The sequence below is a fragment of the Streptomyces sp. NPDC058697 genome, assembly GCF_042715345.1.
Lineage (GTDB): Bacteria > Actinomycetota > Actinomycetes > Streptomycetales > Streptomycetaceae > Streptomyces > Streptomyces liliifuscus.
Window position 1 is genome coordinate 1 of record NZ_JBHXSU010000018.1, and the last position, 113716, is coordinate 113716.

The following is a 113716-nucleotide window of genomic DNA, read 5'->3' on the forward strand; positions in this document are numbered from 1 at the left end:
GGGCTCCGCCCCGGACCCCGTGGGGTGCGATTTCGGGTGCGGGCCGGTGGGGGCTTGTCGCGCAGGTCCCCGCGCCCCTTTAAGGGGCGCGGGGAACTGCGCAGTCTTTTGGGGGTTCGGGGGCGAAGCCCCTGAGTCAGGGACGGGAATGGGTAGGGGCGGCGGGGGCGAGAAAACCCCAGGGTCAGGCCTCTGTCAGGCCCTCGATCAAGGAGTCCGCCGCCCGGTAGGGGTCCAGGTCGCCCGCGACGATCCGCTCGGCGAGGGCGCTGAGGCGGCGGTCACCATGGAGGTCGGCGATCCGGGCGCGAAGGGCCGTGACGGCGATCGTCTCGACCTCGCGGGAGGCGCGGGCGAGACGCCGCTCCGCGAGCACCCCCCGCTCCTCCATCCACGCCCGGTGCTTCTCCAGCGCCTCGACGACCTCGTCGATCCCTTCCTCCCGCGCAGCGACCGTCTTCACGATGGGCGGCCGCCAGTCCCCGGGCCGCCGCGACTCACCGAGCCCGAGCATGTGGTTCAGCTCACGGGCGGTGGCGTCGGCCCCGTCCCGGTCGGCCTTGTTGACCACGTACACGTCACCGATCTCCAGGATCCCCGCCTTGGCGGCCTGGATGCCGTCGCCCATGCCGGGAGCCAGCAGCACCACACTCGTGTCGGCCTGCGACGCGATCTCGACCTCGGACTGCCCGACCCCGACGGTCTCCACGAGGACCACGTCACAGCCCGCCGCGTCCAGCACCCGGATGGCCTGCGGGGCGGCCCAGGCGAGCCCGCCGAGGTGCCCCCGCGTCGCCATGGAGCGGATGTAGACACCGGGATCCGACGCGTGGTCCGACATCCGCACCCGGTCCCCCAGGAGCGCACCGCCCGAGAAGGGCGAGGACGGGTCGACGGCGAGGACACCGACCCGCCTGCCCTGTCGCCGGTAGGCGGTCACGAGCGCCGACGTGCACGTCGACTTGCCGACACCGGGCGAGCCCGTGAGCCCGACGACGTACGCGTTGCCGGCGAGCGGGGCCAGGGCGGCCATGACCTCGCGCAGCTGCGGGGACGCCCCCTCCACCAGGGAGATCAGCCGGGCCACGGCCCGCGGCCGGCCTTCCCTGGCCTGGGTCACCAGCGAGGCGACGTCCTGCATCACAGCTCCGTTCACGAAACGAGAAAACGCGTCAGACCTTGGGTACCCGCACGATCAGTGCGTCACCCTGCCCGCCGCCACCGCACAGCGCCGCCGCGCCCACACCGCCGCCCCGCCGCTTCAGTTCGAGGGCGAGGTGCAGTACGAGCCGGGCGCCGGACATGCCGATCGGGTGACCGAGGGCGATGGCGCCGCCGTTGACGTTCACCTTTTCCGTGGACACCCCGAGGTCCTTCATTGACTGGACCGCGACGGCGGCGAAGGCTTCGTTGATCTCGATCAGGTCAAGATCCTCGACGCCGATGCCCTCCTTCTTGAGGGCGTGCTGGATCGCGTTCGACGGCTGCGACTGCAAAGAGTTGTCGGGTCCCGCGACGTTTCCGTGGGCGCCGATCTCGGCGATCCACTCCAGTCCGAGCTCCAGCGCCTTGGCCTTGCTCATGACGACGACGGCGGCCGCCCCGTCGGAGATCTGCGAGGCCGAGCCGGCGGTGATCGTCCCGTCCTTCGCGAACGCGGGCCGCAGTTTGCCGAGCGACTCGGTCGTCGTCTCGCCGCGGATGCCCTCGTCCTTGCTGAAGACGACGGGCTCGCCCTTGCGCTGCGGAATCTCCACCGGAGTGATCTCGGCCTCGAAGAGGCCGTTCTTCTGCGCGGCGGCGGCCCGCTGGTGCGAGAGGGCCGAGAAGTCGTCCTGCTCGGGCCGCAGGATGCCCAGGCGTGTGTTGTGCTTCTCGGTCGACTCACCCATGGCGATGTTCTCGAAGGCGTCGGTCAGCCCGTCGTACGCCATGGCGTCGAGCATCTCGATCGCGCCGTACTTGTAGCCCTCCCGGGACTTCGGGAGCAGGTGGGGAGCGTTGGTCATGGACTCCTGACCACCGGCCACGATCACGTCGAACTCTCCGGCGCGGATCAGCTGGTCGGCGAGCGCGACGGCGTCGAGGCCCGAGAGACAGACCTTGTTGATCGTGAGCGCCGGGACGCTCATCGGGATGCCCGCCTTGACCGCGGCCTGGCGTGCCGGGATCTGCCCTGCCCCGGCCTGGAGCACCTGGCCCATGATCACGTACTGCACCTGGTCGCCGCCGATGCCCGCACGGTCGAGGGCGGCCTTGATCGCGAAACCACCGAGGTCGGCTCCGGAGAAGGACTTCAGAGAGCCGAGCAGCCGTCCCATCGGGGTGCGGGCACCCGCGACGATGACGGAGGTGGTGCTGTTCGTTCCAGACATGAGGAGCGATCCCCTTCCAGCTTGCACAGCTGAGGAGTGAACGAGGGTTTACTTGAAATGTACTGACCGGTACGCCACCCGTCATCCGGCGCGGTGTGTGATCGCGCGCACGTTGCGTAACCGCCCCGGGAGCGCTGCACTGACACCATGCTGACGCGAATCGACCACATCGGGATCGCCTGTTTCGACCTCGACAGGACTGTCGAGTTCTACCGTGCGACATACGGCTTCGAGGTCTTCCACACCGAGGTCAACGAGGAGCAGGGCGTGCGCGAGGCCATGCTCAAGATCAACGAGACGTCCGACGGGGGCGCCTCCTACATCCAGCTCCTGGAACCCACCCGTGAGGACTCCGCCGTCGGGAAGTGGCTGGCCAAGAACGGTGAGGGCGTGCACCACATCGCTTTCGGTACGGCGGATGTGGACGGGGACGCGGCCGCCATCGGCGACAAGGGCGTACGCGTGCTGTACGACGAGCCGCGCACGGGTTCGATGGGGTCGCGCATCACCTTTCTGCACCCGAAGGATTGCCATGGCGTCCTGACAGAACTGGTCACATCGGCGCCTGTTGAGTCACCTGAGCACTGACCCGCGTACATAAGGGCCGGTAGGGTTGGGGACGGCCGCCGCTTCCACGGGGCGGTCCGGGTCCTCATCGTCAGGATCCGAGGGCCGGGGTCCAGGTTTCGGGGGCGAGTGGCGGGGCAGCAGCGTCTGCTCCGCCGTTGATCTGACACCATTCCCCGGGGGCCCCGTTCGGCGGATGGACGGTGCTCGTTTGGAGAGACTTGCGACCAGGGGACGGATGGGACCGCGCAGTGCGGGGCTACGAACGCCAGGAGCGAGAGCCGGCGGCTGACGTCGACCACCTCTCTCGGTTCGAGGCCGAGATGGAGCGGCTGAAGACCGAGCGGGAGAAGGCCGTCCAGCACGCCGAGGACCTCGGCTATCAGGTCGAGGTGCTGCGCGCCAAGCTGCACGAGGCGCGCCGCAGTCTGGCGACCCGGCCTGCCTACGACAGCGCCGACATCGGCTATCAGGCCGAGCAGATGCTCCGTAATGCGCAGATCCAGGCCGACCAGCTCCGCCAGGACGCGGAGCGGGAGCTGAGCCAGGCCCGCGCGCAGACTCAGCGGATCCTCCAGGAGCACGCCGAGCAGGCCGCCCGCCTCCAGGCGGAGCTGCACCAGGAGGCGGTCACCCGTCGCCAGCAGCTCGACCAGGAGCTCTCCGAGCGCCGGCAGAGCGTCGAGTCGCACGTCAACGAGAACGTGGCGTGGGCCGAGCAGCTGCGCGCCCGCAGCGAGCAGCAGGCCCGCCGTCTTGTCGACGAGTCCCGTGGCGAGGCCGAGCAGTCCCTGGCCGCCGCCCGCGCGGAGGCCGAGCGGGTCGCCGCGGAGGCCCGTCAGCGGCTGCAGAGCGACGCGGAGCAGGCGCGCGCGGAGGCCGAGGCGCTGCTGCGCCGGGCCCGTACCGACGCCGAGCGGCTGCTGAACGCGGCGTCGACGCAGGCCCAGGAGGCCACCGACCACGCCGAGCAGCTGCGCAGTTCGACCGCCACCGAGTCGGACAGCGCGCGCCGTCAGGCCGGCGAGCTGAGCCGGGCCGCCGAGCAGCGCATCAGCGAGGCCGAGGCGGCGCTGCGCGAGGCGCGGGCCGAGGCGGAGAAGGTCCTCGCCGAGGCGAAGGAGGCCGCCGCCAAGGCGCTCTCCAGCGCGGAGTCGGCGAACGAGCAGCGCACGCGTACGGCGAAGGAGCAGGTCGCCCGGCTGGTCAGCGAGGCCACCAAGGAGGCCGAGTCCACCAAGACGGAGGCCGAGCAGGTCGTCACTGACGCCAAGGCGGCCGCTGAGAAGATCGTCGCGGAGGCCGAGGAGCACGCGCGCAGTCTCACCGCCGAGGAGACCGCCTCCCAGCTCGCCAAGGCGGCCCGTACGGCCGAGGACGTTCTGAACAAGGCGTCCGAGGAAGCCAAGTCGACCACCAAGGCCGCGTCCGAGGAGGCCGAGCGGATCCGCGCCGGCGCCGAGGCGGAGGCGGACCGGCTGCGTGCCGAGGCGCACGACATCGCCGAGCAGCTCAAGGGCACGGCGAAGGACGACACCAAGGAGTACCGCGCCAAGACGGTCGAGCTGCAGGAGGAGGCGCGCCGGCTGCGCGGCGACGCCGAGCAGCTGCGCGCGGACGCCAACGCCGAGGGCGAGCGGATCCGTTCCGAGGCCCGGCGCGAGGCCGTCCAGCAGATCGAGGAGGCGGCCAAGACCGCCGAGGAGCTGCTCGCCAAGGCGAAGGCCGACGCGGACGACCAGCGGTCGAACGCGACGACGGAGAGCCAGCGGGTCCGCACCGAGGCCATCGAGCGCGCCACGACGCTGCGCCGGCAGGCCGAGGAGACCCTGGAGCGCACCCGCGCGGAGGCCGAGCGGCACCGGGCGGAGGCCGTCGAGCAGTCCGAGGGCATCATCGCGGAGGCCGAGCGCGGCGCCCGCGAACTGCACGAGGACACCGAGCGGGCCATAGCGGCCCGTCAGGCCGAGGCCGCCGAGGGGCTGACCCGGCTGCACACGGAGGCCGAGGAGCGCCTCACCTCCGCCGAGCAGGCGCTGACCGACGCGCGCGCGGAGGGCGAGCGGATCCGCCGCGAGGCCGCCGAGGAGACCGACCGGCTGCGCGGCGAGGCCGCCGAGCGGATCCGTACGCTCCAGGCGCAGGCCGAGGCGGAGGCCGAGCGGCTGCGCGACGAGGCCGCTTCCGACGCGTCCGCCTCGCGTGCCGAGGGCGAGTCCATCGCCGTACGGCTGCGTTCGGAGGCCGCGGCGGAGGCCGAGCGGCTCAAGTCGGAGGCACAGGACACCGCGGACCGCGTACGGACGGAGGCGCAGGCCGCCGCCGAGCGGCTCGCCACGGAGGCCGCCGAGGCGCTGTCCGCCGCCCAGGAGGAGGCCGCCAGGCGCCGCCGCGAGGCCGAGGAGCTCCTCGGCGCCGCCCGGCAGGAGGCCGACCAGGAGCGGGAGCGGGCCCGCGAGCAGAGCGAGGAGCTGCTGGCCTCGGCGCGCAACCGCGTGGAGGAGGCCCAGACCGAGGCCGTACGGCTGGTCGAGGAGGCGGACCGCCGGGCGACCGAGATGGTGTCGGCCGCCGAGCAGACCGCGCAGCAGGTCCGGGACGCCGTCTCGGGGCTGCACGAGCAGGCCCAGGAGGAGATCACGGGCCTGCGCAGCGCCGCCGAGCACGCGGCGGAGCGCACACGCACGGAGGCACAGCAGGAGGCCGACCGGGTCCGCGCCGACGCGTACGCGGAGCGGGAGCGGGCCTCCGAGGACGGCAACCGCGTACGGCGCGAGGCGCACGCGGAGGCGGAGGCCGCCAAGTCCCTTGCGGAGCGCACGGTTTCGGAGGCGATCACCGAGTCCGAGCGGCTGCGCTCGGACGCCTCGGAGTTCGTCCAGCGGGCCCGTACGGAGGCGTCGGACGCCGTCGCCTCGGCCGAGCAGGACGCCTCACGGGCCCGGGCAGAGGCCCGCGAGGACGCCAACCGCATCCGGTCGGACGCGGCGACGCAGGCCGACACCCTCATCACCGAGGTGACGTCGGAGGCGGAGCGGCTCACGGCGGAGACCAACGCGGAGGCGGAGCGGGTCCGTGCCGAGTCCGTGGCGAAGGCCGAGAAGCTGATCTCGGACGCGACGGGCGACGCGGAGCGGCTGCGCGCCGAGGCGGCCGAGACGGTCGGTTCCGCGCAGCAGCACGCGGAGCGGGTCAGGTCGGTGGCGGAGCGCGTCAAGAACGAGGCGGCCGCCGAGGCCGACCGGCTCATGTCGAACGCCCGCGACGAGGCCGACGACACCCTGGACAAGGCGCGCAAGGAAGCCAACAAGCGGCGCTCCGAGGCGGCCGAGCAGGTCGACACGCTGATCACGGAGACGGCCTCCGAGGCCGACAAGCTGATCACGGAGGCCCAGCAGGCGGCGCACAAGACCACCGCGGACGCCGAGAGCCACGCCGACACGATGGTCGGCGCCGCCCGCAACGAAGCGGAGCGGCTGGTCTCCGAGGCGACCGTCGAGGGCAACTCGCTGGTGGAGCGGGCCCGGACGGACGCGGACGAGCTGCTGGTCGGCGCGCGCCGGGACGCCACCGCCATAAGAGAGCGGGCGGAGGAGCTGCGCGACCGGATCACCGGCGAGATCGAGGATCTGCACGACCGGGCCCGCCGGGAGTCCGCGGAGACGATGAAGGCGGCGGGCGACCGCTGTGACGCGCTCATCAAGGCCGCCGAGGACCAGCTGAGGGAAGCCGAGGCGAAGGCCAAGGACCTGGTGTCGGAGGCCAACTCCGAGGCGGGCAAGGTCCGGATCGCCGCCGTGAAGAAGGCGGAGGGGCTTCTCAAGGAGGCCGAGCAGAAGAAGGCCGCGCTCATCTCCGAGGCCGAGGCGATCAGATCCGAGGCGGTGCGCGAGGCACGGGCCGCGGTCGAGGAGGGCAAGCGCGAGCTGGAGGTGCTGGTCCGGCGCCGCGAGGACATCAATGCCGAGATCTCCCGTGTCCAGGACGTCCTTGAGGCGTTGGAGTCGTTTGAGGCCCCGTCGAGTGGCAAGGACGGTGGCGTCAAAGCTGCCGCTGCGGCCGGTGCGACTCGTTCGGGTGGCAAGCCGTCGGAGGGCTAGCCAAATGGCCAACTTCCGTGCTTGCCAGAGGCCTTCGGCATCGTCTCTGGCAAGCGGTCCGGCTGTTAGCCACCAAAAAGGGTGTCATTCTCCATATCAATCGGGCTACTGCTCGATGACACACCGTCTTGACCCCTAGGATTCCACCTATCACCTCACCGGTCTCATTCGACAGGAACCCCATGAGCGACACTTCCCCCTACGGCTTCGAGCTTGTGCGGCGTGGGTACGACCGCGCTCAGGTGGACGAACGCATTTCGAAGCTCGTCTCCGACCGTGACAGCGCTCTGGCCCGTATCACTGCTCTGGAAAAGCGCATCGAGGAGCTCCATCTCGAAACGCAGAACGCCCAGGCCCAGGTCAGCGACGCAGAGCCGTCGTACGCGGGTCTCGGCGCGCGCGTCGAGAAGATCCTCCGCCTCGCCGAGGAGGAGGCGAAGGACCTGCGCGAAGAGGCCCGTCGCGCGGCGGAACAGCACCGTGAGCTCGCCGAGTCGGCGGCTCAGCAGGTGCGTAACGACGCAGAATCGTTCGCTGCGGACCGCAAGTCCAAGGCGGAGGACGAGGGCGTCCGGATCGTCGAGAAGGCCAAGTCCGACGCTTCTCAGCTGCGTACCGAGGCTCAGAAGGACGCGCAGTCCAAGCGTGAGGAGGCGGACGCCCTCTTCGAGGAGACCCGTGCGAAGGCCGCTCAGGCCGCCGCCGACTTCGAGACGAACCTCGCCAAGCGCCGCGAACAGTCCGAGCGTGACCTGGCCTCGCGTCAGGCCAAGGCGGAGAAGCGTCTCGCGGAGATCGAGCACCGCGCGGAGCAGCTCCGCCTGGAGGCCGAGAAGCTGCGTACGGACGCGGAGCGTCGCGCCCGTCAGACGGTGGAGACGGCTCAGCGCCAGGCCGAGGACATCGTGGCCGACGCGAACGCCAAGGCGGACCGGATCCGTTCCGAATCCGAGCGGGAGCTGGCGGCTCTCACGAACCGTCGCGACTCGATCAACGCGCAGCTCACGAACGTTCGCGAGATGCTCGCCACGCTGACCGGTGCGGCGGTCGCTGCCGCGGGCTCTCCGGCCGAGGACGAGCCGATCTCTCGTGGGGTGCCGGCGCAGCAGACGCGGTAACCCTTGGGTACGCCCTTGGGTACGGGTCGTGGGTGAGCTGCAGGCCGGTTGTGGCTGGTCGCGCAGTTCCCCGCGCCCCTTCCGGGGCACACCTTCGAAGCCCCCTGCCTTTAAGTGGCAGGGGGCTTTGTCGCGTTTTAGCGTGGGTCCATGATCGAGCTCGAAGGGCTTACCAAGCGGTACGGCGAGAAAATGGCGGTGAATCATCTGACGTTCACCGTGCGGCCCGGGATCGTGACCGGGTTTCTGGGGCCGAACGGGGCCGGGAAGTCCACGACGATGCGGATGCTGCTCGGGCTCGACCGGCCGACCGCGGGTGATGTGCGGATCGACGGGCAGCACTACGACGGTCTCAAGGATCCGCTGAAGTACATCGGTGCCCTGCTCGACGCCAAGGCCATGCACGGCGGCCGCAGCGCCTTCAACCATCTCCTGTGCCTCGCGCAGAGCAATGGGATTCCGAGGGCGCGGGTGCATGAGGTCCTCGACACCGTCGGTCTCACGGCGGTGGCGAAGAAGAAGGCGAAGGGCTTCTCGCTCGGTATGGGGCAGCGGCTCGGTATCGCGGGCGCGCTGCTCGGCGACCCGCGGATCCTGATGTTCGACGAGCCGGTCAACGGGCTCGACCCCGAGGGCATCCACTGGATCCGCAACCTGATGAAGTCCCTGGCCGCCCAGGGCCGTACGGTCTTCGTCTCCTCGCATCTGATGAGCGAGATGGCGCTGACCGCCGACCACCTCGTCGTGATCGGCCAGGGCCGGCTGCTCGCCGACACCTCCATGGCCGACTTCATCCGGCAGAACTCACGGTCGTACGTACGGATCCGGTCGCCCCAGCGGGAGCGGCTGCTCGACGTGCTGCACGGGGCCGGGATCACCGTCGTCGAGTCCGGCGCCGAGGCACTCGAGGTGGACGGCACGAGGTCGGAGGACATCGGGGAGCTCGCGGCCCAGCACCAGATCGTGCTGCATGAGCTGAGCCCCCAACAGGCCTCGCTGGAAGAGGCGTTCATGCAGCTGACGGCGGAGTCGGTGGAGTACCACGCGCACTCCGACCCGGGGCTCGGCTCCGCCGCGCAGCCCGCTGCCGGGGCTGCCGTTCCGCTCGCCGGGCAGCAGGCGCCCCAGTGGGGCAACGACTGGAAGAAGGGCTAGTACATGGCCGCGACCCAGGTCGTCCGGTCCGAGTGGACCAAGATCCGGTCGGTGGCGTCCACGGTGTGGACGCTCAGTCTCGCCGCGGTGGTCACCGTCGCGCTCGGCGTGCTGATCTCGCTGCTGTCCAAGAACGAGTTCGACGACCTGAGCACGAAGGACCAGCTCTCCTTCGACCCGACGTTCATCAGCTTCGCCGGGATGAGCCTCGGTCAGCTGGCAATGATCGTGTTCGGCGTGCTGGTGGTCTCCAACGAGTACAGCACCGGAATGATCCGCACCTCGCTCGCCGCGGTACCGCAGCGCGGCACGTTCCTCTTCAGCAAGATCGCGGTGGCGACCGGGCTCGCCTTCGTCGTCGCCCTCGCCACCAGCTTCGTCGCCTTCTTCCTCGGCCAGGCGATGCTGGGCTCGCACCGGGCGTCGATCGGCGACCCGGGTGTGCTGCGCGCGGTCATCGGCGGCGGCCTCTACATGACCCTCATCGCCCTCTTCTCGATGGGCGTCGCCACGATGCTGCGCAGCCCGATGCTCTCCCTAGGCATCCTGATGCCCTTCTTCTTCCTGATCTCCGCCATCCTCGGCAACGTCGACGCCACCAAGAAGGTCGGCCAGTATCTCCCGGACCAGGCGGGCAGCAAAATCATGCAGGTCGTCACCCCGATCGACGACGACGTGCCGTACGGCCCCTGGGGCGGCCTGGGAATCATGGTCCTGTGGGTCGTGGTGGCGGTGGCGGGCGGATACGTGCTGCTGAAGAAGAGGGACGCCTAGGGTTGCTGCCGAAGAAGCGGGACGCCCAGGGCTCACGATTTTGCTCAGCTTTGGGGGGAACCGTCAGCGCCCGGCTATCCTCCTAAGCCTTACGGGGGCGTGCGCCCCGACGTCCTGAACCTTTCGATGGGTGCGGAGAATGATCGAGGCAGTCGGCCTGACGAAGCGCTACGGCGACAAGACAGCCGTGTACAACCTTTCCTTCCAGGTAAGGCCGGGTTCCGTCACCGGCTTCCTCGGGCCCAACGGGTCGGGCAAGTCGACGACCATGCGCATGATCCTCGGGCTCGACAACCCCAGCTCCGGTCAGGTCACGATCGGCGGCTACCCCTACCGCAAGCTGCCCAACGCCCCCCGCCAGGTCGGCGCGCTCCTCGACGCCAAGGCCGTGCACGGTGGCCGGCACGCCCGCAACCACCTCCTGTGCCTCGCCCAGCTGTCCGGCATCCCGGCCCGCCGGGTGGACGAGGTGCTGGGCGTCGTCGGCCTCCAGGACGTGGCGCGAAAGCGCTCCAAGGGCTTCTCGCTCGGCATGGGCCAGCGGCTGGGAATCGCCGCCGCGCTCCTCGGCGACCCCCAGGTGCTGCTCTTCGACGAGCCGGTCAACGGCCTCGACCCCGAGGGCATCCTCTGGGTGCGGAACCTGATGAAGTCGCTGGCCGCGGAGGGCCGGACCGTCTTCGTCTCCTCGCACCTCATGAGCGAGATGGCGCTCACGGCCGACCACCTCATCGTGATCGGCCGCGGTCAGCTGCTCGCCGACATGAGCGTCCGCGACTTCATCTCGCACAACTCCGCCGACTTCGCGCGCGTACGCACGCCCGACACCGAGCCCCAGCAGCGCGAGAAGCTGACGGCCGCGCTGACCGAGGCGGGCGGCCAGGTGCTGCCCGAGCAGGACGGCGCTCTGCGTGTCATGGGCCTGCCGCTCCCCCGCATCAGCGACCTCGCGCACAGCTCCGACGTCCGCCTGTGGGAGCTCTCCCCGCACCAGGCCTCGCTGGAGGAGGCGTACATGCGGATGACGCAGGGCGCCGTCGACTACCGCTCCACCGTCGACCAGCGCGCGGGCCTCCAGCAGGAGCTGCCGCCGGGCGCGATGCCGCCTCCGCAGATGCCGGTGCCGGGTCAGGGCCAGCCGGGCTGGTACGCCCCGCCGCCGCCCCAGCAGGGCGGCCAGCCGTTCGCGATGCCGCAGGCGCAGCCGCCCGCAGCGGCGCCCGCGGGCCCGTACGGTGCCCCGGCCGCGCCCGGAGCCGGAGAGCCCAACCCCTACGCCCAGCCCGCCGGCACCGCGCCCGCGGCCGCCGCTCCCGTACAGCCCGCCCAGCCCGCCCCCGCGCAGCCCTCCTCCGCCGCGCCCGACCTGAGCAAGCCCGAGGACGCCCGATGAGCACGCCCCAGCACCAGATGCAGCAGCAGGCCGCCCCTGCCCCGAACTGGCAGGGCGCGCCCGGGACTTCGTACACCTCGCCGATTCCGATCACGCGTACGCACCTCGGTCACGCGCTCGCCTCCGAGTGGACGAAGATCAAGTCGGTGCGCTCCACGATGTGGACGCTCGGTGTCTTCGTGCTGCTGGTCGTCGGCATCGGTTTCCTGGTCGCCGCACAGACCACCAACGAGGACTTCGCGGACGTCCCGTACACGATCCCCGCGTTCTTCGGCCTGATCCTCGGCCAGATCTGCCTGATCACGCTGGGCGTGCTGGTGGTCTCGTCGGAGTACGGCACGGGCATGATCCGTACGACGTTCACGGCGTCGCCCCAGCGCCACCGGGTGCTCACCGCCAAGCTGATGATCTTCTTCGTCGTCGCGTTCGTCGTGTCGGGCCTCTCCATCGGCGTGGTCGGCCTGATCACGTCGGGCATGCACGGCGGGGCGTCGGACAACGAGTGGGGCGGCACCGTCCTGTTGGGCGCGCTGTACGTGTCGCTGCTCGGCGTGCTCGCGCTCGCCGTGGGCTCGATGCTGCGGCACTCCGCCGGCGCGATCACCACGATGCTCGGTGTGGTGCTGGTGCCCGCGATCCTGCCCGCGTTCCTGCTGATGTCCGAGAGCATGCGGACGATCGGCGAGAAGATGCTGGACTACAACGCCCCGAACGCGCTCGCCCGGATCTTCCAGCTCGAATCCGACAACGGGAACGGCAGTTCCCAGCTCCTCCTCCTCGTGGGCGTGACCGCGGCGGCGATCGCCGGGGCCTACGCACTGCTGGAGAAGCGGGACGTCTAGGACATAGACGACCTACGCAAAATCGTTCGAAGGTCTAGAACCTCGGAGCGTTCCGGGACCGCTGCACCCGTGTGGTGCGGCGGTCCTTCGCGTTCCAGCACGCCTTGTGCCAGTGCCGCCGCTCGTCCACTCCGGAGTGCTCGGGCCAGGCCACCACGTGCGGAAGGCCGGAGGGAATCTGCTGGTCGCAGCCGGGACAGCGATACGTCTTGCCCTGGGCACTCGCGCCCGCCACGTGCCGCACGCTCCACGCCTCGCCCTGCCAGCTCTCCGTCGACTGCCACCCGCCGTAACGGTCGGACGGGTCCGATCCGTCCGGGGACTGGCTCCGGCCGGAGTCACCGGCACCCTTGGGACGGTTGCGACGCGGGGACACAGGACACCTCACGGAGCTATACAGGGAGCACGGGCTGTGTCCAGCCTACGCGGAGCACCCAGGGGTACGCGTACGTCACCAACCCCCACAGATCCCCCGCACGGCCGGCTCATTCTGCAGACAATCCGCCAATCTCCTCACCAAGCCGTGTCCTTGGCACGTGTCAGACGGTTATGCGAGGTGGGGGAGCCGCGTCGGCACAAGGAGGCAGGAGTGCGATGCGCGTAGGAAGTTTTGTACTGGCGGCCCAGTTCCCGGGCCAGGGCCAGGGGGAGGCACTGCACCGCGCGGTGCGGTCCGCCGAGGTCGCCGAGGAGGCGGGGCTCGACGCCGTATGGCTGGCCGAGCACCACTTCGTGCCGTACGGGACGTGCCCGTCGGCCATCACGCTCGCCGCGTTACTGCTCGGCCGCACCCGGCGGATCCGGGTCGGCACGGCGGTCAGCGTGCTGCCCACCGTGCACCCCGTGGCGCTCGGCGAGCAGGCCGCGCTGCTGCATGTGACGTCCGGCGGGCGCTTCTCGCTCGGACTGGGGCGCGGCGGACCGTGGGTGGACCTGGAGGTCTTCGGGACGGGCCTCGACGCATACGAGAAGGGGTTCCCGGAATCACTCGATCTGCTGGTGCGGTGGCTGCGTGAGCCGTCCGTCGCGGGCGGTTCGGAGCGCTTCGACTTCCGTGAAGTCCCAGTCGTGCCAAGGCCGTCGGAGGCCCTGACGGGCGGCGAGAGCCCCGAGGTCGTCGTCGCCTGCACCTCACCGGCGAGCGTCAAACTGGCCGCCGAGCGCGGGCTGCCGATGCTCCTCGGGATGCATGTGGGCGACGAGGAGAAGGCGGAGATGGTCACGCTGTGGCGCACGCACGCGCGCGACGCGGGGTACTCACCGGACGAGATCGCGGACGCGGCCCATGTCTCGGCCGGCATCGCCCAGGTCGCGGACCGGCGCACGGACGCGGTCGAGATGCTCCTGAAGGCCATGCCGGGCTGGCTGAAGCAGGGTCTCGACGCGCATGTGACCGTGGACGGCCGGGCCCGCTCGATGCGGGATCCGGTGGCCTACACCGAACTGCTCTGCGGTCTGCACCCGGTGGGCACGCCCCGCCTGTGCGCCGACCGCCTCGCGGCGACCTCGGAGCGCACGGGGATCACGCGCTTCGCGCTGCTCACGGAGGGCTCGGGCGACCTGGCGGCGACCGAGGAGAACGTACGGCGACTGGGGGGCGAGGTGCTGCCGCGGCTGCGCTGAGCGGGGCCCCACCCGGGCCGAACCGAACAGAACCGCGTCCCGGCCAAGCCGGGATGCGACCGGGCCGAGCCTGGAGGCGTCCGAACGGAACCGGGGTGCGGCCGGGTCGAACCGGCGTGTATCCAGGCCGAACCTGGGTGCGGCCTGGGCGAGTCGGGTCGTGTCCGGACGGAACCGGGGGCGGTTGCGGGCCGAACCGACGTGGGTTCGGGCCGAGCCCGAGTGCGTCCGGGCCTAACTGGCGGATCCCTGAAGGGGGTTGGGCCGCGTTCGGTCGCAACCGGTCCGTATCCGACCGGAACAGACCCCTGTCCGGGCGGAAGCGACCCATGTCCGGGCCCAACCGGTGTGCGCCGCAGGGAGCTTGCCGCCCCAGTACAAAAGCACCTCCCGCGTACGGAGCGGCAAGCCGTGCGGCATCACCGCCTCAGCAGTCCCGGAACTCCGGCGACTGGTTCAGCAGCTGACTGCGCACCGAGGTGAAACGGGTCAAGGTGTCGTCCACCGAGCCGTCCAGCGGGAACACCGCCACACGGTGGCAGTTCTGGAAGGCCAGGCGCACCCCGAAGTGCCGCTGCAGCGCACCGCGTATCGCGTCACTCGCGAGCGCACGCAGCAGCTGGCCGCGCGCCTGCTCGTCCGGCGGAGGCGTCTGGTTGTCGGCGAAGTTGCCGCCGTCCACCTTCAGCTGAGCCACCAGGGAGCTGATCATCTCCCATGCGTAAGGCAGGGAAATCCGGACGCAGTCGACGAATTCCGCTTCGTCGACCTCGCCTCGCTCGGCCTTTTCGAGTAGGGCCGGTGAGACGTCCAGCGACATGGGTTCTCCTCTCGCACCCCCTCGGCAGAGGGGGTTGACGGACAGGGAAGGAGAGCGCGACGCCGAACACGCTGAGTACACGCGTCGCGACCTCCCGTTTATACGGTAGGCAACTGTTCGTGGCCGCACCAGGACATTGAGAAACCGGAGGAGACTCAACCTGCTCACAACCAGCCACTTTCGAACAGGGCTTATCCGGGGAAACAGGGGCGACAGGAAAGTCTCCGGTCGAGCGGACTCATGGGCGGATCGCGCCGACCCGTGCCGGTCGAGTAGCGTTGCCGACCATGCGTCTCGTCATTGCCCGCTGCTCCGTTGACTACGCGGGCCGGCTCACCGCCCATCTCCCGTCGGCCCCCCGTCTGATCCTTGTGAAGGCCGACGGCAGTGTCTCGATCCATGCGGACGACAGGGCCTACAAGCCCCTCAACTGGATGTCGCCGCCCTGCACGCTGAAGGAGGGTTCGGGGGACGACGAGGGTGTCTGGACCGTCATCAACAAGGCGGGCGAGAAGCTCATCATCACGATGGAGGAGGTCCTCCACGACTCCTCGCACGAACTCGGCGTGGACCCCGGCCTGATCAAGGACGGCGTGGAGGCGCACCTCCAGGAGCTCCTCGCCGACCGCATCGACACCCTCGGCGAGGGCTACTCGCTGATCCGCCGCGAGTACATGACGGCCATCGGCCCGGTCGACATCCTGTGCCGTGACGGCGAGGGCCGGACCGTCGCCGTGGAGATCAAGCGGCGCGGCGAGATCGACGGCGTGGAGCAACTCACGCGCTATCTGGAGCTGTTGAACCGCGACCCGCACCTCGCGCCGGTCCGCGGCATCTTCGCGGCCCAGGAGATCAAGCCCCAGGCCCGCGTCCTCGCCACCGACCGGGGCATCGGCTGCGCGGTCCTCGACTACAACGCACTGCGCGGCATCGAGGACGACAAGCTGCGGCTGTTCTGACGGCCACGAGGTTCTTCCGTACGGCATGACAGTGGGCCGGGTCCTGTGTGGAGGACCCGGCCCACTGTCATGCCGTGCCGTGCCGTACCCCGGGTGTCGTACCCCGGGTGTCAGATCGTCGGCGAGCCGCCGTCCGCCGGGCTGCTCGCGGCGCTGCTGCTCTCGGCCGGGCTGGAGGCCGGGCCGCTGGCCGAGTCGGAGGTCTCCGGCGTGGTCGTCGGAGAATCGCTCGGCTCACCGCTCGGCTCGGTCTCGGTCGGTGTCGGAGTCGGACTCGTCGACGGCGTCGGACTGGTCGGCGGCTTCGGCGAGGTCGGCGGCTTGGTCGAGGACGGCGGCTTCGTGCTGGGCTTGTTCGTGCTCGGGTCCTTCGACCCGGTCGGGTCGTCCGAGGGCTCCGTGCTCGAAGGCGGGGCCGGGTCGTCCGAGGTTCCGATGATCCCGTCGTCGCCCGGGTCGGTGGGACGGCTCGTCGAGTCCGCGTCGCCGCCCTTGTTCGGCCGGTCCGCGCCGAGTCCGTCGCCCTCGTCGCCCGCGCTGGCCGACGGGTTGGGTCCGACCCGCTCCGAGGGGATGTTGTCGTCCGGGTTGGAGGTCGCGCCGAGCGTCACCACCGTGCCGAGCACGGCGGCGAGGAGCGCGCCCGCGCCCGCCGCCGCGAGGTTGCGCCGGGTGCCGTTGACCAGGCCCTTGACGCGGCCCGGCTTGGCCGCGGAGGCGGAACCGCCGCGGGTGATGACCGTCGCGGGCTCCCCCGGCTGCTGGAGCGAGGGGACCGGAGTGAATCCGGACGGCACGCCGCCGGGCGGCGACGCCGACTCCTCGTACCGCGCGTCGGGCACCTCCTCGCCCGCCGTCGAACCGATCCCGATGGGCGGTGTGGTGCCGGTGCGGTCCGCCACCAGGGCGAGGGCGCGGCGGCCGGCGACGGTGCCGCGCTTCTCGGCGAGGGCGCCGCGCAGCCCGATGGACGCCTCCAACTCGGCACGGGCCCGGTCGAACTCCCCGGCGCAGAGCGCGAGGATGCCCAGCTCGTGGTGGAAATAGGCCTGATCCGAGACCTCGCCTGACAGCCTGGCCGCCTCGGCGCCCGAGCGCAGCGCACGCTCCCAGGCGCTCCAGTGCAGCCCCGCGGCGAACGCGGGCGCGGCCGTGCGCGCCAGCCGTACGGCGGTGGCGCTCTCCTCGTCCTCGGCCGGCGGCTCCGTGAGCGGCGCCAGGGCGGTCAGCGCGGCGAGCACGGCGTCCGCCTCGGCGGCGACCCGCTCCGGGCTGACCGACGGGTGCCCCGCCCACCAGGCGTAGTGCTCGGCGGCGGCGCGCGCCTGCTCCTCGGCGTCGGAGGCGTACCCGACGGCCTCCAGCTGGGTCTGTACGCCGGCCGCGAGCCGGTAGTGCGAGCCGACCGGTGTGACGAGCGCGCAGCCGACGAGCTCGGCGAGCGCGGCGTCCGCGTGCGTGTCCCCCACCAGGGCGGGCAGATGCGCCTGGTGCGGCACCTCGCCGCCCAGCGCGACGGCGAAGCGCAGCGTGGCGCGCGCCGACTCGCTGAGCCGGGTCGCGAGCAGCGCGGCCGGGGCGGCGCCCTCGGCGAGCGACGGCAGCGGTACGTCGTGGCCGTCCTCGGCGTCGAAGGGCGCGTCCACGGGCGCGTCCTCGTAGTAGCCGAACTCGTCGAAGGCGTTCGGGTCGGCGCGCAGCTGGTCGCGCTGCCGCAGCAGCGCACCGGCCTGCACGAAGCGCAGCGGCAGCCCCTCGGACTCGAACCAGAGGTCGCCCGCCCAGTTCGCCTCGTCCTCGGTGAGGACGCGGCCGACAGCACGCTCCAGCAGTTCGAGACCGCCGCCGCGGCCCAGGCCGCCGAGGAAGACCTCTTCGAGGAGCGAGTCGGTCGACGGCGCGGGAATGTCGGGTGTCGCGGAGATCAGGAAGGCGCACTCGGGGGTCGCGTCGAGCAGTTCGTCGAGCGCGGTACCGCCGAAGTCCACGTCGTCCAGGACGACGACCGCGCCGATCTCGTGGACGAGGGCGAGCAGTTCCTCCCGCTCCGGCCGGTGCAGCGGAGCGTTGAAGACGGCGGCGAAGAGGTCGTGCAGGAGATCGTCCGGGGTACGGCGGTGGCCGCTGAGGCGCACCACGCCGTCCGGAGCGAGGTCCGCGCAGTCGTCGGCGACGGCGTCCAGGAGCACGGTGCGGCCCGAACCCGAGGGCCCGGTGAGCCGCACGGAGCGCCCGCGCGCGAGCAGGCGCACAAGCCGCTCACGCTCCTCCTGCCGCTCCAGGAGCGGCAGTCTGGGCAGCGAGGCCCCGGGTGGTACGGGAGGTCGCGTCGAGCGGGCCAGCTCGGCCCGGTCGGTGGCGCCGAACTTCGTGGGCCGCGGCGGCCGCTCGCCCGGTGGGCAGAGCTCGATCTCGCTGCCGTCGACGGGATTGACGGTGAGCAGATTTTCGCCCGACACGAGTTGGACGGTGCGGGCCAGTGCTGGCGTGTGCTGACCGAAGTCGGACGTCAGAGGATCGCGCGGCGGGCGCTGTCGCGGCGCCGAGCCGTCGTCGTCGTGGCCGTACTCTTCGGGTCCCCGGTTCATCGGGTCCATAGGTCCAAGCCCCCCAAAAGCGTGGTGTGCCGAGCCCCTCCCGGCCTTGCTGCACACTGCGCTGTCGCTTCTGGTCCGGTGCCCGCTCACGGGTTCGTCAAGACGCGGGCAGCCGAACCCTAAACCTTCGCACAGTATCTACGAACACACGGGGTACCGCGCCGTCCGAGACGTCACAGCTTCGTGAGGATTGTGCGCGACATACGTTTCGTACGATCGCTTCCTACCCGATCTTCGCCGTTTGCGACAGTGACGCCGGGTCACATCCGGGGGCGACGGGAGGTCACGTCCGGGAGGGGCGCGGAGTCACACCCGGGGCAACGACTCGACGCCGATGCCGCCCTCGATCGCCAGGATCCGGTGGAGCCGGGTGGCCACCAGCAGTCGCTGCATCTGCGGCGGGACGCCGCGCAGCACAAGCCTCCGGCCGCACCGCCCCGCCCGCCGGTGGGCCCCCATGATGACACCGAGCCCGGTGGCGTCCCAGGAGTCCAGCTCTGACAGGTCGAGCACCAGGTCGCCGACGCCGTCGTCGACTGCCGAGTGCAGGACCGTACGGGCGTCCGCCGCGCTGCGGACGTCGAGGCGGCCCCCGACGACCAGCTCGGCGTGGTCGCCCCTGATGTACATATGCGCTCCCCGAGAGTGCGTTTCGTACGCTGCGTCTTCGTCGTGTCCTGTGTTGCCAGGACTGACTGCCGTACCGGGGCAGAAGTTGCCCTCTGTAAGCGAACCGATACCGAATTCACTCCGAGGAGTGACCGGTCGAAGATCGCCGCAGAGTCAGTACGTGTATCAGTACGTGTAGAAGCCTTGCCCGCTCTTACGGCCGATGTCACCGGCGTCAACCATCCGGCGCATCAGCTCCGGCGGGGCGAACTTCTCGTCCTGGGACTCGGTGTAGATGTTGCTGGTCGCGTGCAGAAGGATGTCGACGCCCGTGAGGTCGGCGGTGGCGAGAGGACCCATCGCGTGACCGAAGCCCAGCTTGCAGGCGAGGTCGATGTCCTCGGCGGTCGCCACACCGGACTCGTACAGCTTGGCCGCCTCGACGACGAGCGCCGAGATGAGCCGGGTGGTCACGAAGCCGGCCACGTCACGGTTGACGACGATGCAGGTCTTGCCGACCGACTCGGCGAACTCCCGTGCGGTGGCGAGTGTTTCGTCGCTCGTCTTGTAGCCGCGGACGAGCTCGCAGAGCTGCATCATCGGGACCGGCGAGAAGAAGTGGACGCCGACGACCCGCTCCGGACGCCCGGTGGCCGCCGCGATCTTGGTGATCGGGATGGCGGAGGTGTTGGAGGCGAGTACGGTCTCGTCCTTCACCAGCTTGTCGAGCGTACGGAAGATCTCGTGCTTGACTTCCAGCTTCTCGAAGACGGCCTCGACGACGATGTCGGCGTCGGCGACCGCGTCCAGGTCGGTCGTCGTGGTGATACGGCCCAGCGCCTGCCCGGCCGCGTCGGCGTCCAGCTTCCCCTTGCTCACGAACTTGTCGTACGAGGCCTTGATGCCGTCGGTGCCACGGGTCAGCGCTTCATCGGTGACATCGCGCAGGACGACGTCCCAGCCGGCCTGTGCGGAGACCTGGGCGATACCTGAACCCATGAGTCCGGCCCCGATGACGGCGAGCTTGCGTGCCACTGTCCGACTCCCCTGCTGCGTTTTCCCGGCGGCGTTGACCATCGACAGGACAACCCGGGTAACACGCTGTTGGGTTGCCTCTTCGGCGGACCCTAGCGGTCGTGAGGCGCTGTGTGACCGGTAAGTAACGCGCGTCACGTCTCATAGGACGGACATCACACCGAGCGGCTCATTCCGGCGCCCGTACGGCGTAGTTGAGGACCTTCTCGCTCAAAAGGTCCTCCATGCCGTCGAGCAGTGCCAGCACCTCGCGGGACACTTCGGCCGGATCGCGGCACGCCATCATGTGCCGGCCGACCGTGCTCATCACCGTCTGGTGGAGCCAGCCGATCTGCCCGGCCATCAGACCCGGCGTCGGATCGTCCGGATCCGCGCCCGTCTCCTCGCGCAGGGCCGCCTCCAGGTCGTCGTGGACCTCCTGCTGAAGGCTCCACAGCCGGGACCGGAGGGCGGGCGCGTCGTGGATGACGCGCATGAACCGGTCGTACCCCTCCATGAGTCCGACCCGGGGCGAGACCGCCTCGACCTCCTCGCGCAGCTCGCGCAGGACGGCGACGGCGGCCGACTCTCCGATGCGACGGCCACGCACCCAGCGCGAGAGCCGGTCGACCACACCCTTGCTGCGGTCGAAGAAGAGGTCTTCCTTGGCCGGGAAGTAGTTGTAGACGGTGTTCACGGAGACATCGGCCGCGTCCGCGACCTCGGCCATGGTCACCGTCACGAAGCCGTGCTCCAGGAACAGTCCCGTGGCGATGTCCGAGATGCGCTGCCTGGTCTCGCGCTTCTTCCGCTCCCTGAGCCCCTCTGCCATGGCTTCATCGTAGGCCGGACCGATGTTTTCTGGTCTCTCTGCAATTTTGGTGGCATTGCAAAATTTAAGTCCCTCTGTTTTTCTTGGCGCATGCCCATCATCAGCACGGCCGGCCTCGCCCGGACCTTCCAGACCAAGCGCGGCCCCGTCGAGGCGGTCCGCGGCATCGACCTCACCGTCAGGGCGGGCGAGATCCTCGGCTTCCTCGGCCCGAACGGAGCGGGCAAGACGACCACGCTCCGGATGCTCACGACCCTGCTGGCCCCGACCGGCGGCGCCGCCACCGTCGCGGGCCACGACCTGGCCACCGACCCGGAGGGCGTCCGCCTCGCATGCGGGTACGTGGCGCAGTCGGGCGGGGTCGACCCCCAGATCTCCGTACGCGAGGAACTCGTCACGCAGGGCCGCCTCTACCGCCTGACGAAGGCTCAGGCGGCCGACCGCGCCGAGGAGTTGGCGCGCGACCTGGGCCTGACCGACCTCCTCGACCGGAAGACGTCGGCGCTCTCCGGCGGCCAGCGCCGACGTCTCGACATCGCGCTCGGCCTCACCCACCGCCCGAAGGTGCTGTTCCTCGACGAGCCGACCACGGGCCTCGACCCGGCGAGCCGCGCGGACCTCTGGGACCTGGTCCGACGCCTGCGCGACGACCACGGCACGACCGTCTTCCTCACCACGCACTACCTCGACGAGGCGGACGCGCTCGCCGACCGCCTCGTGATCGTCGACGAGGGCGTCGTGGTGGCGGAGGGCACGCCGAGCGCGCTGAAGCTCCTGTACGGCGGGTCGATCGACGCGACGCTGCAGGACACGTTCCTCGCCATCACGGGCCGGGGCCCGGCACCGGCGGACTCCACCCCCGTAGCCGTCTGACCGCCGAGCCCCCAACAGTCGAGGAAGTAACCGACATGCTTCTCCAGGACACCGCGCTGATCTTCGGGCGCTATCTCCGCCAGACCCTGCGATCCAAGTTCGCGATGCTCTTCGGCGTACTGATGCCGCTGCTGTACCTGATCTTCTTCGGCCCGCTGCTCACCGATCTGCCACTGGGCGGCGGCGGGAGTTCCTGGCAGGTCCTGGTCCCCGGACTGCTGCTCCAACTCGGCCTGTTCGGAGCCGCGTTCGCCGGATTCATGATCATCGTCGAGAAGAACGTGGGCGTGGTGGAGCGGATGCGGGTCACCCCGGTCAGCCGCCTGGCACTCCTGCTCGGCCGGGTGCTGCGCGACACGACGGTCTTCGTCTTCCAGGCGGTCCTGCTGGTCCTGGCCGCCGTGGTGATGGGCCTGCGCGCGCCGGTCGGGGGCATCCTGATCGGCTTCGCGTTCGTCGCGCTGCTGACCATCTCACTCGCCTCGCTGTCGTACGCGCTGGCCATGCGCCTCAGCTCGGCCCACACGTTCGGCCCGACGATCAACGCGCTGACCATGCCGTCCATGCTCCTGTCCGGCCTGATGCTCCCCATGTCACTGGCGCCCGGCTGGCTGGACGCCCTCTCGCACGTCATGCCGTTCCGCTATCTGGTGGACGCGATGCGCGACGCGTACGTCGGCTCGTACGCGACCTCCTCCATGGCGTACGGCGTCCTGGTGGCCGTCGGCCTCACGGGAATCGCCGTGACGGTGGGCACACGAGTGTTCCGGGAGGCCGGGGCGTAACTACGCTGGCCGCATGGTCAATCTGACGCGCATCTACACCAGGACCGGCGACCGGGGCACGACGAACCTGGGCGACATGAGCCGGGTCGCCAAGACCGACCCGCGGATCTCGGCGTACGCCGACGCCAACGAGGCGAACGCGGCCATCGGCGCGGCGATCGCCCTCGGCAACCTGGACGAGGAGATCGTCAAGGTCCTCACCCGCGTCCAGAACGACCTCTTCGACGTGGGCGCGGACCTCTCCACGCCGGTCGCCGAGAACCCCGAGTTCCCTCCCCTGCGGGTCGAGCAGTTCTACATCGACAAGCTGGAGGCGGACTGCGACCACTTCAACGAACAGCTGGAGAAGCTCCGCTCCTTCATCCTCCCCGGCGGCACCCCGGGCGCGGCCCTCCTCCACCAGGCATGCACGGTGGTCCGCCGAGCCGAACGCTCGACGTGGGCGGCCCTGGAGACCCACGAAGAGATCATGAACCCCCTCACAGCGACCTACCTGAACCGCCTGTCGGACTTGCTCTTCATCCTGGCAAGGACGGCAAACAAGGAGACGGGCGACATCCTCTGGGTCCCAGGCGGCGAACGCTGAGGACGTTTTGGGGGCGCGGGGAACGGCGCAGTCTTTTGTCTTTCAGGGGCGCGGGTTCCGGCGCGGCCTTCGTCTTGGGGGCGCGGGGAACGGCGCAGTCTTTTGTCCTTTAGGGGCGCGGGGAACTGCGCGACCAGCCACGACGCACCCGCAGCGAACGAATCACCCCCTCCCCCACCCCGGCGGAGCCACCCCGCGGAGCCTCACCTCTTGGTAAGGCTCCGCGACTCCGCCCCCTCATCAACCCCGGCCGGGGCTTTCTTGGGCCAGATCAGATACGTCAAAGCAATCAGCCCATGAATCCCGACCGCCCGCCAAGCCACATACCGCCAGCTCTCCAACGACCCCGTACGCCCAGAATCCCCCACGTACCAGATGGCGACCTGCAACAACCCGGTCGCGACGACCGCGGCCACCACGGACCCCAGCCACACCTTCCCCTCGTGCCGCGCACGAGCCATCCCGTACCGCGGCGGCCCCACGGGCCGGTCCGCCCCCGCGAGCCGATGCGCCGCATGCCCGTCGAGCCACTTCACGGTCCGGTGGCCATGCCCCACGGTGTAGCCGATGTACAGCGCGGCCAGCCCGTGCTTCCAGCTCGGCTCCGCCCCGTCCTTCAGGTCCAGCGCGGTGACGACCAGCAGCACGACCTCCAGCAGCGGCTCGCACAACAGCAGGGCCAGCCCCGTGCGGGGCATCTTGAACAGGTAGCGGAAGGCAAGGCCCGCGGCCAGCAGCACCCAGAAGCCGACTTCACAGACGATGATCAGCGTGACGATCACGACTCGCTCCTCTCGGTCACCCTTCCAGGCTCCCGGCGCCCCGCGCCCCGATCGTCGTCACCAGTGACGAAACGGCACTGCATCCTTCGATGTAGCCAAGGACCGTCCCCGGGGATCAGGCGTCGGCGGCACACTCCGTGTTGGATGGAGTCATGGCCGTACGACTCCCCCGCCCCCACCGAGACGACGTGCGGATCGCGGCCGCGGGACTGCTCGGCGGGATCTTCCTGTACGCGGTGGGGCTGGGCACCCGGCCGGCCGGCGAGCCGATCGTCCTGTGGTCCGACAGCCGGGCACTGCTGATCCCGCTCGTCGTGATGACGGGCTGCGAGCTGCTGCGCAGGACCATGCCGCGCACGGCCCTGCTCGTCGGCACGGTCGCGTTGGTCGCGGACCTGTTCACGCGAGGCAGCCTGGCCACCGTCGTGATGTTCACCGACCTCGTGTACGCGGCGGTGCTGTACGGGCCACCCGCCTCCGCCCGGCGCATCCCGTGGATCACCGGGCTGCTCACGGTGGCCGGAACGATCGCGCCCGTGGCGATCTGGCGCCAGCCGGAGGCCCTGCTCATCGGCGTGGGCGTCGGCGTCGTGTCGCTGGCCCCTGCCGCCACCGGCTGGATCGTCCGCGACCACCGCGACGCCGCCGAGGCGGCCCGCCTCCGAGCCGAACAGACCGCCCTGCTCGCCGAGGTGGACCGCAGCCAGGCCGTCACCGCCGAACGGGCGCGCATGGCACGGGAGTTGCACGACATGGTCGCCAACCACCTCTCCGCGATCGCCATCCACTCCACGGCCGCGCTCTCGCTCGACGACCCCGACACCTCGAAGCAGGCCCTCGGTGTCATCCGCGAGAACAGCGTCGAGGGGCTGGCCGAGATGCGCCGCCTCATCGGCATCCTGCGGGACAGCAGCGGCGACACGGAGGCGGTCGCCGCGCCCACCCTCGACGGACTCGGCGCGCTGGTGGACCAGGCCCGCGCCAACGGCCTCGACGTGCACCTGGACTGCACACACGCGACGCTCCCCGCCCCGGTCGAGCTGGCCGCCTACCGCATCGTGCAGGAGTGCCTGACCAACGCCCTCAAGCACGCCTCCCCCGGCCGGGTCACGGTCGTCCTCGCCCAGCGCGACCACTCCCTCGACGTGCGGGTGACCAGCCCGTACGGCGGCGCCCGGGACGACGGCCCGCGCGCCCCCGGCTCGGGCGCGGGCCTGATCGGGATGCGTGAGCGGGTCGCGCTGCTGCACGGCACGTTCGAGGCGGGACCCGTCGGGGACCCCGCCTCCGCCTACGGCAAGACCTGGACCGTACGCGCCACCCTCCCGATCACCGAAGGAGAATCCGAATGATCCGTGTGCTGGTCGCCGAGGACCAGTCCGCCGTACGCGCCGGTCTCGTCCTCATCCTGGGCAGCGCCCCCGACATCGAGGTGGTCGGCGAGGCGGCGGACGGCGAGCAGGCGGTGGCCCTGGCCCGGGAACTGAGGCCCGACCTCGTTCTGATGGACATTCAGATGCCCCGCCTCGACGGCGTTTCCGCCACCCGCCAGGTCGTCGCCGAACGCCTCGCCGACGTGCTCGTACTGACCACGTTCGACCTGGACGAGTACGTCTTCGGCGCGCTGCGCGCGGGCGCGGCCGGCTTCCTGCTGAAGAACACCGAGGCTCGTCAACTCCTCGACGCGGTGCGGACGGTGGCGCGCGGCGAGGGTCTGATCGCGCCCGCGGTGACCCGTCGGCTGATCTCCGAGTTCGCGGCGAAGCCGGTCCGCGAACCGTCGGCCGACCCGTCCGTCCTCGACTCGCTGACGCGCCGGGAGCGGGAGGTGCTGTCCTGCCTCGGAGAGGGCCTGTCCAACGCGGAGATCGGTGTACGGCTCGACATGGCGGAGGCGACCGTGAAGACGCACGTCAGCCGCCTGCTGGGCAAGCTCGAACTGCGCAGCCGGGTCCAAGCGGCGGTCCTGGCACAGGAGTTGGGCGTATAGCGGGCAGGGTGTTACGAGCGGCGGCGTACGCCGGTCGGCGCGTGTAACAAGTAGCCGCTCGGCACCCCCGCACTGGTCTGGACCTATTGACCTATGGTCCAGACCTTTCTATTGTCCTGCGCACCTCATCAAACTCCCCATAGGAGACGCGGATGCGCCTCAGACACAGACTCGGACAGAGAGCCGTGGCCGGGCTCACCACCCTGTTGTTGCCGTTCGCCGCCCTGGTCGGGCTCGCGAGCCCCGCCTCCGCCGCCACGTCGGCGACCGCCACCTACGCCAAGACCCAGGACTGGGGATCCGGCTTCGAAGGCAAGTGGACCGTCAAGAACACGGGCACCACGACCATCGGTTCCTGGAACGTCGAGTGGGACTTCCCCTCGGGCACCTCGGTCACCTCTGCCTGGGACGCCGACGTCACCAACTCCGGCACCCACTGGACCGCCAAGAACAAGTCCTGGAACGGCAGCCTCGCCCCCGGCGCCTCCGTCTCCTTCGGCTTCAACGGCACCGGCACCGGCTCCCCCGCCAACTGCAAGCTGAACGGCGGCAGTTGTGACGGCGGTAGTGTCCCCGGCGACTCCGCCCCCTCGGCCCCCGGCACCCCCACCGCCTCCGACATCACCAACACCTCGGTGAAGCTGTCCTGGAGCGCGGCCACCGACGACAAGGGCATCAAGAACTACGACGTCCTGCGCGACGGCGCCAAGGTCGCCACCGTCACGACCACCTCGTACACGAACACCGGTCTGACCGCCGGCACCGACTACTCCTACACCGTCCAGGCCCGTGACACCGCCGACCAGACCGGTCCGGCGAGCGGAGCGGTCGCCGTGCGCACCACCGGCGGCACCACCGAGCCGCCCACCGGCGACAAGGTCAAGCTCGGCTACTTCACCGAGTGGGGCGTCTACGGCCGCAACTACCACGTCAAGAACCTCGTGACCTCGGGCTCGGCCTCGAAGATCACGCACATCAACTACGCGTTCGGCAACGTCAAGGACGGCAAGTGCGTCGTCGACGACACCTACGCCGCCTACGACAAGGCGTACACCGCCGACCAGTCCGTCAGCGGCACCGCCGACACCTGGGACCAGCCGCTGCGCGGCAACTTCAACCAGCTCCGCCAGCTGAAGGCCAAGTACCCGCACATCAAGGTGCTGTACTCCTTCGGCGGCTGGACCTACTCCGGCGGCTTCGGCCAGGCCGCCGCCAACCCGGCCGCCTTCGCCGCCTCCTGCAAGTCCGTTGTCGAGGACCCGCGCTGGGCCGACGTCTTCGACGGCATCGACATCGACTGGGAGTACCCGAACGCCTGCGGCCTGACCTGTGACACGTCCGGCTTCAGCTCGTTCAAGACGCTCAGCCAGGCGCTGCGCACCGAGTTCGGCTCCAACTACCTGGTCACCGCGGCCATCACCGCCGACGGCTCCTCCGGCGGCAAGATCGACGCGGCCGACTACGGCGGCGCCTCGGCGTCCCTCGACTGGTACAACGTGATGACGTACGACTACTTCGGCGCCTTCGACGCGGACGGTCCGACCGCCCCGCACTCGCCGCTGACCTCGTACAACGGCATCCCGGCGGCCGGCTTCAACTCGGCCGACGCGATCGCCAAGCTCAAGAGCAAGGGCGTACCCGCGAAGAAGCTGCTGCTCGGCATCGGGTTCTACGGGCGCGGCTGGACCGGCGTCACCCAGGCCGCTCCCGGCGGCTCGGCGACCGGCGCGGCACCCGGCACGTACGAGGCGGGCATCGAGGACTACAAGGTCCTCAAGAACTCCTGCCCGGCCAACGGCACCATCGCCGGCACGGCCTACGCCTACTGCGGCAACAACTGGTGGAGCTACGACACCCCGGCCACCATCGGCTCCAAGATGACCTGGGCCAAGAACCAGGGCCTGGGCGGCGCGTTCTTCTGGGAGTTCAGCGGCGACACCACCAACGGCGAACTGGTGACCGCGATCAACGGCGGCCTGAACTAGCGACCCTCAGCACCAACAGTTGAGATCAACCACCATCAAGCGACATTGACGCGCTGGCCGGGCGGGGCTGCTTCAAGCCACGCGAGAAATCCGGTCAGCGCGTCCTCGCTCATGGCCAGCTCAAGGCGCGTACCGCGATGGACGCAGGCGAGGATGATCTGGTCGGCGAGCAGCGCCAGCTCCTCCTCGCCGTCCGGGGTGCGGCGGCCGGCCACCTCGATCGCCGAGCGTTCCAGGACACGGCGCGGGCGGGGAGCATACGAGAAGATGCGGAACCACTCGATGCGGTCGCCGTTGTAGCGGGCGATGCCGTAGCCCCAGCCTTTGCCGCTGGTGTCGCTCTTCTCCGGGGCGTCCCAGCGGAGGCTGCAGTCGAACGTACCGCCAGAGCGCTGGATCAGCCGGCGGCGCAGATGGAACACGAAGAGTGCCACCGCCACCAGCACGACTACCAACCCGCACACAGTCAGAGCGAGGACCATCGACACCGACCTCCTCGTCTCCTAGGTAACGGAAAGGAAAAAAGCACCCGCATCGCCTCAGCCGCGACCCGGTCCGGAGCAAGCTCCGGTCCTGGCCGCGGCTGAGTCACATCTCGTCGCGCGCTGGTTTCAGTGCGTCGACACCGCTCGCAGACGGACGTCCGCGCGACGCTCGGCGGAGGCATCGCCCTCCGCCTTCGCGCGCTCGAGCTCCCGCTCCGCGCGCTGGACATCGATCTCGTCCGACAACTCGGCGATCTCGGCCAGCAGCGACAGCTTGTTGTCCGCGAACGAGATGAAACCGCCGTGCACCGCGGCGACGACCGTTCCACCATCACTCGTACGGATGGTCACCGGGCCCGACTCCAGCACACCGAGCAGCGGCTGGTGGCCGGGCATGACGCCGATGTCGCCGGACGCGGTACGCGCGACGACCAGGGTGGCCTCGCCGGACCAGACACTGCGGTCCGCGGCGACGAGCTCGACGTGCAGCTCAGCAGCCAAGGTGGGCTCCTCGGGTCACCACCCGGCTTTCGCTGCCGGGTGTTGGGTTAAGTCTAGTAGGGCGCCGAGTACGGAAGTGCCGGGCCCCGCCCCGCCTCTCGGCCGGGGGTCCGGGGGTTGCCCCCCGGGAGATGCTGCGTGGGCGTGGTGAAGGGGACGGGACGCACCCCGCGAGGTGCGACCCCGCCCCCTCACCGAGAACACGAGGTTCAGGAGACGCCGAGCTCCTTGGCCTTGGCCTTGAGGTCCTCCAGGCCACCGCACATGAAGAACGCCTGCTCCGGGAAGTGGTCGTACTCGCCGTCGCAGATCGAGTTGAACGCCGCGATCGACTCCTCCAGCGGAACGTCCGAACCGTCCACGCCGGTGAACTGCTTGGCGGCGTGGGTGTTCTGGGACAGGAAGCGCTCCACGCGACGGGCACGGTGGACGACGAGCTTGTCCTCCTCGCCCAGCTCGTCGATACCGAGGATCGCGATGATGTCCTGGAGGTCCTTGTTCTTCTGCAGGATCGTCTTGACGCGCATGGCGGCGTCGTAGTGCTCCTGCGCGATGTACCGCGGGTCCAGGATGCGGGACGTGGAGTCCAGCGGGTCCACGGCCGGGTAGATGCCCTTCTCGGAGATCGGACGGGACAGAACCGTCGTCGCGTCGAGGTGGGCGAACGTGGTGGCCGGGGCCGGGTCGGTCAGGTCGTCCGCGGGGACGTAGATCGCCTGCATCGAGGTGATCGAGTGACCACGGGTCGAGGTGATGCGCTCCTGGAGGAGACCCATCTCGTCGGCCAGGGTCGGCTGGTAACCCACCGCGGAGGGCATACGGCCGAGCAGGGTGGAGACCTCGGAACCGGCCTGGGTGAAGCGGAAGATGTTGTCGATGAAGAACAGCACGTCCTGCTTCTGCACATCGCGGAAGTACTCCGCCATGGTCAGACCGGCAAGGGCCACGCGCAGACGGGTGCCCGGGGGCTCGTCCATCTGACCGAAGACAAGGGCGGTCTTGTCCAGAACGCCCGACTCTTCCATCTCCGCGATGAGGTCGTTGCCCTCACGGGTGCGCTCACCGACGCCTGCGAAGACGGAGACGCCCTCGTGGAGGTTGGCGACACGCATGATCATTTCCTGGATCAGCACGGTCTTGCCGACACCGGCACCACCGAACAGACCGATCTTGCCGCCCTTGACGTACGGGGTGAGAAGGTCGACGACCTTCAGGCCCGTCTCGAACATCTCGGTCTTCGACTCGAGCTGGTCGAACGAGGGGGCCTTGCGGTGGATGGTCCAGCGCTCGCCCTCGTACTGCTCGTCGGTGTTCAGTACCTCGCCGAGGGTGTTGAACACCTTGCCCTTGGTGAAGTCACCGACCGGGACGCTGATGCCCGAGCCCGTGTCGGTCACCGCGGCCTGGCGGACCAGACCGTCGGTGGGCTGCATCGAGATCGTGCGGACCAGGCCGTCACCCAGGTGCTGGGCGACCTCCAGGGTCAGAATCTTCTTCTCGCCGGCATTGGCCGGGTCGGCCACCTCGACGTGAAGGGCGTTGTAGATCTCCGGCATGGCGTCGACGGGGAATTCCACGTCGACGACCGGGCCGATGACCCGGGCGACGCGGCCCGTGGCAACGGCCGTCTCAACTGTCGTCGTCATTTACCTGTCACTCCCCGCGGTCGCGTCGGCCAGGGCTGCGGTGCCACCGACGATCTCGCTGATTTCCTGGGTGATTTCGGCCTGGCGGGCCGCGTTGGCAAGTCGGGAGAGTGAAGTGATCAGGTCTCCCGCGTTGTCGGTCGCCGACTTCATCGCGCGGCGGGTGGCCGCGTGCTTGGAGGCGGCCGACTGGAGCAGCGCGTTGTAGATACGGCTCTCGACGTACCGGGGCAGAAGGGCGTCAAGGACGTCCTCCGCCGACGGCTCGAAGTCGTACAGCGGAAGGATCTCGCCCTTGGACGGTGACTCCTCCGCGACCTCTTCGAGGCTGAGCGGCAGCAGTCGGCTGTCGACCGCCGTCTGCGTCATCATCGAGACGAACTCGGTGTAGACGATGTGGAGTTCGTCCACGCCGCCGTCCGCCGTCTCCTTCTCGATGGCCTCGATCAGCGGAACGGCCACCTTCTTGGCGTCCGCGTACGTGGGCTCGTCGGTGAAGCCCGACCACGACTCCGAGACCTTGCGCTCACGGAAGTTGTAGTGGGCCAGACCGCGGCGGCCGACGATGTACGTGTCGACCTCCTTGCCCTCGGCCTCAAGACGCACGGTCAGCTGCTCCGCCGCCTTGATGGCGTTGGAGTTGAACGCGCCGGCGAGGCCGCGGTCGCTCGACAGGAGCAGCACGGCGGAACGCGTCGGCGCCTCGGCCTCGGTGGTCAGCGGATGCTGGGTGTTCGAGCCCGTGCCGACCGCCGTGACCGCCCGGGTGAGCTCGGTCGCGTACGGCGTGGAGGCCGCCACCTTGCGCTGCGCCTTGACGACGCGCGAGGCGGCGATCATCTCCATCGCCTTGGTGATCTTCTTGGTCGCGGTGACGGATTTGATGCGACGCTTGTAGACCCGGAGCTGGGCTCCCATGAGTCAGGTCCCTTCCGTCGTCACTTGCCCGCAGCGGCAGGGGTGTCCTCGCCGAGCAGCTTGCCGTCCGACGTCTCGAACTGCTTCTTGAAGTCCGCGATCGCGTCGGCGATGGCCCCCAGGGTGTCGTCCGACATCTTGGCGCCCTCCTTGATGGAGGTCATGAGGCCCTGCTCCTTGCGGTGCAGGTACTCCAGGAGCTCCTTCTCGAAGCGGCGGACGTCGTTCACCGGCACCTCGTCCATCTTGCCGGTGGTGCCGGCCCAGATGGAGACGACCTGGTCCTCGGTGGCCATCGGCTGGTACTGAGCCTGCTTGAGCAGCTCGACCATCCGCTGACCGCGCTCCAGCTGCGACTTCGACGCGGCGTCCAGGTCGGAACCGAAGGCGGCGAACGCCTCCAGCTCACGGAACTGGGCGAGGTCCACGCGCAGTCGGCCGGACACCTGGCGCATCGCCTTGTGCTGTGCGGAACCACCGACTCGGGAGACGGAGATACCGACGTTCAGCGCGGGGCGCTGACCGGCGTTGAACAGGTCCGACTCCAGGAAGCACTGGCCGTCGGTGATGGAGATGACGTTGGTCGGGATGAACGCCGAGACGTCGTTGGCCTTCGTCTCGACGATCGGCAGACCGGTCATCGAACCAGCGCCCATCTCGTCCGAGAGCTTCGCGCAGCGCTCCAGCAGACGGGAGTGCAGGTAGAAGACGTCACCGGGGTAGGCCTCGCGCCCCGGCGGACGGCGGAGCAGCAGGGACACGGCGCGGTAGGCGTCGGCCTGCTTCGAGAGGTCGTCGAAGATGATGAGGACGTGCTTGCCCTCGTACATCCACTGCTGGCCGATGGCCGAACCGGTGTACGGCGCAAGGTACTTGAAGCCGGCCGGGTCGGACGCCGGGGCGGCGACGATGGTCGTGTACTCCAGCGCGCCGGCCTCTTCGAGGGCGCCACGCACGGAGGCGATGGTCGAGCCCTTCTGGCCGATGGCGACGTACACGCAGCGGACCTGCTTGTTCGGGTCGCCGGTGCGCCAGTTGTCGCGCTGGTTGATGATCGTGTCGACGGCCAGGGCGGTCTTGCCGGTCTGGCGGTCACCGATGATCAGCTGACGCTGGCCACGGCCGATCGGGGTCATCGCGTCGACGGCCTTGTAGCCGGTCTCCATCGGCTCGTGCACCGACTTACGGGCCATGACGCCCGGGGCCTGCAGCTCGAGGGCGCGGCGGCCGGACGTCTCGATCTCGCCGAGACCGTCGATCGGGGTGCCGAGCGGGTCGACAACGCGGCCGAGGTAGCCCTCGCCGACGGCCACGGAGAGGACCTCGCCGGTACGGGTGACCGGCTGCCCCTCCTCGATGCCGCTGAACTCACCGAGGACGATGGCGCCGATCTCGCGCTCTTCCAGGTTGAGCGCGAGGCCGAGGGTGCCGTCCTCGAACTTCAGCAGTTCGTTGGCCATGGCCGAGGGCAGGCCCTCGACCTTCGCGATGCCGTCGCCGGCAAGGGTGACCGTACCGACCTCCTCGCGCGAGGCCGCGTCCGGCTTGTACGACTGGACAAAGTTCTCCAGCGCATCCCGGATCTCCTCCGGCCGGATCGTGAGCTCCGCCATCTGGGTTCCCTGCTCTCCTTGTTGGGCCCGAAGTTTTCTTGGGGGGTCTGGGGTCAGCCCCCAGGAATCCTCTGCACGGCCCAACCAGGGCCGTATTACTGCGTGTAACTGTTTACGTACGTGTATTGAGTTGCTGTCGCTAGCTCGCCATGCGGCGGCCGACGTCTTCCAGCCGGTCCGCGATGGATCCGTTGATGACCTCGTCACCGACCTGCACCCGGATCCCACCGAGGACCTCGGGGTCCACGTCGAGGTTGAGGTGCATCTGGCGGCCGTAGACCTTCGCGAGGGCGGCACCCAGGCGCTGCTTCTGCGGGTCGCTCAGCGGAACCGCCGAGGTGACGACGGCGACCATGCGGCTACGACGCTCGGCGGCGAGCTTGGACAGGGACTCGAGTCCCGACTCCAGGCTACGTCCCCGGGGCGCGGTCACAAGGCGCGTGACCAGACGCTCGGTCGTCACCTTGGCCCGGCCGCCGAGCAGGCTGCGCAGCAGCTCGCTCTTGGCCGCGGTCGTGGCGCCGCGGTCGGTCAGTGCGGCACGCAGCCCGGTGTTCGAAGAGACGATCCGGCCGAACCGGAACAGCTCGTCCTCGACCTCGTCGAGCGTGCCCGCCTGCTGCGCCGCCGTGAGGTCGGCGGTGTCGGCCAGTTCCTCGATGGAGTCGACCAGGTCACGCGACCGCGACCAGCGGGAGCGCACCAGGCCGGCCACCAGATCGGCGGTCGTGCCGCCGACCTGGCCGCCGAACAGACGCCCGGCCAGTTCGGCCTTCGCCTCTCCGGCCTGCGCCGGGTCGGTGAGGACCCGACGCAGTGACACCTCGCGGTCGAGCAGCGCGGTGACGGCGGCCAGCTCGTCGGCGAGCAGCGTCGCGTCCACGGACGTGTTGTCCGTCAGCGCGTCGAGACGCTCTCGTGCGGCGGCCAGGGCCTCGCGGCTCGCTCCGTTCATCGCGACGCCTCGGCCTTCGAAGCGGACTCGTCGAGACCGTCGAGGAAGCGGTCGATCGTGCGGCTCTGCCGGGCGTGGTCCTCAAGGGACTCGCCGACGAGCTTGCCGGCCAGTTCGGTGGCCAGCTGGCCCACGTCCTGGCGCAGCGCCGACGACGCGGCCTTGCGGTCGGCCGCGATCTGCGAGTGACCGGCGGCGATGATTTCCTCGCGCTGCCGCTGGCCTTCCGCACGCATCTCGGCGATGAGCGTGGCGCCCTGCTCCTGCGCCTCCTGGCGCAGACGCGCGGCCTCGTGCCGAGCCTCGGCGAGCTGAGCCTTGTACTGCTCCAGCACGCTCTGGGCCTCGACCTTCATGGCGTCGGCCTCTTCGATACCGCCTTCGATCGCCGCGCGGCGCTCTTCCAGAACCTTGTTGATGTTCGGGAGGAGCTTCTTCCAGAAGAAGAAGAACACGATGGCGAAGGCGATGGTGCCGACGAGCAGCTCGGGGCCCGGCGGGACGAGCGGGTTCTGCTCCTCCTCGGCCGCCAGCTGTACCAGGTTGGCGATCACATCAGTGCCTTCCGTTGAAAGGTTCGCTCGTCAGGGTTCGTCAGTTGTAGACGAACGGCATGACGATGCCGATGAGGGCGAGGGCCTCACAGAAGGCGAAGCCGAGGATCTGGTTGGCGCGGATCAGGCCGGCCGCCTCGGGCTGACGGGCGAGGGCCTGGGTGCCGTTACCGAAGATGATGCCGACGCCGACGCCGGGGCCGATGGCGGCGAGGCCGTAGCCGATGGAACCGATGTTGCCTTCGACAGCGGCGAGGGTCTCAAGGGCAGCCATGCTGATTCTTCCTTCTCTTTCATGGACCGGCGGGGGTTGGCCACCGGACGTTCTGGGGGTTGGTGGAGCGTCGCGGCTCAGTGGTGCTCGGCCAGGGCGCCCTGGATGTACGAGCAGGCGAGGAGCACGAACACGTACGCCTGGACGGCCTGCACGAAGAGCTCGAAGAGGATCATGACGACGGTCATGACGAAGGAGATGCCGGCCGCCGGGATCATCCAGCTGTTCAGCAGGTACCAGGAGGCGACGGTGAACATCACCAGCATCAGGTGACCGGCGAACATGTTGGCGAACAGTCGCACCGCGTGCGTGAACGGCCGGACCAGCAGGTTCGAGAAGAACTCGATCACCATGACGAGCGGCAGCACCGGGCCGAGCGACTTGTCGTAACCGGTGACGTTCTTGAAGAAGCCGACGAAGCCGTGCTTCTTGAACGTCAGCGAGACCCAGACGATGTAGACGATGCCGGCGAGCACCATCGGGAAGGCGATGATCGACGAGACCGGGAACTGGGCCAGCGGGATCACGGACCAGATGTTCATGATCCAGATGAAGAAGAAGAGCGAGACCATCAGGGGGACGTACTTCTCGCCCTCCCGCTTGCCGAGGGTCTCGTAGACGATGCCGCGGCGGACGAAGTCGTAACCTGCCTCGCCGACCATCTGCAGCTTGCCCGGGACCACCTTCGCCTTGCCGAAGGCAAGCGTGAAGAAGGTGATCACCAGAAGCGTGGTGATGAGCGCGAGCAGCATCACCTTGTTGAACTCGAACCCACCGACCGTGACGATCGGCTTGAACAGGAACGAGTGCAGGCCCGGTGCCGGGAAGCCGCAGCCGTTGTCGGACATGATCCGACAGTTCCACTCAAAGGCGAGCTGGGTCTGGTCAGCACTCACCACGGGCTCCTTCGGCGTGACGCATGGGTACGGCAACCTCGTTGTGTCGGCGCGGCGCGCAGCCGCGGTTCGGCACTGGACTGGTGTTACGGATGTGGGGGCGGCTGGAGGGCATCGAGCCTCGCGCTGGGGCAGGCGTCAGCTCACATGCCCGCGCCCGCGATGCCGCAGTTGGCACCGGACGATAGCAGGATCTCCCACCCGCGCTTATCCCGGCCCTACCCCTCACGACGAGTGCCCCGTCTTTTCGGGCTTGTCGCCCTTCGAGGAGTCGGGTTCGACATAGAGGATCTTGGCCTTCATGTGGGCACGCGCCTGGGCGCCGATCCACGCGAGCGTGGCGGCGACCAGCGTGATCGCGAAAGCCTTGGGATTGAACAGCGTCGTGTTCTTGAAGGCGGCGACGAAGATGAACAGCAGCAGAATCTGTGCCGTATAGAGCATCAGACCCATCGCCTGGAAAAGGTGCGGAAGCGATTTGGCGGTGCGCTGCAGGACGTACAGCCCGATACCCATGAAGAGGATCACGACCAGCGTCGCGAAGCCCGCCCCGATCGCTCCCTTGCCACCGGCGACCACACCACTGACGACGGCGGCGATCGCGCCGACGGCAGCTGTGGGCACAGCGGCCTGGAGAAGGATCCGGACGTCATTGGACGGCATGGCGGCAACTCCGCTTGCTCAAGGGGGCAGGTGTCGTCATGGACGAGCGTAGTCCCGGACAGAGAGAGAACCTCACCGCCAATGGACCGTCGCACTGCGGTCCTTCGGCTCTGTCCCGGGTTCTCGTGAACCGTATCACAAACTATTTGATGAGGTCTTTACCTGGTTGGTGTGCTCGGCGTCACACATGAGAGTGAAACTGCACGTCTGTGCACTCGGGCGACCAACTTGTCTGGTATTGGGGCAGTTTACCGGCGCCGGCATCTCGATGGTTCTTGCACGATTCTTACCTCGCGTCAGCGGGACGTGCCGGCCTTGCGCCCGTCCAGGAGGCGCGAATGAGGGCCAACAGCCGTCGCCCCATTGACTCCTGAGACGCCGGCGACAACCGGAGTGCGGCGTTCCTCACGTTCGCCGTCGACGCCGTCAGCGGCTTCAGCGCCGACGCCGTCACCGGCTCCGACGAGTGTCCCGTCGTGCGTCTCGTCGTGCGTCCCGTCACCCTCGGCGTACGCGGCCTCGGTCGACTCGGTCGAGGCCTCCGCCGACGCCAGCGCGGCCCTGCGGCGGCGGTAGCGCGGGGGCAGGAAGTGCTCGGCCCAGCGCGGGGCGCGCGGCGTGAAGCGCGGCAGCAGGAGCAGGACCAGGCCCACCGCGCTGAGCGCCATGATGCCGAGCACGATCCACATGGCCCCGGAGTTCACCGAGTAGGCCAGGGCTCCGAAGGCGACCAGGGCCGACCAGAAGTACATGATGAGCACGGCCCGGCTGTGCGAGTGCCCGATGTCCAGCAGGCGGTGGTGCAGATGCCCGCGGTCGGCGGCGAACGGGGACTGGCCGCGCCAGGTGCGCCGCACGATGGCGAGCACCAGGTCGGCCGCCGGGACGGCGATGATCGTCAGCGGCAGCAGGAGCGGGATGTAGACGGGCACCGTCTGGTGCACGGCCTCCTTCTCGGACCCGGCGAAGAGGTTCATCGCGTCCGGGTCGACCTGCCCGGTGATGGAGATGGCACCGGCCGCCAGCACCAGGCCGATGAGCATCGAGCCCGAGTCGCCCATGAAGATCCGCGCGGGATGCATGTTGTGCGGCAGGAAGCCGAGGCACATGCCCATGAGGATCGCGGAGAAGAGGGTGGCGGGGGCGGCGGACTCGAGCCCGTAGCCGTACCAGATGCGGTAGCCGTACATGAAGAACGCGGCGGACGCGATGCACACCATGCCGGCGGCGAGGCCGTCGAGGCCGTCGGCGAAGTTCACGGCGTTGATGGTGATCACGACGAGCGCGACGGTCAGCAGCGTGCCCTGCCACTGGGTCAGGGAGACCGAGCCGACGCCGGGGATCGGCAGCCACAGGATCGTCAGACCCTGCATGACCATGACGCCCGCGGCGATCATCTGGCCGCCGAGCTTGATGAGGGCGTCGATCTCGAACTTGTCGTCCAGGACGCCGATCAGCCAGATCAGGGCCGCACCGGAGAGCAGGGCCCGCGGCTCGTTGGAGTTCTCGAAGACCTCACTGAGGTTCGTCAGGTGGTCGGCGACCAGCAGGCCGGCGCACAGCCCGAAGAACATCGCGATGCCGCCCAGGCGCGGGGTGGGTTCCCGGTGCACGTCACGTGCCCGGATCTCCGGCATCGCTCCGGCCACGATCGCGAACTTCCGCACCGGCCCGGTCAGCAGGTACGTCACCGCGGCCGTGATGCAGAGCGTCAGGAGGTATTCACGCACAGGCTTCCCCACAGATCTCGCTGGCCATCTCAGCCCCACACCCTAGCTTCGTGCGCATACGGTTGGGGACTTCCGGGTAGAGCCGATGGTTGCACGAGTGGCTGTGCACCATTGCTCGGCTACCCCTCAGTGGGCGGGATAGGGCGGAAATCTTCCGGTCAGATCCCGCACTTCCTCACGCACTTCACGCCCGGCGGACTCGTCCCGCAGTGCCGTCGCGAACAGCACCGCGATGCGGGCGGTCTCGGCCTCGCCCATCCCCTGGGTGGTGAGGGCGGCCGTGCCCAGACGCAGTCCTCGCACGTCGGGGTGGGGCAGGGCACAGGTGTCGAGGACCATTCCGGCGGCGGCGAGACGGCCGCGGGCGGTGCGGCCGTCCACCCCGAGCGGTGCCGGGTCGACGGTGAGCAGGTGGGTGTCGGTGCCGCCGGTGGTGACCGCGAGCCCCTCGGCGGCACACCCCTGCGCGAGCACCCGCGCATTCGCCACCACCTGATGGGCGTACGCGGTGAACGCCGGTGTTGCCGCCTCGCCGAACGCGACGGCCTTGGCGGCGATGGTGTGCATCTGCGCGCCGCCCTGTGTGAAGGGGAACACCGCCCGGTCCACCCGCTCGGCCAGTTCGCTCCCGCACAGCAGCATGCCGCCGCGCGGGCCCCGCAGCACCTTGTGCGTGGTGGCGCACACCACATCGGCGTACGGGACCGGACTGGGCGCCGCTCCCCCGGCGACGAGCCCGATGGGATGCGCCGCGTCCGCGATGAGATAGGCGCCGACCTCGTCCGCGACCTCGCGGAAGGCGGCGTAGTCGATGTGCCGGGGATACGAGATCGACCCGCACACGATGGCCTTCGGCCGGTGCGTACGGGCCAGGGTGCGCACCTGCTCGTGGTCGATGAGCCCGCTCTCGGGGTCGACGCCGTATCCGACGAAGTCGAACCAGCGGCCGGAGAAGTTCGCGGGCGACCCGTGCGTGAGGTGGCCGCCGTGCGGCAGACCCATCGCGAGGACGGTGTCCCCCGGGCGCAGCAGGGCGGCGTACGCGGCCAGGACGGCCGAACTCCCGGAGTGGGACTGCACGTTGGCGTGATCGGCGCCGAACAGGGCCTTGGCGCGCTCCACGGCGATGCGCTCGGCCACGTCGACGATCTCGCAGCCGCCGTGGTGCCGGGCGCCGGGGTATCCCTCGGCGTACTTGTTCGCGAGCGGCGAGCCCAGCGCCGCAAGCACGGCCGGCGAGGTGAAGTTCTCGGCGGCGATGAGCTGCAGTGTCGTCGACTGCCGCTCCAGCTCCCCGAGCAGGATCTCGGCCAGCTCCGGATCCTGCCGGCCGAGCACGTCGACCGACAGCGGACCTTCAAGCGTGTGTGCGACCGGCATGGCTGACTCCGGACCTCGACAGGGGAACGCTAAGTCCAATGTAGAACCGTGACCCCAGCAGCGCCCGGTGTTACGCCCGAGCGGGGCCCCTCCTTGACGCGCCGCTCGGACCGATCAAGCGCGCGCAGGCACACCCGTCAACGCCGTGACCACCGGATCCAGCGCCTGGTTGATCTCGTCGCCCACCGAGCGGAAGAACGGGAGGGGGGCGCCGTACGGGTCGTACACCTCGTCCGCCTCCGCTGTCGGGGCCAGGAGCCACCCGCGTAGAGCCGCTGCGGCGCGGACCAGGGCCCGGGCGCGTTCGACCATGCCGTCCTCCAGGGGAGGGAGGGTGGCGGGGTCTATGGCGCGGACCAGGCGGGTGAACTCCTTCAGGGTGAAGGTGCGCAGGCCCGCCGAGTGGCCCATGGAGATGACCTGGGCGCGGTGGTCGCGGGTGGCCGTGAGGACGAGGTCGGCCCGGATGACGTGCTCGTCCAGCAGCTCGCGTCCGACGAAGCCGGAGGCATCCGCGCCGAAGTCCGCGAGGACCGCCTCCGCGTTGGCCTCCATGGGCGCGCCCTCATGGCCCCAGGTGCCGGCGCTCTCCACGATCAGGCCGCCCCACAGGGGGTCGCCGAGCCGGTCCGCCAGGGCATGACGGGTCAGCCGCTCGGTGATCGGCGAGCGGCACACATTGCCGGTGCTGACGTGGAGGATGCGAAAAGAGGAGTCCCCCGAGGCCCCGTCGCCGTAAGCCCCCGTGTACCCCGTCCCCGTACCTATGCCACGCCCCGCGTCAGGGGCTGTCAATTCGCCACCTCGAGGTCGGGGACGACCTTTCGCAGCTCCTCCGCGGACAGGGCTCCCGCCCGCAGGAGCACCGGCACCTTGCCCGTGACGTCGACGATCGACGACGGGACGTTGCCGGGGGTCGGGCCGCCGTCCAGGTACACGGAGACGGAGTCGCCGAGCATCTCCTGCGCGGCGTCACAGTCCTCGGGGGACGGGTGGCCGGTCAGGTTCGCGGAGGAGACGGCCATCGGGCCGACCTCGGTCAGCAGCTCGATGGCGACCGGGTGCAGCGGCATACGCACGGCGACGGTCCCGCGGGTGTCCCCCAGGTCCCACTGGAGGGACGGCTGGTGCTTGGCGACGAGCGTGAGCGCGCCGGGCCAGAACGCGTCGACGAGCTCCCACGCCATCTCGGAGAAGTCGGTGACCAGGCCGTGCAGCGTGTTCGGGGAGCCGATGAGGACGGGCGTGGGCATGTTCCGGCCGCGGCCCTTGGCCTCCAGCAGATCGGTCACGGCCTCCGAGCTGAACGCGTCGGCGCCGATCCCGTACACGGTGTCGGTCGGCAGCACCACGAGCTCGCCGCGGCGGACGGCGGACGCGGCCTCGCGCAGACCCGTCGTGCGGTCGGTCGCGTCGTTGGTGTCGTATCGCCGTGCCATATCAGCAAGCCTCCTCGAACACGCGGGCCCCGTTGGCCGCGCATCTAACGATTTCCACGTCGTCCACACAAGAAGTCGCCGCTGTCATGGCGTCGCCCTGCGGGCGGTCGCGAACCGCGGCCGGTTGTTGAGGTCGGGATGGTCCGCGGCATCGGCCCAGCCCCGCTCCTCGGTGAAGATCCACGGCACCTGCCCGCCCTGGGTGTCGGCGTGCTCGATGACGACGACACCGCCGGGCCGCAGCAGCCGGTGCGCGGTGCGCTCCAGACCGCGGATGAGGTCGAGGCCGTCCTCCCCGGAGAACAGGGCGAGTTCGGGATCGTAGTCCCGGGCCTCCGGAGCGACGTACTCCCATTCCGTCAGCGGGATGTACGGCGGGTTGGAGATGACGAGGTCGACCTGCCCGTCGAGGTCGCGGAACGCGTCCAGCGCGTTGCCCTGCCGCAGGTCGACCCTGGATCCCTCGACGTTCTTACGGGTCCACCGCAGGGCGTCCTCGGACAGTTCGACGGCGTGGACGCGCGAGCGCGGCACCTCCTGGGCGAGCGCGAGCGCGATCGCGCCCGAACCGGTGCACAGGTCGACGATCAGCGGCTCGACGACGTCCATCGCGCGTACGGCGTCTATGGCCCAGCCGACCACGGACTCCGTCTCGGGCCGGGGCACGAACACGCCCGGCCCGACCTGGAGTTCCAGATAGCGGAAGTAGGCCCGCCCGGTGATGTGCTGGAGCGGCTCGCGGGCCTCGCGGCGCGCGATCACCTCCCAGTACCGGGCGTCGAAGTCCGCGTCCTTGACGGTGTGCAGCTCGCCCCGCTTCACGCCGTGCACGAACGCGGCGAGTTCCTCGGCGTCGTTGCGCGGCGAGGGCACGCCGGCGTCGGCCAGCCGCTGGGTGGCCTGGGCCACTTCCGCGAGCAGCAGGTTCACGCTGGTCCTCCGGGAGCTGTGCTGTTGTCCGTCGAGCGGATGTCTACTGCGCTGGGTACTTCTGCGTACTTCTGCGTACTTCCGCGTGCCTTACGCCGCGGCGAGCTTGGCGGCCGAGTCGGCGTCGACGCACGCCTGGATCACCGCGTCGAGATCGCCGTCGAGCACCTGGTCCAAGTTGTACGCCTTGAAGCCGACCCGGTGGTCCGAGATGCGGTTCTCCGGGAAGTTGTACGTACGGATCTTCTCGGAGCGGTCGACGGTACGGACCTGGCTGCGGCGGGCGTCCGCGGCCTTGCTCTCCGCTTCCTCCTGCGCGGCGGCGAGCAGCCTGGAGCGCAGGATACGCATCGCCTGCTCCTTGTTCTGCAGCTGGCTCTTCTCGTTCTGGCAGGAGGCGACGACTCCGGTGGGAATGTGCGTGATGCGCACGGCGGAGTCGGTCGTGTTGACGGACTGGCCGCCGGGCCCGGAGGAGCGGTAGACGTCGATCCGCAGGTCGTTCGCGAGGATCTCGACGTCGACCTCCTCGGCCTCGGGCGTGACGAGAACACCGGCCGCCGAGGTGTGGATACGGCCCTGCGACTCGGTCGAGGGCACCCGCTGCACGCGGTGCACCCCGCCCTCGTACTTCATCCGGGCCCAGACACCCTGGCCGGGCTCTGTGGCGCCCTGGCCGCCCTTGGTCTTCACGGCGACCTGGACGTCCTTGTAGCCGCCCAGCTCGGACTCGGTGGAGTCGATGATCTCGGTCTTCCAGCCGACGCGCTCGGCGTACCGGAGATACATGCGCAGCAGGTCACCGGCGAACAGGGCCGACTCGTCGCCGCCCGCGCCCGCCTTGATCTCCAGGATGACGTCCTTGTCGTCGCTGGGGTCGCGCGGAACGAGGAGCAGCCGCAGCTTCTCCGTCAGTTCCTCGCGCTGCTTCTCCAGCTCCTTGACCTCGGCCGCGAAGTCCGGGTCGTCGGCGACGAACTCCTTCGCCGTCTCGATGTCGTCCCCGGTCTGCTTCCAGGAGCGGTACGTCGCGACGATCGGGGTGAGCTCGGCGTAGCGCTTGTTGAGCTTGCGCGCGTTGGCCTGGTCGGCGTGGACCGACGGGTCAGCGAGCTTCTTCTCCAGATCGGCGTGCTCGCCGATCAGTTCCTCGACCGCCTCGAACATCTCCGGCTCCAATGGGCTGTCCCCCGCTCCGATTCGGGCGCAGGGACGTAGGTACGACGAATAGGGGCTGCACCGCAAAGCGCCGGCCCCAGCGCCCCCTGGACGGAGGCACCGAAGACCGGCGCTGTGGGCTCGCTACTTGTTGTCAGCGGCAGCCTTGGCCTTGCCGAAGCGGGCCTCGAAGCGGGCCACGCGGCCACCGGTGTCGAGGATCTTCTGCTTGCCCGTGTAGAACGGGTGGCACTCGGAGCAGACCTCGGCGCGGACGGTGCCGCTGGAGATCGTGCTGCGGGTGGTGAACGACGCGCCACAGGTGCAGCTGACCTGCGTCTCGACGTACTCGGGGTGGATGTCGCGCTTCAAGGTGTCTCCTAGTTTCGGGAGGGCGCCGGGTCGCTGCCGCGGGCTGCGGAGCGTGAACCGGGGCCGACGTACCAGTCTGCCAGCACTGGCGCCATCCCCCAAAACCGGGGGTTCGCGTTGTGTATTCCCCGCGGGCCCGGTGGGGGTTGCTCGCGCAGTTCCCCGCGCCCCTGAAGAACGGTGCTGCGCCCCTGTCTTTCATCTTTTAGGGGCGCGAGGAACTGCGCGACAAGCCCCCACCGGCCCGCAGACATCAAACCGCCCCCCGCAGAGCGCCTAGCTCACAACCCCCTTGGCAGCCCCCGTAGCCGCCCCCTTCGTCGCCGACTTCGGAATCGCGCGGTCGTTCTTCAGCGCGTCCCACACCTGCTGGGACTTGGCCTTGAGGACGAGAACCCGGTTCCCGTCGGCCGGGTCGTACTGGACCGGCATCGTCACCATGTTCATGTTGGCCGGGCTGATGCCTTTGAGACCGTTGGCGAACGAGGCCAGGTCCTTGACCGAGTCAAGGTCGGTGTCGGTGGTGACGGTCTTGGTCGCGGTGTCGGCGAGGTCGAACAGCTTCTTGGGGCTGGTGAGTACGCCGATGTGCTTGACCTGCTCGACCAGGGCCTTGATGAACGCCTGCTGGAGCTGGATCCGGCCGAGGTCGGAGCCGTCGCCGACCCCGTGCCGGGTACGGACCAGCCCGAGTGCCTGCTTGCCGGTGAGCTGGTGCGTGCCGGCCTTGAGGTCGAGGTGGCTCTCCTCGTCCCGGATGCTCTTGGTCGTGGTGACCTTGACGCCTCCGAGCTCGTCGATGAGCTTCTGGAAACCGCTGAAGTCGACCTCGATGTAGTGGTCCATGCGGATGCCGGTCATCGACTCGACGGTCTTCACGGCACAGGCGGCGCCACCGGTCGAGTACGCGGAGTTGAACATCACCTGGGACCCGGCGTCGTGCTCGGCGCCCTTGCTGTCGGTGCACTCGGGCCGGTCGACGAGGGTGTCGCGGGGTATGGAGACCACGCTGGCCTTCTTGTGGCCCTCGTAGACGTGCACGATCATCGCGGTGTCCGAGCGGGCACTGCCGTCGTCGACACCCCCGCCGAGCTTCTTGTTGCCGCCGGAGCGGGTGTCGGAGCCGAGTACGAGGATGTCCTGCGAGCCGTTGTCGACGTCCAGGGGCCGGCCGGTGCCGAGTGCCTGGTTGATGTCGACGCTCTTGATGTTGTCGTTGAGCTTGAAGTACATGAACCCGAGGCCGCTACCGCCCAGCACGACGACGCCCGCGGCGGCCCAGGCCGTGATGACGAGCGCCTTGTGGCGCCTGCTCCGCGGCTTGCGGCGGCTGCCCTTGGCGCGGCGGCGCGGGGCGCTGGAACCGGAATCCTCCGGTGTACCGGATCCTTCCGGTGTACCGGGTTCCGGCATGCTCTCGGCAGACATGTGCTCCTCAGTCCTCGTACGTTCGGTTACCCCCTGCGGTCAGGGTCAGGCGTGGTCATCTGCCGCGACGTCTCTGTCAGGACCCGTCCGGTCAGACGTTGAAACCGAAAAAAGGGTTGCACGACGTACTGTGACCGCGCTGTGGATCAACGAACACGCTGAGTGAGGTGCGCGGCGGACCGTCGAGCGCTCACCTGGGCTTTCGATGGCGGACGGCGTGCTTCCGCGAGGACGTGGCGCTCTTCACATCTGTGGCGAAGGTCTCTCCACCGCCCATTTCACCGGGGCTCCGGCAGCGCGAAGGCCAACGTGAAGGTCAACGCGAAGGGCCACCCCGTTACGTACAAGGGTGGCCCTTCGCGTTACAGCCTGGCCGGCCGCGGATCCGTCAGTCGTTGCCGTTGCCCGGCATCGGCGTCGTCTTCTGGATCTGCAGCAGGAACTCGGCGTTCGACTTCGTCTGCTTCATCTTGTCCAGGAGCAGCTCGATCGCCTGCTGCTGGTCGAGCGCGTGCAGCACGCGGCGCAGCTTCCAGGTGATGGCGAGCTCGTCGCTGCCGAGCAGGATCTCTTCCTTACGGGTACCGGACGCGTCGACGTCCACCGCGGGGAAGATGCGCTTGTCGGCGAGCTTGCGGTCGAGCTTGAGCTCGGCGTTGCCGGTGCCCTTGAACTCCTCGAAGATGACCTCGTCCATGCGCGAGCCGGTGTCGACCAGCGCGGTGGCCAGGATCGTCAGCGAACCGCCGTCCTCGATGTTGCGCGCGGCACCGAAGAAGCGCTTCGGCGGGTACAGCGCGGTCGAGTCGACACCACCGGACAGGATGCGGCCGGAGGCCGGGGCGGCGAGGTTGTACGCACGGCCCAGACGCGTGATCGAGTCGAGCAGTACGACCACGTCGTGGCCCAGCTCCACCAGACGCTTGGCGCGCTCGATGGCGAGCTCGGCGACCGTGGTGTGGTCCTCGGCCGGACGGTCGAAGGTCGAGGAGATGACCTCGCCCTTCACCGACCGCTGCATGTCGGTGACCTCTTCCGGACGCTCGTCGACCAGGACGACCATCAGGTGGCACTCGGGGTTGTTGTGCGTGATCGCGTTGGCGATCGCCTGCATGATCATGGTCTTGCCGGTCTTCGGCGGGGCCACGATCAGACCGCGCTGGCCCTTACCGATCGGCGCGACGAGGTCGATGATGCGGGTGGTCAGCACGCCCGGGTCGGTCTCCAGACGGAGCCGGTCCTGCGGGTAAAGGGGCGTCAGCTTGTTGAACTCCGGGCGGCCACGGCCGGATTCGGCAGCCATGCCGTTCGCGGAGTCGAGGCGGACCAGCGCGTTGAACTTCTCGCGGCGCTCGCCGTCCTTGGGCTGACGGACCGCGCCGGTGACGTGGTCGCCCTTGCGCAGACCGTTCTTGCGGACCTGGGCGAGCGAGACGTACACGTCGTTCGGGCCGGGCAGGTAGCCCGACGTACGAATGAACGCGTAGTTGTCGAGGATGTCCAGGATGCCCGCGACGGGGATCAGGACGTCGTCGTCGGCGAGCTGCGGCTCGTTGGCGCCGAACTCGTCGCGGCCACGCCGGCCACGGCGGTCCCGGTAACGACCGCGGCGGCCGCGGCGGCCACCCTCGAAGTCGTCGTCGTCCTGGGGTCCGTTGTCACGCTGGCGGTCCTGGCGGTCCTGACGACCGCCGCCCTGCTGCTGGCCGCCCTGACGGTCCTGACGGTCCTGGCGCTGCTGGTTGCCGCCGCCCTGGCCGCCGCCGCCCTGCTGCTGCTCGTCGCCCTTGCCACGGCGGTCGCGGTCGCGGCCTCCACGGTCACGGTCGCCGCGGTCACGGCGGTCTCGGCGGCCCTGACGGCCCTCGCCGTCACCGGCGTCGCCCTTGGCCTCGCCCTGGGACTGGGCGGGCGTCTCGGCCTTCGGCTCGCTCTTCGCCTCGGCGGTGACCGTCTCGGGGCTGCCGGCCTCGGAGGTCGCGCGGCGCCGGCGGCGCTCGGCCGGGGCGTCGTCACTCGCGGGCTGGCCGGGGATCTCGATCTGCTGCTGTGCCACGGCCTTCTCGGCCTTGGCCTCCGCCTTCTTGTCGGCGGGAGCGGCGTCGTCGCCCGTACGAGCCTTGGAGGTGGCCCGGCGCTTCGGCTTGGTCTCGGTGGCGGTCTCGGCCTTGGCCGGAGCACCCCCGCCCGCCTGCGCCTCCTTGATGACCTCGATCAGCTGGCTCTTGCGCATCCGCGCGGTGCCCCTGATGCCGAGGCCGGATGCGACCTGCTGCAGCTCGGCCAGCACCATGCCCTCAAGGCCGGTACCGCGGCGCCGACGGGAGCCGGCACCGGTGGCAGGCGCGGAGGCGTCCGTGGCGGGCGCGGCAGCGGTCTCCTCGACACGTGCGCCCATCAGATCGGTGGTGTCGCTCACGAAGGGTCCTTCCCTGGAGCGGACGTCGGCCTGTCTGGCTCGGCGACCGGTTGTGCTGTCCGGCAGTGGTCCTTGCTGTGTGGACCGTGCCGGGGCGGTGGTCCGCCAAAAAGGCGGAGGGAATTTCTGGGATGGCGATTCCCGGGGCCGGGGCACTGAGGTTCCGTGTCCATCGGCTCGGTCACGCCGGTTCCGGAGCGTGCTCAGCACCGCTCAGCGCGTAGCACCCAATGCATGGCACAAAGCGATTTGGGGGGCTCCCGGAAGAATGGTTGTCCCGGACGGGGACGTGAAGCACCTCGCCATGGTGGGGTCGGGTGCAGACTTGAGGTTAACACTACCGGATCCAACAAACATTCCCCCTCTCGAAATCCGGCGACCGTGTGTCACGGAGCAAGCGGAAGCACGCTCGCCCCCGTGGCGTCGAGGCCCAGCCGGTTGGCCGCCCAGCCCTCGCCCGCCAGTCGTGCGACCTTGTCGGCCGCGGTGTCGGCGGCGAGCGCGAGCACGGTGGGCCCGGCGCCGGAGATCACCGCGGGAATCCCGTCGGCCCGCAGCCGCTCCACCAGCGCCGCGCTCTCCGGCATGGCCGGGGCGCGGTACTCCTGGTGCAGCCGGTCCTCGGTGGCGGGCAGCAGCAGCTCGGGACGCCTGGTCAGAGCCTCGACCAGCAGTGCGGCGCGGCCCGCGTTGGTGGCGGCGTCCACGTGCGGAACGGAGCGCGGGAGCAGCCCTCGGGCGGTCTCCGTCAGGACCGGTTTCGCCGGTACGAAAACCACCGGAACGATGGAATCGGCGGGTTCCATCCTGATGGCGCGCGCCGATCCGCCCTCCAGCCAGGACAGTGTGAAACCGCCGAGGAGACACGCCGCGACGTTGTCGGGGTGGCCCTCGATCTCCGTCGCGAGCTCCAGGAGCGCCTCGTCGTCGAGCTTGCTGTCGCCGCCTATGGTCACAGCGCGTGCGGCCACGATGCCGGCGCAGATGGCCGCCGACGAGGAACCGAGGCCCCTGCCGTGCGGGATGCGGTTGGCGCAGACGATCTCAAGACCGCGCGGCTGTCCGCCGAGCAGATCGAAGGCGGTGCGCAGGGAGCGTACGAGCAGGTGGCTCTCGTCGCGGGGGAGCGTCTCGCTGCCCTCGCCTGCGATGTCGATGTTCAGTCCGGAGTCGGCCACCCGGACGACCACGTCGTCGTACAACCCCAGTGACAGACCGAAGGCGTCGTAGCCCGGGCCGAGGTTGGCACTGGTGGCGGGGACGCGCACCCGGACGGCGGCGGCGCGGAACGCTGGACCGGCCATCGCTCGATGACTCTCCTTGAGCTTGAGCTGCGAGATTGTCGAAATCCTGCGAGACATACGGAAAATGCGGAAGACCCAAAGGCCGCAGGGACGGCGCGGCACCGCGGCATATGCGGCGGGCGGGTTCGGTACAGCCTATCGAAGGAAGGTTCTGTGGCGACATAGGGCGCACAGGAGGCGCACGATGCGTGTCGTAAGCCCCTCATGCACCCCCCCTTTTTTTTGAAGCTCGGTTCGCCTCCGGGGCGCAAAAGCCTGTGTCGAGACGGCGATCGTGCTCGACCCTCCTTCGTCGGGCGCTCCGCGCGTTCGCCGTCTCGACACAGGCGCGCCCCTTCGGCTCACTCGCTGTTGGTGGGCCGGTGTTGGTGTCGGGCTATGCCAGGCCCAGGCGCTCTGCGGCCGTTGCCGCGTCCACCGGGACCGTTACCGGCTGCGGGGCGCCCGCGACTGCCCAGTCGGGGTCCTTGAGGCCGTTTCCGGTCACCGTGCAGACGATGCGCTGGCCCGGGTCGACCTTGCCCTGCTCGGCGGCCTTGAGCAGACCGGCGACCGAGGCGGCGGAGGCGGGCTCGACGAAGACGCCCTCCTGAGCGGCCAACAGGCGGTAGGCGCGCAGGATCTCACGGTCCGTCACCTCGTCGATGAAGCCGCCCGACTCGTCGCGCGCGGCCAGCGCGAACTTCCACGAGGCCGGGTTGCCGATGCGGATCGCGGTGGCGATCGTCGAGGGGTCCTTGACGACCTCGCCGCGCACGATGGGCGCGGAACCGGACGCCTGGAAGCCCCACATGCGCGGGGTCTGCCCGGCGATGCCGTCGGCGGCGTACTCGGTGTATCCCTTCCAGTACGCGGTGATGTTGCCCGCGTTGCCCACCGGAAGGACGTGGATGTCGGGGGCGTCGCCCAGCATGTCCACGATCTCGAAGGCGGCGGTCTTCTGCCCCTCGATACGCACCGGGTTCACCGAATTGACCAGCGCCACCGGGTAGTTGTCGGAGAGGCTGCGCGCCAGCGTGAGGCAGTCGTCGAAGTTGCCGTCGACCTGGAGGATCTTCGCGCCGTGCACGAGCGCCTGGCCCATCTTGCCGAGCGCGATCTTGCCCTGCGGTACCAGAACGGCACAGACCATTCCGGCCCGTACGGCATACGCGGCGGCGGACGCCGACGTGTTGCCCGTCGAGGCGCAGATGACGGCCTTCGCGCCCTCCTCCTTGGCCCGTGTGATGGCCATGGTCATGCCGCGGTCCTTGAAGGACCCGGTGGGGTTGGCACCCTCGACCTTGAGGTGGACCTCGCAGCCCGTGCGCTCGGAGAGCACCTGCGCCGGCACGAGCGGCGTACCGCCCTCGCGCAGCGTCACGACCGGCGTGGTGTCGGATACCGGCAGCCGGTCCCGGTACTCCTCGATGATTCCGCGCCACTGGTGGGTCATTGCTCGTTACTCTCCTTCAACCCGCATGATGCTGGCGACACCCCGCACGGTGTCGAGGTTGCGCAACGCCTCGACGGTCCCGTTGAGGGACGCGTCGGACGCGCGGTGCGTGACGACGACGAGAGAGGCCTCGCCGCCTCCGTCCTGTCGGCCTTGCTGCCGAACGGTATCGATCGAGACACCGTGCTCGGCGAAAACGGTCGCAACCTGGGCGAGAACACCCGGTTTGTCCGCCACATCGAGGCTGATGTGATAGCGGGTCACGACCTCACCCATGGAGCTCACGGGCAGCTGGGTGTACGCCGAGTCGCCGGGCCCGGTCGCACCGCTGAGCTTGTTGCGGCAGACCGCGACCAGGTCGCCGAGAACGGCGGAGGCGGTCGGCGCACCGCCGGCGCCCGGCCCGTAGAACATGAGCTGCCCGGCGGCGTCCGACTCGACGAACACGGCGTTGTACGCGCCGCGCACGGAGGCGAGGGGGTGGCTCAGCGGAATCATGGCGGGGTGCACGCGCGCGGTGACCGATCCCCCGTCTGCGGCTCGCTCACAGATGGCGAGCAGTTTGATGGTGCAGCCCATCCGTTTCGCCGAGGCGAAGTCGGCGGCGGTGACCTCGGTCATGCCCTCGCGGTAGACGTCGTCGAGGCGCACGCGCGTGTGGAAGGCGATCCCGGCGAGGATGGCGGCCTTGGCGGCGGCGTCGAACCCCTCGACGTCGGCGGTCGGGTCGGCTTCGGCGTACCCCAGCGCGGTGGCCTCGTCGAGGGCCTCCTGGTAGCCGGCCCCCGTCGAGTCCATCTTGTCGAGGATGAAGTTGGTGGTGCCGTTGACGATGCCCAGCACGCGGTTGACCTTGTCGCCGGCGAGGGACTCGCGCAGCGGGCGGATCAGCGGGATGGCACCGGCGACGGCGGCCTCGTAGTAGAGGTCCCTGCCCTGCTCCTCGGCGAGGGCGTGCAGCGCGGCGCCGTCCTGGGCGAGGAGCGCCTTGTTCGCGGAGACGACGGACGCGCCGTGCTCGAAGGCGGTGGTGATGAGCGTACGGGCGGGCTCGATACCGCCGATGACCTCGACGACGACGTCGATGTCCCCGCCCTTGACGAGCGCGGTGGCGTCGGTGGTGACGAGGGCGGGGTCGATGCCTTCACGCACCTTGGAGGGCCGGCGCACCGCCACACCCGCCAGTTCGACGGGGGCGCCGATGCGCGCGGCGAGATCGTCGGCGTGCGTCGTCATGATGCGCGCCACCTCTGAGCCGACAACCCCACAGCCCAGCAGCGCCACCTTCAGCGGACGCGTACGCATCATCCGACCTCGTTTCCTCATACCGTCACGGTGGGACCAGTCTCACTCACCGGACGGGGGTTTCTATCCCTCGTCCGGATCGTGAGATGTCTATTTCATTTGTGCGAGGGCGGCAGACAGGAGATCTTCCGCCCCGCTCAGCATTGTGCCGTCGTTCCTGTCAGCCGACGTCGAGACGCAGGAGGTCCTCCTCCGTCTCGCGGCGGACGATCACGCGTGCCTCGCCGTCGCGGACCGCGACGACAGGCGGGCGCAGGGCGTGGTTGTAGTTGCTCGCCATCGAGCGGCAGTACGCACCGGTGGCCGGCACCGCGATGAGGTCGCCGGGCGCGAGGTCGGAGGGCAGGAAGGCGTCCTTCACGACGATGTCACCGCTCTCGCAGTGCTTGCCGACGACGCGTACGAGCATGGGTTCGGCGTCGCTCGTACGGGAGACGAGGGCGACGCTGTACTCGGCGTCGTACAGCGCGGTGCGGATGTTGTCGGACATGCCGCCGTCGACGGAGACGTACGTACGAAGTCCTTCGAGGGGCTTGATGGTGCCGACCTCGTAGAGCGTGAAGGCGGTGGGTCCGACGATGGCGCGCCCGGGCTCGACGGAGATCCGGGGCGTCCGCAGCTTGGCCGCCTCGCACTCGCGCGTGACGATCTCGCCGAGCGCCTTGGCGATCTCGTGCGGCTCACGCGGGTCGTCGTCGCTGGTGTAGGCGATGCCGAGGCCGCCGCCGAGGTCGATCTCGGGAAGCTCGACGCCGTGCTCGTCACGGACGGCGGCGAGGAGAGCCACGACACGGCGCGCGGCCACCTCGAACCCCGCCATGTCGAAGATCTGCGACCCGATGTGGGAGTGGATGCCGATCAGTTCGAGCCCGTCGAGGGTCAGCGCGCGCCGTACGGCCTCGGCGGCCTGGCCGTCCGCGAGCGCGATGCCGAACTTCTGGTCCTCGTGCGCGGTGGCGATGAACTCGTGTGTGTGGGCCTCGACGCCGACGGTGACGCGGATCTGCACGCGCTGCCGCTTGCCGAGGGACTGCGCGATGTGCGCGACGCGCACGATCTCCTGGAAGGAGTCGAGAACGATCCGCCCGACGCCGCTCTCGATGGCCTGGGTGATCTCGTCCGTCGACTTGTTGTTGCCGTGGAAGGCGATGCGGTCGGCGGGCATCCCGGCGGAGAGGGCGGTGGTGAGCTCGCCGCCGGAGCAGACGTCGAGGTTGAGCCCTTCCTCGTGCAGCCAGCGCACGATGGCGCGGGAGAGGAAGGCCTTGCCGGCGTAGAAGACGTCGGCGTCCTGCCCGAAGGCGGTTCGCCAGGCGCGGGCGCGGGCCCGGAAGTCGGTCTCGTCGACGAAGTAGGCGGGCGTGCCGAACTCCTCGGCGAGCGCGGCGACGCCGATCCCTCCGACGCTGACCTCACCGGTGTCCGTACGCGTGACGGTCTGCGCCCAGACCTTCGGGTCGAGGGCGTTCAGGTCGGCGGGCGGGGCGGAGTAGTGGCCCTCGGGCCAGACATCGGCGTGACGGGGCCCGGCGGGGTGTGCGGAACGGCTCATGTCTGTTTGGGCTTTCTCAGAGTTTCTGGAGACATCTAGAGATGTTCTGGGGCGTCGATGCCGAGCAGGGACAGGCCGCCGGCCAGCACCGTCCCGGCGGCTTCGGCAAGCGCGAGCCGGGCACGGTGGGCGGCCGAGGGTTTCTCGTCACCCAGCGGAAGCACGGTGTGCTGGATGCTGAGCATCGCGTCGGCGGTAGTCACGAGATGCCGGGCGAGCCGGTCGGGCGCGCGGTGGCGGGCGGCGGTGGCGAGGATGCGGGGGTGGGCGACGAGGGCGTCGACGACTGCAGCTGCCTCGTGCTGTACGTCGCCGGGGGCGCTGGTGAAGCCGAGGGCGGCGGCGTTGCGGCTGAGGGCCCGGGTGCGGGAGTGGGCGTACCGGACCCTGAAGAGGGGGTTGGTCTCGCGCTGGACGAGGTGGTCCGCGGTGATGCGGGGGTGGTCGTGCGACGCGGGGTGCAGCAGGGCCCAGCGGGCGGCGTCGCGGCCGAGGGGGGTGGGGTCCTGGACGGCCGGTACGGGCCGGACGTTGACCTTGAGAGGCGCCGGCGCGGCGGGGGTGCCGTGGGCGTCGACACTGACACCGAGGACGGCTGCCCAGGCCGGGTCGGGCTCGTCCTCGCAGGACGTACGGACGAGGGCACCCTGGGAGCGGAGGATCCGGGCGACGGCTTGAGTGGTGACGGCGGCGCGTACTTCGCGGGGGTGGTGGAGCTGTACGACGTCCCCGGTGGGCGCGTCGACGAAGCCGTAGCGCGCGCCGCGCCGCAGGATCTCGGCGACGAGGGCCCGCCCCCCGCCGCCGTCGAGGGTGATGTTGAGGAATCCGGGCCCGGTGATGTCGACACCGGCCACGCCTTCTGCGTCCGCGAGGTGCGACCGCAGGATCTCGGCGACCTCCTGCGGCGGGCGGCCCGCGGGGCGGGCCAGCTGCAGGGCGACGTTCGTGGCGTAGTCCCCACGGCCGCCGGGTCCCGGGGGCGCGACCTGGGCCCGCTCCGGCACGGGCGCGGCAAGCTCACCCGCGTCCACCGCGTGGCGCACTGCACGCAGGACGGTACGGGAGAGCTCGACGGGGGTCACGGGACAAGCGTAGGGGAGGAGGGGGGTGGGCAGGCGAACTGGTTTGGGGGAGGGTCCGGGATGTGGACGGTGGGGTGGGGTTGGTGCGGGGACGGGCTTGGGGTGGGGGCGGGGTTGGGGTGCGGGCCGGTGGAGTGGCGCGGGGCGGGTGGGGGTTGCTGCGCTGGGTCGCCGGGGTGGCGCGGGCCGGTGGGGGTGCTGCGTCGGGTCGCCGGATCGCCGTGGTGGGGTCGGGGACGTGGCGACATATCCGTCCTCGGTCTGGCGCGATGAAGTGGGATTGCATGGCAGGGAGCCCGGCGGGGACGCGCCATCCGCTGCGGGCGGACACGTCGCCACGCCCCCTGCGGCCGTCGGGCGCCCGCGGGTGGGGTGGTGGCAACGGTCCAGGGCGGTCGGCCTCGGTCGGCCTCGGTCGTCGACTCAGCTGCCGGTGCGGCCGGCGCGCTCGGTCTCGCCGGAGCCGTACATGCTGTCGGCACCCTCGAAAGACGGACTACCGGCCGGGGTCTCCCGCCGCTCCAACAACTGGCGTACGAGCCTGACCAGTTCGGCGGGCTCGAAGGGCTTGGCAAGGAAGGCGTCGACGCCGACGTCGAGGCCGTTCTCGACCTCGTACTGGCTGCAGGCGCTCACGATGGCGAGGGGGAGGTTACGGGTCCGGGGATCGGCACGGAGCCGGGCGGCGGTACGCAGTCCGTCGAGGCGGGGCATGACGACATCGAGGGTTACCACATCGGGCCGGACCTGGTGGATGACGTCCAGACACTCGACACCGTCGGCCGCGGTCACGACCTCGAGACCCTCCAGCTCGAGATTGACCCTGATCAGTTGCCGGATGACCTTGTTGTCGTCCACAACAAGCACCCGACCCGACGCGCCTGGCACAACTCGAGAGTAGGTCGGCACGTGGGGCCGCGTCCGGCTTTTCCCCACTTCCACCCCGCGCGAGCGATCCCGAACCCACCCGCAACCCACCCACCGCCCAAGATCGAAACGACCCCCGACACCCCCTCCCCCACCCCCAAAACCCGTTCATGACGACCCCGAAAGAGCTGGTAGGGTTCTACCCGTCGCCGCAAACACCGCGCCCGACACGCCCCCGTAGCTCAGGGGATAGAGCAACGGCCTCCGGAGCCGTGTGCGCAGGTTCGAATCCTGCCGGGGGCACCCTGCATGAGGTGCCCGAAGACCCCGCCATCAGCGCTTTAGCTGAGGACGGGGTCTTGGCGTTTGGGCAGACGGATGCTGCTGAAAGCAATCCCATGGCAGTGATCACGTTGTAATGGCGTGTTGTTCTAAGGCACTCTCTTCGCAGCTCAGGCACCGCGGACGACCCCGGTTCCGGTCGTACTGGACGCCCTGCACGCACATTCACTTGGCATCCAGGTCGATCCCTGGCAGCTCGGCGACGACCCCCAGGAATGCCGCTACGTCAATCAGGCTGTCTGCACGCCCCTCGAAGACCTCGATCCGTCGTGCGAAGTCGTTCGCCAATGCGTTAAGACCCGCGCACGGCGCGGGCGCGCGCCGTTTCTGCGGCGCGGCTTGCCTCCTGTCTCCACCCCGGCTGGGCGCGCCCGGTGACGGGCTGCGGGCTGAGGAGGAGAAACTCTCTGCGGCTGAGGCGGACAGCTCCACGGATTTGCGCAATTGGCGAAAGAATCCAGCCGACACGTGCAGTGATCCTGCGACTTGACCGTCCTCGATCGTTCACATTTATTGACACTTTGGGAAAGATTTGGGCACTTATTCCGAATTCCGCGTATGCGGAAAGTTACCGTCCACAAGTGTTGACAGCTTAGATTAATCGGTCGCCTGCTTCTCAAGTCGTGCTTCTGGTCATTCATTGCTACGGTCCCCGGCACGTAAAAGCCCACCCGTGCTGCTCTCGTTGGGAAGGCAAGACAGCGCGGTGGGCACCGAACCCCACAGGGAGGTCCCCAATGAGTGTGTCTGCTGCACCCCAGGAAATCTCAAACCCGAGCCTGCGTCCGTGGGTCATCACAGTCATCGTCGTGATCGTGCTCGCTTCGCCGACGTGGGCCCAGGTTGTCGGTGCGTACGCCGATGCAGGATCGACCCTTGCCCTCCTCTTCGCACTCAGCGGCACAGCAGCGAAGTACCGCGACCACAGCAGCCTTTGTCGAACAACACAGGCCAGCTAGAATCTTGAGGCCGGTATGAGCTCCTGCGGCCGATCCTCATAGAGCTGCGGCTCAGAAGGTGCTACGCCCCTGCCGTGCCCGAGCGGTCTCACCTGAGTTCCGGAGCCGTATGCGCAGTTCGAATCCTGCCGGGGCACCCTGCATGAGGTGCCCGAGGATCTCGCCATCAGCGCTTTAGTCGAGGACGGGGTATTGGCGTCTGTACAGGCGGATACAGAAGGCGGGGGTCCCGGCGCTGCCGGCCCGATTGCCGAATGAGGGCTCCGTGTCAGTGATCACGTTGTAGTGGCGTCTTGGTCATGAAGTGCTTCGCAGCACGTCACCGGACTTCTCCTGGCGAGCGCACTGCACGTCCTCTCCGCTCAACGGACCGCGTCAGCGTTTGGTTTTGACGTCGCTGGGATGAGTGCGACGGACTCATGGAGGCACTCGGTTTCCGGCTTGAGTCCGCTCATCGTGTCGGTATCGTCCCCGGCCATGGAGATAGGCGACCTGCCTGGATGGGCAGCTCTGGCGGTATCGATTGTTTCGCTGGTTGTCAGCTACCGGCTCGGTGTCCGTTCCGCTCGGGCCTCAGAGCGGTCGACCGAGGCATCGCAGGTGTCCGCACGGGAGGCACGGCGTTCGTCGGATGCTGCCGAGCGGTCGGCTGTCGCGGCGGAGGGCTCACTCGCTCTCCAGCGGCAGGAAGCTGAGGAGCGACAAAGAGCGGCAGAGCCACAGGTGGATTTGCGAGTCGAGCGCACTGGAGGGAGCAGTCGCTTGCGTCTTCGCAACGTTGGTGGAGTCGTGGCAACAGGAGTGACGATTCACGATGCTCCGGGCGTCAGCACCCAGAATCGAGAGTTCAGCTTCCGAACCCGAATCAGCAACGTGACACTCGCTCCTGGCGAGGCACGTGAGTTCTTGATCTATCGCACGGGAAACCCGCGCATGCCGACACACCTTTGGGTCACATGGCAAGGACAGGAAGAGCGGGTCGCACTCACGGTTCCAGTGTGACGATGAAGTCCAGCAGCGGAGAGGCGGGATCGGTGAGGGCTGGGGCGGTCGGTTCCCCGAGCTGAGGCAAGCGTAAGTAGGCAGCCAGCCCGTCCAGTTCTCGCACCTGACTCTCCGTGCCAACTCCACCTAGGAAGAGCCGGGTCAGCTCCTCTACCACGGCGAAGAACTTCGCATGCCGCAGAACGGCTACGGAGATGTGCGCTGTTGGACGCCGCGCGGTTCGATCCCGCAGTCTTCGGCAGCCCGGGCAGGGAGTTCAACCGGGTGGTCCGTCGGGAGGTGGTCCTATGTGTCGTCGGGCAGTACTTCGATCGGACTCTGAGCAAGGTGCGTTTTTCGTGGCTTTCTGTGCCGGGGTGACGGTGAATATGAGGAGGGATTGGCCCTGTCCGGGTCCAGGAGGAGTTGGCAGCAGAGGTCCGGGCGGCCGACCTGGGGGTGGACGAATCGTTTGGTTTCGCTCCAGCGGAGGCCCACCTCGTGGCGCTCCTATAAACGGGCGAACTCTTCGGTGGTGTGCAGGAGGGTGTCCGCCAGGTCGGCCGACGGGGAGCCGGGTCCGTCGCGGGTGACCGCCGCGCGGAGCAGGGCGACGTTGGTGCGGCTGTTGTTGTGGTGTTCTTCGGGGGCAAAACGCTCGCGGGCGGCCGGATCGGTGAACCAACGGTAGGTCGCACTGCGGGCGTTGCCCGTGTACTGGGTCTGCTCGCCGAGCAGTGCCACCGCTGACGGCGTCTGCAGCAGCGTCTCGCCCAGCGGGCCCATGACCTGCGCGGTGGTGTCGGTGTCGGACAGGCCGTCCATGACCCGCATCAGGCCGGGGCTCACGTGCTGAACGCGTAGGTCGCGGCGGGCCGTTCGGTAGCCCGCGAGCAGGAACAAGTGGTCGCGTTCGTCGGGGGTCAGGCGTAGGCCGCGGGCGCGCGCACCGCCGACGGCCTCGAACTCCCCGCCACGCTCCTCATCCCGGCGCAGACCGAGTCCTGGTGGGGCTACGAGGACGCACCCGCCCAAGCGACCGCACCCGACGAGGACGAAAGGAACAACAAGACCGACCAGGCCGACCAAGGCCCGGATCAGGTCTGCTGGTCGTACCCGAGTTCGGCATACCGTCGGGCCGCGATGTCCTCCCGTGTGCCCACGATCAGGTTCATGGTGAATGCGTTGTAGTCGATCGCCTGACCGGCTATTTGCGCGAGGAGGACGCGATCGCCCTCGTCCGGTGCCATGTCCCATGGGTCGGAGAACCCGCCCAGTTGCACGACGACGCTGGGGCGGCGTCCGCCGTAGGCCAGGTCCAGGACGGCTTCCTCGAAACTCTCCAGCGCGTCCTCGGCTCCGTCGCCGTCCAGGAACGCGCGGGTCTCCGGGCCCCTACGCCAGTCCTTGTCGAGGGTCAGTGCGGGCACGGGATACAGGGTGCGTGGTTCGTAGACCGTGGTCTCCGTGGCCTCACCCATGAACTCGTACGTCGCGGAGCGCTCCGTGGTGCGTGCTTCGGCAGGGATGTGGAGCACCGCGGACGACTCAGGCGGGTACGAGATGTGCGTGAAGAACAACAGCTGCCCGTCGGCGGGCAGTTCGATGTCCAGGATGTCCTGGGGCAGGGCCGCGCAGTCGACGCTCAGTACGAGCGGCTCTCTGCCTTCGGGCCAGTCCACCCCTTCCGGCAGTGCGGGGAGCCCGCCCGTTCGTCCGGCGGGGCGGGCGTCTTCCCGCAGGGCCTCAGGCACTTGCTCGTACGGCACCAGATAGAGGCACGGTCGGGTCCGGGCCATCAACTCCCGTGCGACGGGGCCGGGAACGCCGTACTCGGCTGCCGTCTTGAGCAGGAGCGGTTCGTCGATCGAAATCATGTCCGCGATCGTGCCACCAGCCACTGACATGTCCGAGCAACTGGCATGTCCGAGCCACTGACATCTCGCGGATCGTCCGATCGCTGCGGCCGAAGGTCTCAACGGTGGTTCTTGCGGACCACGTTGATGACGGGAGCCCACACGTGCGGCTCGATTCCGTCGATGAAGGTCGCTTTCGAGTGGAGGACGTGTCGGCCCGGTGCGAGGTCCGTCAGCCATGCCACCCACCCGCAGGCGGTGAAGGTCGCGGGCTGGGCGGGTACGCCCAGGAAGTTGTCCGGTCGTAGCTGAACCGCCTGCTGCGGGGCGCAGATCGCGAAGCGTCGCTTCTGGAGGTCGATGGCCCTGCCGCCATCGACGGTGAGCCGCACCGATTCGGTGGTGGCACGGAGGTCGGCCCAGGCGCACTTGCGTTGAGCGGCTTCGCCGACCGCGTAGTACGGGGGCTCCTCGACGTCATCGCAGACAGTCATGAGTCCGAGGACCAACACCGCCGTTCCTTCTTTCACGGTGCAGTTCTGCGGGGGGCCGTTTCCGATGGCCAGGAGGACCTTTCCGGTGCGTCCGAGCTTCACGCACCGCTCACCCTTCTCGAACCACGGATTCTCCGCCGCGGGCAGGGTGAACGTCCGGTACCAGCCCTCCCCCATCGCATCGCGTCCGGTCACTCCGTCCAACTTCTTGCGCGGCTCGACGATGCGGCCCTCACCGCCGCCGTCACCGTGAGCGGAAGCGGTGGGTACCGACCCCAGGTGAATCGCGGCGACCAACGTCATGATCAAGAAGATCGACCACCTGGTACGGCGCAGACGTGGCATGGCGCCCTCCCCCGAGCAGAGACGGTGTGGGCCGTTCGCATGCCCGACCAGCGTAGGGGCGTACTGGAGGGTACGACCCGTCGGCGGGAGGACGGCACAAGCCGGGGGAGCCACACGGGCAGCACCATGTGCGTAACGGATCATCGCCGACACGCGGTACGGGCCGTTGGCGGAGGCCGACCGGGACTTCGTCATCAAGGTCCGGGCGGCGGGGCTGTGGGAGCACCCGCTGGGGCTGATGGCCATGGAGCGGCTGCCCAACCAGGCCGGCCCGCAACAACAGCATTTCGTGGCGACCGTGGACGGAAGCACCGGCAAGCAGTTCGACACCACCGCGGTGAACATCATGCGCGTGACCCACGGGCCGATCTTCCCGGCCATCGCCAAGATCCGGGCCAGTACGCAGAACACCATGATCCGGCAGCCGGCCGACCTGACCAACGACACCGTTCTCGATCTCGACCACATCACCGTGTTGGAGAAGACCGGCCTCGTCAACCACGACCAGGTCAACTTCCAGCAGACCACCCCGCCGAAGCTCCCCAAGGACGAGATGACGCCGCCCGCGCCGCAGCACGGCTCACCCGTTCTCGCACTCAACAAGCCCCCGGGGGTGGACGTGACGTCGTCCATGGCCCCGGCGGGGGGCTCGTGCTCCGGCGTGTGTCCTTTCCATCCCGCCGAGGTGCCCGGTCGTGCAGGTCGTCCGGGTTCAGGTCAACGGCCCGGGGCCGGTCCCGTGCTCCTCCGCACGATCAGTTCGACCGGTACGACGCGGCCGACGGCCGGCTCGGGCGGGCCGTCCAGCTGGGACAGGAGCAGGCGTAGGGAACGGGTGCCGATCTCGGGGAAGTCGGTGCGGACCGTGGTCAGCGGGGGCAGCAGGTGCGCGGCCTCGGGGATGTCGTCGTAGCCGACGACGCTGACGTCGTCGGGGACGCGGCGGCCCGCCTCGTACAGGGCCCGCAGCAGGCCCAGGGCCATCTGGTCGTTGGAGGCGAAGATCGCGGTGACGTCGGTCCTGGCGGCCAGTCGGCGGCCCAGTTCGTAGCCCGAGTCGGCGCTCCAGTCGCCGACGAGGGGCTCGGGGATCTCGGCCCCCGCCGCCTCCAGCGTGGCCCGCCAGGCCTCCACCCTCCGGTCCGCCGACAGCCAGCCCGTGGGGCCCGCGATGTGCCAGACCGTCGCATGGCCCAGCGCCAGCAGATGTTCCGTGGCCTTGCGCGCGCCCGCGCGGTTGTCCGCCGTGACGAAGGACGCGTCCTTGCCCAGGTCGTTCTCCAGCACCATCAGCGGGGTGTCCAGCTGCGCCTCCGCCAGCGCCCTGCCCACCCAGCGCTGCGGGGCGATGGCGATCACACCGTCCGCGCCCTCGGCCGACAACGTGTCCACGGCCCGTACGACGGTGGCCCGGTCCGCCGTGTCCAGCGCGATGGAACTCACCAGGTAACCGGCTTCCTGGGCCGCCGTGTTGATCGCGGTCAGGATCGAGGCGGGACCGAACCGCGCCGCGTCGAAGGAGATCACGCCCAGCATGCGCGTCCTGCCGCTCGCCAGGGAGCGCGCGCTGCGGCTCGGTCGGTAACCGAGCGTGCGCATCGCCGTCAGGACCGACTCGCGGGTCTCGGGGCGGACGGACGGGTTGTCGTTCAGTACGCGGGAGACGGTCTGCTTGGAGACACCGGCCAGGCGCGCCACATCGTCCATCACCGGCCGCGATCCCGCGAAGTTGCGGCGGCTGCGGCCCTTGGGGAGGTCCTTGGGAGGGCCTTGGGGCGGCGCGCCGTCACCGGCACTTCGGGTCATGACGGGTGACGTCCTTCGGGTTCGTCCCGGCGGTCGTGCCCCGCCCGGCTGGCCCACAGGATAGGCCGCCGGGAGGGAGAGGGCCCCGGCGGCCGGGCCTCGGGCCTCACCCGGCGGCCCGGGCCTCGGGGGCTCAGCCCGTCCGCATCACCCACGTACGGCCCGTCACCCACTCGACGCGCCCGATGCCCGCCGCCACCACTCCCCCGCCACCGCCCGGCCGCCCCTCGACCACTCCTGCCCCGTCGCCGGCCGGCCGCGCCGCCACCGCTCCTCCCCCGTCTCCACCCGCCTCCGCCGCCACGTACACCCGCGCGTCCGCGTGCCGGGGCAGCAGCCGCAGCCGCAGGCCCTTCTCGCGGAGGGCATCCGCGGGGAGGCGGTCCAGGGCGATGTCCCAGACGCGCCCCGCGAAGAACTGGTCCGCCACCAGCGTGTCCCCGACGTACGCCCGCGCCACGTCTCCGGTCCAGTGGACGCGCAGGAGGGTGCCCGGGATCGGAATGCCGTCCGGTACGGCGACGGCGTACTCGGCGGCCGTCGCCGTGTCGAAGTACTTGTCCGCCGGCGCGCTCGCCCGGCCCAGCACACCCGTCACCGGCTCGGGCGGCGGGCCGGCGGCAGCCCGGACCAGTGTGGCCGACGCCTCCACAACCGCATGGCGGTCGCCGCCGCGCACGGTGTAGCGCGTGAGCACCCCGTCAGCCGCCTCCCCAACGGCCGCCCCGGTCAGCCCAGTTACCCCCTCCCCCGCCTGTGTCACCACCGGCGCCCGCTCCGGCGCAGGCAGCACCGCGAACGACGGTTCCCCGGCCCCTCGGCTGTGCACCCGCACCTCGCCCTGCCCACTCCGGCCGTCCCGGCCGTCCCGGCCGTCCCCCGCCCGCTCGTCGAAGACGACACCGTCGGCGCAGAGCACCAGCCGCTCCGCTCCCCACGCGACACCCCGGTAGGCGGTCCGCGCTGTCGCCGCGTCCAGCACCAGCAGGCCGACCTCCTTGCCGTCGGTCGTGATGACGTCGACGAAGGCGTCGGTGCCGGGCCGCAGCCCGGTGATCAGGACGCGGCCGCCGACGGAGGAGACCTGCCGAGTCGGCGCGTGGACCGACTTCAACGTGCTGATGTCCAGGGCGAGTTCGGGGGCGATCCCGTCGACGGCGGCCAGCACCAGGACCGTACGGCCGTCCGCGTCGACCGTGCAGACGGGCTGGGCGGTGGCCCAGTCGAGCCGCAGTCCGGCCACTTCGAGCCGTAACGGCCAGCAGAAATAGGCTCCTTGAGGGATCGTCACCGGTGTGCTGGGAAAGGTCAGTTCACCGGCGTCAGGGAACTCCACCGTGAACGACGTGTCCGGGTGGTCCGGCAGCGGCTCGTGCGGCTGGTGGTTGTTGACGAAGAGGAACCCGGATCGCCCGTCCGAGCGGACCGACCACCTGAGCGTCTCCCGGTCGTACTGCCCGGCCGGCTGCCGCTCGGGAAGCGCGGACCGCATGGGCGCGATCAGATGCCCGAAGTCGGCCAGCATCAGGTGCTGGAGCCGCAGTTCGTCGTAGGTGGGCCGGTACTGGCCGTACTCGCCGAGCGGTGCCTGGAAGTCGTACGTCAGGACCGGGAGGTCGTTCGGATATCCGGTGGCGTGGGACTCCTGAAGGGGCGTCAGCTCGCCGAGCGGGTTCGTGCCGCCGTGGAACATGTAGTAGCCCTGCCACGCCGAGCCGCAGCCGATCTTGGTGAGGCCGAGGGCGCCGATGTCGGCGGCCTCGACACGCGGTCTGCGGTGGTACGCCACCGCCATTCCGCCGCCCAACTCGCAGGTGGCCCAGGGGAATCGGTCCTCCAGGTCCGCCGGGTCGCCACCGCGTACCGTCGTCGGTCGCAGATCGGCGCCGATGCCCTCGTCGTCGCGCTGGTGGGTGAAGAAGAAGTGCTTGCGGCAGGTGTCGGGCCAGCCGCCGTCGGCCTCCGTCCAGAAGGTCTCGGGGTAGCCGCCGTACAGCGGAAGCAGTTCGTCGGGCGGGAGTTGGACCCCGCCCCAGGCCGTCGCCGTCCAGAGCGGGGCGCTCAGCCCGGCCTGCTGTGCCATGCGTTTCAGCGTCAGCAGATGGCCGGGTTGGTCGTAGAGCTCGTTCTCGATCTGGATCGCGACGATCGGGCCGCCGTGCGCACGGTCGAGCCCGCGCAGCTGCCCGGCGATCGCCTCGAACCAGGTGCGTACGGGGGTCAGATAGGCCGGATCGTCCGTGCGCGGGGTGCAGGCGCGGGCGAGCAGCCAGTCGGGGAGGCCGCCGTTGCGCACCTCCGCGTGGGACCAGGGGCCGATGCGCGGGATGAAGTCCAGGCCGTGGCGGCCACAGAGTTCGGCGAAACGCCTCAGGTCCCGCTGCCCGTCGAAGCGGATGCGGCTCTCGGTCTCCTCGTGGTGGATCCAGATGACGTAGCTCGCGACGGCGGTCACCCCGCCCGCCTTCATCTTCAGGAGTTCCTCCTCCCAGTCCCGGGCCGGGTAGCGGGTGTAGTGGAACTCGCCGGAGACCGGGAACCAGGGGCGGCCCCCGCGGGTGAGGTACCGGCTGGTGACCTCGATGGGGTCGCGGACGCCGGGGGCATCGCTGAAGGGGAGGTGCCCGGCTAACGGAGGCGCGGCAGGTGCGGGAACACGCAGGTGGTGGGGCATCAGGGCTTCACCGGGCCGAGGTCGGGCGTGTCGGTGAGCAGCGCGCGCGGGCCGGTCGTGGCCTGGAGCTCCAGCAGGACCAGTTCGTTGGTGCCGCGGCGCAGCACGGGCGCCGGGACGTACAGCGTGCGCTGCGGGCCGCGGTTCCAGTAGCGGCCGAGGTGGAAGCCGTTGACCCAGGCCTGGCCCTTGGTCCAGCCGGGCAGGGAGAGGAACGTGTCGGCGGGCGCGCGGACCTCGAAGGTGCCGTGGTGGAAGGCGGGACCGGCGTCCGCGGGCGCTTCGGACGCCGGGGCGAAGGGCACGGAGCCCAGGTTGTCGAATGTCAGCGGATGGCAGTCCCAGCCCTGCAGGGCCGTGCCCTTGAAGGTGACCGGCCCGAGCAGCCCCTTCGGCGCGCCGATGCGCGGGCCGTAGTTGACGCCGCCCATGTTCTCCACGAGCACGTCGAGCGAGGCACCGGCCCGCGGAACGCGTACCGGCAGGGCCTCCTCATGGCGTTCACGTTCGAGTACGCCGACGGGGGCGCCGTCCACGAAGACCTGGGCGCGGTCGCCGACACCGCCCGAGAAGTGCAGGAGTCCGTCACCGTGGTCCGGGACCGTGGTGCGGTAGAGGACGTAACCCGACCGCAGGCCCAGCTCCTCCGCGGTCACCGGGTCGGCGTCGACGCGTACGGGCTTGGCCAGGGCGGTCGCGTGCGGGAGCAGTGCGGCCCGGCGGTCCAACTCCACTGTGGTGAGCGGGAGTTTGCGGGACGGCGCGGGGACCGGCTCGTCGGGGACGGGGGCGTGGCGGGCGATCACCTCGCGGAAGGCGTGGTACTTGGGGCCGGGGTCGCCGGACTCGGTGAGGGCGGCGTCGTAGTCGTACGACGTCACGATCGGCTCGTACGCGTGGTCGTGGTTCGCGCCGTTGGTGAAGGCGAAGTTGGTGCCGCCGTGGAACATGTAGATGTTCACGGACGCGCCCGCCGAGAGCAGCCTGTCGAGATCGGCGGCGGCGTCATCGGCATCCCGCACGTGGTGCGGCTCGCCCCAGTGGTCGAACCAGCCGATCCAGAACTCCGCGCACATCAGGGGCCCTTCGGGCTGATGTGCGCGCAGCTGCCGCAGGGAGGACTCGACCCTGCTGCCGAAGGTGGCGGTGGCGAGGACACCGGGCAGGCTGCCTGCCGCCAGGTGCTCGGGGTTGGCCTGGTCGCAGGTGAAGAGGAGTTCGTCGATGCCGCGCGAGCGCAGGGAGCGGGCGAGGTGTTCGAGATACGCGGTGTCGGTGCCGTACGCCCCGTACTCGTTCTCCACCTGTACGGCGATCACCGGGCCGCCGTTCGCGGCCAGTTGGGGCACGATCGGGGGCAGCAACAGGTCCAGATAGCGGTCGAGGGCGTCCGTGAAGCGGGGGTCGCTGGAGCGCAGCCGGATGTCGGGGTCGGTGGTCAGCCAGGAGGGCAGGCCGCCGCCGTCCCACTCGGCGCAGATGTACGGGCCGGGGCGCAGCAGGACGTGCAGCCCCTCGGAACGGGCGAGGCGCAGAAAGCGCGGCAGGTCGAGGAACCCGTCGAGGACGAGGGTGCCGGGCTCCGGCTGGTGGAGGTTCCACGGTACGTACGTCTCCACCGTGTTGAGGCCCATCAGACGGGCCTTGCGGAGCCGGTCGGTCCACTGGTCCGGGTGGATGCGGAAGTAGTGCATCGCGCCGGAGATGATGCGGAACGGCTCGCCGTGGAGGAGGAAACCGTCGGACGACGTCGTCAGAGCGGACATGGTGGGGAACTTCCTTTCGGTTCAACCGAGTTCAGCGGGGGCCGGCCGTGCCGGCCCGGGGACGGAAATGCTCATCGGCGGACGCCGGTGTCGACATCGGCGGTTCGCGTCGCGCGGATCAGCCACACCGTGGCCGCCAGGCACACCGCCGAGACGGCGCCCAGCAGGAGGGGCACCGCTCGGACGCCGGACCATTCGATGGCCTTGCCGAGCGCGGGTCCGGCCGCGACTCCGCCGACCATGGACGCGGCGATGACCACCGCTCCGGCCCTGCGGGCCCGCGGGGCGGCCCTGTTGAGCCAGGGCAGCCCGGTGGGGAAGATCGGCGCGATGAACAGCCCGACACCGGCGTACGCGTAGGGGGCGAGCCCCGGTACGGCGGCCAGCAGCAGGCAGACCGTCATGCCCGCGCACGAGACGGTGATGATGGCCTGGGCCGAGTACCGCAGCGCGATCGGTGCCACGAGAAACCGGCCGACGGTCATCATCAGCCAGTAGACAGAGGTGGCGGTGGCGGCGACCCCGGCGCCGTAGCCGACCGTCTCCAGATGGGTGGGCTCCCAGCCGCCGACCCCCGCCTCGATGCCCACGTGCAGTACGTAGAGGGTGACGAAGACGGCGAGTACGGAGCCGAGGCTGCGGCCGAGCACCTGCCGTCCGCCCCGCTCCCCCGCCGGTTCGCCGGTGGCGGGATGCGGCACATGATCGCGTACGCCCTTGAGGCAGAGCAGCAGGGGCAGGTTGGCGGCGGCGAAGACGAGGAAGACCGCCGGATAGTGCTCGGAGCCGACCAGGCCGATCAGGGCCGGGCCGAGGATCGCGCCGATGCCGAAGTGTGCGTTGAGGATGTTGAGCATGGCGGTCGAGCGACGGCCGAAGCCGACAGCGAACAGCTGGTTGAGCCCGTAGTCGATACCGCCGAAGCCCAGCCCGGCGAGCAGGGCCGCGGCCAGGGCCAGGGGCCAGTTCGGCGCCAGCGCGAAGCCGGCCGCGCCGACACCCATCAGCAGATACGAGGCGCCGAGGATCTGCCGGTTGCCGAGCCGCCCGTACAACCGGTCGAAGAGGAGGACCCCCGCGACCCCGCCGACGAAGTGGGCGCTGAGCCCCAGCCCGGCCGCCGAGGGCGAGAGCCCGAACTCCTCGCGGAAGGCGGGGATCGCGGGACCGTACAACGCCTGGAGCGCACCGATGAGGACGAAGCCGACGCAGGAGGCGACGACGGCCGCCCGGCTGAACACGGCCTTGTCCGGGGCCACTTGGGCATGCCCGGGGACGCTCGCGACCGGTTTCGCGGTCGTCGGACCTGTCACGTGGTCACTCACGCGGGACTCCAGTGGACGGCCCACGCTCCCGTGGGCGACAAGCCGGCCCGGACGCCGGCGGCAGCGCTACGAGAACCATGATGTTACCGGTAACTCAAGGCCGTCAAGATCTCCGCGGCAGAGAGTGCGGGAGAGGTCTGGACCCGGGCGGGAGTCCGGCCCGGACGGTCGGCGCATCCGGGCCGGACGCCCGGCGTCGGTCAGGCAAGACGCGCCGGTGTCGGTCAGGCCGGACGCCCGGTGTCGGTCAGGTCAGGGTGGCGCGCAGGGCGGCGTGGAGGCCGACCGGGTCCGTCCAGTGCCGTGTCCTGGTCGGCGGCACGCGCCAGTGCAGGCCGGGGGCGTACGTACGGTGGCGCGGTGGGATGGCCACATGGGAGCCGGGGCCGAGGATCTGGGCCGGCGGGAGGTCCCAGTCGGCGGCCTCGCCGGGCGGGACGAGCCAGTAGAGGATGCCGCTGCCGCCGTAGCCGTCCTCGATGACGGCTCCCGTGCGCGGGCCGAGGTGTTCGAGGATGCTCAGGCCCGTAGCGAGGGGGACCCGCACCGCGTCCCACCACTCACCGGCCGGAAGGGTCCGCACGCCGGGGCCGAGGGGCCGCAGCCACTTGGGGGTATCGCTGCTCGGCATGGTCCGGCTCTCACCGCCTCTCGCCCGGGAAGCCCGACCCTAGGGCGGAGCCGATTCATCAACTTGCCAGTACGCGTAGGGAACTTGTCGACATGCGCAGCACGTCCCACGCGCTCTCGTTCGCGAACCCTACGGCCGCGTAGCGTCACTCGCCGTATTGGTGTTCGTGCGGTTCGCAGTTCAGATACTCAGATGCTGGGAGGCTCCCATGTCAGAGCAGGGCTCCATCGTCATCGACCCGTCCGGTCGCGACATCCACGGCGAGGCGGCACGGATACGCGAGCGCGGTCCGGTGACACGGGTCGAGCTCCCCGACGGTGTGGAGGCCTGGGCGGTCAGCAGTACGGACCTGCTCAAGAAACTGCTCACCGACCCACGGGTGTCCAAGGACCCGCGGCAGCACTGGCCGGTGTGGATCAACGGGGAGATCTCCCCGGAGTGGCCGCTGTTCACCTGGGTCGCGGTGCAGAACATGTTCACGGCGTACGGGGGTGAACACAAACGCCTGCGAACCCTGGTGGCGAAGGCGTTCACCGCCCGCCGGACGGCCGCGCTGCAGCCGCGGATCGAGGAGATCACCAAGACTCTGCTCGACCGTATCGACGAGGCCGGGCGGCGGAGCGAGGTCGTCGATCTGCGCGAGGAGTTCTGCTATCCGCTGCCGATCCAGGTGATCAGCGAGCTGTTCGGACTGCCCGAGGAGAAGGGCGCGGAGCTGCGGGCCGTCGTGGACGGCATCTTCAACACCGCCGCCACGCCGGAGGAGGTCACGGACATCTATACGAGGCTGTACGCGGCCCTCGGTGAACTCGTCGCCGCCAAGCGGGAGTTGCCCGGCGACGACCTCACCTCCGCGCTCATCTCCGCGCGCGACGACGAGGGCGACACGCGGCTCAGCGAGCAGGAGCTGCTGGACACGCTGGTGTTGATGATCAGCGCGGGGCACGAGACCACGGTCAACCTCATCGACAACGCGATTCACGCTCTGCTGACCCATCCCGAGCAGTTGGCTCACGTTCGGGCGGGGCGGGCCACGTGGGACGACGTGATCGAGGAGACCCTGCGGGTGCAGGCTCCTGTGGCCAGCCTGCCGTTGCGGTACGCCGTGGAGGACCTGGCGATCGGTGAGCTGGGCGGGCCCGAGGGGGTGGTGATCGGCAAGGGTGAGGCGATTCTCGCGGCGTACGCGGCCGCGGGGCGTAACCCTGCGGACCACGGGGCTGACGCCGACCTGTTCGACGTCACCCGGCTGGGCAAGGAGCATCTGGCCTTCGGCCACGGGGTGCACTTCTGTCTCGGTGCTCCGCTGGGGCGTATGGAGGCTCGCATCGCGCTGCCTGCGCTCTTCGAGCGCTTCCCTGACCTTGGACTTGCTCTTCCTGAGCGGGAGTTGAGGCCGGTGGCGTCCTTCATCTCCAACGGCCACCGGGACCTGCCGGTCAGGCTGAGCCCGAGGGGGTGACCTCCGGTCGGGTGGGCATGCTGCGGGCCGGTGGGGGCCGGTCGCGCAGTTCCTCGCGCCCCTGAAAGCACCGGTGCCTGAGGCCTGTTCGCCACGTGACGGTCCGTCGTGGTTGCTCGCGCAGTTCCCCGCGCCCCTGGCGGGGTACCGGCCGGAGGGGACGTGGCGGGATGTGTGGCCGCAGCTTACGAGGACACGGGTCTGCGGTCACCGTGCTGCGGCTGTGGTTCACGGCGGCCGCTGCGGGCGGACATTCCGACGCGGCCCCGCACCCCACAGACGAGCCGAAACCCCCACCCACCCCAGGGGCGCGGGGAACTGCGCGACCAGCCACAACGCACCCGCAGACAAACACGAACCCCGCCCGTACCTACTCCCCCCGCCACCACGCCCGTAGCCGCGCCCACGCCCCCCGCGGGCGAACGGCCGCCGCGACCGGCGTCTCCGGCTGCCCGGTGAACGCGGGCAGTACAGGCGGCCGCCGCACACCCTCCCGGCCCGCCGCCGAATCCCCGCTGACCGGCGCCACAGGAAACCGCACCGGCAGTGAGGCCAGCGCCCGGTGGAACGGTCCCGGGCGCCACTCCAGGTCACCGACGGGCACCGCGAGCTCCACATCGGGCAACCGGTCGAGCAGCTTCTCGACCGCCACGGCGGCGATGAGCCGCGCAGGGCTCTGGGCCGGACAGTTGTGCGGCCCGGCGCTCCACGCCAGGTGGGCGCGATTCCCCGCACGCTGGTCGTTCGTCAGCGCCGGATCGGTGTTCGCGGCGGCAAGGCTGATGACGACGGGATCACCGGCCCGCAGCAGCGTCCCCTCGTACACGACGTCCCGAACCGGATAGTGCACCGCGTAGTTGGCCATCGGCGGATCGGTCCACAGGACCTCGTCGAGCGCGTCCTCCACCGGCAGGCTGCCCCCGCCGAGGCTGCCCGCGAACCGGTCGTCGGAGAGCAGCAGCCGCAGCCCGTTGGAGATCAGGTTCTGCTGGGGCTCGGTACCCGCGCCCATGAGGACGACGAGCTCGTGGATCATCTCCTCGTCGGTGAGGGCGGCCGGGTGGGCCATCATCCAGGACGTCATGTCCTGCCCGGGCCGCGCGCGCTTGAGCGCGACGAGGTCGAGCAGGGTCACGGTGAGCAGCTCGTTGGCCTTCTCCGCGTCGACGCCGTCGAAGATCCCGGACATGCCCTCGACGAGCCTCTCGCCGAGGTCGGGCGGGCACCCGAAGAGCCGGTTGAAGACGAGCAGCGGCAGCACCTGCGCGTACTCACCGAGCAGGTCGGCCTCGCCGCGCGGCGCGATCAGGTCGATCAGCGTGTCGGCGCTGCGCTCGACGTATCCGCGCAGGGTGCTGGGCTCGACGCGCGCGAGGCTGTCGGTGATGGCGCCGCGGAGCCTGCGGTGCTCCTCGCCGTCGGTGAACAGCGCGTTGGGCCGGTACATCATCATCGGCACGACCGGGCTGTCCGGCGCGACGGTGCCGTCGGCCAGGTCGCGCCAGCGGCGGGGGTCCTTGGAGAAGGTCTCCGGGCTGCGCAGGACGTGCAGCGCGGCCTCGTACCCGGTGACGAGGGTGGCGCGGACGCCGGGCGCGAGTTCGACGGGCGCGGTGTTGCCGTGCGCGCGCAGCTTGCCGTACGTGGCGGCCGGGTCGGCGGCGAACTCGGGGCCGTACATGGGGTGGTGGAAGGGGCAGCCCTCAGGTGGCGCGGAGACGGGGCCGGGGGCTTCGGGGGAGGTCACGCGTGCTCCAGTTCACTGTCGCCGGGACTGCCGGCGCTGCCGGCACTGTCGTCGGCGCTGCCGGCATTGCGGGTGAGGAGGTACTCGACGAGGGCGATCAGCGCGTGCGTGGAGGAGATCCGGTCGCGGGCGTCGCACCGTACGAGGGGTGTTTCGGGGAGCAGGTCGAGGGCCTCTCGGACCTCTTCCAGGTCGTGCTCGGCGGAGGCGTCGTCGAAGTCGTTGAGGGCGACGGCGTACGGCAGGCCCAGTTCCTCCAGGACGCCCATGACGTCGAAGGACTGGCCGAGGCGGCGCGTGTCGGCGAGGACGAGCGCGCCGAGCGCGCCACGGGTCATGTCCTGCCACAGCTCGGTGAAGCGCTGCTGCCCCGGGGTGCCGAAGAGGTACAGCACGAGGGAGTCGTTGAGGGTGAGGCGGCCGAAGTCGAGGGCGACGGTGGTGGTCGTCTTGTCCTTGGTGCCCGCGAGGTCGTCGACGAGCGCGCCGGCCTGGGTCATGACCTCCTCCGTGCGCAGCGGCCGGATCTCGGACAGCGCGCCGACGAAGGTGGTCTTGCCGACCGCGAAGTGCCCCACGATCAGGACCTTGACGGCGGTCTGCACACCGCTCGGCAGGTAGACGCCCCCGGCGGGGCTGTCTTCAGAGGCGGGCGCGGAGCCCATCGAGGACCTCCTGGAGGATGCGGGTCTCGGACGGCCGGGCGGACGGGATGGGGGCGCGGGTGACGACGTGGCCGCTGTCCATGAGGTCGGCGATCAGCACCTTGGTGACGCTGACCGGCAGCGCCAGATGTCCGGCCACCTCGGCGACCGACAGCGCGCCGGGCCGGCACAGCTCCATCAACGCCCGCTTCTCCGGGCTCAGTCCGGTCAGCGGCAGATCGTCGGCGGCGATCAGCAGCGTGACCAGGTCCAGGGTGTTGCGGGTCGGGTGGGAGCGGCCGTCCGTCACGACGTACGGCCGCACCAGCTTCCCTCCGGGACGCCTGGGCGGTGTCATGCCGGGCTGCCGGCGTCCCGACGCGCCGGGCTGGTCAGTTCCTTGCCGAGCCGGTCGACGAGCTTGTGCATGCGGTACGTGACGGCCTCCATGTCCACGTGCTCGGTGGTGGACACCGCGAGGTAGGCGCCCTCGCCGGCGGCCACGAGGAAGACGTAGCCGTGCGCGAACTCGATCAGGGTCTGCCGCCAGGGGGTGTGCGGGCTGCCGCAGAACTCGGCGGTGCTGCGGCTGATCGACTGGACGCCGGAGAGCCCCGCGGCGAGCCGTTCGGCGTCGTCCCTGCCGATGTCCGCGGAGTGGGCCCGGAGCATGCCGTCGGCCGAGAGCAGGATCGCGTGACGCGCCTCGGGGACCTTCAGGACCTCATCGAGCATCCAGCCCAACTCGTTGTTCGTGGTGGGCTCGATCATCCTTGGATGTTCCCTTCGTCTTCGTGGGGGGTGGTGTCCTGGGCGGCACGGCCGTGGAGGGTGCCGCGGGCGAACGCACCCATGCGGCGGGCGGTCTCCTCGGCCGAGCGGTCGCCGGGATCGTCCAGGGGCGCGGGCGGCTCCTGCGCTCCGGCGGCGGGCTCCGCCTGCGCCTGGGCCCGCCGGCGCCGCTTGGGCAGTCCACCGGCCGTGGTCGCCGTGGCGGCCGCGGCAGCCGTCTCGGCGGGCAGCGGCAGCCCGGCGGACCGGCCGGACACCGGCTCGTCGACGGAGGAGACGGAGGGGGAGGGGGAGGCGGAGGACGGCGCGGGCGCCGCTTCGGACGTACTGCCCGATCCGCCGAATTCGTGCGTACGGGCGGACGCGGGCGTACGACCGGCGGGCTCGGTGGTGCGGGCGGCCTCGGTCGTACGGGCCGACGCGGCCGGCGTACGGGAGGCGGAGGCGCGGGCGGGCGGTGCGGTCACGGGCGGTAGCTCCTCCGCGGTGTCCCGGTGCGTGAGCAGGGCGGACGGCAGGAACACGACGGCACGGACGCCTCCGTACGGGGAGCGGGTGTCGGCGGAGACGCTGAACCCGTAACGCGCGGCGAGCACGCCGATGACGGCGAACCCGAACTGGGGCGGGTCGTCGAGCCGGGTGACGTCCACCGCGTGCCGTCCGGACAGCAGGGCGGCGGCCCGCTCGGTCGCGTGGGCGTCCATGCCGACGCCCGCGTCGTCGATGATCACGCAGGCGCCGTTGTGCACGGACTGGACGTTGACCTCGACCTTGGTGTTGGGCTGCGAGTGGCGGGCCGCGTTGTCGAGCAGCTCGGCGATGGTGAGTACGACGGGCTCGACGGCCCGGCTCTCGACGGCGATGTCGGCCTGGCCGTGGATCTGTACGCGCCGGTAGTCGCGGATGCGGGAGGTGGCACCGCGGACGACCTCGATCAGCGCGGACGTGGAACGCTGGCGGCCCGGCCAGGATCCGCACAGTACGGCGATGGCCTGGGCGCGGCGGCCGAACTGGGCGTTGGCGTGGTCGATTTCGAGCAGGTCGCGCAGCACGTCGGGGCGGTCGTGGCGGTCCTGCATGTCGGAGATGGCGACCTGCTGCTCGTTGGCCAGCGCCTGGATCGAGCGCATCGACGACTTCAGGGCGGCCTTCGCGGACTGGTCGGCGCGGGCCTGGGCGTGCTCCACGGCGGTGGCGAACCGCTCCAGGACGTGGTCGAGGGACTTCTCGAAACCGCTGCCGGAGAGTCTCGCGTCGAGCAGGCCCACGCCGGCGAGCGGCTGCTGGGGGCCGTGGTCCGCCAGCGCGGGGAGGCGTACGGCGACCAGGTGCCGCACCTCGTCCTCGCGGGTGCGCACGTCATCGGCCAGCTCGGTGGTGCGTCGGCGCAGCCGCGCGGTGATCCCGCGCTGGCGCACCAGCAGCACGGTGACGGCGAGCAGGCCGACGGCCACGCACCAGAACACCGCCTCCGGTATCTGTTCCTTCATGGAGTCCTCGAAGTTCTCAAAGGCGGGGAGGGTGGTGATTGGGGGGTGGGTGTGTTGGGTGTGTCGTGTATGCCGGGTGTGAGGGGCGGGGGCGTGGGGAGATGGGGGACGCGGCGCTCGACGGTAGTCGCGAGCGGGCGCGCGCACTTTTCCGCGCGCGCAAGGAAGTTGCCGTGAGGCGCAGCGTCGGGCGCCTGGCTGGGCGCGGGGCGCGCGGGTGGCTTCGCGCGCCGGTTGGCACGCGTGCGCGGGTGTGTCGTGTGCGCGGGTGTCGTGTGCGCGTGTGTTGGGTGTGTGCCGTCGACCACTCGTTTGTCGCGGTCGGACCACGTAAACGGAATGTGTGCACTACGCTTACGAGCTGTAACTGCCGTGGCCAGAACTCCAGTTGATCAGGCGCGCCGGCTGCGGCCGGGCACACTCTGGGCGGAGGAAGCGCATTGCCCGCGGGAACCTACATCGTGGAGTCGCAGACGACCGGTGAGGTGGATCCGCGTGAGCGGACCGACTTCTGGAGCGAGCATGTCGGGTCGTACCAGACCCGGATGGACTTCAGATACGCGAGCCCCGAGACGTTCCGCGGCGAGATGATCCGGCAGGGTACCGACACGTACCAGATCGTCGACTGGAGTTGCGACAAGATCGAGTACGTCCGTACGCCGCGGCTCGTGCGGCAGGAGCCCGATCCCGACTACCGGTTTCTGCTCCCGCTCTCCGGGGAGCTGGTGCTGCGGCAGGACGACCAGGAGGCGCGGCTCACGCCCGGTGCGGGGAGTCTGATGACGCTGGGGGCGCCGTTCCAGTTGCTGCACGACGCGTCGTTGCGGGGGATCATCTTCTCCATACCCGCCCGTGAGATCGATGGGCCGCTCAACCGGAAATCGCCGTTGGCGACCGGTATCGATCTGACGACCGGGCTCGGGCGGGTCGTCGGCTCCATGATCGAGAGCCTTTCGGCGGAGCGGGAGAGTCTGACGACGACCGAGTTCAACGCCGTGTCCGACCGGATCGTCGAGCTGCTGTGCATGATCTCCGTCGGGGACGACCGGCCCGACTCGTCCGGGCATCTGACGGAGGTCGAGGCGGTGGTCCGCCGTCATGTGCGGGAGCATGCGGCGGATCCCGGGCTCACCGGGACGTCGATGGCGCGGGCGCTCGGGTGGTCGTTGCGGCAGATTCAGCTGGCGTTGCAGCGGGTGGGGACCACGCCGCGGGAGCTGATCCGTGAGGAGCGGTTGCGGCTTGTGCGGGATCGGCTTCAGTGCGGGGAGTGTGAGCACATGACGATCACGGATCTGGCGTATGCGTCGGGGTTCTCGTCGGCGAGCGCGTTGAGCACGGCGTTCAGGCAGCGGTTCGGGGTGAGTCCGCGGGAGATGCGGCACGGGCGCTGATTTTTTGGGGTTCGTTGTCGTCTGCGGGTTCGTTGTGGCTGGTCGCGCAGTTCCCCGCGCCCCTGGGGTGGGTGGGGGTTTCGGCTCGTCGCCTGGGTGCGGGGACGCGTCGGGATGTGCGTCCGCAGCGGCCGCCCTGAACCACAGTTGCAGCACGGTGACCGCAGACCCGTGTCTTCGTAAGCTGCGGCCACACATCCCGCCACGTCCCCTCCGGCCCGGGGACCGTCCGTGCCCCGCAAGGGGCGCGGGGAACTGCGCGAGCAACCACGGCGGACCGGCACATGACGAACCGGCCCAGGCCACGGGCATTTAGGGGCGCGGGGAACTGCGCGACAAGCCACAGCGGGTCCGCGGGCGACGAACCACCCCGCCCCCACCCACCGGCGAAGGTCAGGCCGAGGCCCTCTTTCGTGGGGGGGACTTCTTGGCCGGGGCCTTCTTCGTGGCTGTTTTCTTCGTGGCGTCGGCTGCCGTCTTCTTCGTCGCGGCCGTCTTCTTGGCGGCAGCCTTCTTCGCCGGCGGCTTCTTGCCGGACGCCGGCTTCGGAGAGGCCTTGCGGGCAGGCCCCTTGCGGAGGGGCTTGACGTCGGCGTCGGCATCGGCGTCGGAATCGGCCTCGCCACGGGCCACCTTGGCCTGGCGGACGCTGCTTTCCAGCGCGGCCATGAGGTCGATCACCTTGCCGCCCCCCTTCTCGGCGGAGGGCGCGGCAGGCAGCCTCTCGCCGGAGACCTTCGCCGCGATGAGTTCCTCGACGGCCTCGCGATAGTCGTCGTGGAGTTCGTTGAGGTCGACCTCACCAAGCGTGTCCATCAGCGCGTCCGCGAGATCGAGCTCCTTGTCCCGCACGGTGACACTGGCGTCGGGCGCGACGCTCTCCGGCGTACGGATCTCGTCCGGCCAGAGAAGCCCGTGCATCGCGATGACGTCGTCGACGACCCGCAGCATCCCGAGCCGCTCACGCCCACGCAGGGCGAATTTCGCGATGGCGACCTTCTGGCTGCGCTTCAGCGCCTCCCGCAGCAACGTGTACGGCTTGGCCGCCGGCACCCCGTTCGCCGCCAGGTAGTACGCCGTGTCCATCTGGAGCGGATCGATCCGGTCGGCCGGCACGAAGGCCACGATCTCGATCGTCCGGGCGGTCGGAATGGGCAGGGACGCCAGGTCCTCGTCCGTGATCGGGATCATCGACCCGTCCGCGTCCTCGTACGCCTTGCCGATCTCCGGCGACGACACCTCGCGCTCCTCCAGCTCGCACACCTTGCGGTAGCGAATGCGGCCGCCGTCCTCCAGATGGATCTGGCGGAAGGAGATCGAGTGGCTCTCGGTGGCGTTCACGAGCTTGATCGGGATGCTGACCAGGCCGAAGGAGATGGCGCCGTTCCATATGGATCGCACGTGCAGCACCTTTCCGATCGGTTGGGGATGAGATCTGATGTTTCAGGGTGAAAACGTGGGATTGTCATCCTATGACGCCGATCACGGAGGTGGAGGGGCGACGGCTTGCGCTGAGCAATCTGGAGAAGGTCCTCCATCCGGCGACCGGCTTCACCAAGGGCGAGCTGCTGCACTACTACGCGACGACCGCCGAGGTCCTGCTGCCCCACCTCCGCGACCGGCCGCTGTCGTTCCTGCGCTACCCGGACGGGCCCGACGGCCAGGTCTTCTTCGCCAAGAACGTGCCGCCGGGTACGCCCGAGTGGGTCACCACGGCCGAGGTGCCGCGGTCGGAGGGGCCGGCCCGCATGGTGCTGGTCCAGGACCTCCCTAGCCTCGTGTGGGCGGCGAACCTCGTCACCGAGTTCCACACCCCTCAGTGGCTGATCGACGCTCCGGGCGAGGCCGACCGGCTCGTCTTCGACCTCGACCCGGGGGCGCCCGCGACCGTCGTCGAGTGCTGCGAGGTCGCGCTGTGGCTGCGGGAGCGGCTCGCGGCGGACGGGATCGAGGCGTACGCCAAGACGTCGGGGTCGAAGGGGCTGCATCTGCTGGCGGCACTCCGGCCGACGCCCTCCGGCCGGACGACGGAGTACGCCAAGGAGCTCGCGACGGAGGCGGAGAAGGCGCTTCCGCGGCTCGTCGTGCACCGGATGACCCGCAGCCTGCGGCCCGGCAAGGTCTTCGTCGACTGGAGCCAGAACGCGGCCCGGAAGACGACCGCGACCCCCTACACCCTGCGGGCCCGCGCGGAGCCGACGGTGTCGGCGCCGGTGACATGGGCCGAGGTCGAGGAGTGCCGGTCCGCCCGCGGGCTCACCTTCCTGGCCCCGGACATCGCGCCGCGACTGCGGGACCACGGCGACCTGCTGGCCCCGCTGCTCGACCCGGAGCGCGCCGGCCCACTGCCCTGAACACGGCGGGCCGAGGGGGACTCACACCGAAGACGAGGGGGGACCTCACAACAAAGGAGCACCATGCAAGCAGCACCGCCCTCCCGTACCGTCCGCCGCTCACTCGTCGTCGGGCTGACGGCCCTCGCCCTCGGCGCCCTGCCCTGGGTACCCACGGCCGCCACGGCCTCCCCGGACCGGGCCCCGACGCGGGTCCCGGGCGCCGAGGTGATCACCGACTGGAGCGAGACCGCCGCCGCCGTGGTCGGCGTGGACGCCGGGCGCCCGACGGCCGAACCGTTCCTCTGGTACGGCTTCGTCTCGGCCGCCGTCTACAACGCGGTCGTCGGCATCGAGGGCCGCTACACCCCGTACAAGTGGCACGTACGCGGCCCTCGCGGCGCCTCCTCCGAGGCGGCCGCGGCAGCTGCCGCCCGCCGGGTCCTGCTGACGTACTTCCCCGCCTCGAAGGCCCGGATCGACACCGCCTACACCGCGTCGCTCGCGAGGATCCCCGACGGAAAGGCCGAGGAGCGGGGTGTCCGCTTCGGGGAGCGCGCCGCCGCGCGGATCGTCGAGCTGCGTGAGAACGACGGGCGCGACAACCCGGTGACGTACGACAAGGAGCCCGCCCCCGGCGTCTGGCGCCCGACCCCGCCCCGCTTCACGCCCTTCGTGAACCCGTGGCTCGGGAAGCTGCGGCCGATGCTCTTCGACTCGCCGGACCGGTTCATGCCCGGGCCGCCGCCCGCGCTGACATCGAAGAGGTACGCCCGGGACTTCGCCGAGGTGAAGTCGATGGGCGCGAAGAACAGCCCGGGGCGGACGGCCCGGCAGACGGAGACCGCGCGCTTCTTCTCCGACGCCCTGCCGCAGCAGCTCCAGGCCGCCTACCGCGACCACACGGCACGGCACGGACTGGACATCGTCGAGGCGGCCCGGTTGTTCGCCGCCGCCAACACGGCCAGTGCCGACGCGACGATCACCACGTGGAACTCCAAGTTCACCCACGCCCTGTGGCGTCCGATCACCGCGATCCGGCTGGCCGGCACCGACGGCAACCCCGCCACCGGGGCCGACCCGTCCTGGGAGCCGCTGCTCACCACACCCCCGTACCCGGAGTACATCGGCGGCCACTGCGCCAACGACGGAGCCGTCATGGCCGTACTGGACCGGCTGACCGGCGGTGACATCGACCTCCGCGTCTCGTCGGCGGTGACGGGCACCACCCGCACGTACACCAGGTCGGCCGACTACAACCGTGACGTCATCAACGCCCGGATCTGGGGCGGGATCCACTTCCGTACCGCCGACGTCGTCGGCAACCGGATCGGCCGGCACATCGGCAACTTGGCACTCGACCGCTACTTCACACCGCTGCCCTGATCACATGATGCGAGCCCGCTGCGGGGCCCTCACACCCGCGTCCACGTGTGCCGGTCGCGGGCCATCGCGTGCAGTGCCTCGACGTCCGCCGGTTTGAGGGTCCCGCCGAGGCGGGTCAGCGTCGCGAGGTCCGTGTCGGTGAGCACGCGGGCCTCCCGCAGAGGGGCGGTGATGTCGAGGGAGGACGGGGCGAAGACGGCCAGGACCGGGCGGACCTCCGCGGTGAGGGCGTACGAGGCGCGGTCGGCGTCGGCCCGTACGGCGCGGAGCAGTGGGTGCGGCTCGCGGCGGCCCACCGTGACCATCGGATCGGCCACCAGGACCCGCTGTTTGCGGGCGTACAGGGCGCGGACGGCGAAGAGGCCGCCGGGCCCGATGACGAGGTGGTGGATGCGGTCGCCGCCCGGGAGCGGGACCGAGTGCAGCGCGTGCCAGCCCGCCCCGTCCAGGCGGTCCAGGGCCTCCCCCACCGCCTGCTCCGCCATGAGCGCGCGCCGGCGTGGGTCGGGGCGCATTCGGCGCGGGGCGGCCGGTTCGCGGTCGAGGGCGATCTGGAGTGCCTCGCCGGGCCGGTTCGGGGCGAGGTCGTCGTCCGGGTGGAGGGACAGCCGTGCGAGCTCCGCGGGCGTGGGCACGGGTGGCGGACCCACCGTCACCTCGCCGGTCAGGAACGGTCCGAGCACGTCGAGGACGTCCTCGCGCCGCTCCTCGCTGAGCAGGTTGACCCTGGCCGCCTCTCTGTCGTACCAGGCGACGTTCCTCCCGTCGGTGAAACAGACGTAGAGCCGCTCCTGGCCGTGGCGCCAGGTCGGTATGACGCGCAGTCCGTTCATGCACCATCACCCCACGACCATGGGAACAGGCGGGGTGCTCCAGGGGCAAGAAGCCGGTTACCTTTGGGGACAGTGGAGTGGGAGGCGCCGTTGCGGGATCGCGGGAAGCAGTCCAATGCGCCGGCCCCGGACAGCCCGTGGAGCGAGATCGTGCCCGGCCTGTGGATGGGCGGTCACGAGTACGCGGGCCGGTCGGGACAACCGGAGTTCGCCGTCGTACGAGACGAGTTCGACCTGGTCCTGACCCTGCTGCGACTACCCGGCCACGGCCCCGACCCGGGCGTGGAGCACCATGTGTGGCCGATCCCCGACGGACCGCTGGACGGCACCCAGCTGGCCGGTGTGATGCGCCTCGCACGAACGGCGGACGAGGCGCGGGACGCCGGCCGACGCGTCCTGGTCCGCTGCTACCACGGCTACAACCGCTCCGGCCTGGTCGTCGCCCACGCCCTGATCCGCGCGGGCAGCACCGCCGAGGACGCGATCCGCCTGATCCGCGCACGCCGTTCCCCGTGGGCGCTGCACAACGAGTTGTTCGTGGAATACCTGCACACCGGGCTCGACACGGCCCGGCTCCTCGAAGAGCTCGCCGAGTAGCCCGTTCCGGCCGGTGGACAGCGCCACTGAACAGCGCCACCGAACAAAAAGGACTTCCGTACGAATAGGGTGTACGGGCGGCGGTAATCGGCCACGGCCGGTGGCCGCGGCACCGTCCCGGCACCACCTCGGTCCACGCCGATCTCGCACCGGGCGAGCGGCCCTGACGCAGGAGCGCAGTGATCCACAACCGCCCCGCGGGCTTCCGCCGCCTCGCGCGCGCGGTGCTCGCGCTGCCCGTCGCCGCCCTGCTGCTCGCGGGCTGCGGCGACCCGGGCGATCTGCGCGGGTCGGGCCCGACGTCCACCGCCGTGGGCCCGACCCGGCTGTGGCCGGAGGTGCCGCCCGCCGCCTCGCCCGCCCTCGACTACGGCGAGGCGGACACCGAGACCGTCCAGGGCGTCACCGCGCCGGGCGACGACATCCGCAAGGTCGACCCGGTCGCCGTCTTCCGCGCCGAGATCGCCCGCCATCCGGATCTCTACACCGACGACGGTGCCTCGTACGCCGAGACGGCCCGGCGGACCGAGGAGTGCGGCAAGAAGGGCGAACCTGGCCGGAAATGCCCGGTCCTGCGCCCGTACTACCGCGACATCACCGGCGACGGCCGGGACGACATGGTGCTCGGCGTGCGGATGCCCGAGAACCAGCTGGGCGTGCGCGCGTACACCTTCATCGGCCACCGGCTGGTCGAGGTCATGGCCACGACGGACAGCACGCTCAGCGTCCAGATCGCCGGCCGTGACGTGATCATCCGTTCGCCGTCGACGCTGGCGGGCTACGAATACCGCACGGTGTGGTCCTGGGACCGCCGCCAGAAGGCGATGCTCGCGGCGAAGGACGAGATCCTGCGGGTGGGGGCGAGCGCCACGCCCAGCGCCCCCGCCCCCACGCGTTCCCCGGCCGCGGACTCCCGGTGAGGCGCCCGCGGCCGGCCGGGCCGCCCACCGGGATGCGGCGCCTGCGCCACTGGACCGCCACCCTCACCTGGAAGGCCGCCGCCTTCATCACCGTGATGTGCTGCGGTCTGGCCGCGCTCCTCGGCACCCTCGTGCATGTCTCGGTGACCAACCAGACCGTCGGCGAGGCCCGCGACCGCGCGCTCGACCGGCTCACCGAGGCGACGGAGGCGTTCGAGGCGGGCGACCGGCTGCCGCCCGGCGCGGGCGTCGACCTGGCGGGCCTGCCCGTAGAACTGCGCAGGCTCGCCGAGGACGGGGACCGCGGCACGATGGTCGGCGACGACGACCCGCACCCCACGATGTGGGCGGCCGGCCCCGCGAGCGGCGGGCGCGCGCTCGCCGTGCGGGTCGACTACTCGCAGGGCGTCCGCACGATCGACGGCCTCGACCGGGCGATCCTCGGCTCTTCCGCGCTGGCGATCGGCGTGACGCTGCTCGGGGGCGCGTTCGCCGTCACCCGCGTGACACGGCGGCTGCACGGGACGGCCCAGGTCGCGCGGCGGATCAGCGCGGGCGACCTGGACGCGCGGGTGAACGATCCGCGGGCCGAGGACCCGACGCGCCCCCAGGACGAGGTGGCCGCGGTCGCGGGCGCGCTGGACACGATGGCGTCCTCGCTGCAGGGCAAGCTGCAGAGCGAGCAGCGCTTCACCGCGGATGTCGCCCACGAGCTGCGGACCCCGCTCACCGGACTGCACGCGGCGGCCGAACTGTTGCCGCCCGGCCGCCCGACCGAACTGGTCCGCGACCGGGTCGCCGCGCTGCGCACGCTCACCGAGGACCTGCTGGAGATCTCCCGGCTCGACACCCGCAGCGAGCGGCTGGACGTGGACGCGGTGCGGCTCGCGGAAGTGGCCGAGCGGGTGGTCCGGGCGTCCGGCACGGACACGGAGGTCCTGGTCGTACGGGACGTGGTCGTGGAGACCGACCGGCGGCGCCTGGAACGGGTGTTGGGCAATCTCGTCGCCAACGCGCACAAGCACGGGCGGGCGCCGGTGTCGCTGACGGTCGACGGGCCGCTCGTCACCGTGCGGGACCACGGTGACGGCTTTCCGGCGTACCTCATCGAGCACGGGCCGCAGCGGTTCCGGACGGAGGGGGGCTCCAAGGGGCATGGGCTGGGGCTGACCATCGCGCTGGGGCAGGCGGGGGTGTTGGGGGCGCGGCTGGGGTTCGCGAACGCGGTGGACGGTGGGGCCGTTGCGTCCCTGGCGCTCCGCTGAGCCCCGGGGGCAGGAAGGCGGCAGAGCTCGGGGGTGTGCGTGATCCGGCCTCCGCGGGTGCGTTGTGGCTGGTCGCGCCGTTCCTCGCGCCCCTGACGGGGCCTGGGCTGAGCGGTTGCTTGTCTCTGATGGCTCAGTGTGACGGGCGCGTCGCGCGGGGCGCTCATAATGTGGCGATTAGTCAGCTCTGCCCCCATCTGGAGGAGCCAGCAATGTCACTGCGTACCGCTCTCACCCGCATCGGCATAGCCGCCGCCGGCGGCGCCCTCGTCATCGGAGCCGCAAGCCCCGCTCTCGCGAACGACGACTGGGGCCACCACAACTACGGCAGCCACCACAAGCTCTACAAGGGCGTCGTCACCGCGCCCGGCGGACTGAACCTCCGCGACAGGCCGACCCGCGGCAGCAACATCGTCGGCTTCGTCGGCTACAACCAGAAGGTCTCCATCTTCTGCAAGACGAGCGGCGAGAACGTCCAGGGCAACCACCTCTGGTACCTCCTCGCGGACGGCACCTGGGCCTGGGCGACGGCCCGCTTCATCGAGAACATCGGCCCGGCGCCCCGCTGGTGCTGAAAGCCCGGCGCCCCTGAAGGGGCGGCCGAGGTGCACCCGAGAAGCCCGTTTGACCCTCTATAGCGGGACATTGACTGATTCGCTTGCTACGTTCCGGACATGCTCTCGCCCGGAACGACAGCGCAGGCGGACCCGCCGGCTCCCGCTGTCCCCCTCCCCCGGCGCCGTGGCATCGAGTTCACCCTCATCGTCGTGGCCGTCCTGCTCTCCGTGTACGGCTACTGCGACGTGGGCATCGCCCGCACCGGATCGGTCCCGCCCGGCGCCGTCGGCTACGGCGCCGGGCTCGGCGTACTCGCGCTCCTCGCGCATCTCGCGGTGCGTCTGCGGGCCCCGTACGCCGATCCGCTGCTGCTGCCGATCGGCGTCCTGCTCAACGGACTGGGCCTGGTGCTCATCTACCGGCTCGACCTGGAGACCCCGGACGACCCGGCCGCCCCGACACAGCTCGTCTGGTCGACGCTGGGCATGGGCCTGTTCATCGCGGTCGTGGTCCTGCTGCGCGACCACCGGGTACTCCAGCGCTACACGTACGTGTCCGTCGTGAGCGCACTCGTCCTGCTCGTCCTGCCCATCTTCTTCCCCTCCGTGAACGGCGCCCGCATCTGGGTCCGGATCGCCGGATTCTCCATCCAGCCGGGCGAGTTCGCGAAGGTCCTGCTCGCGGTGTTCTTCGCCGGCTACCTCGCCGCGAACCGCAACGCCCTCGCGTACACCGGCCGTCGCGTCTGGCGGCTCCAACTGCCCACCGGGCGCGTCCTCGGCCCGATCGTCGCGATCTGGCTGCTGAGCGTCGGCGTGCTGGTCCTGGAGCGGGACCTCGGCACCTCGCTGCTCTTCTTCGGCCTGTTCGTGATCCTGCTGTACGTCGCCACGGGCCGCACCGGCTGGATCGCGGTGGGCCTGCTGCTCGCGGCGTGCGGGGCCGTCGCCGTCGGCTGGCTCGAACCGCATGTGCACAGCAGGGTCGAGGACTGGCTGCACCCGTTCGCGTCGATCGAGGCGGGCCTGGGCCCGAACCAACTCGCCCAGTCGCTCTTCTCGTTCGCCGCCGGCGGGATGCTCGGCACGGGACTCGGCCTCGGCCACTCCGTCCTCATCGGCTTCGCCGCCAAGTCGGACTTCATCCTGGCCACCGCGGGCGAGGAACTGGGCCTGGCCGGCCTCTCCGCGATTTTCCTGCTGTACGGACTGCTGGTCGAGCGCGGCTACCGGGCGGGCCTCGCCCTGCGCGACCCCTTCGGCCGGCTGCTCGCCGTCGGACTCGCCTCGATCGTCGCCCTCCAGGTCTTCGTGATCGCGGGCGGCGTGACGGGGCTGATCCCGCTGACCGGAATGGCGATGCCCTTCCTGGCGCAGGGCGGCTCGTCGGTCGTCACCAACTGGATCATCGTGGCCCTGCTGATGCGCCTCAGCGACTCGGCACGCGACCGGTCCGGGACGGCGACGGCGACGGCGACCACCACGGCGGTGGCGGTGGCGACGGCCGAGGGGCTCGAAGGAAAGGGCACGGCATGACCGGCAACGGCCGCCCCATGACCCGGTACATCCGGCACGCCGCCGCCTTCTGCGCCCTGCTCCTGCTCGCCCTCCTCGTCAACGCCACCCGCATCCAGCTCGTCCAGGCCCGCTCGTACGACGAGAACCCGGCCAACCGCCGCCACACCATCGCCCGTTACGGCCAGCCGCGCGGCGACATCCTCGTCGGCGGCAGACCGGTCACCGGCTCCAAGGACTCCGGAGAGCAGTTCCGCTACGAACGGACGTACAGGAACGGCCCGTTGTACGCGCACGTCACCGGCTTCGCCTCACAGGTGTACGGGACGAATCTGCTGGAGGGCGCCGAGGACGACATCCTGGCGGGTACCGACCCGCTGCTGTCGCCGCTCCCCCTGTGGAACGACCTCACGCGGGCCCGCAACCCCGGCGGCCATGTCGTCACGACCCTCCACCCGGCCGCGCAGCAGGCGGCGTACGAGGGGCTCGGCGACCGGCGGGGCGCGGTGGCCGCGCTCGAACCGTCCACCGGACGGATCCTGGCGCTGGTCTCCACCCCCTCCTACAACCCCGAGGAGCTGTCCGGGACGGACTCGGCGGTCGCCCGGGCGTGGACACGGCTGAACCAGGCGGCCAACAAGCCGATGCTCAACCGGGCCGTGCGGCAGACGTATCCGCCCGGCTCCACCTTCAAGGTGGTCACCGCGGCGGCGGCCCTCGACGCGGGTGTGGTGGAGGACGTCGACGAGCCCACGAAGTCCCCCGACCCGTACCGGCTGCCGGGCAGCTCGGTCCGGCTGACGAACGAGGTCGAGGGCTGCGCGGACGCGTCCCTGCGGTACGCCTTCACCTGGTCGTGCAACACCGTCTTCGCCAGGCTGGGCGTGGACGTGGGAGTGGCCGGCATGCGGGCCGGGGCCGCCGGATTCGGCTTCAACGAGCGGCAGTTGAGGATCCCCTTCCGGGTCTCCCCCAGCACCTTCGACACCCGGGTGGACCAGGCGCAGCTCGCGCTCTCCTCCATCGGCCAGTACAACACCCGGGCGACTCCGCTGCAGATGGCGATGGTCGCCGGGGCCGTCGCGAACAACGGCTCGGTGCGTACGCCCCACCTGGTGGAGCGGACGACCACGGACGACGGCGACACGGTGTCCGCCACCGGGCAGCGCACCCTCCGCCAGGCGATGAACCCCGCCACCGCCGTGCGGTTGCGCGAGCTGATGACGGACGTGGTGGAGCGGGGCACCGGCAAGAACGCCGCCATCCCCGGCGCCACGGTCGGCGGCAAGTCCGGCACGGCCCAGCACGGCATCCACAACTCCGGTACGCCGTATGCCTGGTTCATCTCCTGGGCGAGGGCCGACGACGCGATGGAGCCGGCCGTGGCCGTCGCGGTCGTCGTCGAGGACGCGGAGGCCGAGCGGGGGGACATCAGCGGGGGTGGGGACGCGGCGCCGATCGCCCGGGCCGTGATGGAGGCGGTGCTCACTCCGTGAGACGGGGGGTGTCGCGCTCCCGTCTCCCGACCTACCGTTCGGTTCATGACTCAGCCCGCTGCCGCGTACGAACTCGCCCAGGTGAACATCTCCCGACTCAAAGCCCCTCTGGACTCCCCGCAGTTGAAGGACTTCGTCGACGCCCTCGACCCGGTGAACGCGGTCGCCGACGCCGCGGACGGTTTCGTCTGGCGTCTGCAGAGCGACTCCGGCAACGCGACGGACACGTCCGTCTTCGGTGACGACTGGCTGATCATCAACCTGACGGTGTGGCGGGACACCAACGCCCTGACCGCGTTCATGTACCAGGGACAGCACCGTGAGCTGCTCACCCGCCGCAATGAATGGTTCGAGCGGATCCGGGAGGCGATGACGGCCCTGTGGTGGGTGCCGGCCGGGCACCGGCCGACGGTCGCCGAGGCGGAGGAGCGGCTGCTGCATCTGCGGGCGCACGGGGCGACCGCGTACGCGTTCACGCTTCGGACGTCGTTTCCGGCCGGGGAGGCAGCTCCGACGGCCCTGTCGGGGGAGACCCGGGCCCTTCCCGATGTGGAGTGCCCTGTGTAGTCCCGGCGTGGAGTGCCCGGTCAGGTTTCCGCGCCTGCTTCGATCGCCTGCTCCACCTCCGCGACCCGTGCCTCTTCCTCCGCCGCGAAGCGTTCCGCGTCCAGTTTTTCGGCCAGTTCCTCGTCCTGGGCCATGAGAAGGTCGAGGTTGGAGTTGCCCATGTCGAAGACGCCCATGTCGACGTAGGCCTGCTGGAGGCGCTTGCCCCACAGGCCGATGTCCTTGACGCAGGGGACGATCCGGGAGAACAGCAACTGGCGGAACAGCGCGAGGAATTCGGAGCGCTCGCTGTACTCCTCCGCCTCCGCCCTGGGGATGCCGAAGTTCTCCAGGACCTCCACGCCGCGCAGCCGGTCCCGCATCAGGTAGCAGCCCTCGATGACGAACTCCTCGCGTTCGCGGAGCTCGGTGTCCGTGAGCTGCTTGTAGTAGTCGCGCAGCGCCATCCGACCGAAGGCCACGTGGCGCGCCTCGTCCTGCATGACGTACGCGAGGATCTGCTTGGGCAGCGGCTTGTCCGTGGTGTCCCTGATCATGCCGAACGCGGCCAGCGCCAGGCCCTCGATGAGGACCTGCATGCCGAGGTAGGGCATGTCCCAGCGGGAGTCGCGGAGGGTGTCGCCGAGGAGCGACTGGAGGTTGTCGTTGACCGGGTAGAGCATCCCGATCTTCTCGTGGAGGAAGCGGGCGTAGATCTCCGCGTGGCGGGCCTCGTCCATGGTCTGGGTGGCGGAGTAGAGCTTGGCGTCCAGGTCGGGGACCGATTCGACGATGCGGGCCGCGCAGACCATGGCCCCCTGCTCGCCGTGCAGGAACTGGCTGAACTGCCAGGAGGCGAAGTGCTTGCGGAGTTCGCCCTTGTCGCGGTCGTTCATCCTCGCCCAATAGGGCGTGCCGTAGATCGAGATCGACTCGTCGGGGGTGCCGAGCGGATCGTACGGGTCCACCTCCAGGTCCCAGTCGATCCTCTTCTGGCCGTCCCACTGCTTGTCCTTGCCCTTCTGGTAGAGGGCGAGCAGACGTTCCCGTCCTTCGTCGTACTCCCAGCTGAACCGGGCCGCGCCGGTCGCGGGCACCTGCCAGAGGGGGGCTCCGGGGTCCTTGGCGTACAGGTCGTAGGTGGGCATGTCTCGCAGGCTCCTACGTAGTAGACGACGGGTCAACAAGTTGCGCGCGAGGGATTGACGGTCTTGCTGACAAGCAGTCTCATAAGGAGTGACCGGCGGTAACCCTGAGGTTTTTCCCGTACGACGAGGTGGACACAGCCATGACGACCGTGACGGAGGCCGAGGTGCTGCGCGATGCGCTCGGTCTGCTCAAGGACCGGGAGCAGGTGGCCGAGCGGCTGCTCGACTCCTCCGCGAAGCACTCCTTCGACCCGGACAAGGAGCTGGACTGGGACGCGCCCTTCGAGGAGGGGAAGTGGTTCTGGCCGCCGGAGTTGGTGTCGCTCTACGACACGCCGCTGTGGAAGCGGATGAGTGAGGAGCAGCGGATTCTGCTGTCGCGGCACGAGGCCGCTGCGCTGGCCTCGCTGGGGATCTGGTTCGAGATCATCCTGATGCAGCTGCTCGTGCGGCACATCTATGACAAGGCGGCGACGAGTGCGCATGTGCGCTATGCGCTGACCGAGATCGAGGACGAGTGCCGGCACTCGAAGATGTTCGCGCGGCTGATCTCGTCGGGCGGGACGCCTTGGTATCCGGTGAGCCGGGCCCATCAGAACCTCGGGCGGTTGTTCAAGACCGTGTCGACGACGCCTGGGTCGTTCACGGCGACCTTGCTGGGTGAGGAGGTGCTCGACTGGATGCAGCGGTTGACGTTTCCGGATGAGCGGGTGCAGACGTTGGTACGGGGTGTGACGCGGATCCATGTGGTGGAGGAGGCTCGGCATGTGCGGTACGCGCGGGAGGAGTTGCGTCGGCAGATGGTTACCGCGCCTCGGTGGTCGCAGGAGTTCACTCGGGTGACGTCCGGGGAGTTCGCGCGGGTGTTCTCTGTCGCCTTCGTCAATCCCGATGTGTACGAGAACGTGGGGCTTGACCGGCGGGAGGCGATGGCTCAGGTGAAGGCGAGTGGGCATCGGCGGGAGGTCATGCAGACGGGGTCCAAGCGGTTGACCGACTTTCTGGATGACATTGGGGTGTTGCGAGGGGTGGGGCGGCGGCTTTGGAGGGCTTCGGGGTTGCTGGCTTGAGTTGTCGGGTGCGGGTTGTGTGGGGCTGGTCGCGCAGTTCCTCGCGCCCCTGGGTGGGTGGGGGTGCCTCCCGGATGCAGGCTGCGGGTTGTGGTCGGGCATCCGTGGTCGTCGGGGGCGGGGACGGGCCGGGGGTATCCGTCCTCGGTCTGGCGTGGAATCGGTTGGCTTCGAGGGCACTCGAGTCGACACGCCAGCCGCTGCGGGCGGACACCCCCGGCCCGTCCCCTCCGGTGCGATGGCGGCTGCGGGCACGTCCGACCCCGGTGAGCTCAGGGGTAGAGGCCGGCCCGGAAGGTGTAGGAGACGAGTTGGGCTCGGTCTCGGGCGCCGACCTTTGTCATGGCGCGTACCGCATGGGTTTTTACGGTGAACGGTGATACGGACAATTGGGCCGCGATCTCGTCGTTGCCCAGGCCGCTCGCGACGAGGACGACCACGTCCCGTTCTCTGGGGGTCAGGGCGTCGAAGCGTTTTAGTAGTTCCTGGTCGATCACCGGGGGTGGGCTGTCGGTCATGTGGCCGATGAGTGCGGCTGTTGCGGCGGCCGACAGTGCGCCGCCACCGCCGATGACCTCGGTGATTCCGGCGACGAGTTCGGCGGGGCTCACGGTCTTGCTCAGGAAGCCGTTGGCGCCCGCGCGGAGGGCGGCGAGAACGATGTCGTCCTGGTCGAAAGTGGTCAGCACGATCACCCGCAGCTTTTCGGGTGGGTGCTCCTTGCGGATCCGGCGGGTGGCTTCGACACCGTCGATGCCGGGCATCCGGATGTCCATCAGGACCAGGTCGACGGGGTGGGACCGGAGGAAGGGGACGACCTGGAGTCCGTCGGAGAGGTCGCCCGTGACGATGAGTCCCGGGTCGAGCCTGAGCATTGCTTTGATGCCGGCCCTGATCTCTTCCTGGTCGTCGACGATCAGAATCCGTGTCATCGGACGGTGGCTCCCAAGGGGCTGAACTCCGCGTGGACCCGGAATCGCCCGTCGTCGCTGTCGATCGTCAGGCGGCCGCTGGAGGACTCGACGCGTTCGCGCATGCCCAGGAGGCCGAGTCCGCTGCCCGGGCCGCGCGGTGAGTGACCTACGCGGTTCTCCACGGTGACGCAGATCCTGCCGTCGCGCTCGCGTACGTCTACGGTTGCCGCCCCTTCTCCGTGCCGGTAGGCATTCGTGAGTGCTTCCTGGACGACCCGGTAGACCGTCACGCCGACGCTGGGCTCCACGAAACCGGCGGGGACGGCGATGGAGGGGCGGACGTCGAGGCCGATGCTCTCGTAGGAGGCGACGAGGCCTTCCAGGCCGCTGAGTGCGGGGGTCGGGCGGAGCGCCTCGTCGTCGGGGATGTCGTCCCCGAGGCGGAGGAGCGCGAGGATCCGTTGCGTTTCGACGACGACGGTACGGGCGCTGGACCTGGCTGAGACGAGGGCCTGCCGGGAGGGCTCGGCGTCTTCGGGCAGTCCGATCTCCGCGGCACCGAGATGCATGCTCAGCATCGCGACCTGGTGGCCGATGACGTCGTGGAGGTCCCGGGCGATGCGCAGTCGCTCCTCGGTCACCCGTCGGGTGGCTTCGATCTCGCGGGTGGCGATGGCGCTTTCGGCCCGTTCCTCCAGGGTGAGCCAGTGCTCCCGGTGGATGCGCAGCGCGGCCCCTGTCGCACCTCCCGCAATGGCTGAGAAGAGGGCGGCGGCTCCCACGATCGCGCCGCCGCGGAATCCGCCCAGGGTCATGAACGCGCCCAGGAAGAACGCGGCCACGATGCCGGTCGCGGCCAGCGGCTGCTTGCCCCTGAGGGTGACCGAGAACAGCACGAGCACGGCCATCATCCACACCGACAGGGGGTCGTGGCCCACCGCTGTGACGGCGAAGGACGCCGCGCTCGTCACGGCCAGTCCTGCCCATGGGCTCCGCCATGAGAGGGCGACACCGGCTCCGGCGAGGAGCGCGGAGAGGGCCGTCGGCCAGTCCGACCCTCGCAGGACGACTGCCACGATCTGGCCGGTGAAGACCAGCGCGGCCAGCGAATATGCGGCCAGGTGCAGGGCCTCGGGGCGGCGGACCCAGAGGGGTGCCACGGGCTGGTCGTGGTTGTTGTGCGCCTTGGCCATGGCCTGATTCTCGTCCACGTGTGCTGCGGACGTGTACTTCGAATGATGTAGACGGCGGGCCCGGTCCGGGCTGTGGGGACGGCGGAGATCGTTCGGTCCGAAGTGGATGGCGGAACTACTTCGTTCGAAGTACGCGGCCCCTGGCGAGGCCGCTGAGACTCCTCGTCGGGGCGACCGCCTCACACCGTCACGATCACCGAACGGGATACCCGATGACTCAGACCACCGTGCCTTCGAGCACGACCACGCCCTCGACGACGCTCTCCGGGCTCCGATCGCTCCACCTGATCCGGGCCGCCTTCTCCCTGGTCTGGGTTGCACTCGTAGCCACGACCTCCGCCTCACTGGTATCGACGGACAAGCCCACGGTGACTGCGGCCGTGCTGCTGGTGATCTACCCCCTGTGGGACGCCGTCGCCACGCTCTTCGAACGCCGCATGGCCGGCCCCGGCGCCACGGACCGCGTCGGTACGCTCAACATGGCTCTCGGCGTGGCCGCTACGGCAGGGATGACCATCGCCGTCTTCTCCACCATCGGGAAGGCCCTGCTCGTGTTCGGCATCTGGGCCCTCCTTTCCGGAGCGATCCAGCTCGCCGTGGCGATCCGGCGCCGGCGCACCGTCGGTGCCCAGTGGCCCATGGTCATCAGCGGCGGACTCTCCGTCCTCGCCGGCGCCAACTTCGCCGCCATGTCCACCTCGGCGACAAGCGACCTGTCCACCATCACCGGCTACTCGGCCGTCGGCGCCTTCTGGTTCCTCACCTCCGCCATCACCCTCACCATCCGCAGCCGACGCCAACCCCGCTGACCACCGCCGCGTGCGCCACAGCGTCCGTAGCCGGCTCCCGCCACAGTGTCCGTGACCGGGTCCCAGTCACAGGGTCCGTGACCGACTCCCGGCCACAGTGTCGGTGACCGGCTCCCGGCTCCCGGCCACAGTCCGTGACCGGCTCCCGAACCACCCCCACCCCCATCAGCCCCGCCCACCCAGCCGGTCCGGCGCTTGAGGACGAGGCCGTCCAGGCCGATGCCTCACCCGGCGACGGTCAGCCAACCCACCCCACCAGCCCGGCACCACCCAGCCCGTCCGGCGCTTGAGGACAAGACCGCCCAGGCCGATCCCCGCCCACTCCCGATCAACCCACCCACCCCCATCAGCCCCCACCCACCCCTCAGCCCGTCCGGCGTTTGAGGACGAGGCCGCCAGGCCGATTCCCCACCCACCCACGGTCAACCCACCCACCCCCATCAGCCCCCACCCACCTCCCAGCCCGTCCGGCGCTTGAGGACGAGGCCGTTCAGGCCGATGCGGGGGGCTGGGGGCGGCAGCCCCCAGGGATGGGACGGGTAGGGGCGGCGGGGGCGAGAAAGGTTACGCTGCGGGGCATGGCCTCGGAGGTTCCTGCACGCGCGTATCGGCGGCTCAGTGTCGAGGAGCGGCGAAGCCAGTTGCTCGAAGCGGCGTTGTCGTTGTTCGCGGCACGGGCCCCCGAAGACGTCTCCCTGGACGATGTCGCGGAAGCGGCCGGCGTCTCACGGCCCCTGGTGTACCGCTACTTCCCCGGCGGCAAGCAGCAGTTGTACGAAGCCGCGCTCAGGTCCGCCGCGGAAGAGCTGACGCACTGTTTCGCCGAACCCCCTCAGGGCCCGCTCACCCAGCGGCTCTCCAACGCCCTGGACCGCTACCTCGCCTTCGTGGACGAGCACGACGCCGGCTTCAGCGCGCTGCTGCAGGGCGGAAGCGTCGTCGAGACGTCACGGACCACGGCCATCGTGGACGGGGTACGACGGGCCGCCGCCGAGCACATCCTGGTTCACCTGGAGGTCGAGGAACCGGCACCCCGGCTGCGGATGACCGTCCGGATGTGGATCACGGCGGTCGAGGCCGCCTCCCTGATCTGGCTGGACGAAGAGAAGGAACCGCCGCTGGACGAGCTGCGGGACTGGCTCGTCGAGCAGTTCGTCGCCTGTCTCGTGGCGACCGCGGGGCGCGACGCCCAGGCAGCCGCTGCCGTACGGGCCGCGCTGGCGATGGAGCCCGCGGACGGCCCGATGGGCACGTTCGCACGGGCGGTGCTGCCCGTGGTGGGCGACGCGGCCCACCTGCTGTGACACTGGCTGCGTGAAGAGCGAAGACACCCCCTTCGAAGGCGGCCCCCTGGACGGCCGGGTGCTGCCGGTCCTGCTCGGTCCGACCGGACACCCGCCGAAGGTGTACCGGGTCCCGGTCCCGGACAACGCCGGTGGCCCGCCGACCGTGCTCGTCTACCGGCGGGTGCAGGCGGGGACCAGCAGGCGGCTCGCGCTGCATCAGGGGTGGAAGTACGAGTACGACCCCACGGACACGAGCGGCGGCAGGCTCCGGTGGCCGTGGTCGAAGCCGGAGCCGAAGCCCGACACCGCGGCGCACATCAAGCCAGACGCCACGCCGGACGGCAAGTCGGACGACACCGACGAGTGACCTGGTTGGGCCGGATCGCCCACGCTCGCCGCGCGGAGCTCGCGCGCGCGTCTGACGCTCGTGGTGCGGAGGAGCGGAAGGGCCGCGCCCCGCACCGGAGGTGATGACGTGTCAGGAAGGCTTCTGCGGCTGGTCTGTACGGCGGCGATCGCGGCCGGCGCCGTCCTCGCACCCGGCCCGGCGGCCGCGGTGCCCGAGCCCGGTGAGAGTCCGGTGGCCGAACCCGGCGAGAGCTCGGCACCGGATTCCGTACCGGAGGGCGAGCCGTCCGTCGCCGAGTTGCTGACCGACCTCCAGCGGCTCTACCGGGAGGCAGAGGAGGCGACCGAGACGTACAACTCGACCGAGGAGAAGCTGAAGCGGCAGCGGACCGAGGTCGACAGGCTCAACGGGCGCCTCTCCGCGGCCCGGCTCTCGCTCCAGGGCAGCCGCGGCGCCGCGGGACGGCTCGCCCGGCAGCAGTACCAGGGCACGAGCGAAATCTCCTCGTACGTACGGCTGTTGCTGGCCCGTGATCCTCAACACGCGCTCGACCAGGGCCAGGTGATCCGGCAGGTCTCGCTGGAGCGCGCCGGAACGGTCGACCGGCTGGTGGTGGACGAGCGGAGGACCGACGGGCTGGCGCGGGAGGCCCGGCGCGCGCTCGACGAGCAACTCACCCTCGCCGAACGGCAGAAGAAGGACCGCGACCTCGTCGGGAAGCGGCTGAAGGACGTCGAGGAGCTGCTCGTCTCGCTGACCGCCGAACAGCTCGCCCGGGTGGCCGAGTTGGAGAAGTCGGGCGTGGCCGAGGCGCAGGACGAGCTCGTGGCCTCGGGTGCGCTGAGCAGTGCCCGGCCGCCCACCGGTGAAGGGGACCGGGCTCTGCGCCACGCCGTGGACCAGATCGGCAAGCCGTACGAGTGGGGCGCCGAGGGGCCGGACACGTACGACTGCTCCGGTCTCACCTCGGAGGCCTGGGGCAGCGCGGGCCGGGCCATCCCCCGTACCAGCCAGGAGCAATGGGCCCAGTTGCCGCACGTCGAACTGAGCGAGCTGCGTCCGGGGGACCTGGTCGTCTACTTCCCCGGGGCCACCCATGTCGCCATGTACCTCGGCGACGGCATGGTCGTCCAGGCACCGAGGCCGGGGGCGACGGTCAAGGTGTCCCCCATCGCCGCCAATCCCGTACTGGGTGCCGTACGACCGGACCCGGGCGGAGAGCCCCTGCAGACCTACACCCCGCCGGAGCTCCCCGAGGGCGCGACGGACGGCTCGGACGAGGGCTACAGCGCGCCTGCCCCTTGAGGGGCGCGGGGAACTGCGCGATCAGCCACAGCCGACCAGCAGCCGAGGTGAGAGCTCAGGATCCCCCCTTCCGAAGAACAGGCACCGCTCTCAGGAGAGCGGCCAGTTGCGCAGGGCCGCGTCGGCCATCTCCTGGAGTTCGTCGCGGCCCACACCGCTCGCGGCCTGCACGGCGATGCCGTACCCCAGGGCGGTGAGGTAGCGGGCCAGTAACCCCGGGTCCGTCTCCGGAGGCAGGTCGCCTTCGTCGACGGCCCGCTGGAACCGCTCTCGGACGAGGGTGTAGCCGTTGTCGCGCCAGGCGACGAGAAGGTCACGGACTTCCCGCCCGGAGTCGCTGACGGTCAGGGCGCCCTGGACTCCCAGGCAGCCGTTGGGCTGGGCGGGGCGGGTGGTGGTTCGAACGGTGCCGGCCAGGATCGCGGTGGCGACGCCGAGGGCGGTCGGCTCCTCCAGGGCCCGGGGCAGATAGCCGCTCGGGCCTTCGGTGTAGCGCTCAAGGGCCCTGCGGAACAGCGCCTCCTTGTTGCCGAAGGCCGCGTACATGCTGGTGGTGGAGATGCCCATCGCATTCGTCAGGCAGGCCAGGCTGGCGCCCTCGTAGCCGTGCTCCCAGAAGACCAGCATGGCCCGTTCGAGAGCCTCGTCGGCGTCGAAGCCTCGCGGTCGGCCGATGGGGCCGCTCTGTTTCGTCTCCACCTCCGCAGTCTACCTCTTCCGCATCGATCGATGCGGAAGTGCTACCGTTCGACTTCTGCGGCGATCGCTGCAGAAGTCGAAGGAGGCTGTTCACGTGGGATCGCTTGAGGGGAAGACCGCTCTCGTCACCGGGGGCAGCAGCGGAATCGGCCTGGCCAGTGCGGTACGGCTGGCGGCCGAGGGCGCGCATGTGTTCATCACCGGCCGGCGCAAGACCGAACTCGACGCGGCCGTGGAAGTGATCGGTTCGGCGGCCACGGCGGTGACCGGTGACATCGCGGACCTGGCCGATCTGGACCGGCTCTACGACGCGATCCGCGACCGGGGCCAGGGGCTGGATGTCCTGTTCGCGAACGCCTCCGTGGCCGAGTTCGTGACGCTCGACCAGATCACCGAGGAGCACTTCGACAGCCACTTCGGGATCAACGTCCGGGGCACGCTGTTCACCGTGCAGAAGGCGCTGCCCCTGCTCAACGACGGCGCCTCGGTCATCCTGAACGGCTCCACCGTCGTGGACGTCGGCACGGAGGCGTTCGGCGTGTACGCAGCGACCAAGGCCGCCACCCGGTCGTTCGCCCGGACCTGGGCCAACGAACTCAAGGGACGCGGTGTCCGGGTCAACGCCGTCACGCCAGGACCGGTCGACACCCCTGGCATCTCGGGGCTCACGCCCACCCCGGAGGACTTCAAGCAGCAGCTGGCTTCGGTGGTGCCGCTCGGCCGACTCGGCCGCCCGGAGGAGATCGCCGCCGCCGTGGCCTTCCTCGCCTCCGACCAGAGCAGCTTCATCACCGGTTCGAGCCTGTACGTCGACGGCGGCCTGAACCAGATCTGAGGCAGGACGCGGACGCGCGTCCGGACCTCCACCGGGAGCTCAAGCAACTGCTCTTCGTCGGCAGCTTCTGGAATTGGGCCACGTCGTCCACATGGGCGCGCGTGACGTCGAGCAGGGTGAAAAGGCGATGCCGCTGGCAGAGCGGACGCTACACCGCGGTAAAACATTCCTTACTTCGTTCAAGACTTTCACGTTCGATCCGCAGGATCTGCTGCATTTTTCGAGTCGCCTTGAGGGTCTCCAAGAATAGATTTTGCCTGATTATCGACCAACCGAGTCAGGATTTGCTGCGAGTAACCGAACACGATAGCCCATGCGATAATTTGAGCCGATGAATCCAAAGCCGACAAACCTGGCACGAAGCCGCCGCGGATGAAGAGGAGACCAAGTGGAGCAGTAAGGGCCCCGGTCGGCAACTTGAGCGCCGCAAGAACTAGCGAGACATTGTAAGGTGTCGTGTTTCCTCTCATCTGCCGGAGGGCTGTAGCGGCGGCAAGTCCTGCGGATACCAGTCCGACAATCTCCACTACAAGGTAGTCGCCGGGATCTGTGGCCGCCTGATTGGGGAATGAAGGAGTGCCTCCAGAAGCGACGCGCAATGGGCAGGCAGTAAAATAGGCGCCCTTTGAGGTCTGAGGTACGAAGCACAAAGGAACGGCGGTATGTCGTAGTGCACCTAGGGCAGCCACACTGAGGGCGACAATCGTGAGCAATAGGCCAACCATCGCCACGATACGTACGAAGCTGCGAACCCGTAGCGACCTGTTAATTCGAGCTTGATTCGCCGCTGCCAGTGTATCCAGAACCGTCTCACGGTCGGACTCCGTAATGGATGGAATCCCTCTTGAAGAAACCTCCTCGACGATGTCCTCAACAGCTTTTCTACGCAGATCACCAGGCGGGAGATTCTCCCTCACCGCTCCAAGGATTGCAGGCATCACGGGGCCTGTTTCATCGCAATCTGCCGCACGCAAATATAGAATGAACGCCGCGTCGAAGTGAATCTGAGCGACGGCTAGTGATGAAGCTCTAGGGGCAAAGGTTTCGAGAGCCACTTGACACTCTTCGATTTGGTGCATGGCTGTCACAAGTAGAGGGTTATTCGGATTCTCCGCGAGTTTGAGCTGTAGTCGCCCGATAAGATCGATGACTCGGGACGAAGTCACTGCACGCAGTTCCCTTGTCTTGTCGAGCCTACGCAGAAGGAAACCCATGACCTGACTATGTGACAAATCTGGCGATGCCGCGCTTTGGTTTGCGCCGTATGGATCAGGGTCCTGGTGCGCTCCCGTCTGTCGCGGTCAGCGCATTGCTGGGACCGTAGGTGGACTGGTCTTGAAAGCCGTTACTCCTGGGACGATAGAACTTCCCCAGCAGTATCAAGGCCGCGCACCGCGCGGCCTGCCTCCTGTCTGCGCCCCGGTCGGCCGCGCCGGACGGCGCGCTACGTGGCAGCGCGCAGAAGCCAAGGAAGTCACCGTGGGCCAATGGCATGCCTTCGGCGGGGGCGCTCAGGTTCCGAGACAGCGAGGGCCAGTCGTGCGGCTGTCGGTCGGTTCGCAGTGCGGGTGGGGTGCTGTCGCTAGGGCAGCGATTCGTCGCCCACACAAAAGCAGCAATCCCCGAGCGGCAGCGGCAGTAGCCTGCGGGCACCGCGTCCCACGTAAGTGAGGAGTCCCATGGAAGTTCTCAGTGCTCGCATCGCGATCAGGCTTGCGCCAGGTCCACACCAGCCACCCCACGAGGCGTGGACCTTGTCTCTGATAGAGATCGAGGTACCAGTTGAAGGGATCAAGGAGGACCTGACTTCCCTCACAACTCTCAATGGAACGCTCGACTTCCCTGTTTCCAACTCGCTTTCAGTACAGACCCGTGAGACGAACTGGGGGGCATCTGGCTCCTTTGGGGAGTTCATCCTCGACCTGTCGACCGGCGCTCTAGGCGGCGCATCCGGCGTTGGAATCGCGACCGGCATTGAGTACGTCGTAGCCAAGGTGAAGGGCCGTATCCAGGATGTGTTTCCCAGTCAGTCAATCGATCGCTCGCAGGCAGCGGAGCTAGTCCGCACGCACATCGAACTGCACTACACCGAACCGAGTGGAGACCTCACTGAGGTCGCGTCGTCCACAGCGTTGGACACCGGCATCCACGAGTTCACCTTCAAGAGCCCATCTGGTCGCGAATACGGCGGAACGGCAGGCGAGATTTCAGGGGCCCCCACCTGCACGAAGGTTTGGTACAAGTCGGAGGCGTAGCTACCTAGGTGAGAGCTCTCCTGTGTCCAACCGCGCTACAACCGCACCGCGCACGGCCGGACGAGCACGGACACCCATGTGCCGTCGCCGCAGGCCAGAGGTCACCCAAGGTCAGGTGGCAGAGCCCACGGGAATGCTTCGGGAAAAAGCGGTCGTGTGCCACATCGTGCGGTCAACCACGGTCAACGACGTCTCGCCGCAGTCGAGATGCGCCGTTGGCCTGGTCTGCCGCTACAGGCCGTCTGGCCCGGGGGAACCAAGCGCGCCCCTGCCAGCGAGAAGCCCCCCCCCCCCAGCCGAGCAAGGCTGGGGGTCTTTGCCGTAGGAACTCACACCATCAGCGGCAGCCACTCACAGCCGGGCCGTCTGTGGGCCGTCCGAGACCAGCCAACGACGACCAACTATGACCAATGACGACTACTGGACCGCAGGTCAGAGGCCCGTCAGGCTCCGGCCACCGAAGCCAGGTACGCGCCCGTCTTCTCCGGCTCATAGAAGAAGTTCTCGAAGTCCGACGGGTCGTTGAAACCGTTCGCGAAGCGGTCGGCTACCGGGGGGAGTTGGCCCGCCGCGCCGATCAGGTTGAGGACGTGCTCCGGCGGGGCGCCGAGCATCGCGTTCGTCCACTTGGTCACGTGCTGGGCCGTGTCCCAGTACCGCTCGAAGGTGTCCCGCATCCACGTTTCGTCGAACTCCTTCTCGCCGTGCGCGAGGATCGAGTCGAGGTACGAAGCGGCGCACTTCGAGGCCGAGTTGGAGCCCTGGCCGGTGATCGGGTCGTTGGCGACGACCACGTCACCGACGCCGAGGACCAGGCCGCCCCCGGGCAGCCGGCCGATCGGGTTGCGGACCGTGGGCGTGTAGCGTCCGGCCAACGTGCCGCCGGCGTCGGTGAGTTCGACCTTGGTGGCCCGCGCGTACTCCCACGGCGTGAACCGCTCCATGAGTTCCAGGGTCAGGGAGAGGTGTTCGGCCGGGTCCTTGACGCCCTGGAAGGCGTCCAGCGGGCCGCCGGGTATGCCCTCCCAGAAGAGGATGTCCGCCCGGCCCGAGGTGGTGAAGGTGGGCATGACGAAGAGTTCGCCCACGCCGGGCACGAGGTTGCAGCGCACCGCGTCGTAGTCCGGGTGTTCCGGGCGCGGGCCCAGGCCGTGGACGTACGCGACGGCCAGCGCGCGCTGCGGCTCCGTGTACGGGGAGCGGGAGGCGTCGCGGCCGAACATCGACACCAGTTCGCCCTTGCCCGCCGAGACGAGGACCAGGTCGTACGTACGGGAGAAGTAGTCGAGGTCGCCGACCGCCGCTCCGTGGATGACCAGTTGGCCGCCGCGCTGGGCGAACGTCTCCATCCAGCCGGCCATCTTGACGCGCTGGTCGACGGACTGGGCGTACCCGTCGAGCCGGCCGACCCAGTCGATCGCGCGCTGGGTCGGGCCCGGGTCGTGCGAGCCGGGGGCGGCGACCGAGACGCCGAGTCCTTCGATCTTCGGGGCCTGGGACTCCCAGAAGTTCACCTGGAGATCGCGCTCGTGCTGCAACGCCGTGTGGAACATGCACTGCGTCGACATGACGCGGCCGGTTCGGATCTCGTCCGCCGTGCGGTTGGACATCAGGGTGACCTCGTACCCGTTCGACTGGAGTCCGAGGGCGAGCTGGAGTCCGGACTGGCCGGCTCCGACGACGAGTATCTTCCGCATGCCTGTCCTTCTCTGCGTACGTACGTCTTGTTCCGGTTATTCCGGGCTGACTTCGAGTGCGTGGCCGACGAGGGCCAGCAGGGTCTCGATCGCCGAGAACCTGCTGCGCGCGTCCATGATCATGACAGGTATGTGCGGGGGAATCGTGAGGGCCTCGCGTACGTCTTCGGGCTCGTACTTCGCGCTGCCGTCGAAGTGGTTGACGGCGACGACGTACGGCAGCCCGCAGCTCTCGAAGTAGTCGAGCGCCGGGAAGCAGTCCCTGAGGCGGCGGGTGTCGGCGAGGACCACCGCGCCTATCGCCCCGCGCACCAGGTCGTCCCACATGAACCAGAACCGCTGCTGCCCCGGCGTGCCGAACAGGTACAGGACCAGGTCGTCGTCGAGCGTGATGCGGCCGAAGTCCATGGCCACGGTGGTGGTGACTTTCTCCGGGGTCGAGCTGAGGTCGTCGGTGTCCTCGCTCGCCTCGGTCATCAGCGCCTCCGTCTGGAGGGGCGTGATCTCCGAGACGGCGGTGACGAGGGTGGTCTTGCCGACGCCGAAGCCGCCGGCCACCACTATCTTCGTGGCGATCGGGGCGCGCGTACGGTCCTTCTGCCAGGCCTTCAACTCATCGTCAGCTTCGATGAGTTGGGGAGACCCGGGGTATCGCGAGACATCTGCGACGCGGGAGGCGTCAGAGACGACGGAGTCCACTCAGCACCCTTTCCAGCAGAGCGCGGTCCGGCTGTCCCGGGCCGTGACCTGTTCCGTACACACGGATCTTTCCCTGGTCCGCCAGGTCGCTGAGGAGCACCCGGACCACACCGAGCGGCATCTTCAGCAGGGCGGCGACCTCGGCCACCGTCCGCATCCGGCGGCAGAGTTCGACGATGGCCCGCATCTCCGGCATGACCCGGGTGGAGAGTGAACCATTCTCCAGTTCCGGGCGCTCCGGCGGGGCTTCGAGCGCCGCCACGAACGTCTCGACGAGCAGGACGTGCCCGAAGCGCGTACGGCCGCCGGTGAGCGAGTACGGGCGTACGCGGGCGGGTTTGCGGTCGCCGCCGCGGACCGGGAGCCTGGGCGTGCCGCTCAGGTCGTTCACTTGGCCGCCTCCATCGTCGTGGCCTCGATCGACTGCCGCAGTTCGCTGCGGAGTTCGGGGGTCATGACGTGTCCGGCCCGGCCCACGAAGAGCGCCATGTGGTACGCGACGACGCTCATGTCGCAGTCCGGGGCGCCGTGCACACCGAGCAGCGAGCCGTCGCTGATCGACATGACGAACAGGCCGCCGTCCTCCATCGCGACCATCGTCTGCTTGACGCCGCCGCCGTCCATCAGCCTGGCGGCGCCGATGGCGAGGCTGCCGATGCCGGACACGATGGTGGCCAGGTCCGCCGCCGAGCCCTTGGGGCTCGCGCGCTTCTCCGTGCTGCGACGCGCCTCGGCGTTTCTCCCGGGGTCGGAGGAGAGCAGCAGCAGGCCGTCGGAGGAGACCACCGCGACCGACAGGAGCCCCGGCACCTCCTCGACGAGGTTCGTCAGCAGCCAGTGCAGATTGCGGGCTTCACTGCTCAGTCCGAAGGTACTGGGCGCGATCAACTGCTTGCCTCCTCGACTGTGTCCCCCTTGGTTTCTACGGCATGTGCGGCGGGCTGCTGCAGCCCCGACGTCTGTTCGGCGATCTCCGCTTCGACGTCACGGCGGCCGTGGTTCGCGCCCCGGTGGAAGCCGCCGAGCCTGCGGCGCAGGGCCTCGGCGTCCACGGACGCGTTGCGCGGCCTCGCCGCCGGGGCGGGCGCGGAGATCCTGGGGGTCCGCTTGGGCAGCCCCTTGTCGGTGACCGGCTCGTCCGGTTCCTGCGGTGCGTGCGATTCCTGCGGTTCGTTCCCTGTCTGCGGTTCGTACGCCGGCCGCGGCTGGTGCGGCTCGTCGGGGACGCGCTCGTGGGCGTCCGGGCCGATGGCGTACGGGTCGGTGCTCGTCTGGGCGGGGAGCCTGACGGGCGGGGTGGCGACCCCCGGTTCGCGGGCCTCGGGTTCGCGGGCACCGGGCTCGGAGAGGTCCTCGGCCGGGGGTACCGGTGCCATGAGCACCATGGTCGTCTCGGGGCCGGTGGCTACGGGCTCGGAGGGCTGCTCCTCCTCGGTGCCACCCTGCGGGCTCGCGTCCTCGTGGGCTTCGTCGCCGGTGTCCCGCAGGGACTCCTCCGCCGCCGCGATCAGCGGGTCGCGGTCCGAACGGGCGTACAGGACGTTGGAGTTGACCTCGGCGTCCGCTCCCGGGAGGGAGAGCGCGGGGGCGCCGCCCGGCGTGCGGGCGGTGGTCGCGGAGGGCACGGCGACGGCGGGCGCGGCGGCGAGCAGGGACTTGGGCAGGACGACGACGGCCGTGATGCCCCCCTGCTTCTGCTCGCGCAACTGCACCCGCACGCCGTGCCGGTGGGCGAGCCGGGCCACCACGTACAGGCCGAGCCCGAGGCCCTCGCCGCTCTCCTGGTCGTACGCGTCCTCGGGGTCGAAGTCCGCGAGGCGGGCGTTGAGCTGGGTGAGCCGGTCGCCGGTCATGCCGATGCCCTCGTCCTGGACGGAGAGCATGACCTCGCCGCTCTCCAGGAGCCAGCCGGAGACCTCGACGGGCATGTCGGGCGGCGAGAACGACGAGGCGTTCTCCAGGAGTTCGGCCACCAGGTGGCTGATGTCGTCGGCGGCGAATCCGGCGAGGTGCGCGTGCGGCGGCAGCGCGGCGATCCGTACCCGCTCGTACCGCTCGATCTCGCTGACCGCGGCGCGTACGACGTCGACGAGCGGGACCGGGCCGGGGTGCTGGTGGCCGTGGTCGGCGCCCGCGAGGACCAGCAGGTTCTCGCTGTGGCGGCGCATGACGGTGGCGAAGTGGTCGAGCCGGAAGAGGGTGGCGAGGCGGTCGGGGTCCTGCTCGCGCTCCTCCAGGCCCTCGATGACGCCGAGTTGGCGCTCGACGAGGCCGAGGGTGCGCAGGGCGAGGTTGACGAAGGTGCCGTGGATGCTGCTGCGGACCTGCTCCAAGTGGGCGACCGCGTCGGCGAGTTCGGAGCGGAGCCGGTCGCGCTCGTCGGCCATCTTCTGGCGCTTGCCGATGAGGTGCTTGCGGTCGTCCTCCAGGGTCGCCAGCCGCTCGTGGGCCGCGAGGGCGTGCGCGTGGAGTGTGTTGACGGAGCGTACGACCTGGGCGAACTCGTCGTTGCGGCCGGTGAACCTGACCGGTTCCTCGGTGGCCGGGTCGGCGGCGAGCCGGGCCGAGCCGCGGCGCAGTACGGCGAGCGGGCGGGTGAGCGAGCGGGCCATTCCCGTGGCGACGCCGACGGCGAGCAGCATCAGGGCGCCGAGGATCGCGATCCGGATCTCCAGCGCGGTGACGTCGTCGTCCCTCAACTGGGCGAGTTCCTTGGCCCGTTGGGTGTTGAGGGAGGCCTCGACACCGCGCATCTGCTCGACGCGGGCGGAGAGCGCGGCGTCCAGCTTCTTGGTGTCGGTGCCGAGTTGGGAGTCGGAGAGGGTGGGCCGGGTCGCCAGGCTGGCGAGGTACTTGTCGGCGGTGTTGACCTCGGCGCCGGTCACCGTGGAGTCGTACGAGGCGCGGTCGGCCTTCGGCGCGGTCTCGCGGAAGCCGGTGATCGCCGCCTGCTCACGGACGTTGGACTGCATGGCGGCTGCCGTGAGCGCGTTGCGCTGCTTGGTGTCCGCGGCCGTCGACGTGGTGCTCGTCGTGGGCAGGCCCGTGATCGGGTCGGTGTCGGTCTGTGTGGAGGTGGGGACGTTCAGCGCCGCGAGGAGGAGGCCGCGGGTCGCGGCGGCCTGCTGGACCGCGGTGTCGAGGTCGGCGAGGGCGTGCGCGCCGGCGCCCGCGCGGGGCGGGAGCTGCTCGGCCAGTTCCTCGGCGAGGCCGTGGAGTTCGGTGAGGGCGGCGGAGTACGCCTGATGCGCTTCGAGAGCGGTGTTCTTCCCGGTGAGCGCCGCCCGGCGCACGGTGGCGATGCCGTCGAGCGTCTCGCGGAACGCCGCGGGGGCGTCGGCCTCGACGGCTGCCGCGCGGAGTTCTTCGACCTGCCGGTCGACACGGGCACTGCGGCGCTCGGAGGGGCCCTTGCCGTCGGGGCGGCCGGCCGCGATGTAGGAGGTGACCTCGTCGCGCTCGTCGGAGAGCGAGTGGGCGAGGGCCAGCGCGTCCTGGGTGCGTCCGGCGAGCGTCACCAGGTTCTGCGAGTCGTTCAGCTCGCTCGACGCGGCGATCACGGACGGGGTACCGGCTCCGGCGATCGCGGCGGCCACGACGGCGACGGCGATGATCAGCCGACTGCGTACGTGTGCCGGGCGACCGCGGCCTGCGGGGTCCGGGATGTTCTGTGCGGTAGGCGAGTTCGGCGTGTGCCCGGAGGCTTCACCCGAGGCCGACTGCCTGCCTTTGCGCCGAGGCCGCATTTTCTGCACCGGTGCTCGCATTCTTGACTCGTGTCCCCATGGGCCCGGGTGACTGTCCGTCAACTCGCGTGTCGTCCCGGTACGGCTCCCGACCCTCCCAGTGCCGGTGGGCAGTGGTCGCGCATCGCCTGACCCGCCACACGAAGGAGTGAACATCCCCGAGGAGCGGACCGGCAAGTTCCCGTGGCGCGTGCGACACCCTTGCGCGGCGGGCCGGTTGGACGTCCACAGCGACCGATGGCAAGATGCGCCACCACGCTTCAACGGAGTCGGTGATTCCACCCCAAAACAGGCGCCTGACCTGCCCGTCAGGGGCGATTCGAGCACGGTTGCCAGCCTTTGGCGAAGCTTGTGAAGGCCTCGTGCAGACTGGCCGAATGCGCTCGGAACTGATCTCGGTCCCCGGTGACCCTGCCCGCCCCGACGAGGACTACGCGTCACTCGGACTTCCCGCCTCCGGACAGGGCGGTTCGCTCGTCGTCCTGGACGGTGTGACGCCGCCGTCCACCGACTACGCCTGTCTGCATTCCGTCCCTTGGTTCACGGCACGCCTGGGCGGATCCCTGCACGAACTGTCCGTTTCACGGCGAGATCTGACACTGGTTGAGGTGCTCGCGCAAGCCATCCTGCGTACCGCCGACGCCCATCGGGCCACCTGTGACCTTTCTCACCCACGCACCCCACAGGCAACCGTCGTCCTGGCCCGCTGGTCCCCGGAATCCGTCGAGTACCTCGTCCTCTCGGACTCGGCCCTTCTCGTGGAATCCCCCGCGGGCGAGGTCACCCCGCTCCTCGACGACCGCCTCTCCCGAGTCCCCCGCGCCACCCTGACCTCCCACACCGCCACGGACGCCACCCTCCGCAACAAGGAGGGCGGCTTCTTCACGGCGGCGGCGGACCCCTCCGTCGCGTCACGAGCGGTGACGGGCGCCCTCCCCCGCTCCGAAGTCCGCGCCCTGGCCGCCCTCACGGACGGCGCGACCCGCTGGACGGACAAGTTCCACGAGGGCGACTGGCCGGACCTGTTCGCCCTGATCCGCAAGGGGGGCGGCCAGTCCCTGATCGACCGCGTACGAGCCCTGGAACTGGCGGACACGGAACGCGTGTTCCTACGCCGCTCGAAACGCCACGACGACGCGACGGTGGCGTACGTGGAGTTGTGAGTGAGGGGGACGCCCCGTCACGGGCGCGGGGAACCGCGCGTTTCTTAGGGGCGCGGGGAACCGCGCGTCTTCTAGGGGCGCGGGGAACTGCGCGCTCAGCCACAACCAACCGGCAGCCGACGAACAACCCCCGGGAGGGACCCCATTCAGCCCTCAACACCCCGGTTCAGCCGATGCAACAACCGCGCCAGCTCAGCCACTTCCTTCCGATCCCAGCTGGCAAGCTCCCGCACATACCGCGCCCGCCGAGCATCCCGCACGGCACGAAACCGCACCCGCCCCTCCTCCGTGAGATGAACGAGCCAGGCCCGCCCGTCCGCGGGATCCGGCTCTCGGGCGACGACGCCCATCTCCTCCAGCGCCCGCAGCTGCCGCGACATCGTGGCCTTGCCGACACCGATGTAGGCGGCAAGCTCCGTCGCCCGCTGCCGACCGAGTTCCTCCAGCCGCACGAGCAGACCGTACGCGGAGGACTCCAGGTCGGGATGGACCTCACGGACCATCTCACCGGAGGAGGCGCGGGCGCGCCGCAGCAGAACGGTCAGCTCACGTTCCAGGGCAAGGAACTCCTGGTCCACCCCGCCCTGGTCCACACCACTCGCCGGGGCGCCGGATTCCGTCCGGTGCCCCTCGCCGTTTCCGCCCTCGTGCACGTCAGCACCCATGACCCGGTTTCCCGATCCTGAAAGTTTCCGCCAAAGACCGCCATTGCCGCAGCTGAGCCAGTATTTCGCAGGAATAGACCAACGGCAGCCTCCGGCCCCTCTTTCCGCCCGGTCGCAGCGGCGCGTAGCTTCGCTTGTGGGCACTCTGTGGCATGCCCACGCCACTACCCACATCGAGCACTCTTCGAGCACGTTCCGGCACCTTCAATCACGTACCGGCACCTTCGCGCACGTTCCCGCACCCTCGACCACGTCGAGCCCTCGGAGGCATGCAATGCCCGTGCACAGATCCCGATCACTGCTCGCAGCCCTCTTCTCCCTGGCCTCTCTCCTCCTCGCCTTCACCCTCCCGCTCCCGGCCCAGGCGGCCGACGTCCCGCCCCGGGGCTCCGCCCACATGGGGATGGGCGTCATCCCGCACGACGGCCAGGGCGGCCTGCCGACCCCCGGTGACGCCACGCAGACCGAGGGCGTGGACGTCAGCAGCCACCAGGGCAACGTCGCCTGGTCGACCCTGTGGACCAGCGGGGTCAAGTGGGCCTACGTCAAGGCCACCGAGGGGACGTACTACACGAACCCCTACTTCGCCCAGCAGTACAACGGCTCGTACAACGTCGGCATGATCCGCGGCGCGTACCACTTCGCGACCCCCGACACGACGGGCGGTGCCGCCCAGGCCAACTACTTCGTCGACCACGGCGGCGGCTGGTCCAAGGACGGCAGGACCCTGCCGGGGGCTCTCGACATCGAGTGGAACCCGTACGGCGCGGCCTGTTTCGGCAAGACGCAGAGCGCGATGGTCACCTGGATCCGCGACTTCCTGAACCAGTACAAGGCCCGCACCGGCCGCGACGCCGTCATCTACACGGCCACCAGCTGGTGGACCCAGTGCACCGGCAACTACGCCGGCTTCGCCTCCGCCAATCCGCTCTGGATCGCCCGCTACGCCTCGGCGGTGGGCACACTCCCGGCCGGCTGGAGCTACTACACGATGTGGCAGTACACGTCCTCGGGCCCGACGGTCGGCGACCACAACAGGTTCAACGGCGCCCTGGACAGGGTGGTGGCCCTGGCCAACGGCTGACCCACGCGTACCTACGCGGAAGGCCCGAGCCCCTCAGGAAGAGGGACCCGGGCCTTGCGTTACCGGTGGACGTCCGTCACGCCGCCACCGGAACCTCCGTCGCCGCGCCGTTCGTCGCCGGGGCGAGCGCCAGTTCCAGGACCTGGCGGACGTCCGTTACCGCGTGGACGTCGAGCTTCTCCAGGACCTCGGCCGGGACGTCGTCCAGGTCGGCCTCGTTGCGCTTCGGGATGATCACGGTCGTGACCCCGGCCCGGTGCGCGGCGAGCAGCTTCTGCTTCACTCCGCCGATCGGGAGCACCCGGCCGGTGAGCGAGACCTCACCCGTCATGGCCACGTCCGTACGGACCAGGCGGCCGGACAGGAGCGAGGCGAGGGCCGTCGTCATGGTGACGCCGGCGCTCGGGCCGTCCTTCGGGACCGCGCCGGCCGGGAAGTGGATGTGCGCACCCCGGTCCTTCAGATCACCCACCGGCAGTTCGAGCTCGGCTCCGTGGCTCCTCAGGAAGGAGAGCGCGATCTGCGCCGACTCCTTCATGACGTCACCGAGCTGACCGGTGAGGGTCAGACCCGACGCGCCCGTCTCCGGGTCGGCAAGCGACGCCTCCACGAAGAGGACGTCTCCGCCCGCGCCCGTGACCGCGAGGCCCGTCGCCACGCCCGGCACCGCGGTGCGGCGCTCGGCCGGGTCCTGGGCGGACTCGGGCACGTGGTGCGGCCGTCCGATCAGCGCGCGCAGATCGTCGGCGCCGACCGTGAACGGCAGTTCCCGCTCGCCGAGTTCGTGCTGCGCCGCGACCTTGCGGAGCAGCCGTGCGACGGACCGCTCCAGGGTGCGGACGCCCGCCTCCCGTGTGTACTCGCCGGCCAGCTTGCGCAACGCGCTCTCGTCCAGGGTGACTTCGGCCTTCTCCAGACCGGCCCGCTCCAGCTGACGCGGCAGCAGGTGGTCCCGGGCGATGACGACCTTCTCGTCCTCGGTGTAGCCGTCCAGCCGCACCAGCTCCATACGGTCGAGCAGGGCCTCCGGGATGGCTTCGAGCACGTTGGCCGTGGCGAGGAACACCACGTCGCTCAGGTCGAGTTCGACCTCCAGGTAGTGGTCCCGGAAGGTGTGGTTCTGCGCCGGGTCCAGGACTTCGAGCAGCGCCGCGGCCGGGTCGCCGCGGAAGTCTGAGCCCACCTTGTCGATCTCGTCAAGCAGGACCACCGGGTTCATGGACCCGGCCTCCTTGATGGCCCGCACGACCCGGCCGGGCAGCGCGCCGACGTACGTACGCCGGTGTCCGCGGATCTCCGCCTCGTCCCGTACGCCGCCCAGGGCGACCCGGACGAACTTGCGGCCCATGGCGTGCGCGACGGACTCGCCGAGGCTGGTCTTGCCGACGCCGGGAGGCCCGACGAGCGCGAGCACGGCGCCACCGCGGCGGCCGCCCACGACACCCAGACCCCGGTCGTTGCGCCGCTTGCGCACGGCCAGGTACTCGGTGATCCGCTCCTTCACGTCGTCCAGGCCGGCGTGCTCGGCGTCCAGGATCGCCTTGGCACCCTGGATGTCGTACTCGTCCTCGGTGCGCTCGTTCCAGGGGAGCTCCAGGACGGTGTCCAGCCAGGTGCGGATCCAGGAGCCCTCGGGCGACTGGTCGCTGGAGCGCTCCAGCTTCTCGACCTCCTTGAGCGCGGCCTCGCGGACCTTCTCGGGGAGGTCGGCGGCCTCGACGCGGGTCCGGTAGTCGTCGGACTCCTCGCCCTCCGCCTCGCCGTTCAGCTCGCGCAGCTCCTTGCGGACGGCCTCCAGCTGGCGCCGCAGCAGGAACTCGCGCTGCTGCTTGTCCACGCCTTCCTGTACGTCCTTGGCGATGGACTCGGCGACATCCTGCTCGGCGAGGTGCTCGCGCAGCTGCTCGGTGGCGAGCTTCAGCCGGGCCACCGGGTCGGCGGTCTCCAGGAGCTCGACCTTCTGGGCGGTCGTGAGGAACGGCGAGTAGCCGGAGTTGTCGGCGAGCGCGGACACGTCGTCAATGGCCTGGACGCGGTCCACGACCTGCCAGGCGGCACGCTTCTTCAGCCAGTTGGTGGCCAGCGCCTTGTACTCCTTGACCAGCTCGGTCACGGCGCCGGGCAGCGGGTCGGGCACGGTCTCCTCGACCTGGACGCCCTCCACCCACAGAGCGGCTCCGGGGCCGGTCGTGCCGGCGCCCACGCGCACCCGGCCGCGACCGCGGATCAGGGCGCCGGGGTCGCCGTCGGCGAGGCGGCCGACCTGCTCGACCGTGCCGAGCACGCCCGTGTTCGCGTACGTCCCGTCGATCCGCGGAACAAGCAGCACCCTCGGCTTGCTTCCTCCACTGGAGCGCGCGGCGGCCTGTGCGGCCTCCACCGCGGCGCGTACGTCGGCGTCGTTGAGGTCCAGGGGCACCACCATGCCGGGCAGCACGACCTCGTCGTCGAGCGGCAGCACGGGCAGAGTGAGCGGTTCGGACGTCAAAGTCATGATCTCCCCTTCGGCATTCAAGTTGAGCTATGCCGACTCAATGCATGTGAGCCTCCGATTGTTCCCCAGACGCTGTTCGCTGTGAGCGATCGCGTCGCCGAATGCCGGTGAACGTCTCGCCCGGCCGGTGCGTCACAGGTGCAGCGTTCGGATTCCTTGTCCGTTCCAGTCGTCTGCCTCGGGGGCATCATGTGGACCGCTCGACTGCGTAGGTTGCTCGTCGTCACAGGCCTGTTCGTCACAGCGGCCGTCGGAGTCTCCGGATGCGGGGACAAGTACGCCGACGGCGGCTCACAGCACGACCCGGCCCGTACCGCGGAACGCGCGCGTCAGGTCTCCGACGCCTGGGAGGGCTCGGAGGCCGCGCGAGTGTGGCGTGAGGGCTACTTCCCGCTGGGGGACCCGGTCCGGCTGCCCGAGGGGGCGTTCCACAACGACGCCGACAAGCAGGCGTACGAGCGTCAGAACTTCGAGGTCCGCGGTTCCCTGCCCGGCGCCCCGTCGAAGAAGGGTGAGGTCCGCTGGCGGAGCGGCGGCTCGCTGGCGGTTCCGGTCGTCTCCGCGCGGGATGCGTACGAGAAGGTCGGCGGGGCTTCCAGTCCCGGGCCCCGGCTCGTCGTGACCGGTGCGCGGCTCGGGGAGATGACGATCCACACCAGCCGGGGGTCGGCGACGGTGCCCGCCTGGCATTTCACGATCAAGGGCTACGACACGCCGCTCAAGCGCGTCGCGGTCGTCCCCTCGAAGCTTCCCAGGCCCCCGGTCAAGCCCGTCCGGGACCTGACGTCCGACCTGTGGGAGCTCGCCGGACTGGACTCGGTGTCGCGGGACGGCCGGACCGTCGTCCTGCGCGCCCACCACGGGTCCTGTGACGACGGCCCCGGCGTCGCCGTGCTGGAGAGCAAGGACAACGTGGTGTTCTCCGCCTGGTTCCGCAACCCCTCCGACGGTCCCTGCACAGCGGACCTGCGCGCGAAGAAGGTGACCGTGAAACTGGACCGGCCGGTCGGCGAACGCATGCTCCTCGACGCGTTCACGGGCAGGCCCGTGCCGTACGAGGGGTCTCCGTGGACCCGGTCATCGTCCTGGAGCTGACCCGTCGCAGCAGCGGCCAGGTGGCCACCCCTATGGCCAGGGCCATCAGGTGTCCCCAGTTCGTCATCGGATCCGTGAAGGCGATCAGGTCGCCGACGACCATCCAGCCGAACACCGCGAGCACGGTCCGGCGCAGCCAGGGCGTCAGCAGCCCGGCCAGCGCGCCGACGCTCGCGGCGACGCCGAAGCTGATGCCGTAGTCGTAGCGGTGGAGCGAGCTCTCGGGCAGATGCCCGGCGAGGACGGAGAGGCCGACGGGTATCTCGGTGGCCAGCGTCGCCAGGCCGTGGCCCAGCAGGAAGACGCCCGCCGTACGCCACCCGCCGATCCGCCGCTCCAAGGCGGTGAGCACCAGCAGAAAGGCGATCACGTACACCGAGGTGAGGCCGCCCGCGATCCACAGCGCGCTGGCCACCAGCACGCGCACCGGCGACTGCGCCAGATGCGCCACATCGGTACTGGACGCCTGGAGCACCCGGTCCATCAGGTCCGGATCCGCGTACTCGGCGACGAGAGAGGTCACCGCGAGGACGACCGCGTACCCGAAGGTGAAGGGGGTTCCGGTGGGCGTGGGCAGCAGCCGCCAGGGCCGCACGCGGCGAGGGGGCGCCGTCAGGGGCCGGGCACTCCCGGCACCGGCGGACGCGCTCCCGGCGACAGCGACGTGCGCGCTCTCGACGGCGAGAGGCCGCTGCCGCGGAATGCCGTCGAGCCCCGCGGCGGGAGCGGCGTACGGATCGACGGCGCGAACGGCGTCCGGACCGGCGGTGGAGGCGAAGGGGGCGGACGCTGCGGAGGGGGCGGAGGGGGCAGCGGGGTTCGTCGTCTCCGCGCCGCTCGTCTCAGGCCTTTTCACCGTGGGGGCTCCTTCCGTCACCCCCACCCTCAGCTTCGCACGGCCGGGCTGTCTGTGACGGGCGCCACGGAAGGGCCGATTCACAGCCGTCTCTGATGGTCGGGCGCGGCCCCGGCGCAACTCGGATGCCCGGCGCAATTCAGCTGCTCGTGTCGGGGGAAGTTGCCAGGATGGCCGCATGAGCAGCTCGCACGACACCTCTTACGACGCTTCCCATGGCGCTTCCTACGGCGCCCCTGAAGTCATCGACCGTCGCGAGGGGCCGCACGGCGAGGTCGTGCTCCGCCGTCACGGCGGGCTGCTGCAGATCATCGCCAACGGCTGTTTTCTCATGGACACCTCCGACGGACGCTCGGAGAGACGGCTGGTCGAGGCCGCGCTCGGCGTGCTGGACGGACGGCCGGGGCCCGACGTCCTGATCGGCGGCCTGGGCGTCGGCTTCTCGCTCGCACACGCGGCCGCCGAGCCGCGCTGGGGCCGGATCGCCGTCGTCGAACGGGAGCGGGCCATCATCGACTGGCACCGGGCCGGGCCGCTCGCCGGGCTTTCGTCGCCGGCGCTCACGGATCCGCGCACGGAGATCATCGAGGCGGATCTCGTCGCATACGTCAATGAGACGTCCGACACGTACGACGCGCTGTGCCTCGACATCGACAACGGACCCGAGTGGACCGTCACGGAGGGCAACGAAAACCTCTATTCGGCGGCCGGACTCGCGGCGTGCGCAAGGGTGTTGAGGCCCGGCGGGGTACTGGCCGTGTGGTCCGCCCAGCCCTCGTCTGATTTCGCAAGAACCTTGGGGAATGCCGGGTTCCGACAGGTGCGTACCGAAGAGATCCCGGTTGCCCGGGGCGTTCCGGACGTCGTGCATCTCGCGATCGGGCCTGGATAGCCGAGCGGCGGTCACTGCCCGTACTCTGCTGACCTGACGCCGATCATTCAAGCGTCAAGCGCAGTCATGGAACCACCCCACTGGTTCCGGAAAGCACACTCAGGGGCGGGCGATGGAGCAGACACACACCTCCCAGAACGGCGCGGCGGCCACGCCGGGCGCTCAGCGCCGGGTACTGGTGATCGAGGACGATCCGACGATCGTGGACGCCATCGCCGCCCGTCTGCGTGCCGAGGGATTCCTCGTGCAAACGGCGGGTGACGGGCCGGCCGCCGTCGACACGGCCGAGGCATGGCAGCCGGACCTGCTGATCCTGGACATCATGCTGCCCGGCTTCGACGGCCTGGAGGTCTGCCGGCGGGTGCAGGCGGCCCGTCCCGTGCCGGTGCTGATGCTCACCGCGCGCGACGACGAGACGGACATGCTGGTCGGGCTCGGCGTGGGCGCCGACGACTACATGACGAAGCCGTTCTCGATGCGCGAGCTGGCCGCTCGCGTGCACGTTCTGCTACGACGCGTGGAGCGCGCCGCGCTGGCCGCGTCGACACCGCGCTCGGGCATTCTGCGGCTCGGCGAGCTGGAGATCGACCACGCGCAGCGCCGGGTCCGGGTGCG

The 113716-nt window shown here is 69.9% G+C and carries 100 protein-coding genes, 1 tRNA gene and 1 pseudogene (1 of these 102 cut by a window edge); 40 read left to right on the forward strand and 62 right to left on the reverse strand.

Annotation, left to right across the window (positions count from 1 at the left end; genetic code table 11):
• Nucleotides 1-184: 184 nt before the first annotated feature.
• Both meaB and ACFWXQ_RS32835 read right to left on the reverse strand, forming a co-directional pair.
• Entirely contained in the window at nucleotides 185-1141 is a 957-nt protein-coding gene (gene meaB / locus ACFWXQ_RS32830; RefSeq protein WP_383952508.1) for a methylmalonyl Co-A mutase-associated GTPase MeaB, read from the reverse strand.
• Nucleotides 1142-1172: 31 nt separating this feature from the next.
• On the reverse strand, nucleotides 1173-2375 hold the full coding sequence (locus tag ACFWXQ_RS32835; RefSeq protein ID WP_383952506.1) for an acetyl-CoA C-acetyltransferase: 1203 nt from the start codon (nucleotides 2373-2375) through the stop codon (nucleotides 1173-1175).
• Between the two features lie 147 nt (nucleotides 2376-2522).
• On the opposite strand from ACFWXQ_RS32835, the gene mce reads away from it, so the two are divergent.
• The 7 genes from mce to ACFWXQ_RS32870 all read left to right on the forward strand — a co-directional run bounded on the left by mce (nucleotide 2523) and on the right by ACFWXQ_RS32870 (nucleotide 12324).
• Complete coding sequence (mce, locus tag ACFWXQ_RS32840; RefSeq protein ID WP_383952504.1) at nucleotides 2523-2963, forward strand: methylmalonyl-CoA epimerase; 441 nt, start codon at nucleotides 2523-2525, stop codon at nucleotides 2961-2963.
• A 230-nt stretch (nucleotides 2964-3193) separates the two neighbouring features.
• The gene (scy, locus tag ACFWXQ_RS32845) at nucleotides 3194-7042 is read left to right on the forward strand and encodes a polarized growth protein Scy (protein ID WP_383952502.1); all 3849 of its coding nucleotides are present in this window, start codon (nucleotides 3194-3196) and stop codon (nucleotides 7040-7042) included.
• A 182-nt stretch (nucleotides 7043-7224) separates the two neighbouring features.
• Entirely contained in the window at nucleotides 7225-8160 is a 936-nt protein-coding gene (locus ACFWXQ_RS32850) for a cellulose-binding protein (protein ID WP_361068879.1), read from the forward strand.
• Nucleotides 8161-8310: 150 nt separating this feature from the next.
• Entirely contained in the window at nucleotides 8311-9315 is a 1005-nt protein-coding gene (locus tag ACFWXQ_RS32855; protein ID WP_383952499.1) for an ABC transporter ATP-binding protein, read from the forward strand.
• Between the two features lie 3 nt (nucleotides 9316-9318).
• Nucleotides 9319-10089 (forward strand): ABC transporter permease, encoded by a 771-nt coding sequence (locus ACFWXQ_RS32860; RefSeq protein WP_383952497.1) that lies wholly within the window; start codon nucleotides 9319-9321, stop codon nucleotides 10087-10089.
• Nucleotides 10090-10228: 139 nt separating this feature from the next.
• Nucleotides 10229-11482, forward strand: coding sequence for an ABC transporter ATP-binding protein (locus ACFWXQ_RS32865; protein ID WP_383952495.1), 1254 nt, complete (start codon nucleotides 10229-10231; stop codon nucleotides 11480-11482).
• Nucleotides 11479-12324, forward strand: coding sequence for an ABC transporter permease (locus tag ACFWXQ_RS32870; RefSeq protein ID WP_383952493.1), 846 nt, complete (start codon nucleotides 11479-11481; stop codon nucleotides 12322-12324). Before ACFWXQ_RS32865 ends, ACFWXQ_RS32870 begins: the two co-directional genes overlap by 4 nt.
• A 34-nt stretch (nucleotides 12325-12358) precedes the next feature.
• Here ACFWXQ_RS32870 and ACFWXQ_RS32875 read toward each other — a convergent pair whose 3' ends face one another.
• Complete coding sequence (locus ACFWXQ_RS32875) at nucleotides 12359-12700, reverse strand: ATP/GTP-binding protein (RefSeq protein ID WP_383952491.1); 342 nt, start codon at nucleotides 12698-12700, stop codon at nucleotides 12359-12361.
• A 218-nt stretch (nucleotides 12701-12918) separates the two neighbouring features.
• Here ACFWXQ_RS32875 and ACFWXQ_RS32880 point away from each other — a divergent pair, with 218 nt between their 5' ends.
• Entirely contained in the window at nucleotides 12919-13947 is a 1029-nt protein-coding gene (locus ACFWXQ_RS32880; protein ID WP_383952489.1) for an LLM class flavin-dependent oxidoreductase, read from the forward strand.
• 427 nt (nucleotides 13948-14374) lie between these two features.
• Here the strand turns inward: ACFWXQ_RS32880 and ACFWXQ_RS32885 are convergent, their stop codons facing one another.
• Nucleotides 14375-14767 carry an SCO5389 family protein gene (locus ACFWXQ_RS32885; protein WP_055617795.1) on the reverse strand — a complete coding sequence of 131 codons (393 nt, stop codon included), beginning with the start codon at nucleotides 14765-14767 and terminating at the stop codon, nucleotides 14375-14377.
• Between the two features lie 287 nt (nucleotides 14768-15054).
• On the opposite strand from ACFWXQ_RS32885, the gene nucS reads away from it, so the two are divergent.
• On the forward strand, nucleotides 15055-15726 hold the full coding sequence (nucS, locus tag ACFWXQ_RS32890) for an endonuclease NucS (RefSeq protein ID WP_200395827.1): 672 nt from the start codon (nucleotides 15055-15057) through the stop codon (nucleotides 15724-15726).
• A 110-nt stretch (nucleotides 15727-15836) separates the two neighbouring features.
• Here the strand turns inward: nucS and ACFWXQ_RS32895 are convergent, their stop codons facing one another.
• The 4 genes from ACFWXQ_RS32895 to ACFWXQ_RS32910 all read right to left on the reverse strand — a co-directional run bounded on the left by ACFWXQ_RS32895 (nucleotide 15837) and on the right by ACFWXQ_RS32910 (nucleotide 20778).
• Nucleotides 15837-18323, reverse strand: a complete 2487-nt coding sequence (locus ACFWXQ_RS32895; RefSeq protein ID WP_383947326.1) for an ATP-binding protein — start codon at nucleotides 18321-18323, stop codon at nucleotides 15837-15839.
• 306 nt (nucleotides 18324-18629) lie between these two features.
• Nucleotides 18630-18953, reverse strand: coding sequence for an STAS domain-containing protein (locus ACFWXQ_RS32900; protein ID WP_030672301.1), 324 nt, complete (start codon nucleotides 18951-18953; stop codon nucleotides 18630-18632).
• A gap of 165 nt (nucleotides 18954-19118) precedes the next feature.
• Nucleotides 19119-19967, reverse strand: coding sequence for a 3-hydroxyacyl-CoA dehydrogenase family protein (locus ACFWXQ_RS32905; RefSeq protein WP_383947329.1), 849 nt, complete (start codon nucleotides 19965-19967; stop codon nucleotides 19119-19121).
• A gap of 169 nt (nucleotides 19968-20136) precedes the next feature.
• On the reverse strand, nucleotides 20137-20778 hold the full coding sequence (locus ACFWXQ_RS32910; RefSeq protein WP_383947331.1) for a TetR/AcrR family transcriptional regulator: 642 nt from the start codon (nucleotides 20776-20778) through the stop codon (nucleotides 20137-20139).
• 90 nt (nucleotides 20779-20868) lie between these two features.
• Here ACFWXQ_RS32910 and ACFWXQ_RS32915 point away from each other — a divergent pair, with 90 nt between their 5' ends.
• Genes ACFWXQ_RS32915 through ACFWXQ_RS32925 form a run of 3 tightly spaced genes read left to right on the forward strand, consistent with a single transcriptional unit; the run spans nucleotide 20869 to nucleotide 23022 of the window.
• The gene (locus ACFWXQ_RS32915; RefSeq protein ID WP_383947334.1) at nucleotides 20869-21651 is read left to right on the forward strand and encodes an ABC transporter ATP-binding protein; all 783 of its coding nucleotides are present in this window, start codon (nucleotides 20869-20871) and stop codon (nucleotides 21649-21651) included.
• Between the two features lie 35 nt (nucleotides 21652-21686).
• Entirely contained in the window at nucleotides 21687-22436 is a 750-nt protein-coding gene (locus ACFWXQ_RS32920; RefSeq protein WP_383947337.1) for an ABC transporter permease, read from the forward strand.
• 13 nt (nucleotides 22437-22449) lie between these two features.
• Entirely contained in the window at nucleotides 22450-23022 is a 573-nt protein-coding gene (locus tag ACFWXQ_RS32925; RefSeq protein WP_383947340.1) for a cob(I)yrinic acid a,c-diamide adenosyltransferase, read from the forward strand.
• Between the two features lie 203 nt (nucleotides 23023-23225).
• On the opposite strand, the gene ACFWXQ_RS32930 is transcribed toward ACFWXQ_RS32925, so the two are convergent.
• Nucleotides 23226-23804: a hypothetical protein gene (locus tag ACFWXQ_RS32930; RefSeq protein ID WP_383947342.1), complete on the reverse strand. Its 579-nt coding sequence runs from the start codon at nucleotides 23802-23804 to the stop codon at nucleotides 23226-23228.
• Nucleotides 23805-23956: 152 nt separating this feature from the next.
• On the opposite strand from ACFWXQ_RS32930, the gene ACFWXQ_RS32935 reads away from it, so the two are divergent.
• The 3 genes from ACFWXQ_RS32935 to ACFWXQ_RS32945 all read left to right on the forward strand — a co-directional run bounded on the left by ACFWXQ_RS32935 (nucleotide 23957) and on the right by ACFWXQ_RS32945 (nucleotide 27779).
• Nucleotides 23957-25156 carry a sensor histidine kinase gene (locus tag ACFWXQ_RS32935; RefSeq protein ID WP_383947345.1) on the forward strand — a complete coding sequence of 400 codons (1200 nt, stop codon included), beginning with the start codon at nucleotides 23957-23959 and terminating at the stop codon, nucleotides 25154-25156.
• Nucleotides 25153-25794 carry a response regulator gene (locus tag ACFWXQ_RS32940; RefSeq protein WP_383947347.1) on the forward strand — a complete coding sequence of 214 codons (642 nt, stop codon included), beginning with the start codon at nucleotides 25153-25155 and terminating at the stop codon, nucleotides 25792-25794. The genes ACFWXQ_RS32935 and ACFWXQ_RS32940 overlap by 4 nt, the downstream gene beginning before the upstream one ends.
• A 152-nt stretch (nucleotides 25795-25946) precedes the next feature.
• A complete protein-coding gene (locus tag ACFWXQ_RS32945) occupies nucleotides 25947-27779 on the forward strand; it encodes a glycosyl hydrolase family 18 protein (RefSeq protein ID WP_383947350.1) in 1833 nt (610 codons plus the stop codon).
• Between the two features lie 35 nt (nucleotides 27780-27814).
• On the opposite strand, the gene ACFWXQ_RS32950 is transcribed toward ACFWXQ_RS32945, so the two are convergent.
• The 25 genes from ACFWXQ_RS32950 to ACFWXQ_RS33070 all read right to left on the reverse strand — a co-directional run bounded on the left by ACFWXQ_RS32950 (nucleotide 27815) and on the right by ACFWXQ_RS33070 (nucleotide 54763).
• Entirely contained in the window at nucleotides 27815-28261 is a 447-nt protein-coding gene (locus tag ACFWXQ_RS32950; RefSeq protein WP_055614422.1) for a DUF2550 domain-containing protein, read from the reverse strand.
• A 129-nt stretch (nucleotides 28262-28390) separates the two neighbouring features.
• Nucleotides 28391-28765: a F0F1 ATP synthase subunit epsilon gene (locus ACFWXQ_RS32955; RefSeq protein WP_383947353.1), complete on the reverse strand. Its 375-nt coding sequence runs from the start codon at nucleotides 28763-28765 to the stop codon at nucleotides 28391-28393.
• Between the two features lie 209 nt (nucleotides 28766-28974).
• Nucleotides 28975-30411 carry a F0F1 ATP synthase subunit beta gene (gene atpD, locus ACFWXQ_RS32960; RefSeq protein ID WP_383947356.1) on the reverse strand — a complete coding sequence of 479 codons (1437 nt, stop codon included), beginning with the start codon at nucleotides 30409-30411 and terminating at the stop codon, nucleotides 28975-28977.
• A complete protein-coding gene (locus ACFWXQ_RS32965; RefSeq protein WP_383947359.1) occupies nucleotides 30412-31329 on the reverse strand; it encodes a F0F1 ATP synthase subunit gamma in 918 nt (305 codons plus the stop codon).
• A 20-nt stretch (nucleotides 31330-31349) separates the two neighbouring features.
• Nucleotides 31350-32942, reverse strand: coding sequence for a F0F1 ATP synthase subunit alpha (atpA, locus tag ACFWXQ_RS32970; RefSeq protein ID WP_383947362.1), 1593 nt, complete (start codon nucleotides 32940-32942; stop codon nucleotides 31350-31352).
• Nucleotides 32943-33081: 139 nt separating this feature from the next.
• Nucleotides 33082-33897, reverse strand: coding sequence for a F0F1 ATP synthase subunit delta (locus tag ACFWXQ_RS32975; protein WP_383947365.1), 816 nt, complete (start codon nucleotides 33895-33897; stop codon nucleotides 33082-33084).
• Nucleotides 33894-34451, reverse strand: a complete 558-nt coding sequence (locus ACFWXQ_RS32980) for a F0F1 ATP synthase subunit B (protein ID WP_143636212.1) — start codon at nucleotides 34449-34451, stop codon at nucleotides 33894-33896. The genes ACFWXQ_RS32975 and ACFWXQ_RS32980 overlap by 4 nt, the downstream gene beginning before the upstream one ends.
• 40 nt (nucleotides 34452-34491) lie before the next feature.
• Nucleotides 34492-34725, reverse strand: a complete 234-nt coding sequence (gene atpE / locus ACFWXQ_RS32985) for an ATP synthase F0 subunit C (RefSeq protein WP_143636214.1) — start codon at nucleotides 34723-34725, stop codon at nucleotides 34492-34494.
• A 77-nt stretch (nucleotides 34726-34802) separates the two neighbouring features.
• A complete protein-coding gene (gene atpB / locus ACFWXQ_RS32990) occupies nucleotides 34803-35573 on the reverse strand; it encodes a F0F1 ATP synthase subunit A (RefSeq protein ID WP_383947379.1) in 771 nt (256 codons plus the stop codon).
• 273 nt (nucleotides 35574-35846) lie between these two features.
• Nucleotides 35847-36284, reverse strand: a complete 438-nt coding sequence (locus ACFWXQ_RS32995) for a hypothetical protein (protein WP_200395843.1) — start codon at nucleotides 36282-36284, stop codon at nucleotides 35847-35849.
• A 296-nt stretch (nucleotides 36285-36580) separates the two neighbouring features.
• A complete protein-coding gene (locus ACFWXQ_RS33000) occupies nucleotides 36581-38014 on the reverse strand; it encodes an MraY family glycosyltransferase (protein ID WP_383947369.1) in 1434 nt (477 codons plus the stop codon).
• 126 nt (nucleotides 38015-38140) lie between these two features.
• Nucleotides 38141-39394, reverse strand: a complete 1254-nt coding sequence (gene glyA, locus ACFWXQ_RS33005) for a serine hydroxymethyltransferase (RefSeq protein WP_383947372.1) — start codon at nucleotides 39392-39394, stop codon at nucleotides 38141-38143.
• 114 nt (nucleotides 39395-39508) lie between these two features.
• The gene (locus ACFWXQ_RS33010) at nucleotides 39509-40189 is read right to left on the reverse strand and encodes a protein-tyrosine-phosphatase (protein WP_055614411.1); all 681 of its coding nucleotides are present in this window, start codon (nucleotides 40187-40189) and stop codon (nucleotides 39509-39511) included.
• Nucleotides 40186-40833 carry an L-threonylcarbamoyladenylate synthase gene (locus ACFWXQ_RS33015; RefSeq protein WP_383947375.1) on the reverse strand — a complete coding sequence of 216 codons (648 nt, stop codon included), beginning with the start codon at nucleotides 40831-40833 and terminating at the stop codon, nucleotides 40186-40188. Before ACFWXQ_RS33015 ends, ACFWXQ_RS33010 begins: the two co-directional genes overlap by 4 nt.
• 84 nt (nucleotides 40834-40917) lie before the next feature.
• Nucleotides 40918-41763 carry a peptide chain release factor N(5)-glutamine methyltransferase gene (gene prmC / locus ACFWXQ_RS33020; protein WP_055614409.1) on the reverse strand — a complete coding sequence of 282 codons (846 nt, stop codon included), beginning with the start codon at nucleotides 41761-41763 and terminating at the stop codon, nucleotides 40918-40920.
• A 90-nt stretch (nucleotides 41764-41853) separates the two neighbouring features.
• A complete protein-coding gene (prfA, locus tag ACFWXQ_RS33025; protein WP_143636225.1) occupies nucleotides 41854-42930 on the reverse strand; it encodes a peptide chain release factor 1 in 1077 nt (358 codons plus the stop codon).
• A 135-nt stretch (nucleotides 42931-43065) separates the two neighbouring features.
• Nucleotides 43066-43293 carry a 50S ribosomal protein L31 gene (gene rpmE / locus ACFWXQ_RS33030; protein WP_055614408.1) on the reverse strand — a complete coding sequence of 76 codons (228 nt, stop codon included), beginning with the start codon at nucleotides 43291-43293 and terminating at the stop codon, nucleotides 43066-43068.
• Nucleotides 43294-43569: 276 nt separating this feature from the next.
• Nucleotides 43570-44721 carry an LCP family protein gene (locus ACFWXQ_RS33035; RefSeq protein WP_383940607.1) on the reverse strand — a complete coding sequence of 384 codons (1152 nt, stop codon included), beginning with the start codon at nucleotides 44719-44721 and terminating at the stop codon, nucleotides 43570-43572.
• A 388-nt stretch (nucleotides 44722-45109) separates the two neighbouring features.
• Entirely contained in the window at nucleotides 45110-47140 is a 2031-nt protein-coding gene (gene rho / locus ACFWXQ_RS33040; protein ID WP_383940604.1) for a transcription termination factor Rho, read from the reverse strand.
• 386 nt (nucleotides 47141-47526) lie between these two features.
• Complete coding sequence (gene thrB / locus ACFWXQ_RS33045; protein WP_383940601.1) at nucleotides 47527-48444, reverse strand: homoserine kinase; 918 nt, start codon at nucleotides 48442-48444, stop codon at nucleotides 47527-47529.
• 376 nt (nucleotides 48445-48820) lie between these two features.
• Entirely contained in the window at nucleotides 48821-49879 is a 1059-nt protein-coding gene (gene thrC / locus ACFWXQ_RS33050) for a threonine synthase (RefSeq protein WP_143636233.1), read from the reverse strand.
• A 6-nt stretch (nucleotides 49880-49885) separates the two neighbouring features.
• The gene (locus tag ACFWXQ_RS33055) at nucleotides 49886-51184 is read right to left on the reverse strand and encodes a homoserine dehydrogenase (RefSeq protein WP_200401507.1); all 1299 of its coding nucleotides are present in this window, start codon (nucleotides 51182-51184) and stop codon (nucleotides 49886-49888) included.
• A 160-nt stretch (nucleotides 51185-51344) separates the two neighbouring features.
• Nucleotides 51345-52736 carry a diaminopimelate decarboxylase gene (lysA, locus tag ACFWXQ_RS33060; RefSeq protein ID WP_383940598.1) on the reverse strand — a complete coding sequence of 464 codons (1392 nt, stop codon included), beginning with the start codon at nucleotides 52734-52736 and terminating at the stop codon, nucleotides 51345-51347.
• A 35-nt stretch (nucleotides 52737-52771) separates the two neighbouring features.
• Entirely contained in the window at nucleotides 52772-53821 is a 1050-nt protein-coding gene (gene nrtL / locus ACFWXQ_RS33065) for an ArgS-related anticodon-binding protein NrtL (RefSeq protein ID WP_383940595.1), read from the reverse strand.
• Between the two features lie 423 nt (nucleotides 53822-54244).
• Entirely contained in the window at nucleotides 54245-54763 is a 519-nt protein-coding gene (locus ACFWXQ_RS33070; RefSeq protein WP_383940591.1) for a response regulator, read from the reverse strand.
• A 156-nt stretch (nucleotides 54764-54919) separates the two neighbouring features.
• Here ACFWXQ_RS33070 and ACFWXQ_RS33075 point away from each other — a divergent pair.
• Nucleotides 54920-54991, forward strand: a tRNA-Arg gene (locus tag ACFWXQ_RS33075).
• A gap of 2492 nt (nucleotides 54992-57483) precedes the next feature.
• Here the strand turns inward: ACFWXQ_RS33075 and ACFWXQ_RS33080 are convergent.
• The 3 genes from ACFWXQ_RS33080 to ACFWXQ_RS33090 all read right to left on the reverse strand — a co-directional run bounded on the left by ACFWXQ_RS33080 (nucleotide 57484) and on the right by ACFWXQ_RS33090 (nucleotide 59626).
• The gene (locus ACFWXQ_RS33080; RefSeq protein WP_383940588.1) at nucleotides 57484-58008 is read right to left on the reverse strand and encodes a hypothetical protein; all 525 of its coding nucleotides are present in this window, start codon (nucleotides 58006-58008) and stop codon (nucleotides 57484-57486) included.
• Nucleotides 58009-58070: 62 nt separating this feature from the next.
• The gene (locus ACFWXQ_RS33085; RefSeq protein ID WP_383940585.1) at nucleotides 58071-58850 is read right to left on the reverse strand and encodes a DUF1963 domain-containing protein; all 780 of its coding nucleotides are present in this window, start codon (nucleotides 58848-58850) and stop codon (nucleotides 58071-58073) included.
• A gap of 98 nt (nucleotides 58851-58948) precedes the next feature.
• The gene (locus tag ACFWXQ_RS33090; protein WP_383940581.1) at nucleotides 58949-59626 is read right to left on the reverse strand and encodes a hypothetical protein; all 678 of its coding nucleotides are present in this window, start codon (nucleotides 59624-59626) and stop codon (nucleotides 58949-58951) included.
• Nucleotides 59627-59804: 178 nt separating this feature from the next.
• Here ACFWXQ_RS33090 and ACFWXQ_RS33095 point away from each other — a divergent pair.
• Nucleotides 59805-60308, forward strand: a pseudogene (locus tag ACFWXQ_RS33095) (hypothetical protein); the annotation flags it as partial.
• Between the two features lie 77 nt (nucleotides 60309-60385).
• Here ACFWXQ_RS33095 and ACFWXQ_RS33100 read toward each other — a convergent pair.
• The 5 genes from ACFWXQ_RS33100 to ACFWXQ_RS33120 all read right to left on the reverse strand — a co-directional run bounded on the left by ACFWXQ_RS33100 (nucleotide 60386) and on the right by ACFWXQ_RS33120 (nucleotide 67870).
• On the reverse strand, nucleotides 60386-61474 hold the full coding sequence (locus ACFWXQ_RS33100) for a LacI family DNA-binding transcriptional regulator (RefSeq protein WP_383940578.1): 1089 nt from the start codon (nucleotides 61472-61474) through the stop codon (nucleotides 60386-60388).
• Between the two features lie 133 nt (nucleotides 61475-61607).
• On the reverse strand, nucleotides 61608-64148 hold the full coding sequence (locus tag ACFWXQ_RS33105) for a beta-galactosidase (RefSeq protein WP_383940575.1): 2541 nt from the start codon (nucleotides 64146-64148) through the stop codon (nucleotides 61608-61610).
• A complete protein-coding gene (locus ACFWXQ_RS33110) occupies nucleotides 64148-65914 on the reverse strand; it encodes a beta-galactosidase (protein ID WP_383940572.1) in 1767 nt (588 codons plus the stop codon). The genes ACFWXQ_RS33105 and ACFWXQ_RS33110 overlap by 1 nt, the downstream gene beginning before the upstream one ends.
• Before the next feature lie 71 nt (nucleotides 65915-65985).
• Nucleotides 65986-67155: an MFS transporter gene (locus ACFWXQ_RS33115; RefSeq protein WP_383940621.1), complete on the reverse strand. Its 1170-nt coding sequence runs from the start codon at nucleotides 67153-67155 to the stop codon at nucleotides 65986-65988.
• A gap of 331 nt (nucleotides 67156-67486) precedes the next feature.
• On the reverse strand, nucleotides 67487-67870 hold the full coding sequence (locus ACFWXQ_RS33120; protein ID WP_383940569.1) for a hypothetical protein: 384 nt from the start codon (nucleotides 67868-67870) through the stop codon (nucleotides 67487-67489).
• A 208-nt stretch (nucleotides 67871-68078) separates the two neighbouring features.
• On the opposite strand from ACFWXQ_RS33120, the gene ACFWXQ_RS33125 reads away from it, so the two are divergent.
• The gene (locus tag ACFWXQ_RS33125) at nucleotides 68079-69332 is read left to right on the forward strand and encodes a cytochrome P450 (RefSeq protein ID WP_383940566.1); all 1254 of its coding nucleotides are present in this window, start codon (nucleotides 68079-68081) and stop codon (nucleotides 69330-69332) included.
• A 370-nt stretch (nucleotides 69333-69702) separates the two neighbouring features.
• On the opposite strand, the gene ACFWXQ_RS33130 is transcribed toward ACFWXQ_RS33125, so the two are convergent.
• The 5 genes from ACFWXQ_RS33130 to ACFWXQ_RS33150 form a co-directional block, all read right to left on the reverse strand.
• A complete protein-coding gene (locus tag ACFWXQ_RS33130; protein WP_383940618.1) occupies nucleotides 69703-71013 on the reverse strand; it encodes a cytochrome P450 in 1311 nt (436 codons plus the stop codon).
• 62 nt (nucleotides 71014-71075) lie between these two features.
• Nucleotides 71076-71744, reverse strand: coding sequence for an ATP/GTP-binding protein (locus ACFWXQ_RS33135; protein ID WP_383940563.1), 669 nt, complete (start codon nucleotides 71742-71744; stop codon nucleotides 71076-71078).
• Entirely contained in the window at nucleotides 71722-72081 is a 360-nt protein-coding gene (locus tag ACFWXQ_RS33140; RefSeq protein ID WP_055616678.1) for a DUF742 domain-containing protein, read from the reverse strand. The genes ACFWXQ_RS33135 and ACFWXQ_RS33140 overlap by 23 nt, the downstream gene beginning before the upstream one ends.
• The gene (locus ACFWXQ_RS33145) at nucleotides 72078-72494 is read right to left on the reverse strand and encodes a roadblock/LC7 domain-containing protein (protein WP_055616679.1); all 417 of its coding nucleotides are present in this window, start codon (nucleotides 72492-72494) and stop codon (nucleotides 72078-72080) included. The genes ACFWXQ_RS33140 and ACFWXQ_RS33145 overlap by 4 nt, the downstream gene beginning before the upstream one ends.
• A complete protein-coding gene (locus tag ACFWXQ_RS33150; protein WP_383940558.1) occupies nucleotides 72491-74005 on the reverse strand; it encodes an ATP-binding protein in 1515 nt (504 codons plus the stop codon). The genes ACFWXQ_RS33145 and ACFWXQ_RS33150 overlap by 4 nt, the downstream gene beginning before the upstream one ends.
• 440 nt (nucleotides 74006-74445) lie before the next feature.
• On the opposite strand from ACFWXQ_RS33150, the gene ACFWXQ_RS33155 reads away from it, so the two are divergent.
• The gene (locus ACFWXQ_RS33155; protein ID WP_383940555.1) at nucleotides 74446-75399 is read left to right on the forward strand and encodes an AraC family transcriptional regulator; all 954 of its coding nucleotides are present in this window, start codon (nucleotides 74446-74448) and stop codon (nucleotides 75397-75399) included.
• 393 nt (nucleotides 75400-75792) lie between these two features.
• Here ACFWXQ_RS33155 and ACFWXQ_RS33160 read toward each other — a convergent pair whose 3' ends face one another.
• On the reverse strand, nucleotides 75793-76809 hold the full coding sequence (locus ACFWXQ_RS33160; protein ID WP_383940551.1) for a Ku protein: 1017 nt from the start codon (nucleotides 76807-76809) through the stop codon (nucleotides 75793-75795).
• A 62-nt stretch (nucleotides 76810-76871) separates the two neighbouring features.
• Here ACFWXQ_RS33160 and ligD point away from each other — a divergent pair, with 62 nt between their 5' ends.
• Both ligD and ACFWXQ_RS33170 read left to right on the forward strand, forming a co-directional pair.
• A complete protein-coding gene (ligD, locus tag ACFWXQ_RS33165) occupies nucleotides 76872-77753 on the forward strand; it encodes a non-homologous end-joining DNA ligase (RefSeq protein ID WP_383940548.1) in 882 nt (293 codons plus the stop codon).
• Between the two features lie 63 nt (nucleotides 77754-77816).
• A complete protein-coding gene (locus ACFWXQ_RS33170) occupies nucleotides 77817-79118 on the forward strand; it encodes a vanadium-dependent haloperoxidase (protein ID WP_383940545.1) in 1302 nt (433 codons plus the stop codon).
• Between the two features lie 29 nt (nucleotides 79119-79147).
• On the opposite strand, the gene ACFWXQ_RS33175 is transcribed toward ACFWXQ_RS33170, so the two are convergent.
• Complete coding sequence (locus tag ACFWXQ_RS33175) at nucleotides 79148-79951, reverse strand: nuclease-related domain-containing protein (protein ID WP_383940542.1); 804 nt, start codon at nucleotides 79949-79951, stop codon at nucleotides 79148-79150.
• A gap of 90 nt (nucleotides 79952-80041) precedes the next feature.
• On the opposite strand from ACFWXQ_RS33175, the gene ACFWXQ_RS33180 reads away from it, so the two are divergent.
• From ACFWXQ_RS33180 to ACFWXQ_RS33210, 7 genes are all read left to right on the forward strand, one after another.
• Nucleotides 80042-80548: a dual specificity protein phosphatase family protein gene (locus tag ACFWXQ_RS33180; RefSeq protein ID WP_383940615.1), complete on the forward strand. Its 507-nt coding sequence runs from the start codon at nucleotides 80042-80044 to the stop codon at nucleotides 80546-80548.
• 179 nt (nucleotides 80549-80727) lie between these two features.
• The gene (locus ACFWXQ_RS33185; RefSeq protein ID WP_383940539.1) at nucleotides 80728-81468 is read left to right on the forward strand and encodes a hypothetical protein; all 741 of its coding nucleotides are present in this window, start codon (nucleotides 80728-80730) and stop codon (nucleotides 81466-81468) included.
• Nucleotides 81469-81500: 32 nt separating this feature from the next.
• Nucleotides 81501-82733 (forward strand): ATP-binding protein, encoded by a 1233-nt coding sequence (locus ACFWXQ_RS33190; protein WP_383940613.1) that lies wholly within the window; start codon nucleotides 81501-81503, stop codon nucleotides 82731-82733.
• A gap of 212 nt (nucleotides 82734-82945) precedes the next feature.
• The gene (locus ACFWXQ_RS33195; RefSeq protein WP_383940536.1) at nucleotides 82946-83308 is read left to right on the forward strand and encodes an SH3 domain-containing protein; all 363 of its coding nucleotides are present in this window, start codon (nucleotides 82946-82948) and stop codon (nucleotides 83306-83308) included.
• Nucleotides 83309-83407: 99 nt separating this feature from the next.
• Nucleotides 83408-84826, forward strand: a complete 1419-nt coding sequence (locus ACFWXQ_RS33200; protein ID WP_383940533.1) for an FtsW/RodA/SpoVE family cell cycle protein — start codon at nucleotides 83408-83410, stop codon at nucleotides 84824-84826.
• A gap of 17 nt (nucleotides 84827-84843) precedes the next feature.
• Nucleotides 84844-86301, forward strand: coding sequence for a peptidoglycan D,D-transpeptidase FtsI family protein (locus ACFWXQ_RS33205; RefSeq protein WP_383940610.1), 1458 nt, complete (start codon nucleotides 84844-84846; stop codon nucleotides 86299-86301).
• Nucleotides 86302-86346: 45 nt separating this feature from the next.
• The gene (locus tag ACFWXQ_RS33210; protein WP_383940530.1) at nucleotides 86347-86868 is read left to right on the forward strand and encodes a DUF3291 domain-containing protein; all 522 of its coding nucleotides are present in this window, start codon (nucleotides 86347-86349) and stop codon (nucleotides 86866-86868) included.
• Nucleotides 86869-86888: 20 nt separating this feature from the next.
• Here the strand turns inward: ACFWXQ_RS33210 and ACFWXQ_RS33215 are convergent, their stop codons facing one another.
• Nucleotides 86889-87995, reverse strand: coding sequence for a ferritin-like domain-containing protein (locus tag ACFWXQ_RS33215; RefSeq protein WP_383940527.1), 1107 nt, complete (start codon nucleotides 87993-87995; stop codon nucleotides 86889-86891).
• Nucleotides 87996-88135: 140 nt separating this feature from the next.
• Between ACFWXQ_RS33215 and ACFWXQ_RS33220 the strand changes: the two genes are divergently transcribed.
• Nucleotides 88136-89065, forward strand: a complete 930-nt coding sequence (locus ACFWXQ_RS33220) for a diiron oxygenase (RefSeq protein ID WP_383940524.1) — start codon at nucleotides 88136-88138, stop codon at nucleotides 89063-89065.
• Nucleotides 89066-89337: 272 nt separating this feature from the next.
• On the opposite strand, the gene ACFWXQ_RS33225 is transcribed toward ACFWXQ_RS33220, so the two are convergent.
• Entirely contained in the window at nucleotides 89338-89997 is a 660-nt protein-coding gene (locus ACFWXQ_RS33225) for a response regulator (protein ID WP_383940521.1), read from the reverse strand.
• A complete protein-coding gene (locus tag ACFWXQ_RS33230) occupies nucleotides 89994-91172 on the reverse strand; it encodes a sensor histidine kinase (RefSeq protein ID WP_386269814.1) in 1179 nt (392 codons plus the stop codon). The genes ACFWXQ_RS33225 and ACFWXQ_RS33230 overlap by 4 nt, the downstream gene beginning before the upstream one ends.
• A gap of 212 nt (nucleotides 91173-91384) precedes the next feature.
• On the opposite strand from ACFWXQ_RS33230, the gene ACFWXQ_RS33235 reads away from it, so the two are divergent.
• From ACFWXQ_RS33235 to ACFWXQ_RS33250, 4 genes are all read left to right on the forward strand, one after another.
• Nucleotides 91385-91981 (forward strand): hypothetical protein, encoded by a 597-nt coding sequence (locus tag ACFWXQ_RS33235; protein ID WP_383940515.1) that lies wholly within the window; start codon nucleotides 91385-91387, stop codon nucleotides 91979-91981.
• 578 nt (nucleotides 91982-92559) lie between these two features.
• Nucleotides 92560-93285: a TetR/AcrR family transcriptional regulator gene (locus ACFWXQ_RS33240; protein ID WP_383949360.1), complete on the forward strand. Its 726-nt coding sequence runs from the start codon at nucleotides 92560-92562 to the stop codon at nucleotides 93283-93285.
• Between the two features lie 10 nt (nucleotides 93286-93295).
• Complete coding sequence (locus ACFWXQ_RS33245; protein ID WP_383949355.1) at nucleotides 93296-93634, forward strand: hypothetical protein; 339 nt, start codon at nucleotides 93296-93298, stop codon at nucleotides 93632-93634.
• Between the two features lie 108 nt (nucleotides 93635-93742).
• Complete coding sequence (locus ACFWXQ_RS33250) at nucleotides 93743-94921, forward strand: NlpC/P60 family protein (RefSeq protein ID WP_383949352.1); 1179 nt, start codon at nucleotides 93743-93745, stop codon at nucleotides 94919-94921.
• A 90-nt stretch (nucleotides 94922-95011) separates the two neighbouring features.
• Here ACFWXQ_RS33250 and ACFWXQ_RS33255 read toward each other — a convergent pair whose 3' ends face one another.
• Nucleotides 95012-95620, reverse strand: a complete 609-nt coding sequence (locus tag ACFWXQ_RS33255; protein ID WP_383949349.1) for a TetR/AcrR family transcriptional regulator — start codon at nucleotides 95618-95620, stop codon at nucleotides 95012-95014.
• A gap of 94 nt (nucleotides 95621-95714) precedes the next feature.
• Between ACFWXQ_RS33255 and ACFWXQ_RS33260 the strand changes: the two genes are divergently transcribed.
• The gene (locus ACFWXQ_RS33260; protein WP_383949346.1) at nucleotides 95715-96455 is read left to right on the forward strand and encodes an SDR family NAD(P)-dependent oxidoreductase; all 741 of its coding nucleotides are present in this window, start codon (nucleotides 95715-95717) and stop codon (nucleotides 96453-96455) included.
• 188 nt (nucleotides 96456-96643) lie between these two features.
• On the opposite strand, the gene ACFWXQ_RS33265 is transcribed toward ACFWXQ_RS33260, so the two are convergent.
• Nucleotides 96644-97669, reverse strand: coding sequence for a hypothetical protein (locus tag ACFWXQ_RS33265; RefSeq protein ID WP_383949343.1), 1026 nt, complete (start codon nucleotides 97667-97669; stop codon nucleotides 96644-96646).
• A gap of 465 nt (nucleotides 97670-98134) precedes the next feature.
• On the opposite strand from ACFWXQ_RS33265, the gene ACFWXQ_RS33270 reads away from it, so the two are divergent.
• Nucleotides 98135-98710 carry a hypothetical protein gene (locus ACFWXQ_RS33270; protein ID WP_383949340.1) on the forward strand — a complete coding sequence of 192 codons (576 nt, stop codon included), beginning with the start codon at nucleotides 98135-98137 and terminating at the stop codon, nucleotides 98708-98710.
• A 443-nt stretch (nucleotides 98711-99153) separates the two neighbouring features.
• Here ACFWXQ_RS33270 and ACFWXQ_RS33275 read toward each other — a convergent pair whose 3' ends face one another.
• Genes ACFWXQ_RS33275 through ACFWXQ_RS33295 form a run of 5 tightly spaced genes read right to left on the reverse strand, consistent with a single transcriptional unit; the run spans nucleotide 99154 to nucleotide 104873 of the window.
• Nucleotides 99154-100407 (reverse strand): styrene monooxygenase/indole monooxygenase family protein, encoded by a 1254-nt coding sequence (locus ACFWXQ_RS33275; RefSeq protein ID WP_383949337.1) that lies wholly within the window; start codon nucleotides 100405-100407, stop codon nucleotides 99154-99156.
• A gap of 36 nt (nucleotides 100408-100443) precedes the next feature.
• Nucleotides 100444-101106 carry an ATP/GTP-binding protein gene (locus ACFWXQ_RS33280; RefSeq protein ID WP_383949334.1) on the reverse strand — a complete coding sequence of 221 codons (663 nt, stop codon included), beginning with the start codon at nucleotides 101104-101106 and terminating at the stop codon, nucleotides 100444-100446.
• A complete protein-coding gene (locus ACFWXQ_RS33285) occupies nucleotides 101087-101488 on the reverse strand; it encodes a DUF742 domain-containing protein (RefSeq protein WP_186001158.1) in 402 nt (133 codons plus the stop codon). The genes ACFWXQ_RS33280 and ACFWXQ_RS33285 overlap by 20 nt, the downstream gene beginning before the upstream one ends.
• Before the next feature lie 5 nt (nucleotides 101489-101493).
• The gene (locus ACFWXQ_RS33290; RefSeq protein WP_383949332.1) at nucleotides 101494-101994 is read right to left on the reverse strand and encodes a roadblock/LC7 domain-containing protein; all 501 of its coding nucleotides are present in this window, start codon (nucleotides 101992-101994) and stop codon (nucleotides 101494-101496) included.
• Nucleotides 101991-104873 carry a nitrate- and nitrite sensing domain-containing protein gene (locus ACFWXQ_RS33295; RefSeq protein WP_383949329.1) on the reverse strand — a complete coding sequence of 961 codons (2883 nt, stop codon included), beginning with the start codon at nucleotides 104871-104873 and terminating at the stop codon, nucleotides 101991-101993. The genes ACFWXQ_RS33290 and ACFWXQ_RS33295 overlap by 4 nt, the downstream gene beginning before the upstream one ends.
• 356 nt (nucleotides 104874-105229) lie before the next feature.
• Here ACFWXQ_RS33295 and ACFWXQ_RS33300 point away from each other — a divergent pair, with 356 nt between their 5' ends.
• Nucleotides 105230-106015 carry a protein phosphatase 2C domain-containing protein gene (locus tag ACFWXQ_RS33300; protein ID WP_383949326.1) on the forward strand — a complete coding sequence of 262 codons (786 nt, stop codon included), beginning with the start codon at nucleotides 105230-105232 and terminating at the stop codon, nucleotides 106013-106015.
• 146 nt (nucleotides 106016-106161) lie between these two features.
• On the opposite strand, the gene ACFWXQ_RS33305 is transcribed toward ACFWXQ_RS33300, so the two are convergent.
• Nucleotides 106162-106668: a MarR family winged helix-turn-helix transcriptional regulator gene (locus ACFWXQ_RS33305; RefSeq protein ID WP_383949366.1), complete on the reverse strand. Its 507-nt coding sequence runs from the start codon at nucleotides 106666-106668 to the stop codon at nucleotides 106162-106164.
• Between the two features lie 286 nt (nucleotides 106669-106954).
• On the opposite strand from ACFWXQ_RS33305, the gene ACFWXQ_RS33310 reads away from it, so the two are divergent.
• Nucleotides 106955-107764, forward strand: coding sequence for a lysozyme (locus ACFWXQ_RS33310; RefSeq protein WP_383949323.1), 810 nt, complete (start codon nucleotides 106955-106957; stop codon nucleotides 107762-107764).
• A gap of 76 nt (nucleotides 107765-107840) precedes the next feature.
• On the opposite strand, the gene lon is transcribed toward ACFWXQ_RS33310, so the two are convergent.
• On the reverse strand, nucleotides 107841-110258 hold the full coding sequence (gene lon / locus ACFWXQ_RS33315) for an endopeptidase La (protein ID WP_383949320.1): 2418 nt from the start codon (nucleotides 110256-110258) through the stop codon (nucleotides 107841-107843).
• Between the two features lie 213 nt (nucleotides 110259-110471).
• Here lon and ACFWXQ_RS33320 point away from each other — a divergent pair, with 213 nt between their 5' ends.
• The gene (locus ACFWXQ_RS33320; RefSeq protein ID WP_383949317.1) at nucleotides 110472-111353 is read left to right on the forward strand and encodes a hypothetical protein; all 882 of its coding nucleotides are present in this window, start codon (nucleotides 110472-110474) and stop codon (nucleotides 111351-111353) included.
• On the opposite strand, the gene ACFWXQ_RS33325 is transcribed toward ACFWXQ_RS33320, so the two are convergent.
• Nucleotides 111292-112209, reverse strand: a complete 918-nt coding sequence (locus tag ACFWXQ_RS33325) for a rhomboid-like protein (protein ID WP_383949315.1) — start codon at nucleotides 112207-112209, stop codon at nucleotides 111292-111294. The genes ACFWXQ_RS33320 and ACFWXQ_RS33325 overlap by 62 nt on opposite strands.
• Before the next feature lie 178 nt (nucleotides 112210-112387).
• On the opposite strand from ACFWXQ_RS33325, the gene ACFWXQ_RS33330 reads away from it, so the two are divergent.
• Together ACFWXQ_RS33330 and ACFWXQ_RS33335 are read left to right on the forward strand one after the other, a co-directional pair.
• A complete protein-coding gene (locus tag ACFWXQ_RS33330) occupies nucleotides 112388-113101 on the forward strand; it encodes a spermidine synthase (protein ID WP_383949312.1) in 714 nt (237 codons plus the stop codon).
• Nucleotides 113102-113213: 112 nt separating this feature from the next.
• Nucleotides 113214-113716: the 5' portion of a response regulator transcription factor gene (locus ACFWXQ_RS33335; RefSeq protein WP_383949309.1), read on the forward strand. 235 nt of this gene lie beyond the right edge of the window; the window shows 503 of its 738 coding nt (coding positions 1-503); its start codon is at nucleotides 113214-113216; its stop codon lies off the right edge, out of view.

Coding starts and splice junctions, on each gene's coding strand:
- ACFWXQ_RS32915 (WP_383947334.1), top strand. CDS start 20,869: ATGCCCATCATCAGCACGGCCGGCCTCGCCCGGACCTTCCAGACCAAG.
- ACFWXQ_RS33225 (WP_383940521.1), bottom strand. CDS start 89,997: ATGACACGGATTCTGATCGTCGACGACCAGGAAGAGATCAGGGCCGGC.
- ACFWXQ_RS32940 (WP_383947347.1), top strand. CDS start 25,153: ATGATCCGTGTGCTGGTCGCCGAGGACCAGTCCGCCGTACGCGCCGGT.
- ACFWXQ_RS32855 (WP_383952499.1), top strand. CDS start 8,311: ATGATCGAGCTCGAAGGGCTTACCAAGCGGTACGGCGAGAAAATGGCG.
- ACFWXQ_RS33130 (WP_383940618.1), bottom strand. CDS start 71,013: ATGTACGGCCCCGAGTTCGCCGCCGACCCGGCCGCCACGTACGGCAAG.
- ACFWXQ_RS33015 (WP_383947375.1), bottom strand. CDS start 40,833: ATGGCACGGCGATACGACACCAACGACGCGACCGACCGCACGACGGGT.
- ACFWXQ_RS32950 (WP_055614422.1), bottom strand. CDS start 28,261: ATGGTCCTCGCTCTGACTGTGTGCGGGTTGGTAGTCGTGCTGGTGGCG.
- ACFWXQ_RS33100 (WP_383940578.1), bottom strand. CDS start 61,474: ATGACCCGAAGTGCCGGTGACGGCGCGCCGCCCCAAGGCCCTCCCAAG.
- ACFWXQ_RS33310 (WP_383949323.1), top strand. CDS start 106,955: ATGCCCGTGCACAGATCCCGATCACTGCTCGCAGCCCTCTTCTCCCTG.
- ACFWXQ_RS33270 (WP_383949340.1), top strand. CDS start 98,135: ATGGAAGTTCTCAGTGCTCGCATCGCGATCAGGCTTGCGCCAGGTCCA.
- glyA (WP_383947372.1), bottom strand. CDS start 39,394: ATGCCGGTCGCACACACGCTTGAAGGTCCGCTGTCGGTCGACGTGCTC.
- ACFWXQ_RS33105 (WP_383940575.1), bottom strand. CDS start 64,148: ATGCCCCACCACCTGCGTGTTCCCGCACCTGCCGCGCCTCCGTTAGCC.
- meaB (WP_383952508.1), bottom strand. CDS start 1,141: ATGCAGGACGTCGCCTCGCTGGTGACCCAGGCCAGGGAAGGCCGGCCG.
- ACFWXQ_RS33330 (WP_383949312.1), top strand. CDS start 112,388: ATGAGCAGCTCGCACGACACCTCTTACGACGCTTCCCATGGCGCTTCC.
- ACFWXQ_RS32925 (WP_383947340.1), top strand. CDS start 22,450: ATGGTCAATCTGACGCGCATCTACACCAGGACCGGCGACCGGGGCACG.
- ACFWXQ_RS33135 (WP_383940563.1), bottom strand. CDS start 71,744: ATGGGCTCCGCGCCCGCCTCTGAAGACAGCCCCGCCGGGGGCGTCTAC.
- thrC (WP_143636233.1), bottom strand. CDS start 49,879: ATGACCCACCAGTGGCGCGGAATCATCGAGGAGTACCGGGACCGGCTG.
- ACFWXQ_RS33265 (WP_383949343.1), bottom strand. CDS start 97,669: ATGGGTTTCCTTCTGCGTAGGCTCGACAAGACAAGGGAACTGCGTGCA.
- ACFWXQ_RS33195 (WP_383940536.1), top strand. CDS start 82,946: ATGTCACTGCGTACCGCTCTCACCCGCATCGGCATAGCCGCCGCCGGC.
- nucS (WP_200395827.1), top strand. CDS start 15,055: ATGCGTCTCGTCATTGCCCGCTGCTCCGTTGACTACGCGGGCCGGCTC.
- ACFWXQ_RS33215 (WP_383940527.1), bottom strand. CDS start 87,995: ATGCCCACCTACGACCTGTACGCCAAGGACCCCGGAGCCCCCCTCTGG.
- mce (WP_383952504.1), top strand. CDS start 2,523: ATGCTGACGCGAATCGACCACATCGGGATCGCCTGTTTCGACCTCGAC.
- ACFWXQ_RS32865 (WP_383952495.1), top strand. CDS start 10,229: ATGATCGAGGCAGTCGGCCTGACGAAGCGCTACGGCGACAAGACAGCC.
- ACFWXQ_RS33120 (WP_383940569.1), bottom strand. CDS start 67,870: ATGCCGAGCAGCGATACCCCCAAGTGGCTGCGGCCCCTCGGCCCCGGC.
- ACFWXQ_RS33240 (WP_383949360.1), top strand. CDS start 92,560: ATGGCCTCGGAGGTTCCTGCACGCGCGTATCGGCGGCTCAGTGTCGAG.
- ACFWXQ_RS33230 (WP_386269814.1), bottom strand. CDS start 91,172: ATGGCCAAGGCGCACAACAACCACGACCAGCCCGTGGCACCCCTCTGG.
- lysA (WP_383940598.1), bottom strand. CDS start 52,736: ATGAGCCGTTCCGCACACCCCGCCGGGCCCCGTCACGCCGATGTCTGG.
- ACFWXQ_RS32885 (WP_055617795.1), bottom strand. CDS start 14,767: ATGTCGCTGGACGTCTCACCGGCCCTACTCGAAAAGGCCGAGCGAGGC.
- ACFWXQ_RS32920 (WP_383947337.1), top strand. CDS start 21,687: ATGCTTCTCCAGGACACCGCGCTGATCTTCGGGCGCTATCTCCGCCAG.
- ACFWXQ_RS33125 (WP_383940566.1), top strand. CDS start 68,079: ATGTCAGAGCAGGGCTCCATCGTCATCGACCCGTCCGGTCGCGACATC.
- ACFWXQ_RS33295 (WP_383949329.1), bottom strand. CDS start 104,873: ATGCGAGCACCGGTGCAGAAAATGCGGCCTCGGCGCAAAGGCAGGCAG.
- ACFWXQ_RS33205 (WP_383940610.1), top strand. CDS start 84,844: ATGACCCGGTACATCCGGCACGCCGCCGCCTTCTGCGCCCTGCTCCTG.
- ACFWXQ_RS33200 (WP_383940533.1), top strand. CDS start 83,408: ATGCTCTCGCCCGGAACGACAGCGCAGGCGGACCCGCCGGCTCCCGCT.
- atpD (WP_383947356.1), bottom strand. CDS start 30,411: ATGACGACGACAGTTGAGACGGCCGTTGCCACGGGCCGCGTCGCCCGG.
- ACFWXQ_RS33140 (WP_055616678.1), bottom strand. CDS start 72,081: ATGACACCGCCCAGGCGTCCCGGAGGGAAGCTGGTGCGGCCGTACGTC.
- ACFWXQ_RS33170 (WP_383940545.1), top strand. CDS start 77,817: ATGCAAGCAGCACCGCCCTCCCGTACCGTCCGCCGCTCACTCGTCGTC.
- ACFWXQ_RS32910 (WP_383947331.1), bottom strand. CDS start 20,778: ATGGCAGAGGGGCTCAGGGAGCGGAAGAAGCGCGAGACCAGGCAGCGC.
- ACFWXQ_RS33145 (WP_055616679.1), bottom strand. CDS start 72,494: ATGATCGAGCCCACCACGAACAACGAGTTGGGCTGGATGCTCGATGAG.
- lon (WP_383949320.1), bottom strand. CDS start 110,258: ATGACTTTGACGTCCGAACCGCTCACTCTGCCCGTGCTGCCGCTCGAC.
- prfA (WP_143636225.1), bottom strand. CDS start 42,930: ATGTTCGAGGCGGTCGAGGAACTGATCGGCGAGCACGCCGATCTGGAG.
- ACFWXQ_RS32900 (WP_030672301.1), bottom strand. CDS start 18,953: ATGTACATCAGGGGCGACCACGCCGAGCTGGTCGTCGGGGGCCGCCTC.
- atpA (WP_383947362.1), bottom strand. CDS start 32,942: ATGGCGGAGCTCACGATCCGGCCGGAGGAGATCCGGGATGCGCTGGAG.
- ACFWXQ_RS32850 (WP_361068879.1), top strand. CDS start 7,225: ATGAGCGACACTTCCCCCTACGGCTTCGAGCTTGTGCGGCGTGGGTAC.
- ACFWXQ_RS33220 (WP_383940524.1), top strand. CDS start 88,136: ATGACGACCGTGACGGAGGCCGAGGTGCTGCGCGATGCGCTCGGTCTG.
- ACFWXQ_RS32965 (WP_383947359.1), bottom strand. CDS start 31,329: ATGGGAGCCCAGCTCCGGGTCTACAAGCGTCGCATCAAATCCGTCACC.
- ACFWXQ_RS33210 (WP_383940530.1), top strand. CDS start 86,347: ATGACTCAGCCCGCTGCCGCGTACGAACTCGCCCAGGTGAACATCTCC.
- ACFWXQ_RS33300 (WP_383949326.1), top strand. CDS start 105,230: ATGCGCTCGGAACTGATCTCGGTCCCCGGTGACCCTGCCCGCCCCGAC.
- ACFWXQ_RS33235 (WP_383940515.1), top strand. CDS start 91,385: ATGACTCAGACCACCGTGCCTTCGAGCACGACCACGCCCTCGACGACG.
- ACFWXQ_RS32895 (WP_383947326.1), bottom strand. CDS start 18,323: ATGGACCCGATGAACCGGGGACCCGAAGAGTACGGCCACGACGACGAC.
- ACFWXQ_RS33190 (WP_383940613.1), top strand. CDS start 81,501: ATGCGGCGCCTGCGCCACTGGACCGCCACCCTCACCTGGAAGGCCGCC.
- ACFWXQ_RS32880 (WP_383952489.1), top strand. CDS start 12,919: ATGCGCGTAGGAAGTTTTGTACTGGCGGCCCAGTTCCCGGGCCAGGGC.
- ACFWXQ_RS33090 (WP_383940581.1), bottom strand. CDS start 59,626: ATGACGTTGGTCGCCGCGATTCACCTGGGGTCGGTACCCACCGCTTCC.
- atpB (WP_383947379.1), bottom strand. CDS start 35,573: ATGTCCGACAACGGCTGCGGCTTCCCGGCACCGGGCCTGCACTCGTTC.
- ACFWXQ_RS33275 (WP_383949337.1), bottom strand. CDS start 100,407: ATGCGGAAGATACTCGTCGTCGGAGCCGGCCAGTCCGGACTCCAGCTC.
- ACFWXQ_RS32995 (WP_200395843.1), bottom strand. CDS start 36,284: ATGCCGTCCAATGACGTCCGGATCCTTCTCCAGGCCGCTGTGCCCACA.
- ACFWXQ_RS33035 (WP_383940607.1), bottom strand. CDS start 44,721: ATGTCTGCCGAGAGCATGCCGGAACCCGGTACACCGGAAGGATCCGGT.
- ACFWXQ_RS33175 (WP_383940542.1), bottom strand. CDS start 79,951: ATGAACGGACTGCGCGTCATACCGACCTGGCGCCACGGCCAGGAGCGG.
- ACFWXQ_RS32835 (WP_383952506.1), bottom strand. CDS start 2,375: ATGTCTGGAACGAACAGCACCACCTCCGTCATCGTCGCGGGTGCCCGC.
- ligD (WP_383940548.1), top strand. CDS start 76,872: ATGACGCCGATCACGGAGGTGGAGGGGCGACGGCTTGCGCTGAGCAAT.
- ACFWXQ_RS32945 (WP_383947350.1), top strand. CDS start 25,947: ATGCGCCTCAGACACAGACTCGGACAGAGAGCCGTGGCCGGGCTCACC.
- ACFWXQ_RS32935 (WP_383947345.1), top strand. CDS start 23,957: ATGGCCGTACGACTCCCCCGCCCCCACCGAGACGACGTGCGGATCGCG.
- ACFWXQ_RS32860 (WP_383952497.1), top strand. CDS start 9,319: ATGGCCGCGACCCAGGTCGTCCGGTCCGAGTGGACCAAGATCCGGTCG.
- ACFWXQ_RS32870 (WP_383952493.1), top strand. CDS start 11,479: ATGAGCACGCCCCAGCACCAGATGCAGCAGCAGGCCGCCCCTGCCCCG.
- thrB (WP_383940601.1), bottom strand. CDS start 48,444: ATGGCCGGTCCAGCGTTCCGCGCCGCCGCCGTCCGGGTGCGCGTCCCC.
- ACFWXQ_RS33110 (WP_383940572.1), bottom strand. CDS start 65,914: ATGTCCGCTCTGACGACGTCGTCCGACGGTTTCCTCCTCCACGGCGAG.
- ACFWXQ_RS33055 (WP_200401507.1), bottom strand. CDS start 51,184: ATGCGTACGCGTCCGCTGAAGGTGGCGCTGCTGGGCTGTGGGGTTGTC.
- ACFWXQ_RS32975 (WP_383947365.1), bottom strand. CDS start 33,897: ATGAACGGAGCGAGCCGCGAGGCCCTGGCCGCCGCACGAGAGCGTCTC.
- ACFWXQ_RS33085 (WP_383940585.1), bottom strand. CDS start 58,850: ATGATTTCGATCGACGAACCGCTCCTGCTCAAGACGGCAGCCGAGTAC.
- atpE (WP_143636214.1), bottom strand. CDS start 34,725: ATGGCTGCCCTTGAGACCCTCGCCGCTGTCGAAGGCAACATCGGTTCC.
- ACFWXQ_RS33150 (WP_383940558.1), bottom strand. CDS start 74,005: ATGAAGGAACAGATACCGGAGGCGGTGTTCTGGTGCGTGGCCGTCGGC.